General features: G+C 37.0%; 108 protein-coding genes, 2 tRNA genes and 2 riboswitches (2 of these 112 running past the window's edge). Of the genes, 62 read left to right on the top strand and 48 right to left on the bottom strand.

Annotated elements, in window-relative coordinates; translation table 11 throughout:
• Positions 1-1,615 carry the 3' portion of an alkaline phosphatase PafA gene (gene pafA, locus QF044_RS12825; protein WP_307267849.1) on the top strand. It extends 32 nt beyond the left edge of the window, so 1,615 of the gene's 1,647 nt are visible here — the last part of the coding sequence; its start codon lies off the left edge, out of view; it ends in the stop codon at positions 1,613-1,615.
• A gap of 91 nt (positions 1,616-1,706) precedes the next feature.
• Here pafA and QF044_RS12820 read toward each other — a convergent pair whose 3' ends face one another.
• A complete protein-coding gene (locus tag QF044_RS12820; RefSeq protein WP_307267846.1) occupies positions 1,707-2,837 on the bottom strand; it encodes a lipopolysaccharide assembly protein LapB in 1,131 nt (376 codons plus the stop codon).
• A complete protein-coding gene (locus QF044_RS12815) occupies positions 2,834-4,450 on the bottom strand; it encodes a helix-turn-helix domain-containing protein (RefSeq protein WP_307267843.1) in 1,617 nt (538 codons plus the stop codon). The genes QF044_RS12820 and QF044_RS12815 overlap by 4 nt, the downstream gene beginning before the upstream one ends.
• A 150-nt stretch (positions 4,451-4,600) precedes the next feature.
• On the opposite strand from QF044_RS12815, the gene QF044_RS12810 reads away from it, so the two are divergent.
• Positions 4,601-5,917, top strand: a complete 1,317-nt coding sequence (locus QF044_RS12810; RefSeq protein WP_307267841.1) for a T9SS type A sorting domain-containing protein — start codon at positions 4,601-4,603, stop codon at positions 5,915-5,917.
• A 79-nt stretch (positions 5,918-5,996) separates the two neighbouring features.
• Here the strand turns inward: QF044_RS12810 and QF044_RS12805 are convergent, their stop codons facing one another.
• From QF044_RS12805 to QF044_RS12780, 6 genes are all read right to left on the bottom strand, one after another.
• Positions 5,997-6,314, bottom strand: coding sequence for a barstar family protein (locus tag QF044_RS12805; RefSeq protein ID WP_307267838.1), 318 nt, complete (start codon positions 6,312-6,314; stop codon positions 5,997-5,999).
• Between the two features lie 63 nt (positions 6,315-6,377).
• Positions 6,378-6,686 (bottom strand): GIY-YIG nuclease family protein, encoded by a 309-nt coding sequence (locus QF044_RS12800; RefSeq protein WP_307267837.1) that lies wholly within the window; start codon positions 6,684-6,686, stop codon positions 6,378-6,380.
• Between the two features lie 67 nt (positions 6,687-6,753).
• A complete protein-coding gene (locus tag QF044_RS12795) occupies positions 6,754-7,263 on the bottom strand; it encodes a ribonuclease domain-containing protein (protein WP_307267834.1) in 510 nt (169 codons plus the stop codon).
• A gap of 25 nt (positions 7,264-7,288) precedes the next feature.
• Complete coding sequence (gene nadE, locus QF044_RS12790; RefSeq protein WP_307267831.1) at positions 7,289-8,083, bottom strand: NAD(+) synthase; 795 nt, start codon at positions 8,081-8,083, stop codon at positions 7,289-7,291.
• 151 nt (positions 8,084-8,234) lie between these two features.
• Entirely contained in the window at positions 8,235-8,762 is a 528-nt protein-coding gene (locus tag QF044_RS12785) for a GNAT family N-acetyltransferase (protein WP_307267827.1), read from the bottom strand.
• A 9-nt stretch (positions 8,763-8,771) separates the two neighbouring features.
• The gene (locus QF044_RS12780) at positions 8,772-9,413 is read right to left on the bottom strand and encodes a leucine-rich repeat domain-containing protein (RefSeq protein WP_307267824.1); all 642 of its coding nucleotides are present in this window, start codon (positions 9,411-9,413) and stop codon (positions 8,772-8,774) included.
• Positions 9,414-9,465: 52 nt separating this feature from the next.
• Here QF044_RS12780 and QF044_RS12775 point away from each other — a divergent pair, with 52 nt between their 5' ends.
• The 11 genes from QF044_RS12775 (at position 9,466) to QF044_RS12725 (ending at position 17,634) form a co-directional block, all read left to right on the top strand.
• Positions 9,466-10,449: a gliding motility protein GldB gene (locus QF044_RS12775; RefSeq protein WP_307267822.1), complete on the top strand. Its 984-nt coding sequence runs from the start codon at positions 9,466-9,468 to the stop codon at positions 10,447-10,449.
• A 127-nt stretch (positions 10,450-10,576) separates the two neighbouring features.
• A complete protein-coding gene (gene gldC, locus QF044_RS12770; RefSeq protein ID WP_307267819.1) occupies positions 10,577-10,903 on the top strand; it encodes a gliding motility protein GldC in 327 nt (108 codons plus the stop codon).
• A gap of 27 nt (positions 10,904-10,930) precedes the next feature.
• Positions 10,931-11,491: a hypothetical protein gene (locus QF044_RS12765; protein ID WP_307267816.1), complete on the top strand. Its 561-nt coding sequence runs from the start codon at positions 10,931-10,933 to the stop codon at positions 11,489-11,491.
• 10 nt (positions 11,492-11,501) lie between these two features.
• The gene (locus tag QF044_RS12760) at positions 11,502-12,644 is read left to right on the top strand and encodes a cystathionine gamma-synthase (RefSeq protein ID WP_307272017.1); all 1,143 of its coding nucleotides are present in this window, start codon (positions 11,502-11,504) and stop codon (positions 12,642-12,644) included.
• A gap of 19 nt (positions 12,645-12,663) precedes the next feature.
• The gene (locus QF044_RS12755; protein ID WP_307267814.1) at positions 12,664-13,146 is read left to right on the top strand and encodes a nuclear transport factor 2 family protein; all 483 of its coding nucleotides are present in this window, start codon (positions 12,664-12,666) and stop codon (positions 13,144-13,146) included.
• Between the two features lie 5 nt (positions 13,147-13,151).
• Complete coding sequence (locus QF044_RS12750; protein WP_307267812.1) at positions 13,152-13,604, top strand: GNAT family N-acetyltransferase; 453 nt, start codon at positions 13,152-13,154, stop codon at positions 13,602-13,604.
• A 115-nt stretch (positions 13,605-13,719) separates the two neighbouring features.
• A complete protein-coding gene (locus tag QF044_RS12745; RefSeq protein ID WP_307267809.1) occupies positions 13,720-14,226 on the top strand; it encodes a DinB family protein in 507 nt (168 codons plus the stop codon).
• Positions 14,227-14,418: 192 nt separating this feature from the next.
• Entirely contained in the window at positions 14,419-14,844 is a 426-nt protein-coding gene (gene tnpA / locus QF044_RS12740) for an IS200/IS605 family transposase (RefSeq protein WP_307267807.1), read from the top strand.
• A 332-nt stretch (positions 14,845-15,176) separates the two neighbouring features.
• A complete protein-coding gene (locus QF044_RS12735; RefSeq protein WP_307267804.1) occupies positions 15,177-15,725 on the top strand; it encodes an L-threonylcarbamoyladenylate synthase in 549 nt (182 codons plus the stop codon).
• Positions 15,726-15,831: 106 nt separating this feature from the next.
• Complete coding sequence (locus tag QF044_RS12730; protein WP_307267802.1) at positions 15,832-16,176, top strand: nuclear transport factor 2 family protein; 345 nt, start codon at positions 15,832-15,834, stop codon at positions 16,174-16,176.
• 36 nt (positions 16,177-16,212) lie between these two features.
• Entirely contained in the window at positions 16,213-17,634 is a 1,422-nt protein-coding gene (locus QF044_RS12725; RefSeq protein WP_307267799.1) for a CCA tRNA nucleotidyltransferase, read from the top strand.
• Positions 17,635-17,792: 158 nt separating this feature from the next.
• Here QF044_RS12725 and QF044_RS12720 read toward each other — a convergent pair whose 3' ends face one another.
• The 3 genes from QF044_RS12720 to QF044_RS12710 all read right to left on the bottom strand — a co-directional run bounded on the left by QF044_RS12720 (position 17,793) and on the right by QF044_RS12710 (position 21,574).
• The gene (locus tag QF044_RS12720; protein ID WP_307267796.1) at positions 17,793-18,839 is read right to left on the bottom strand and encodes a hypothetical protein; all 1,047 of its coding nucleotides are present in this window, start codon (positions 18,837-18,839) and stop codon (positions 17,793-17,795) included.
• Positions 18,840-18,851: 12 nt separating this feature from the next.
• Complete coding sequence (locus QF044_RS12715) at positions 18,852-20,693, bottom strand: TonB-dependent siderophore receptor (RefSeq protein ID WP_307267793.1); 1,842 nt, start codon at positions 20,691-20,693, stop codon at positions 18,852-18,854.
• 31 nt (positions 20,694-20,724) lie between these two features.
• A riboswitch (cobalamin riboswitch) is annotated at positions 20,725-20,901 on the bottom strand.
• Between the two features lie 190 nt (positions 20,902-21,091).
• On the bottom strand, positions 21,092-21,574 hold the full coding sequence (locus QF044_RS12710) for a cytidine deaminase (RefSeq protein ID WP_307267790.1): 483 nt from the start codon (positions 21,572-21,574) through the stop codon (positions 21,092-21,094).
• 100 nt (positions 21,575-21,674) lie between these two features.
• On the opposite strand from QF044_RS12710, the gene namA reads away from it, so the two are divergent.
• From namA to QF044_RS12650, 12 genes are all read left to right on the top strand, one after another.
• The gene (gene namA, locus QF044_RS12705) at positions 21,675-22,727 is read left to right on the top strand and encodes an NADPH dehydrogenase NamA (RefSeq protein ID WP_307267787.1); all 1,053 of its coding nucleotides are present in this window, start codon (positions 21,675-21,677) and stop codon (positions 22,725-22,727) included.
• Positions 22,728-22,735: 8 nt separating this feature from the next.
• Positions 22,736-23,029 (top strand): DUF2752 domain-containing protein, encoded by a 294-nt coding sequence (locus QF044_RS12700; RefSeq protein WP_307267784.1) that lies wholly within the window; start codon positions 22,736-22,738, stop codon positions 23,027-23,029.
• A 184-nt stretch (positions 23,030-23,213) separates the two neighbouring features.
• Complete coding sequence (gene tssD / locus QF044_RS12695) at positions 23,214-23,618, top strand: type VI secretion system tube protein TssD (protein ID WP_307267781.1); 405 nt, start codon at positions 23,214-23,216, stop codon at positions 23,616-23,618.
• A 157-nt stretch (positions 23,619-23,775) separates the two neighbouring features.
• Entirely contained in the window at positions 23,776-25,707 is a 1,932-nt protein-coding gene (locus QF044_RS12690; RefSeq protein ID WP_307267779.1) for a type VI secretion system Vgr family protein, read from the top strand.
• A 1-nt stretch (position 25,708) separates the two neighbouring features.
• Positions 25,709-25,879 (top strand): hypothetical protein, encoded by a 171-nt coding sequence (locus QF044_RS12685; protein WP_157963379.1) that lies wholly within the window; start codon positions 25,709-25,711, stop codon positions 25,877-25,879.
• Between the two features lie 64 nt (positions 25,880-25,943).
• The gene (locus tag QF044_RS12680) at positions 25,944-26,921 is read left to right on the top strand and encodes a DUF2931 family protein (protein ID WP_307267778.1); all 978 of its coding nucleotides are present in this window, start codon (positions 25,944-25,946) and stop codon (positions 26,919-26,921) included.
• A gap of 39 nt (positions 26,922-26,960) precedes the next feature.
• A complete protein-coding gene (locus QF044_RS12675; RefSeq protein WP_307267776.1) occupies positions 26,961-28,376 on the top strand; it encodes a DUF2235 domain-containing protein in 1,416 nt (471 codons plus the stop codon).
• Between the two features lie 121 nt (positions 28,377-28,497).
• Positions 28,498-29,538, top strand: a complete 1,041-nt coding sequence (locus QF044_RS12670) for a LysM domain-containing protein (RefSeq protein WP_307267774.1) — start codon at positions 28,498-28,500, stop codon at positions 29,536-29,538.
• Between the two features lie 17 nt (positions 29,539-29,555).
• A complete protein-coding gene (locus QF044_RS12665) occupies positions 29,556-30,599 on the top strand; it encodes a hypothetical protein (protein ID WP_307267771.1) in 1,044 nt (347 codons plus the stop codon).
• 2 nt (positions 30,600-30,601) lie between these two features.
• Positions 30,602-31,090, top strand: a complete 489-nt coding sequence (locus QF044_RS12660) for a DUF4280 domain-containing protein (protein WP_307267770.1) — start codon at positions 30,602-30,604, stop codon at positions 31,088-31,090.
• Between the two features lies 1 nt (position 31,091).
• Positions 31,092-33,899: an OmpA family protein gene (locus QF044_RS12655; RefSeq protein ID WP_307267766.1), complete on the top strand. Its 2,808-nt coding sequence runs from the start codon at positions 31,092-31,094 to the stop codon at positions 33,897-33,899.
• 11 nt (positions 33,900-33,910) lie between these two features.
• Positions 33,911-34,942, top strand: a complete 1,032-nt coding sequence (locus QF044_RS12650) for a hypothetical protein (RefSeq protein WP_307267763.1) — start codon at positions 33,911-33,913, stop codon at positions 34,940-34,942.
• 297 nt (positions 34,943-35,239) lie between these two features.
• On the opposite strand, the gene QF044_RS12645 is transcribed toward QF044_RS12650, so the two are convergent.
• The 3 genes from QF044_RS12645 to QF044_RS12635 form a co-directional block, all read right to left on the bottom strand.
• Entirely contained in the window at positions 35,240-36,766 is a 1,527-nt protein-coding gene (locus QF044_RS12645; protein WP_307267761.1) for an endonuclease, read from the bottom strand.
• 235 nt (positions 36,767-37,001) lie between these two features.
• Entirely contained in the window at positions 37,002-37,529 is a 528-nt protein-coding gene (locus QF044_RS12640) for a DUF4136 domain-containing protein (RefSeq protein ID WP_307267758.1), read from the bottom strand.
• Between the two features lies 1 nt (position 37,530).
• Positions 37,531-37,713, bottom strand: a complete 183-nt coding sequence (locus QF044_RS12635) for a DUF5522 domain-containing protein (protein ID WP_048502239.1) — start codon at positions 37,711-37,713, stop codon at positions 37,531-37,533.
• A gap of 40 nt (positions 37,714-37,753) precedes the next feature.
• On the opposite strand from QF044_RS12635, the gene QF044_RS12630 reads away from it, so the two are divergent.
• From QF044_RS12630 to QF044_RS12600, 7 genes are all read left to right on the top strand, one after another.
• The gene (locus QF044_RS12630; RefSeq protein ID WP_307267755.1) at positions 37,754-38,080 is read left to right on the top strand and encodes a hypothetical protein; all 327 of its coding nucleotides are present in this window, start codon (positions 37,754-37,756) and stop codon (positions 38,078-38,080) included.
• Positions 38,081-38,414: 334 nt separating this feature from the next.
• The gene (locus tag QF044_RS12625) at positions 38,415-39,326 is read left to right on the top strand and encodes a 1-aminocyclopropane-1-carboxylate deaminase/D-cysteine desulfhydrase (RefSeq protein WP_307267752.1); all 912 of its coding nucleotides are present in this window, start codon (positions 38,415-38,417) and stop codon (positions 39,324-39,326) included.
• Positions 39,327-39,342: 16 nt separating this feature from the next.
• The gene (locus QF044_RS12620) at positions 39,343-40,404 is read left to right on the top strand and encodes a glucosaminidase domain-containing protein (RefSeq protein WP_307267749.1); all 1,062 of its coding nucleotides are present in this window, start codon (positions 39,343-39,345) and stop codon (positions 40,402-40,404) included.
• A 70-nt stretch (positions 40,405-40,474) separates the two neighbouring features.
• Positions 40,475-41,758 (top strand): glutamate-1-semialdehyde 2,1-aminomutase, encoded by a 1,284-nt coding sequence (gene hemL, locus QF044_RS12615; protein ID WP_307267746.1) that lies wholly within the window; start codon positions 40,475-40,477, stop codon positions 41,756-41,758.
• A gap of 259 nt (positions 41,759-42,017) precedes the next feature.
• Positions 42,018-43,349 (top strand): amidohydrolase, encoded by a 1,332-nt coding sequence (locus QF044_RS12610; RefSeq protein ID WP_307267743.1) that lies wholly within the window; start codon positions 42,018-42,020, stop codon positions 43,347-43,349.
• Positions 43,350-43,581: 232 nt separating this feature from the next.
• Positions 43,582-44,421, top strand: a complete 840-nt coding sequence (locus QF044_RS12605) for an AraC family transcriptional regulator (protein WP_307267741.1) — start codon at positions 43,582-43,584, stop codon at positions 44,419-44,421.
• A gap of 82 nt (positions 44,422-44,503) precedes the next feature.
• The gene (locus tag QF044_RS12600; RefSeq protein ID WP_307267738.1) at positions 44,504-45,742 is read left to right on the top strand and encodes an amidohydrolase; all 1,239 of its coding nucleotides are present in this window, start codon (positions 44,504-44,506) and stop codon (positions 45,740-45,742) included.
• Between the two features lie 199 nt (positions 45,743-45,941).
• Here QF044_RS12600 and QF044_RS12595 read toward each other — a convergent pair whose 3' ends face one another.
• A complete protein-coding gene (locus tag QF044_RS12595) occupies positions 45,942-47,366 on the bottom strand; it encodes a hypothetical protein (RefSeq protein WP_307267735.1) in 1,425 nt (474 codons plus the stop codon).
• Between the two features lie 32 nt (positions 47,367-47,398).
• Positions 47,399-50,185 carry a TonB-dependent receptor gene (locus QF044_RS12590; RefSeq protein WP_307267732.1) on the bottom strand — a complete coding sequence of 929 codons (2,787 nt, stop codon included), beginning with the start codon at positions 50,183-50,185 and terminating at the stop codon, positions 47,399-47,401.
• 193 nt (positions 50,186-50,378) lie between these two features.
• Between QF044_RS12590 and QF044_RS12585 the strand changes: the two genes are divergently transcribed.
• The 9 genes from QF044_RS12585 (at position 50,379) to QF044_RS12545 (ending at position 59,815) form a co-directional block, all read left to right on the top strand.
• The gene (locus tag QF044_RS12585; protein WP_307267730.1) at positions 50,379-51,056 is read left to right on the top strand and encodes a response regulator transcription factor; all 678 of its coding nucleotides are present in this window, start codon (positions 50,379-50,381) and stop codon (positions 51,054-51,056) included.
• A gap of 44 nt (positions 51,057-51,100) precedes the next feature.
• The gene (locus QF044_RS12580) at positions 51,101-52,132 is read left to right on the top strand and encodes a cell wall metabolism sensor histidine kinase WalK (protein WP_307267727.1); all 1,032 of its coding nucleotides are present in this window, start codon (positions 51,101-51,103) and stop codon (positions 52,130-52,132) included.
• A 134-nt stretch (positions 52,133-52,266) separates the two neighbouring features.
• A complete protein-coding gene (locus tag QF044_RS12575; protein ID WP_307267725.1) occupies positions 52,267-52,863 on the top strand; it encodes a hypothetical protein in 597 nt (198 codons plus the stop codon).
• A gap of 256 nt (positions 52,864-53,119) precedes the next feature.
• The gene (locus QF044_RS12570) at positions 53,120-54,466 is read left to right on the top strand and encodes an alpha-amylase family glycosyl hydrolase (protein WP_307267722.1); all 1,347 of its coding nucleotides are present in this window, start codon (positions 53,120-53,122) and stop codon (positions 54,464-54,466) included.
• Positions 54,467-54,627: 161 nt separating this feature from the next.
• Entirely contained in the window at positions 54,628-55,068 is a 441-nt protein-coding gene (locus tag QF044_RS12565) for a hypothetical protein (RefSeq protein WP_307267719.1), read from the top strand.
• Between the two features lie 241 nt (positions 55,069-55,309).
• A complete protein-coding gene (locus tag QF044_RS12560) occupies positions 55,310-56,059 on the top strand; it encodes an SDR family NAD(P)-dependent oxidoreductase (RefSeq protein ID WP_307267716.1) in 750 nt (249 codons plus the stop codon).
• Between the two features lie 121 nt (positions 56,060-56,180).
• Positions 56,181-56,975 carry a thymidylate synthase gene (locus QF044_RS12555; RefSeq protein WP_307267713.1) on the top strand — a complete coding sequence of 265 codons (795 nt, stop codon included), beginning with the start codon at positions 56,181-56,183 and terminating at the stop codon, positions 56,973-56,975.
• An 87-nt stretch (positions 56,976-57,062) separates the two neighbouring features.
• Positions 57,063-57,293: a hypothetical protein gene (locus QF044_RS12550; RefSeq protein WP_307267710.1), complete on the top strand. Its 231-nt coding sequence runs from the start codon at positions 57,063-57,065 to the stop codon at positions 57,291-57,293.
• Between the two features lie 11 nt (positions 57,294-57,304).
• Entirely contained in the window at positions 57,305-59,815 is a 2,511-nt protein-coding gene (locus QF044_RS12545; protein ID WP_307267707.1) for a M1 family metallopeptidase, read from the top strand.
• Between the two features lie 247 nt (positions 59,816-60,062).
• On the opposite strand, the gene QF044_RS12540 is transcribed toward QF044_RS12545, so the two are convergent.
• Together QF044_RS12540 and QF044_RS12535 are read right to left on the bottom strand one after the other, a co-directional pair.
• Positions 60,063-61,046 (bottom strand): PLP-dependent cysteine synthase family protein, encoded by a 984-nt coding sequence (locus QF044_RS12540; protein ID WP_307267705.1) that lies wholly within the window; start codon positions 61,044-61,046, stop codon positions 60,063-60,065.
• 330 nt (positions 61,047-61,376) lie between these two features.
• Positions 61,377-62,606: an FtsX-like permease family protein gene (locus QF044_RS12535; RefSeq protein ID WP_307267702.1), complete on the bottom strand. Its 1,230-nt coding sequence runs from the start codon at positions 62,604-62,606 to the stop codon at positions 61,377-61,379.
• A 4-nt stretch (positions 62,607-62,610) separates the two neighbouring features.
• On the opposite strand from QF044_RS12535, the gene QF044_RS12530 reads away from it, so the two are divergent.
• Positions 62,611-63,807, top strand: a complete 1,197-nt coding sequence (locus QF044_RS12530) for a DUF1343 domain-containing protein (protein ID WP_307267699.1) — start codon at positions 62,611-62,613, stop codon at positions 63,805-63,807.
• A gap of 105 nt (positions 63,808-63,912) precedes the next feature.
• Here the strand turns inward: QF044_RS12530 and QF044_RS12525 are convergent, their stop codons facing one another.
• The 5 genes from QF044_RS12525 to QF044_RS12505 form a co-directional block, all read right to left on the bottom strand.
• Positions 63,913-64,119 (bottom strand): hypothetical protein, encoded by a 207-nt coding sequence (locus QF044_RS12525; RefSeq protein ID WP_307267697.1) that lies wholly within the window; start codon positions 64,117-64,119, stop codon positions 63,913-63,915.
• A gap of 4 nt (positions 64,120-64,123) precedes the next feature.
• Positions 64,124-64,747 (bottom strand): DUF3575 domain-containing protein, encoded by a 624-nt coding sequence (locus QF044_RS12520; protein WP_307267695.1) that lies wholly within the window; start codon positions 64,745-64,747, stop codon positions 64,124-64,126.
• A complete protein-coding gene (locus tag QF044_RS12515) occupies positions 64,748-65,923 on the bottom strand; it encodes a thioredoxin fold domain-containing protein (RefSeq protein ID WP_307267693.1) in 1,176 nt (391 codons plus the stop codon).
• A 178-nt stretch (positions 65,924-66,101) separates the two neighbouring features.
• Positions 66,102-66,174, bottom strand: a tRNA-Phe gene (locus QF044_RS12510).
• 152 nt (positions 66,175-66,326) lie between these two features.
• Entirely contained in the window at positions 66,327-66,689 is a 363-nt protein-coding gene (locus tag QF044_RS12505) for a helix-turn-helix domain-containing protein (protein ID WP_307267690.1), read from the bottom strand.
• Positions 66,690-66,814: 125 nt separating this feature from the next.
• On the opposite strand from QF044_RS12505, the gene QF044_RS12500 reads away from it, so the two are divergent.
• On the top strand, positions 66,815-67,753 hold the full coding sequence (locus QF044_RS12500) for an alpha/beta hydrolase (RefSeq protein ID WP_307267687.1): 939 nt from the start codon (positions 66,815-66,817) through the stop codon (positions 67,751-67,753).
• Between the two features lie 27 nt (positions 67,754-67,780).
• Positions 67,781-68,344 carry a cysteine hydrolase family protein gene (locus QF044_RS12495; RefSeq protein WP_307272014.1) on the top strand — a complete coding sequence of 188 codons (564 nt, stop codon included), beginning with the start codon at positions 67,781-67,783 and terminating at the stop codon, positions 68,342-68,344.
• Between the two features lie 55 nt (positions 68,345-68,399).
• Here the strand turns inward: QF044_RS12495 and QF044_RS12490 are convergent.
• The 3 genes from QF044_RS12490 to QF044_RS12480 form a co-directional block, all read right to left on the bottom strand.
• Positions 68,400-68,472 (bottom strand) — tRNA-Phe (locus QF044_RS12490).
• Positions 68,473-68,580: 108 nt separating this feature from the next.
• Positions 68,581-70,422 carry a lysophospholipid acyltransferase family protein gene (locus QF044_RS12485; RefSeq protein ID WP_307267684.1) on the bottom strand — a complete coding sequence of 614 codons (1,842 nt, stop codon included), beginning with the start codon at positions 70,420-70,422 and terminating at the stop codon, positions 68,581-68,583.
• 22 nt (positions 70,423-70,444) lie between these two features.
• Positions 70,445-71,683, bottom strand: coding sequence for an aspartate kinase (locus QF044_RS12480; RefSeq protein WP_307267682.1), 1,239 nt, complete (start codon positions 71,681-71,683; stop codon positions 70,445-70,447).
• A 326-nt stretch (positions 71,684-72,009) separates the two neighbouring features.
• Here QF044_RS12480 and fbp point away from each other — a divergent pair, with 326 nt between their 5' ends.
• The gene (gene fbp, locus QF044_RS12475; RefSeq protein ID WP_040998657.1) at positions 72,010-73,026 is read left to right on the top strand and encodes a class 1 fructose-bisphosphatase; all 1,017 of its coding nucleotides are present in this window, start codon (positions 72,010-72,012) and stop codon (positions 73,024-73,026) included.
• Positions 73,026-74,042: an o-succinylbenzoate synthase gene (locus QF044_RS12470; RefSeq protein WP_307267679.1), complete on the top strand. Its 1,017-nt coding sequence runs from the start codon at positions 73,026-73,028 to the stop codon at positions 74,040-74,042. The genes fbp and QF044_RS12470 overlap by 1 nt, the downstream gene beginning before the upstream one ends.
• Positions 74,043-74,657: 615 nt before the next feature.
• On the opposite strand, the gene QF044_RS12465 is transcribed toward QF044_RS12470, so the two are convergent.
• Positions 74,658-75,788 carry an alpha/beta hydrolase gene (locus QF044_RS12465; RefSeq protein WP_307267678.1) on the bottom strand — a complete coding sequence of 377 codons (1,131 nt, stop codon included), beginning with the start codon at positions 75,786-75,788 and terminating at the stop codon, positions 74,658-74,660.
• A 156-nt stretch (positions 75,789-75,944) separates the two neighbouring features.
• On the opposite strand from QF044_RS12465, the gene QF044_RS12460 reads away from it, so the two are divergent.
• Positions 75,945-77,618: a glutamine--tRNA ligase/YqeY domain fusion protein gene (locus QF044_RS12460; RefSeq protein ID WP_307267676.1), complete on the top strand. Its 1,674-nt coding sequence runs from the start codon at positions 75,945-75,947 to the stop codon at positions 77,616-77,618.
• 131 nt (positions 77,619-77,749) lie between these two features.
• Here the strand turns inward: QF044_RS12460 and QF044_RS12455 are convergent, their stop codons facing one another.
• Positions 77,750-79,690 (bottom strand): oleate hydratase, encoded by a 1,941-nt coding sequence (locus QF044_RS12455; RefSeq protein WP_307267675.1) that lies wholly within the window; start codon positions 79,688-79,690, stop codon positions 77,750-77,752.
• A gap of 88 nt (positions 79,691-79,778) precedes the next feature.
• The gene (locus QF044_RS12450) at positions 79,779-80,657 is read right to left on the bottom strand and encodes an AraC family transcriptional regulator (protein WP_307267672.1); all 879 of its coding nucleotides are present in this window, start codon (positions 80,655-80,657) and stop codon (positions 79,779-79,781) included.
• Between the two features lie 306 nt (positions 80,658-80,963).
• Between QF044_RS12450 and QF044_RS12445 the strand changes: the two genes are divergently transcribed.
• On the top strand, positions 80,964-82,145 hold the full coding sequence (locus QF044_RS12445) for an MFS transporter (RefSeq protein WP_307272012.1): 1,182 nt from the start codon (positions 80,964-80,966) through the stop codon (positions 82,143-82,145).
• Between the two features lie 298 nt (positions 82,146-82,443).
• On the opposite strand, the gene QF044_RS12440 is transcribed toward QF044_RS12445, so the two are convergent.
• Positions 82,444-83,412 carry a YpdA family putative bacillithiol disulfide reductase gene (locus tag QF044_RS12440; protein WP_307267669.1) on the bottom strand — a complete coding sequence of 323 codons (969 nt, stop codon included), beginning with the start codon at positions 83,410-83,412 and terminating at the stop codon, positions 82,444-82,446.
• A 112-nt stretch (positions 83,413-83,524) separates the two neighbouring features.
• On the opposite strand from QF044_RS12440, the gene QF044_RS12435 reads away from it, so the two are divergent.
• Positions 83,525-84,169, top strand: a complete 645-nt coding sequence (locus QF044_RS12435) for a hypothetical protein (RefSeq protein ID WP_307267666.1) — start codon at positions 83,525-83,527, stop codon at positions 84,167-84,169.
• Positions 84,170-84,328: 159 nt separating this feature from the next.
• Here QF044_RS12435 and QF044_RS12430 read toward each other — a convergent pair whose 3' ends face one another.
• The 8 genes from QF044_RS12430 to QF044_RS12395 all read right to left on the bottom strand — a co-directional run bounded on the left by QF044_RS12430 (position 84,329) and on the right by QF044_RS12395 (position 93,239).
• Entirely contained in the window at positions 84,329-85,636 is a 1,308-nt protein-coding gene (locus tag QF044_RS12430; protein WP_307267663.1) for a glycosyl transferase family 1, read from the bottom strand.
• Between the two features lie 119 nt (positions 85,637-85,755).
• Positions 85,756-88,296 carry a YfhO family protein gene (locus tag QF044_RS12425; RefSeq protein WP_307267660.1) on the bottom strand — a complete coding sequence of 847 codons (2,541 nt, stop codon included), beginning with the start codon at positions 88,294-88,296 and terminating at the stop codon, positions 85,756-85,758.
• Positions 88,297-88,327: 31 nt separating this feature from the next.
• Positions 88,328-88,555 (bottom strand): hypothetical protein, encoded by a 228-nt coding sequence (locus tag QF044_RS12420; protein WP_307267657.1) that lies wholly within the window; start codon positions 88,553-88,555, stop codon positions 88,328-88,330.
• 139 nt (positions 88,556-88,694) lie between these two features.
• On the bottom strand, positions 88,695-89,744 hold the full coding sequence (locus QF044_RS12415) for a DUF6263 family protein (protein ID WP_307267654.1): 1,050 nt from the start codon (positions 89,742-89,744) through the stop codon (positions 88,695-88,697).
• Positions 89,745-89,821: 77 nt separating this feature from the next.
• Entirely contained in the window at positions 89,822-90,586 is a 765-nt protein-coding gene (rlmB, locus tag QF044_RS12410) for a 23S rRNA (guanosine(2251)-2'-O)-methyltransferase RlmB (RefSeq protein ID WP_373462630.1), read from the bottom strand.
• A gap of 24 nt (positions 90,587-90,610) precedes the next feature.
• A complete protein-coding gene (locus QF044_RS12405; RefSeq protein WP_307267651.1) occupies positions 90,611-91,180 on the bottom strand; it encodes a hypothetical protein in 570 nt (189 codons plus the stop codon).
• A gap of 4 nt (positions 91,181-91,184) precedes the next feature.
• Positions 91,185-91,655: a DinB family protein gene (locus QF044_RS12400; RefSeq protein ID WP_307267648.1), complete on the bottom strand. Its 471-nt coding sequence runs from the start codon at positions 91,653-91,655 to the stop codon at positions 91,185-91,187.
• Between the two features lie 246 nt (positions 91,656-91,901).
• Positions 91,902-93,239 carry a peptide-N-glycosidase F-related protein gene (locus tag QF044_RS12395; protein WP_307267646.1) on the bottom strand — a complete coding sequence of 446 codons (1,338 nt, stop codon included), beginning with the start codon at positions 93,237-93,239 and terminating at the stop codon, positions 91,902-91,904.
• Between the two features lie 136 nt (positions 93,240-93,375).
• Here QF044_RS12395 and QF044_RS12390 point away from each other — a divergent pair, with 136 nt between their 5' ends.
• The 11 genes from QF044_RS12390 to QF044_RS12340 all read left to right on the top strand — a co-directional run bounded on the left by QF044_RS12390 (position 93,376) and on the right by QF044_RS12340 (position 103,767).
• Positions 93,376-94,671 (top strand): hypothetical protein, encoded by a 1,296-nt coding sequence (locus QF044_RS12390; protein WP_307267643.1) that lies wholly within the window; start codon positions 93,376-93,378, stop codon positions 94,669-94,671.
• Positions 94,672-94,977: 306 nt separating this feature from the next.
• A complete protein-coding gene (locus QF044_RS12385) occupies positions 94,978-95,982 on the top strand; it encodes a MoxR family ATPase (RefSeq protein ID WP_307267640.1) in 1,005 nt (334 codons plus the stop codon).
• The gene (locus QF044_RS12380; protein ID WP_307267638.1) at positions 95,982-96,440 is read left to right on the top strand and encodes a GNAT family N-acetyltransferase; all 459 of its coding nucleotides are present in this window, start codon (positions 95,982-95,984) and stop codon (positions 96,438-96,440) included. Before QF044_RS12385 ends, QF044_RS12380 begins: the two co-directional genes overlap by 1 nt.
• 91 nt (positions 96,441-96,531) lie before the next feature.
• Complete coding sequence (locus QF044_RS12375) at positions 96,532-97,395, top strand: DUF58 domain-containing protein (protein ID WP_307267637.1); 864 nt, start codon at positions 96,532-96,534, stop codon at positions 97,393-97,395.
• 45 nt (positions 97,396-97,440) lie between these two features.
• Positions 97,441-98,337, top strand: coding sequence for a BatD family protein (locus QF044_RS12370; protein ID WP_373462629.1), 897 nt, complete (start codon positions 97,441-97,443; stop codon positions 98,335-98,337).
• Positions 98,330-99,322: a VWA domain-containing protein gene (locus QF044_RS12365; RefSeq protein WP_307267631.1), complete on the top strand. Its 993-nt coding sequence runs from the start codon at positions 98,330-98,332 to the stop codon at positions 99,320-99,322. The genes QF044_RS12370 and QF044_RS12365 overlap by 8 nt, the downstream gene beginning before the upstream one ends.
• Positions 99,322-100,329: a VWA domain-containing protein gene (locus tag QF044_RS12360; RefSeq protein WP_307267628.1), complete on the top strand. Its 1,008-nt coding sequence runs from the start codon at positions 99,322-99,324 to the stop codon at positions 100,327-100,329. The genes QF044_RS12365 and QF044_RS12360 overlap by 1 nt, the downstream gene beginning before the upstream one ends.
• A gap of 102 nt (positions 100,330-100,431) precedes the next feature.
• Positions 100,432-101,181, top strand: a complete 750-nt coding sequence (locus QF044_RS12355) for a tetratricopeptide repeat protein (protein ID WP_307267625.1) — start codon at positions 100,432-100,434, stop codon at positions 101,179-101,181.
• Positions 101,181-102,920, top strand: a complete 1,740-nt coding sequence (locus QF044_RS12350; RefSeq protein ID WP_307267622.1) for a BatD family protein — start codon at positions 101,181-101,183, stop codon at positions 102,918-102,920. Before QF044_RS12355 ends, QF044_RS12350 begins: the two co-directional genes overlap by 1 nt.
• A gap of 44 nt (positions 102,921-102,964) precedes the next feature.
• Positions 102,965-103,567, top strand: a complete 603-nt coding sequence (locus QF044_RS12345; protein WP_259826466.1) for a MarC family protein — start codon at positions 102,965-102,967, stop codon at positions 103,565-103,567.
• 5 nt (positions 103,568-103,572) lie between these two features.
• Positions 103,573-103,767, top strand: a complete 195-nt coding sequence (locus QF044_RS12340) for a hypothetical protein (protein WP_111960738.1) — start codon at positions 103,573-103,575, stop codon at positions 103,765-103,767.
• An 84-nt stretch (positions 103,768-103,851) separates the two neighbouring features.
• Here QF044_RS12340 and QF044_RS12335 read toward each other — a convergent pair whose 3' ends face one another.
• The 6 genes from QF044_RS12335 to QF044_RS12310 form a co-directional block, all read right to left on the bottom strand.
• Positions 103,852-104,016, bottom strand: a complete 165-nt coding sequence (locus QF044_RS12335; RefSeq protein WP_307267615.1) for a hypothetical protein — start codon at positions 104,014-104,016, stop codon at positions 103,852-103,854.
• A 92-nt stretch (positions 104,017-104,108) separates the two neighbouring features.
• The gene (locus QF044_RS12330) at positions 104,109-105,074 is read right to left on the bottom strand and encodes a chorismate-binding protein (protein WP_307267613.1); all 966 of its coding nucleotides are present in this window, start codon (positions 105,072-105,074) and stop codon (positions 104,109-104,111) included.
• Between the two features lie 212 nt (positions 105,075-105,286).
• A complete protein-coding gene (locus QF044_RS12325) occupies positions 105,287-105,718 on the bottom strand; it encodes a PaaI family thioesterase (protein WP_307267611.1) in 432 nt (143 codons plus the stop codon).
• A gap of 61 nt (positions 105,719-105,779) precedes the next feature.
• On the bottom strand, positions 105,780-106,382 hold the full coding sequence (locus QF044_RS12320) for a 1-acyl-sn-glycerol-3-phosphate acyltransferase (protein WP_307267609.1): 603 nt from the start codon (positions 106,380-106,382) through the stop codon (positions 105,780-105,782).
• A gap of 309 nt (positions 106,383-106,691) precedes the next feature.
• Entirely contained in the window at positions 106,692-108,410 is a 1,719-nt protein-coding gene (locus QF044_RS12315) for a PspC domain-containing protein (protein WP_307267607.1), read from the bottom strand.
• A gap of 11 nt (positions 108,411-108,421) precedes the next feature.
• Positions 108,422-108,751, bottom strand: a complete 330-nt coding sequence (locus tag QF044_RS12310; protein WP_073333048.1) for a PadR family transcriptional regulator — start codon at positions 108,749-108,751, stop codon at positions 108,422-108,424.
• Positions 108,752-109,035: 284 nt separating this feature from the next.
• On the opposite strand from QF044_RS12310, the gene QF044_RS12305 reads away from it, so the two are divergent.
• Together QF044_RS12305 and QF044_RS12300 are read left to right on the top strand one after the other, a co-directional pair.
• Positions 109,036-109,716: an FG-GAP repeat protein gene (locus tag QF044_RS12305; protein WP_307267597.1), complete on the top strand. Its 681-nt coding sequence runs from the start codon at positions 109,036-109,038 to the stop codon at positions 109,714-109,716.
• A 16-nt stretch (positions 109,717-109,732) separates the two neighbouring features.
• Complete coding sequence (locus QF044_RS12300; protein WP_307267593.1) at positions 109,733-110,323, top strand: HD family hydrolase; 591 nt, start codon at positions 109,733-109,735, stop codon at positions 110,321-110,323.
• A gap of 149 nt (positions 110,324-110,472) precedes the next feature.
• Here the strand turns inward: QF044_RS12300 and QF044_RS12295 are convergent, their stop codons facing one another.
• From QF044_RS12295 to QF044_RS12280, 4 genes are all read right to left on the bottom strand, one after another.
• Positions 110,473-110,856, bottom strand: a complete 384-nt coding sequence (locus QF044_RS12295; RefSeq protein ID WP_307267590.1) for an acyl-CoA thioesterase — start codon at positions 110,854-110,856, stop codon at positions 110,473-110,475.
• A 115-nt stretch (positions 110,857-110,971) separates the two neighbouring features.
• Positions 110,972-111,152: riboswitch (cobalamin riboswitch) on the bottom strand.
• 52 nt (positions 111,153-111,204) lie between these two features.
• Positions 111,205-112,002, bottom strand: a complete 798-nt coding sequence (locus tag QF044_RS12290; protein ID WP_307267586.1) for a hypothetical protein — start codon at positions 112,000-112,002, stop codon at positions 111,205-111,207.
• 147 nt (positions 112,003-112,149) lie between these two features.
• Positions 112,150-112,812: an ATP-binding cassette domain-containing protein gene (locus tag QF044_RS12285; RefSeq protein WP_307267583.1), complete on the bottom strand. Its 663-nt coding sequence runs from the start codon at positions 112,810-112,812 to the stop codon at positions 112,150-112,152.
• Positions 112,813-113,214: 402 nt separating this feature from the next.
• Positions 113,215-115,343, bottom strand: the 3' portion of a protein-coding gene (locus QF044_RS12280) for a MutS2/Smr-associated SH3 domain-containing protein (protein WP_307267581.1). Its footprint extends 19 nt past the window's final position; 2,129 of the gene's 2,148 nt are visible here — the last part of the coding sequence; the start codon falls outside the window, past its right edge; it ends in the stop codon at positions 113,215-113,217.

Here is a 115,343-nt window from a genome sequence, read left to right as displayed (position 1 = left end):
ATTATTGTCCGTAATTACAATCAATGCTCAGAAGAACAGAAACTCTCAGGTAGAAAGACCCAAACTGGTCGTAGGATTAGTGGTAGACCAGATGAGATGGGATTACCTGTACCGTTTTTACGGTAAATATGGAAACGATGGTTTCAAAAGGCTTCTGAATACAGGATATTCTTTAAACAATGTTCACATCAACTATGTACCGACGATTACTGCTTTAGGGCATACCTGCATCTATACAGGTTCTGTACCAGCGATCCACGGTATTGCCGGAAACGACTGGACGGATAAGGAAACCGGGAAAAATGTGTATTGTACTGCAGATGAAAGTGTGCAGCCTGTAGGAACAACCAGTGCAAAATCAGGAAGCCATTCTCCAAAAAATCTTTGGTCTACCACGGTAACCGATGAATTAAGGCTGGCGACCAATTTTCAGGGAAAAGTGATTGGTGTTTCTTTAAAAGACCGTGCTTCCATTCTTCCTGCAGGACATACTCCAAACGGAGCTTTCTGGTTTGATGATACTACGGGAAATTTCATTACGAGTACTTGGTATATGAATGACCTGCCTCAGTGGGTAAAATCTTTCAACTCACAGAATCTTCCGGAAAAATTAGTGGCAAACGGCTGGAATACCTTGCTTCCAATCAACCAATATACAGAAAGTTCTCCGGATAATTCTTCCTGGGAAGGATTACTGGGGAGTTCAAAAACACCTGTTTTTCCTTACAGTAATTTAGCTCAGGATTATCAGACAAAAAAAGATAATATCCGCTATACACCTTTCGGAAATACTTTGACTTTAAAACTGGCTGAAGCTTCTGTGGAAGGAGAAAAATTAGGCGGTGATAATATTACAGACTTTTTAGCGATCAATCTGGCTTCTACCGATTATGCAGGTCATAAATTCGGTCCGAATTCTATTGAAGTGGAAGATGTTTATTTAAGGCTGGATCAGGATCTGGCAGAGTTTTTCAATTATCTGGATTCCAAAGTAGGAAAAGGGGAGTATACCGTTTTTCTTTCTGCTGACCATGGCGGTGCCCATTCTGTAGGATTTTTGAAAGAACATAAGATCGCTACTGGATTCTTTGGGGAAGGAATGGAAAAAGATATCAATCAGAAACTGAAAGATAAATTCGGAGTTGATAAACTGATCAATGCTGTAGACAATTACCAGATCTATTTTGACAGAAAGCTGATGCAGGATAATAAAATCGAACTGGACGACCTGAGGGATTTCACGATCAAAGAATTACAGAAAGATCCTACCGTTTTATATGCGGTATCTGTAGATAAAGTACAGGAAGCTACGATTCCGGAGCCTATTAAACAGAGGATTATTAACGGAATCAACAGGCAGAGAAGCGGTGATATTCAGCTGATTTCTCATGATTCAATGCTTCCGCCATATTCCAAGACCGGGACTACACACAGTGTATGGAACTCTTATGACTCCCATATTCCATTGATCTTTATGGGATGGGGAATTCAAAAGGGAGAAAGCAATAAAGCTTATAATATGACCGATATTGCTCCTACCGTTTCATCATTATTGAAAATTCAGTTCCCAAGCGGGAATGTAGGAAATCCGATCACGGAGGTTATCGGAAGATAATTTGATATAACATAGAATAAGAAACATTCCTTTCGGGGAATGTTTTTTTATGTTGTATTAGTTCTTTTGATAATATTTTATTCCCCCATCATTAAAATCTTATCAATTCCTGAATTTTCCTTCTGTACATTAGATTCTGTTTTCTGACTTTAATGATCAAATAAAGTAGTACAGCAATACAAAGAATTCCCAGGCTTACAATAAATCCTGTGATATATTGGTAACGGGTTTTCATTTCACTGCTTTTCTTCAAAGTTTCCCGGTTATGATCATTAATTGAATGATTAATTGAGTTCAGTTCATTTTGCTCCCTCTGAAAACGCATTTCAAAATACTTCTTACTGTAATTTTGGTAAAGATCAGGCTTTTCCATAGCCAGATAATTTTCGGACATTTCCTTATATATACCTTCATTAAGGATCAGATCCCTGGTATTTTTGCTGAGGTCCTCGGCTTTGATGAGCAGTTGCAGCGCCTTTTCATTCTCTTTTTTCTGCTTGTACATTTCTGCCATGCCTTTTAGTGCAAATGCTTCCAGACTTTTTGCCCCGTTTTTTTGTGCATAGGCTGCAGACTGGATCAATGCCTGATGGGCTTTTTCGAGCTGGCCAAGGTTGAGGTAGCAATAGCCTATATTATAGTATACTACACTCATATTAGAATAAGTTGCCTGTTTGTTTTTTACTTTTTCAAAATTCCGGATGGAAATCAGAAATTTTTCAAGGGCAATTTCCGGATTGGCCTGGCTTTTATAGATCATTCCCCGAATAGCATAGCTTCTGGCTGTTTCAATATATTTTTCAGGAAGATTATCGGGGAGTTTATCCATGTATTGATCAGCTTCATTCAGTGTTTCAAGGCTTTTGCTAAAAAGTTCCATCTGTTGGTATTGGATAGCGGCTGAGATCAGAACACTGGTCCGAACTTTCTGATCATTGGTTTTCTGCGCAGTTTCTTTTGCTTTAATAAGGTAATGCAGGGATTGGTCGAAATCTCTTTTTGCAATATTGGCGGTAGAGAGAAGCTGATAAATACTGATCTGCTTGTGGATATCTTTTTCTTTTCTGAGAAGTTGCTTTCCGGTACTAATGGCGTCATCCGGATTATCATAAATTTCAAGACGGGCTTTCTTCATCAGGGAATCGAAAACAGTACTTTGACCGGAAACCGAGATATAAGTACTCAGAAAAATTCCTGCAATAATCTTTAATATGATTTTCATGATGTTCTGGTTTTACTGATTTCCTGAATGTAGGCATTGGGCGACATACCTGTTACAGATTTAAAAACTGTAGTAAAGGCACTGTGTGACGAAAACCCTGAATATTCTGCAAGATAGCTGACCTTATAATTAAGGTAGACCGGATCTGTTCTCAGAAGCCGGGCAATATGATTGATCCTTAATTCATTAATATAGCCGTTGAAATTTTTTCCTTTGCTGCTGTTGATCACTTCAGAAAGATATTTTGTATTTACACCCATCTGTGAAGACAGCATGGAAATTGTCATATTTTTATCCAGATAGCGTTGCTGCTTTTCCCATTCTTCCAGTTTCTGCAGGATTTCGTCTTCCTTTTCTTTTGAAATTTTATTTGGATCTTTTTCAATGATTTTGCTGATTACAGAAGCTTCTTCCAGTTTTTTCTGTTTTTCGAAAAATTCAGCCTGCTTTTTAAGGTCCTTATTACTGCTTTTCAGAAGTAGAAAGCAGATAAGAAGTCCTGTTATGATGGCCAGAAAGCCGGCGGCAGTAAAACCTGTTTTTTTTAGCTGTTTCTGATTCTGAAACTCCAGGTTATTGTTCTGATTGGTTTCTACCAATTTTACAATATAGCGTATGCCTTCCTTGGTATTTGAATCCATTTTTGTACGTAATTCAGTATAAAGTTTATTGTATTGATGGTATTTTTCATCATCATGAAGAGCAAAATAATTCTTGGATAAAGATTCATAGATCTTTGCTTTCAAACTGTTATACGGAAGGTTTTCTATTTTGGCAAGTCCTTTTTCAAGAATTTCGGAGGCGGTATGATAATCTTCTTTAAAAAAATAATACCGGGACAAATTTTCATAAGCCAGCGCCTGAAGAAAATAATAGTCTTTATTTTTTTCTGCCTGAAGAACTGTATTTTCCAACAATTGTCTTGATTCTTCAAGCTTATTTTGTTTCATGAGATAAGAGGCGCGGAAGATGTTATTTTCCATTCTAAGGATCTGGTTTTCCTGATTATGAAGGTTGAGGAACTGATCGCTTTTAATAAGGTTTTTTAAGGCATTATTATAGTTCCTGTTAATGCCATAATTAAGAGCCTGCAATTGATACAGTTTGCCGGTAATAGAATTTATTCCCGGATGGTCTCCTTTTAATAATTTAAAATCTGCTAAAAGCCTGGAAATAATCAACTGAGACTGGCTGTACAGATCCAGATTCTGGTATTGGTCTGCCAGATTATAATCACCGGCGGCCTGCAGAAAATAGGAAAGGTTTTCTTTTTCTGTGGAATTTTCCTTCTGACTGTAAACATTAACGGACTGTACATAATCTCCTTTCATAGCGTAAGCCTGGGAGATAATGTTTTGCAGGACTATTCTGTGTTCGGAATTCTGGTCACTGATGAGCAGGCTTTGGGAATAGCTGATGCAGTCGTCCGGATTCTCATATAATTTTTGAAAAGCTTTGTCAGCTAAAATATTGAAGTCCGGCCCAGACTGTCCTTTGACAAAAACTGAGCAAAGGATGATAAACAGGATTTTGATGTTTTGAATCAAAATATTCCGGGAGAAAAGTATTTTTTTTCTGTTTTTTCTTACAGCTTCCTGATGATCAGTATTCAAAATAGATTTTTTGTTATAGGGTTGTATTTTAGTGGTTTATGATTTTTGCTCTTTTAAATTTCACGAATTATGAAAGTCAAATTCTTTTAAAAAGGTAAATATAATATTAATATTGTTTCTACCAGTTCAAAATATTAAACTTAAACAAGTATGAAAAACATTTACAAAAATTTAATGAAAGCTTTATATGCTTGCTTTTTGCTCGGGTATATGGTGGTCAGTGCACAGCTTACTGTAATGGGAGTTGGGAATTATAGCGTTGGAGGTATCTCTGATGGTGGAATTGTAAGTATGCAAACAAGTGATGGGCAGATCTATAAGTGGGATGAAATAAATGGCCTCGTCCAGATTGGTGCAATATCCAACGGATATCCTGCTGCAGGTCGCACATTGATTACAGCCGATGGAACAAAGATAGGCTCTTCTGTAACCAATTCACTGACAACTTTTAATGAAATATCTACTTATGATATAGGAACTTCTGCCTGGACCAGTCATGGTGGTTTGGTGGCTTCTGGCTGGGACGGGCATGTAAGTTCTACCTGGGGAATGACTCCGGATGGGAATACTATTGTAGGATTGGGCTGGGTGACTGCTGGAAGTGCACATGCTGTGAAATGGGATGCTGCCAACGGAGTGACAGATCTGGGAAGCAGTATTGCCGGAAGCAGCTCCAGAGCAAATGCCATCAATTCTGACGGAACGGTGATTGTAGGCTGGCAAGATCAGGCTGACGGAACAAGAAGCGGTGCCAAGTGGGTCAACGGAGTACAAAGTTTCATCACAGACAGTAATGGTAATTACGTAGGAGAAGCAGGAGATGTTTCTGCAGACGGGAGTACAATCATAGGCTCTGCTATGCCTGATCCGTATGTATGGAACAGTGTAACAGGTCTTACCTACATCGCTCATCCGAATTCCTCATTCTTCTTCAGTGGAGGAGCAACGGGAATCTCTGCTGATGGTAAAAAAGTAATTGGATTTTACAGACCTTTCGCAGCACCACCAATGTCTGGAGAAGGCTTTATCTGGACTGCAGCAGGCGGACGGGTCAATCTGAATGATTATGCGATAAGTTTGGGAATCAATACCCAGGGAGTCACCATGTCTCTCCCTCTGGCGATGTCCCATGACGGGCTGCGAATTGCCGGAGTAGGTACCAATGCATCCGGACAGATCGTTGCGTTTTATCTGAATCTTTCGGAGGTACAGCTTTCTACTCATGAGAATACAATACAAAATAATAGCATTTCCGTTTATCCGAACCCTGTTAAAGAGATTCTTTATTTTAAAGGAATCAATGAGATCGATAAGGCGGAAATATACAACATGGTCGGTCAGAAAGTAAAAACATTCAGTGCTGTAAAAGGTAGTATTGATATTTCTTCCTTATCAAAGGGGAATTATATTCTACAGATTTTCGTGAAAGGGGAAAATTCACAAAGTTTTAAATTCATCAGACAGTAAAGTAAAATTAGACGTACTTAATGACTTGACCAAAAAAACTCGCAGAATTTCTGCGAGTTTTGTTTGTATTCGGATTAAATTATTCTTCGTCTTCAGCAGCAGTGTCATCACCTTCTTCATCTTCGTACTGTTCCAGGTAATACGTGAAGGTGAACTCTTCTGTTTCATCCTCTGCATCTTCAAGCGTGGTCAGCAGATCTTCAAACATCTCCAGCTGATCTACCGTCATATTGACGAATTCCAGGTGAAGAGGCATTTCCAGTTCTCCGGTGATCACATCAGAAAGAGCATCAAGATTATCTCCAAAATGTTCAGGAAGCGTGATCTTTTCCTTTAATTGGGCGTAAAAATCTTCGTAGTCGCCTATGTCTGTAAAATCGATATATATTGTCTTCATATTCTTTTTATTCTTTATTAATTTAATATTGGTCATTGCGAGGAGCGAAGCGACGAAGCAATCTCAGAAAACATCCATAATATTTTCAATGTCGTCTGTTAAATCTATCCATTCAGGGTTTAACGAATTGATGAGATCCAGTTTTTTCTGTCTTGAACCTGCCTTGATCTGCTTTTCCCGAAAAATAGCATCTCCGATTTCTTGAAAAGATTCCCAGTAGACCAAGATATGTAATTTGTATCTTGAGGTAAAACTTTGTTCGTAATAACTGTCTTTATGCTGTTTGATGCGGTTGGGCAGATTTGAAGTAACCCCTGTGTAAAGAGTTGTATGGTTCTTGTTGGTCATAATGTAAACAAAGCCTGGTTTCATAAGTTATATGTTTATTTTTATGATTAAAGATTGCTTCGTCGCTTTACTCCTCGCAATGACATTTCAATTACTGCTTTTCAAAACTCTTATAATGGTCTTTAGTCAGATAAATATCGCCGTTTCCAGTAAAGATGATCCGGTCTGAATTTCTGTTTCCGCAGTTATAATTTACATCTGCTTCAAAATACTTTTCACCCTGGGGAAGTCTTTGCTCCCGGTTGCTGAAATGATCACCACCTATGGCTTTTCCCGGCAGTATTTCGCATAGATTACCCTTTGAAGGATTCCAGCCTAGCTTTCTCGCTTCATTTTTAGTAATATAATAGTCAGGCAGCCTGTGATTCTGCTTTACATAACTGATGACCTTTTTTTCCTCTGTCAGCTGATCTATAGACTGTGAAGAAGTATTTCCTTTACTTTGAGTATTTGAGGAAGTGCTTCCGTACTGTGTAGCTTCTGTTTTTATGCTTTCCGTATTTCCTTTTTTATCAGCAATAAAATTATTGTAGATATACATCACAGACATCCCGAAGAGAAGTCCCAGACAAATAAAAAATACCGATCTTATTTTTACCATTCATATATGAAATTTATACTCGTAACTAATCATTCCTCCATTCCTCGGGAATATCACAAACGGGGATAGGATCTATTTTATGTTTTGCTGCTTTATGCATTCTGTCAAAAATTAAGAAAACCTCTTTATCGCGGCCTTCATAATCGTCTGCAGTTTTTGTCCCGTATTCTTTCTGGATCTTTTCCAGTTCAGGATAAGTAGCACCGATCTGTTGTTCATCCGTTCTGTCCACATCCCAAAGCCCGTCTGTAGGAATGGCTTCCTGAATATTTTTAACCAGGTTTAAAGCTCTTGCCAGCGTATAAACTTCAGTTTTGTAGAGATCTGCGATAGGAGAAACGTCTACACCGCCATCCCCATATTTCGTATAAAACCCAATGCCGAAATCTTCCACTTTATTTCCTGTTCCGCATACAAGAAGGCCGTTCAGCTGCCCGTAATAATATAGGGTAAGCATTCTCAAACGTGACCTAGTATTGGCGAAAGCCAGTTTCTCATTAGGAAACAGGTCGTCCTTTACATCAAATGTTTTATAAAGTTCCTCAAAAGCAGGAGTCAGATTTACTGACATGGCTTCCACATTAGGAAACTTTGATTTAATGTCGTTCATATGTTCCCATGCACGGTCTATCTGGTCCGGTTTCTGGCGGATCGGCATTTCGATCAGAAGCGTTTTCAATCCTGTCATAGCTGCTAAAGTAGAAACCACTCCGGAATCCACACCTCCGGAAACACCTATGACATATCCTTTTACATTAGCTTTTACAGCATAGTCCTTTAACCAGCTTACAATATGATCTATTACTTTTTGAGTTTGCATTGTTTATTTTTTTAGTCTGTTCTAAATTCTTTGGGGTATTTGTTCCTCTTTTTATATTTTTTGATATGGAGATTCCAAAATTACTGGTTTTTTTATAACCAGGCTTTGTATTATAATTTTTTATATCCTGTTAATACCGAATAAAGATGTTTTATTGTACATATGGATCACGTTTAAGTTCATACCAGTTACAGATCCCGTCCGGTTCCTCAAATTCACCGGTTTTTTCAAAACCTAATTTTGTTAAAATATGATTCGAACCTTCATTTTCAAAATGTGCACAGGCATAGATAATATCCGCTTTCATATCAATAAATCCAAGGTCAAGAGAGGCTCTTGCAGCTTCCATAGCGTAACCTTTCCCCCATGAGTCAGGTAAATAGCGGTAACCAAGCTCCAGAACATTTTTGTACCCGTTGATCTCTTCAGTCAGAAATTTCAGACCGCTCCAGCCGATCAGTAATCCGGTTTCCTTTTCGATCACAGCCAGTCTTCCTGTACCATTTTCATCGTATTGCTTCCTGATCTTTCGAATCACTTCTAATGCCTGACTTTTTTCTGTAAGTACTGGGACACCGATGTATTTCATCACTTCCGGGTTTGAATCCAGCAGAAACATTCTATCAATATCTGTTTCTTCAAGTTCTCGTAAAAGCAGTCTTTTTGTTTCTGTTTTCATAGTAATAGGTTAGGGCTCAGTTCCGAAAACAGTTACGTCGGTCTTCGTTCCCATCTTAATATCTGTTTCCTTCATTTTATTACCACCTACATTCAGAGTCTGAAGGGCTGGGTTTCCGGAAATATCAAGCTTAAGAATTTTATTATGTTCAACGTTCAGTTTTCTCAGGTTTTTGAGCGCGGTGAGATCAATGGTTTTTAATTGATTTAAAGATAATGTTAATTGATCAATTCCCGGAGTTTCCTTCAATGAAGTACTCTCCAGAAGATTATTGTCCAGATATAAAGAAGTCAGATTTTTAAGATTTTCTGCTTTAAAAGAAGACATCTTGCATCCCGTACACGAAAAAAGCTGGAGATGCGCAAAACCTCCGATTGAAACACTAGTAATATTGTTATCATCAAGTACGAGCATCTTAACGTTGGCAAAGAGTTTTGCATCATCAGCTGATGTAATTCCCTTCTGCATCAAAAATAAATTGGTAACGGCATCTGCCTCCGGTTGTTCAATTGCACCGTTTTTGTTAACGTCAAAATTTTCGATCACAGCTTTTTCAAAGTTTTGATCTTTAAAATTGAGTTTTTGAGTATAGAATAAGGATAATCCTGAAATAATCAGGCCGAGTGTTGTAAATATTTTAATTTTCCTCATCGATTGTTTTTTTAATCCTTATTTTTGTACCCTTAAATTTCATGTAAAAATAATGAAGATTTTTAGAATTATTGCCCTTTCTTCCATTTTAGTTCTCGCCTTGGATTCATGTAAAAAAGAATCTGAAAACCAATGGAAAGTAGAAATAAAAGAGACTGCTGAAAAAGTACAGATGACAGATATTTCCAAAGAATTTTATAATGCGGAAATTCCTTTGGATCAGTTTAAAACCAAATTTCCATGGTTCCAGGGAACCGTTTCCGATGCAGACTTTGGAAAGAGGAGGTTAGATGCAGAAGAAATCAAGATCTACAAAGAAGCAGCCGGTAAAATAGATCAGGTAAAACTTCAGAAAGAACTTCAGGATCTGTTTTCTCACATCAAATATTATTATCCGCAGTTTAAATATCCTAAAGTATACCTTTTTTCATCGGCATTACAAATGATTCAGGATCCTATTTTCTATGATTCAAAAGGCAATCTTCTGTTCATAGACATTACCGGATTTATGGGTGATGGTAATGCGAATTATAAAGGATTGGAACTGTATTTCCAGAAATCAATGAACCCGCAGAATATTGTGCCCAAAGTTTCACAGATCTTTGCTGAAAATATTGTAACCGAATCCCCGGATCACCAGAAATTCATTGATAAGGTCATTCTGAACGGAAAGATCATGATGCTCCAAGATGCTTTCCTTCCTGATACGCCAGATTATCTGAAGATGAACTACACCAGAAAACAGTATGACTGGGCCGTAGCCAATGAAGCAAACATCTGGAATTATTTTGTAGAAAGCAACTTAATTTTCGGAGATGACCCAAGGCTGGTAGAACGTTTTATTTCTCCCGGGCCATTCTCAAAATTTTATACGGAAATAGATAACGAGTCTTCACCGCAGATCGGCATCTTTACGGGATGGCAGATCTGTAAAGCTTATTTCAGACAGAAACCGGAAACAAAACTACAGGAATTCTTAAAACTTGATGCCACCAAAATCTTTAATGATGCGGTGTACAAACCTAAAACAAAGTAAAATTCAATATAACACTAACCTTCAATATGATTTGGAGGTTATTTTTTTATCAATAAGTTATTTCCCTATGAAGATCACTTCATAGAAACTGAAGAAGTATTAACTTTGCGGAAAATTTTAGATTGATATGAGAAAAACTCAGATTACAATAGATGTAGAGTTGGATGAGAACCACATTCCTGAACATATAACATGGAACGCTCAGGACGGCGGTGTGGAAAAAGAAGAAACTAAAGCAACAATGATCTCCGTTTGGGATGATAAAACGATGGAAGCCTTAAGAATTGATCTTTGGACAAAAGAAATGCCGGTAGATCAGATGAAAATGTTTATCCATCAAATTATGGTATCTTTAGGGAGTACTTACCAGAGAGCTACCGGAGAAGAAGATGTAGCACAATGGTTGGAACAAATTGCTGAGGAATTTGCGGTGAAATCAGCGATAAAAATGTAAGACCCTACACACCAATCACAAAATGATATGAAAAAATCACTTTTACTCATCAGTACAATACTATTGTTGGCCGCATGCAGTAAAAAAACTGATCTTAAAGAAACCAAAACACTGGATTCTGCTGTAACGGCAGATAAACTTCCTGTTTCTGAAAATAATGCAGTTTACGTAAAAGAGAAAGCTTCTGAACATACGGAATTAGACATTGCTTTATTCAAGGAAAAAGATATTCCTGTTGCCATGCTAAAGGGCAGCCTTCATCCCCACGATATGGAAGGTGAATCTGTCATGGAGCTTGTTCCCACAATGGATGATTTCATTAAAGGAAACGGCTCGGATATTGCTTATATAGATGATTCCCTGAAGAAAATAATTCTAAAAATCAACGGGAAATTCGAGGAACTTAAAGAAACAGGTAAGGATCGATATGAAAACAGTGAATATCTGGTGTCCTTTACCACAACTGTTCCGGACAAAATTCCGGCAGAAATAGAAGTTGTGACTTATGCTTTTAACGGAAAGCTGGATATAAAAAGAAAATCTGATAACGTATCAAAGAACCTGAATTTTTTTATGGCAGGTTTATAAAAATAAAAATATTATGAATTTTAATACCAAAGTAATTCACGGAGGGCAGCACCATGAGTCTGCCACAGGTTCTGTCAATGTTCCTGTATTTTTAACTTCTACATTCGCACAGAAAAGCCCGGGAGTACATTCCGGATATGAATATTCAAGAGCAGCCAACCCTACAAGACAGGCGTTGGAAGACTCTTTGGCAAGCATTGAAAACGGGGCAAGAGGTCTTGCTTTCGGTTCAGGATTAGCTGCCATCGACTGTGTTTTGAAATTACTGAATCCTGGTGATGAGGTAGTAGCGGTAGATGACCTTTATGGAGGTACTTACAGAATGTTTACCAGACTTTTTGAAAAATATCAGCTGAAATTTACGTTCGTGAATTTTGATGATGTTTCTAAAATTGCTGATGTCATTACAGATAAAACAAAGCTGATCTGGGTAGAAACGCCTACCAATCCTCTAATGAAACTTGTAGACATCAAAGCTGTTGTGGAAATGGCCAAAGGAAAAGATATCCTGGTTGCTGTTGACAACACTTTCGCGACACCATACATCCAGAGACCTATTGATCTGGGAGCAGATATCGTAATGCACTCGGCTACAAAATATTTAGGTGGGCATTCCGATGTCATCGCCGGAGCATTGATTGCAAAAGATGCTGAACTGGGAGAAAAACTTCACTTTATCCAGTTTGCGAGCGGTGGTATTTTAGGACCTCATGATTCTTACCTTGTTTTAAGAGGAATCAAAACGTTAGCATTAAGAATGCAGCGTCATTCAGACAATGGACTTGCTGTAGCAAGATATCTTGAAACTCATCCTGCAGTGGATAAGGTAATCTATCCAGGACTGGAGTCTCACCCTCAGTATGAGCTTGCTAAATCTCAGATGAAAGAGTCAGGAGGAATGGTTTCCTTCACTTTTAAGTCCGGTAAAAAAGAAGATGCTGTAAAATTCCTTGAGAAAGTAAGAGTTTTCACTTTGGCAGAATCTTTAGGAGGAGTAGAATCTTTAGCCAATCATCCAGCTTTAATGACCCATGCTTCCATTCCTGCAGACAAACGTGAGGAGCTTGGCATTACAGACGATTTAGTTCGTTTGAGTGTTGGTATCGAAGATGCCGAAGATCTGATTGCAGATCTTGAGAAAGCTTTTTCTTAACACCTTACAATAAAATATAATGAGAAAGATTCAGTTTTTTTTGATCTTAAGTTTTTTCAGTCAAATTGTATACTCGCAGGTAAAAACTACCGATGAACTGTATAAAACGGCTAAAAAGCTGGACAGTCTGATATTTGATGTTGGATTTAATCAATGCGATCTTTCTCATTATAAATCCATAGTCAGCAACGACCTGGAATTTTATCATGATAAAGGAGGAATCACTTCCGGTGAGAAAGCATTTACCGCTTCCATTAAAAACAATATCTGTGGTGGACCCAATAAAGTGAAGCGTGACCTCGTACCCAACAGCATGAAAGTCTATCCTTTATACAACAATAATGTTCTGTACGCCTTTATAGAAGAAGGAGAGCATGATTTTTTTGAATTCTCAAACGGAAAATGGAATCAGGGGAGCCGTGCGAAATTTACTATTTTGTGGATTCAGGAAGATAAGCAGTGGAAGATGAAAAGGGTATTGAGCTATGATCATCATTTATAAACCATATGAAAAACACCAGAAAAGCAACTTTTGAAGATTTAAATCAGTTGGCGGAACTATTTGACCAATACAGGATTTTTTATCATAAAGAATCGGATATTCCAGCAGCTGAAAATTTTCTCAGAGAAAGAATAGAGAATAAAGATTCCGAAATTTTTGTGGCAGAGAAAGATGGTAAACTGACTGGCTTTGTCCAACTGTATCCCATATTTTCATCCACAAGAATGCAGCGCTACTGGCTACTGAATGATCTTTATGTCAATGGAGAGTATAGAGGAAAAGGATATTCCAAAGAACTGATCGAAGAGGCCAAAGAGCTATGCAGATCATCAAATGCCTGCGGTGTTCTACTTGAAACAGGGAAAAGCAACGATGTCGGAAATCAGTTATATCCCGCTTGCGGATTCGAACTCTATGACTCTGTGAATTTCTATGAATGGACAAACGATACAAAGTAGAGAATAGTAAATGGTCAATAGTGAATTGTGAATTTTATTCAACGAATCACTTATTAATTATCATTTGTCGTTTATCAATCATTATTATTACTCATAATCTATAACTCAAACACATATGTCTGATTTTCAAAAATATGTACAAAGATATCTGGACCAGATCCCGTCAGAGGACTGGATCAGAGAATTAAAAATATCGGGAGAAAAAACAGTGGAAATATATGCTGCTCTTACAGAAGGACAGTCTCTTTTCGCTTACGCAGAAGGAAAATGGACGCTGAAAGAACTTTTGCTCCACTTATCTGATACTGAAAGAATATTCCAATACAGAATTCTAGCCTTTGCAAGAGGAGATAAAGCCCAATTGCCAGGCTTTGATGAAGAAGAATATACTGCGGCTTCTTTTGCCAATAACAGATCATTAGAATCCCTTTTGGAAGAGTATAAACTTGTAAGAAAGTCTTCACAAATCCTCATTGAAACTCTTGAACCTTCTGTTCTAAAAAATACAGGGATAGCCAACGGAAATCAGCTGGCTGTGGAAACAATCGGTAAACTAATTGTAGGTCACAATTATCATCATTTGAGTATTATTAAAGAGAGGTATTTGCCAGGATTGAAATAGATGTTGTAGAGCCAAGAATCAAGAGTCAAGAATCAAGATGGTGGATATAGAGAATTTGACTGTGTTTTAATAAATTGTAAAGATAGATATTCAATAGGAACGGGCTTTAGCCCGTTTTTTATGAAAATAATACCAATATGGCTTTAGCCAAAATATAAATAAAAAATATTATTTTTGGTTAAAACAACACAAATGTCTTTTATTAAAATCTATATCCATCTTGTTTTTTCCACGAAAAATAGGATCCCATTTTTGAATACATTCGATCTTAGAGTTAGAATGTGGAAGCATATCAAGGAAAATGCTTCTCATAAAGGAATTTATTTAGATATGGTTAATGGGTATTCAGACCATTGCCACTGCCTGATTTCGTTAGGATCTGGTCAAAATGTAGAAAAAGTAGTACAACTGCTAAAGGGAGAATCTTCTTTTTGGATTAATAAAAACCAACTTACCCAAGATAAATTTTCATGGCAGGATGAATATTTCGCCGTTTCAGTCTCTGAATCGAAAGTAGATGCTGTGAGAGAATATATTAAAAATCAAGAGAAACATCATCAGAAAAGAAGTTTTTCAGATGAATATCAGGAGTTTCTTGAGAAAAATAATTTTGTATAGGGTTTGGCTAAAGCCATTGCCCTGAATGTCTTATTGTAAACGGGCTGAAGCCCGTTTCTATTGAATTTTTTATGTATGTATTATAGATAGCCACTTAAATATAAAAGACTTTGTCTATTATTTCAGCAAGCATTATTATTTGTTCTGAGTTTCAGCTATAATACCAATATATTCAATAGGAATGGGCTTTAGCCCATTTAATAAAAGATACAAAATGATCCAGGCTTTAGCCAAAACCTAAAAAATCACCAAACAAAACATTTATTCCATATTTTTGGCTGATCCTTCGCATTTTTTTACCTTTATACACAGGTTTTGAAACCTGTAGAACTATGGAAAACATTATTGAAATATTAAAATCCGGCGGAACTATTCTTTACCCTACAGATACTATCTGGGGAATAGGCTGTGATGCCACCAATATAGAAGCGGTCAATAAAATTTTTGACATCAAAAAAAGGGAAAAAAACAAATCAATGATCATTCTGGTGGAGTCTGAAAAAAGGCTTCAGGATTTAGTTGATGTTCCGGAAATGGCATGGGAAATCATTGACCTTAGCGAAAAACCGGTAACTATTGTTTATGAAAACCCTCGTGGGCTTCCGAAAGAATTGCTTGCTGAAGATGGCAGCATAGGCATCAGGCTGATAAAAACTGATTTCTGCAGAAAACTGATCACTAAACTGAACAGGCCTTTAGTTTCTACTTCTGCCAATTTCAGCGGTGAGAAAAGTCCATTGAAATTTTCTGATATTTCACCGGAAATGATTAAACTGGTTGATTATGCAGTGGAAGAGGATCGGGAAAAAGTTTCAAAATACTCAGGGTCTTCAGTGATCAAAATATGGAATGACAACAGAATTAAGGTTCTTCGAGAATAAAATTCTATACTAATTCCTTCATTTTAAAATCTTGTCAATGTATATCGGCAGGATTTCTTTTTTTTAATTTCTATCTTTGCATTCTTCAACTGATAAAAGACCTGTCATGAACCACCAAAAGTTTGCTGAAGAATGGATCCTTACCTGGAATTCTCATGATCTTGAGGATATATTGTCCCATTATGCAGAAGATATTGAAGTGATTACACCAATGATTTCGCTGGCAACGGAAGGAAAAGAAAGCACATTAAAAGGAAAAACTGCAGTTCGTGAATATTGGAAAAAAGCACTGGAAAAATTCCCGGATCTGCATTTCGAATTGATCAAATCAACAGCAGGTGTGAATTCAGTGGCTTTATTTTATAAATCTATTATGGATAAACATGCTGTGGAGGTGATGTTTTTTGATGATGAAGGAAAAATTAATAAAATGTATGCTCATTACGATTAATGGAATACAGACTAGAAAAAGACGATCTATTTAAAGATGAAAATTAATCTTACTCAAAATAAAAATTTAAAATTATTCAAGATCATTGCTGATGCTGCGGAAAAAAATAACCAGTCCGTGTATATAGTCGGTGGTTATGTCCGTGATCTCCTGATGAAGAGAGCAGCATCCACCGATATCGATTTTGTAACGGAACAAAGCGGAATTGAGCTTGCCCAAACTGTTGCAAAAGATATTGATCCCAAATTAAAAGTTTCTGTCTTTAAAACTTACGGAACAGCCATGATCAAATATAAAGATCTTGAGCTGGAATTTGTAGGTGCCAGAAAAGAAAGTTATACGGAGGACAGCCGCAAGCCTGAAGTAGAAGGAGGAACACTGGAAGATGACCAGAAGAGAAGAGATTTTACCATTAATGCAATGGCGATTTCTTTAAATAAGGCTAATTTCGGTGAACTTATAGATCCTTTCAATGGAGTTGAAGATCTTGAAAAAGGAATTTTAAGAACACCTTTGGAACCTGCCCAAACTTACTCTGATGATCCTTTAAGAATGATGAGAGCTGTTCGTTTTGCATCTACCTTGAATTTTATCATAGAAGAGAAATCTCTGAACGCCATTAAGCAGGAAGCAGAAAGGATCAAGATCGTTTCTATGGAAAGAATAATGGTGGAGTTCAACAAAATCATGATGTCTAAAAAACCATCTGTAGGACTGGGATTAATGGAAGCGACAGGTCTTCTGAAGCTGATTATTCCCGAACTGATCGAGCTGAAAGGAGTGGAAGAAGTAGAAGGACAGACGCATAAAGATAATTTCTATCACACTTTAGAGGTCGTTGATAATATTTCTGAAAATACAGACAATCTTTGGCTGCGTTGGTCGGCATTGCTGCATGATATAGGTAAAGCGCCAACCAAGAAATTTGTGGAAGGAACGGGATGGACTTTCCATGGGCATGAGTTTTTAGGTTCAAAAATGGTGAAAACCCTTTTTCACAGGCTGAAACAGCCGTTGGGAAGCGACATGAAATATGTTCAGAAAATGGTAAAACTTTCCTCACGCCCGATTGCGCTGATCACTGATGATGCTTCAGATTCTGCACTGAGAAGACTATTATTTGATGCCGGAGAAAATCTTGAGGACCTTTTCACTTTATGTAAAGCAGATATTACAACCAAGAATTCCAAAAAGCAGGAACGATTCAAAAAGAATTTCGAATATGTTGCCGTGAAAATAAAGGAGGTAGAAGAGAAGGATCAGGTACGTAATTTCCAGCCGCCCATTACCGGAGAAGAGATTATGCAGATGTTTAATCTTAAACCGGGGAAAGAGATCGGAATCCTGAAAGAGAAAGTAAAAGAAGCCATTCTGGAAGGGGAGATCCTTAATGATAAGGAAGAAGCTGAAAAGTTTGTCATTGCTGAAGCTGAAAAGCTCGGACTAAAATATAATTAAGTTAAAAACTTATAGTAAAAATGCTTCGGCGGGACAAAGTCCCGCCGAAGCATTTTTGTTCCGTAAATAAATCCGGCCGCTTCGAAGAAGCGGCCGGAAAAAACACAAATGATGAAAAAAAATAAAAAATTTATAGATAATACCGAAGTATTAGTTTCTTAGTTTGCGTAAACTGAGTTTGAGCCTATACCTGCAGTGAATGATCTGATGATCCCTCCTGTAGTAGCGCTGTACACCACAATTTTGCTGGCCTGTGTAAATCCGTTGGAATCCGAAGTGAAAATCTTGTCATTAATTACACTGAATCCATATAAAGCAGAAAAATTATCAACACTGTTCGCTACCGTAAATAGAGGTGATGTAGGTACCCCTGTAGCGCTCATATCCATTGCATATACATTTTTTCCTGAAGAGAAATAAAACTTACCGTTTGAAATTTCAAGATTGGTAGCATTGGCAATACCTGTTAAAGTAGTGGTCTTCGTAATGCTTCCTGTGCTGGAGATCTGATAGATATAAGAATCGGCAGTTCCCGCAGCGATAGCATAAACATTTTGGTTATTAGATATGATCTTATTGATATTTCCGCTTGGTAAAGTGATCGTAGACTGAACGTTGTTCGTAGAAGTATTGATGTACGTGATCTTATTTCCAAAACCGAATGATGCGTTCTGCACGAAAATATTATTTCCGGCCTCTACTATTCTTTCAACAGCATCAGTGAACGGGATTTTTTTAATAAAAGAACGGTCAGAAAGCTTATAGATGCTTACAAACTTGTCACCTAGATATTTATCATTTGTTACATAAATATTGTTGTTGGCAAAAGCCATATAACGGGGTGTATTAAGTTCTGCTGTAATTTCGCCATTTGCTTTAAAATTATAACGGTTTGCGATTTGAATTTTATTAGAGTTGTTCAATAGCAGGTAAGCATTCTCACCGTTGAAAGCAATCGTCTGCAAAACATCACCTAATTTCGCACCTCCGTTGTTAAGAGAGAAAATATTATCCTGTTTCATGTTTAAATCTGCCGTTACGAAAGTTACATCACCTTCAGGTTTACCGAAAGTCCCTTCATTAGCGATTAAATAGCCATTGCCATAGAATATTTCCTGCTCTTCAATACTGTCGCTGCTACAGGACACAATGCCCAAAAGAAGTGCAAAAGCAAAAAGAAAATGTAGAATTTTGTTCAGTTTCATAATATTTTAAGTTTAAAAATTAATGGTTGCATAAATACTGTAGTTTCTCTTCGGCATCGGGTAAAGAGATACCGTTTGATAAACAGTATTGGTAAGGTTGTTTACCTTAAATCCTAACGTGTACTTTTTAAAAAGAGCGGCAGAAATTCCTGTATTTAAAATAAAATAAGGATCAATAGCTGTAGATCTGTTCTCATCCGTAGAAGTATAGGTAAGACCGTTGAGCAGCCCTTGTACATAAAGCTTAAAGAAAGAATACCCGTATTCTATATTTCCGACAGCTTTGTGTACAGGAACATACATCATCTGCATTTGAGTGTCCTTATTGATTGATTTTGAGTACGTATAGCCTCCATCCAGTCTCAAAGCATGTTTCCCAAACTTTTTGTTCCAGGTAATCTGCGATTCCAAACCATAAGATTCAGATCGGTAGGTATTGACTGGCGCCCAATATCCATACGGTGTAGGAAGCCAGGTAATCAGATTTTTGACGTCCATATAATACGGACTTAATGTAATTTTAAAATCTCCCAGACTGAACTCATGGTTCATATCAATATTCATGGAAGTCTCAGAAAGTAAATCCAGGTTTCCGCCCGGCTGCCAGTAAAGATCATTAAATGAAGGAAATCTGAAGTTTCTTGAAAAATTTACCCCTACATGATACCATTTCACAGCATCCCATTTTCCGGAAAAAGAATAAAGCAGCGGAGAAGATATATCCTCCACAAAATCTTTCTTGATTCCTGCTTCAAAACGAAGATCTTTCGTGGCAAAATACCTGATCAAACCGGCTAAAGATCCCACATTTCTGCTGATAGATCCAATTCCTGATTCATAGCCTTTACCTTTATTGACCTGGAACTCTCCAATAGCATTGATATTAATCTTGGGAGTGATGAAATAGTTGAAATCATCTTTGAAAATGTAGTTCTTTCCTGCTGCACCACTTGATTTAGGGAGATTGATATCTGAAAAATATTGAAAATTGTCCTCCGTATAAGCTGCTTTTAAGCTGTTGGAAATATTGCTTTTTTGAATATCCCATGCAATCAGACTTCTTAAAGTCTGCGCATTGTATTTCGTTCTATTGTAATTTTGTTCAAAAACAGGATAGTGCTGTGATGCATCAAACATCTGGTTCTGCCATGAAATGGTCTGATGATCGGCAATCTTATAAGAAGCTCCAATATTTACAGAAGTATTATAATATCTTCCGTTAGTATTATGGAATCCTGTACTTCCCACAACAAATTCAGGAACCTTATAATCATTTTGACTCGTTAAATAACTTCCCGAAACCTTCACACTTAATTGATCATTGCTGAAAGAAGCCTGTGCGAAATTATTATAAGTATCAAAAGAAGCGACTTCTGAATAAACCGAAGCTTTAAAACCCCTGTTGAAATCTAGAATATTATTTAAATGAATACTTCCTCCGATAGCTCCGCTTCCATAAATAACACTTCCTCCGCCCGCTTTTATATCAATCTGATCATAACCAAACAATGGAATATTATTAACGTCTCCCTGACCTAAAAAGCTGGAATTAATGTTGATCCCGTTCCATACAAATGCAGTCTGTTGAGCAGTTGTTCCACGGAATGAAGGGGAAGAAACAGCGCCACGTCCGTTTTCTTTAATATAAATAGAAGATTGAAAGCGTAAAAGTTCAGAAAGATTCGTTGAGTTTTTTTCAACATCTTTTGGGGTAAGGCTTCGTACCGGATGAAAAAGTTTTGCCTTACTCATTTGGCTATCGAAAATGTAAATGGTGTCAACTGCTTTCTCCTGTCCCAAAAGAAAGCTGCCATACGATGAACAGAGCAGTAATAAAGACCTTTTTATATCCATACTATTTTACTTTTCCTCCGAAAGTAATGTGTTTTTTAGTTATAATTCTGGCAGGTCTCCTGACTTTCGCTTTCTGCACCTTCCCGTATGAACAGTGGTTTTTTGCAGAATTTCTTATTGCGATTTACAGTTGCGGGGACAGTTTGGGCCTTTCACCCAATTCCCTATTATTTCCAAAATGCTGGAAACCAAAATTTTTGCAAAGATATGTTTTTAAATCAATTGTACAAAAAGGCAAAAAATTCAATTTTGAAAGTCAATTGTGAACGGTGGATTTTTGCTCAGTAACGAAATTTTTTAAATGAATAAATTTCAATAATCCTTTAAACTAAAAGCACATTCTTTTAAATTCACTATTCACTAGCAAAGCAAAAATTCACCATTCACAAATTCTGTCTTTACAAAAACGTAGAATCGAAATAAAACGGCAGCAGATCCTTGATTGAATGCACCTTCACCACTTCATCATTCATGCTTGAAAAATAAAGATCAATATTCTCATGCTGTTTCGTCTCATATTCTATTAAGCTTTGTCGGCAGGCTCCACACGGTGGAATCGGAGGATTTTTCTCATGGAATTCCTTAGGCCCTCCCACTACAAAGATCTTCTTTACTTTTACATCCGGAAAATTTGCTGCTACCCAGAAAAGAGTTGTCCTTTCCGCACATAATCCTGAAGGGTAGGCCGCATTTTCCTGGTTGTTTCCGGAATAAATTTCACCATTTTCCAGTAAAACAGAGCACCCCACAAGGAAGTTGGAATAAGGAGCATAGGCATTTTCACGTGCCTCTTTAGCTCTTTTGAATAATTTTTTCTCTATATCGTTCAGGTCACTGCTATTTTTAAAATGCTCGTAACTGATCTGTAGGTCTTTTTTCATATATTAGTACAACTAAAAAAGGGGGCCAAATGTACCTCTTTTTAATCAGTTAGGCAATATCTTTTTATTCATTGTTAAATTAAAAATTCAAAAAAATAAGATGCTATATACATCAATACCATTCAGAAATATAGAATTAAAAAACAGGTGGGTAATGTCTCCCATGTGCATGTATTCCAGTGATAATGGCATGGCCAATGATTTTCACTTTGTACACTACGGAAGCCGTGCACAGGGGGGAACAGGTCTGGTTATGGTAGAAGCCACCGGAGTAGAGCCGCGCGGAAGAATTACCAACCACTGTATGGGAATCTGGAATGATCAGCAGGCTGATGAACTGAAGAAAATTGTGGATTTTGTCCATTTACGTTCAGAAAGCAAAATTGGGATTCAGCTCGCTCATGCCGGAAGAAAAGGTTCCACCTGGAATAACCTGCAGATCCCGCTTGAAGAAGGTTGGGAAACTATTGCTCCAAGTGCTATTCCTTATCATCCTTCCGAACGAATTCCCCATGTGCTTACGGTTGAAGAAATTAAAGAGCAGGTGCAGAATTTTAAAGAAGCTGCCAAAAGAGCTGTAAAAGCAGGGTTTGACATTATAGAAATTCATGGAGCGCATGGATATCTTATCCACCAGTTTTTGTCACCGCTTTCTAATATCCGTACAGATGAATATGGAGGAAGTTTTGAAAACCGGATTCGCTTCCTGATTGAGATTGTGGACGCTGTTAATGAATATTTAGATGACAATACAGCACTGTTTGTAAGGATTTCCGGAACTGAATACGCTGACAACGGATGGAATATCAATGACAGTGTCGAATTAGCCAAAGTTTTGAAAGAACATTCCGTAGATCTGGTAGATGTATCAAGCGGAGGAAATATCCATGGGGCAAAAATATCCGTATTCAATGGTTATCAGGTTCCTTTTTCGTCCCAGATAAAAAATGAGGCAGATGTGAAAACCGGAGCTGTAGGAATGATCACCACAACAGATCAGGCAGAGGAAATCCTGCAAAAAGGTGATGCAGACCTGATATTTGTAGCAAGAGAAATCTTAAGAAACCCATATATTGCTGTTCAGGGGTCATTTGAAAAGAAAGAAGATTGCTTCTTTCCCCACCAATATACAAGAGCGAAAATTTCATCGTAAATTTCAAGATGAGTATTGAAGACTTTATGCTGACCTGCCCAAGCAGAAAATTTTTAGGAATTGAATGCCTGGGATGTGGAGCCCAGAGAGCAGTAGTACTTGTTTTTGAAGGAAAGTTTTCAGAAGCTTTTCATCTTTATCCGGCTGTTTATACACTGCTGCTGTTTCTGTTTTTGTTAGGGCTGAGTTTTGTAGATAAAAAAAGAAAATACGGGAGTTTGCTAATGATTATAGTAATAATAAATCTCATTATGATGATTGTATCTTACTATTATAAACACTTTTACATTCATTCTCATTAGAAAATACATTTAAAAAATGATGTATATTTTCAATGGGTATATAGAAATGACAGAAAAAAAGTCGTAGAATTACTACAAAATATGAAACTGTTAGATAAAAACTTTTTAAATTAGAGCATGAAGTATATCTTTGTTAGACAAACTTTATGAATAGAGTAATCATTAATGATTAAAATATTAGAATATGGCAGGAAATTCAAGAGGAATCTTAAAATTCAATGGAGGAGAAGGACAAAAACTTTTAAAACTTAATTATAGTGTATCTAGATCTACAGATGTTTCAGGACGTGTAGCGTCAGATCCGTCAAACGCTTTAATCAAAGTAACAGTAGAAGCAACTGAAAAATCTGATATCCTTGAAAGTTTACTGAACGGGAAATATAAACCGACCAATGGTGAGGTTACTTTCAATAAATCTCATGAAGAAGGAACACTGATCACCCTGAAATGGGAAAACGGATATGTGATCCAGCATGAAGTGGATTTTGATGCTGTAGATAGCAACAGTATGCTGGTAAGCTTTGTAATAAGCGCAGAAAGCATTACTTATGGAAACTCACTTTATGATGGATTCTGGCCTTTAAGCTAGACTCCGAATAGTACCAATACAAAGAGACTGTCCCTCAAGACGGTCTTTTTTTACCTGTTGTGAATGCTATTATTCTGCAAGGAGTTTTTGTGTATTTTCAAAAATTCCCGATTGGATGAATAATATCCACATTTTAACACAAATCACTTTATAAAATATGTCAACTACACCTGAAAAATCAAAAGGAGCGGCATTTCGTCCGGCACAGAATGCAGACGGCGTATCGGAGAATCATCATACAGGCATCAACCGTCTTGTAAAACTTTCCTTGGTTATAGAAGGAAAAATTATAAAGTTTTATAAGCATTTTAAACTTAAGCAGAGCACTCAGCGTCATCATGAATTCACACTTACTTTAGCCCATGATGCTTTGGGTGACCGCCAGACCCATTCCCTGGAAGATGCTAATAAATTCCTTGGAAAACGGCTTACGGCAGTTATTTCCTATAAAGATATAGAGAACAGTCCGGAGAGGACCTTTGTGGGAATCATAACCGGAGTAGGATTCAGCCAGGAAAAAATGAGCCTGGGGAATATTGTGCTTACAGGCTTCAGTCCAACCATTTTGTTGGATGGCGCCTCGCATATCCAGAGCTTTGGAGGAAGCCAGCCTGTGAATATGGGAATCATTGCTGAAGAGGTTATCAAGCAGGGAATTGATAGAGGCCGTTTTGATATCAGGGTAGATGCTAATAATTTTTCACAGATTATCTACAGCAGCCAGTATGACGAAACCCATTATAATTACCTGGCAAGAATGGCTGAGGCCTATGGTGAACAGTTCTTTTATGACGGCGAGGTCCTGCATTTTGGAAAACTACCGCCCCAAAATAAACCCATTACACTAACTTACGGAAGCAGTGCCAATGATATTAAAGTTGAACTGAAAGCAGCTCACATAAAGCCCCAGTTTTATGGGTATAATAGTAGTAAAGATGAAAAGCTTACTTCCGGATCTACACCTATTCAGCATGTAAGCGATCTGGCAAAAACAGCTTACGATCACAATAATAATATTTACAAAACTCCTGCGCTAAAAGTAGCACCAATTAAAGCTTCAACTCACCTTGATGTTGAATATTCCCAGAAAAGCGCTTCAGGAAGTGAGGCCGTGAATGTCTTTTCCATCTCAGGAAATACTTCCGTTCCTTTCCTTCATCCCGGATGTATTGCCGATGTTCAGATGCGGAAGCCGGACTCCAATGAGACCTCTTATTTTACCAGAATTATGATCACAGAATCTGAACATGAGATTGATACGATAGGACATTATAAAGGAAGTTTTATAGGAATAGCAGCAGATACAGGATTCCTGCCGAGACCGGAGTATAAAATCCCTAAAGCTGACCCCCAGACTGCAGTGGTTATATCCAATACAGATCCGGAAGGACAGGGCAGGATACAGGTTCAGTTTGACTGGCAGACCAGCGATACCACCCATTTTATCAGAATGATGAGCCCTGATGCGGGAGGAACCGATCAGATCACGCAAAACAGAGGATATGTAGCCATTCCCGAAGTAGGAGACCAGGTGATGGTCAATTTCGTTCACAGCCATCCCGACAGGCCCTTTGTTATGGGAGGAATGTTCCATGGAGGAGTAGCCCTGGGTGGCGGAATCAATAATCACCTGAAATCGATTCAGACCAGAAGCGGGATCAGGATTTTGATGAATGATGAAGAAGGAAGCGTAAAAATTATGGATCCCAGTGGAAACATTTATTTTATGGACGGTGCAGGAAATATCAGCATGAAAGCCCCTAAGAATTTCACCCTGAATGCCGGAGATAATATCAACATCACTGCAGGAAAAGAAATTTCCATCAGTGCCGGAGCAGGAATCAATACTTCTGCCAATGACAGTATTATTTCCACAGCCGGAAAAGATATCGTTCAGACTGCTTCCGGTGATATCCGGGAATCTTCAGACACCAGAACGGAAATGGTGGAAAAAGAATTCAAAAGACAGTCTGAGACCTCTAATGAAATAGCCGGAGAAATATCTATGTTCAGCGAGCTGGAAAACATGACGATGCAGAGCGGCAAGATTGTAGAATTTAACAGTGCTGAAAAATCTAAACTTTTCTGATATGGCGATCATTAAAACAGCTAAAAATATACAGATAAAAGTCACCGACTCTTATCATCTGAATGTTGGCAAAAAGGTTGAGAAAATTGCTCAGAAAATTAATGTTGAAGCTCAGAAAAACAATCTTGTTTTGGCAAGCAATAAGAAAATAATGTCCCATGGAAACAAGTAAACTAAGAATTCTGATTCTTTTTATTGCTGGTAGTTTCTCATTAATTAATTGTCAAAATACAAAAATGGAACAAAAATATACCTGGCTGGGGACCGTCTCTGCACCACAGGAATATCCGATGGAAATTTATAAAGGAGCCATCATTGCAGATGATTTCACCTATGGTTTTGATGCTATTTGGGGTACACAGAATACAGGCTGGGGAAATGAGGGTGGAACAATGAGTGTAGAAACCAGCAAGATGGATATTCCCAATAAACTTGAGTTTACCTGGTACTCTTTGGTAGAAAATAAATTTTATACCGGAAAATGGGATCTGGATAAAGAAAAAATAAAAGATCTTTTTGATAAAGGTTTTACAGATCAGGATAATGGTAAAAAAAAAACGACCTACAGCAATTTTATTGTAGGACTTGCCCCCAAAGGAAGAGTGGTTTTGTGGATCAACGGTCCGGGAAATCAGAAAGAAGTAGGCGTTTTCCAGGCTCATGATACCATTATCACCAAAGAAAAAGCATACGAAAATGCTCAATATATGCTAAAAGAAGGTTTTGCAGACAGAATGCTGAAAGATCCTTTCTATGAAACATTTAAACCCGAAATCAGGGCTAAAATAGAAAAAGAAGGTTATCCCGCTGCAGATATCTATGATGTATACAGAAAAAAATATAACTGGAAACCTGCAGTAATTCTTCCGGAAGGCAGTGAATGGATAGATTTCGGAATGACCAATTATAACGGAGAGCAGGAAAATCTTTTTGCAGAAAGCCTGATTAATGATACTTATAAGCAAAGAGCAGTTCCAAAATTCTGTGGTTTCTACTGGAGGGATGAGAATAAAAACAGATATGCCGTATGGATCGATTCTTTTGATGAAAAAGAAATTTTTGAATTGTTTCAGAAACTTGGAGCAGAAAAAAATATAGATTTTATGATCAAAGTGAATGCAGATAATTCCGGCGCATCAGTATCATTAAAAAGTGAAAAAGAAGAGCTCCCTGTTACCAAGGCAAAGATCAGAGTATCACGTAAAATAGAATAGGCAGTATTTATAAGTATGTCAAAATAATATATAAGAACGATGCACAATAATAAATTTGGAGATTATACCCCGGAAATATCCAAAGAGGAGGTGTTAGACATTACTCTTGGGATGTTTTTTGACGGAACTTTAAATAATAAGACCAATACCATCGAAAGAAGGGAGAAAACCCCTGAATATAAGAAAAATGGTGGATCACCTACTGATAACAACAGTTATAATAATGATTGGAGCAATGTAGCACGTTTGTGGGACAATTATGATAAAAACTTCGGGATTTATATAGAAGGGATTGGAACGCAAGATAAGGAAGAAGATTCTATGCTTGGTTACGCCTTCGGAACAGGTGCTACCGGAATCAGAAGTAAAGTGAGGAAAGGATGTGAAGAGATCGTGAAAAAAGTAAAAAATATCAAAAGCGCTAAAAAAGCTGATAAAATTGCTGTTCTTACTTTTGATGTTTTCGGATTCAGCCGTGGTGCCGCTGCGGCTCGTAATTTCGTCCACGAAATAGGCAAATCAAAATATAAAGCAACTACAACAACCATTTCACATGAAGGAATGACCGTCACCTCCCGTTACGACAGCGATGGTACAGGAGTGGAAGGCGAAGAACTTCCGAAGTGGGGACATTTGGGACTTAAATTACAGGAAGCCGGAATTACAGTAGATGTACTGAAAGTCAGGTTTCTGGGAATTTATGATACTGTTTCCTCTTATTCTAAAAACTTTTCTGCCACACCAAACTTTCACAATGATGTGGAAGAACTTAGTCTTAATGATATTGGAAGAGCGCAAACTGTTATTCATTTTGTTGCAGAAAATGAGCATAGGGAAAATTTTGACCTTACGAATGTGCATGTAGGCATAGAAAAAACATTTCCCGGCGTGCACTGCGATGTTGGAGGAGCTTATGAAGACGGGCCGGAAACCTGGGAAGAACTTGAAACATCCTGGACAACCAGTGCTAAACTAAAGGCATTGAGAAGCCAGCTTATAGCAGAATACTGGTATAGAGATGAGGAACTTACCATTACTCCCGGCTTTTACCTGTCATTAAGAGGAGAACGGAAGATGGTAAAAAAAGCATACAGCTATATCCCTTTACATTTCATGGCGGAATATGGGGTTCAGAAAACAGTTCCCCTGACCTTAAAAAAAATTACCGACGAAAAATATTCCATTTCATCTGATGAGTTATTGGTAAGGGTAAAAAACCGTTTAAGACCTTATGCAATGGGAGATGGAAAACCGTATATCTATAAAAGGTATAAGGATATTGAAACCTCATACGGCGGAGCTTCAATACCGGAACAGAAATATGCAGACTATCAGAGAGAAATGAAAGAACAGGATGACCTGAAAGACCTCCGACATGATTACCTGCACCGTTCAGCCAGAAGAGAAGGAATCGGAATGGATCCAACATCGGACAGGGTAAGAGTGCTTCATTAATCCTTTTTCTTGTCTATAAACACCTGGCAATAAGATCGATATTCTCAGGTATCATCCTGCTAATTTATATAAAGAATTAAATAGATATCCTGAGAGATAACATGAATGCCGGATTATTTTTATGCAGAAATTTAATATACATACCGTTCAGAAAGGAGAGAGCTTAAAAAGCATAAGCTTGTTATATGGCTTAGATCCTGAAGCTTTAAAGTTATTTCATAATAACCACAGTAACGTAAAGGACATGATTCTGATTGAGCTTACAGGTCAGAAAGAACTTTTTCTTCCCAGAACTGTTGTAACGGATAAAAGCAGATTGGTAAAATTCGGCAGGGTAAACAGTTTGGTTTTCCAGCCGGAAAACTCGTTCAGCAGATATGGAACTACAATCACCATTGAAAATGGGGAGTACAAAAACGAACTGAAATATGAAACATCAGTACGTTGGCTGAAAAAGGAGGGGAAGTTTCATTTTTTTGAAATAGACAGAATCTCAAACTTGTATCTGAACGAAGAAGAAGTCAATGAAATAGCTGATTTATTGGCCTACAAAACTTCAAAAGTCTTATATCCTTTACAGATCAGTGTGGATGAACAGGGAAAATTTAATGATGTAGAAAATCTTTCTGTGTTTAAAGAAAGATGGCCTGCCGTAAAGGAAGAGGTTTATAAAGAATTCGAAGGAGAAACGGTAGACAGCTACTGCGAAAAGATAGAAAAAGTAATATACGAACCTGATGCAATTAGTCTCTATCTCAAAAATGATTATTTCATCAGGACCTTATTTTTTGGTATATATAAGAGTTTCGGACAGAATTATGAAACGGATATAGTGGACAGTTTCCCTGTTGTGAACAATCCTGTAGAACCGAATTATGAAATAAAATTAGAAATCGACCCACTGAAAGATGAATATGACCTGGTGAATATAAAAGGAGAAGGAATCTTAAACGATGAAAGGACCATCTATGATTTTATCAATGGAGCTCCGTTTTCGTTTATTATTGAAGATCATCCGGAAATGAATCATAAAGGAAGTTTCAGATTGGCATATTATCTGAACGGAGAAACTTTGCTGTCAGAATCATTGTATTTGGAATGCAGTATAGACCTTGAAAAAGAAAAAAAAATATCAGTAGTCATTGCGACTCTGACAGAGTAATAGAAAAAACGTAAAAAATGAAAATTAAATCCAATCACAAATTATCCATATTGATCTTTCTATTAAGCTTTGGCCTGTATTTTGGGCAAAAAGTGGAGTTTAATGTTCCGAAAGACATCCAAACCTTGCAGAATTCCATTTTTGATTTTAAAAATGATTTCACAAAAGATGAAGCTAAAGCCGCTGCCGCATCAGACACGGATTTCTCAACGACTGTTGAGCTTTATGATTTGAAATATGAAGGAACTCAAAAAAATCCTTATCTGGATTTGGCGTTGAAAACCGGAGCAAAGCCTAAACAATTTATCCAGCAGGCAGTTTGGAACATCAATATGAAAAAGGTTTCTGCTAAAAGTACGAAAATCACCGTTTTTCTTGAAAAAGTAGTGCCGGACAGCTGGTCTAAAAAAGAAGTGGATACAAAACTCACCAAATCCACAGGCAAACTTGAGAAAGAGATCAAAGAATTTCTATTAAACCACAAACCAACAGAACATTCAAATGATCTGGTAGCTGTTGACGCTTCGTCCACAGATGAGGAAACCGAAGCACAGGCAACTGCTCAGATAGCTGCCTTTGAAGCAAAAACCACTCAAAAAAAGACTGTATCTAAAAAATTGCAAAGTCTATTTAGTAAAAAACAATTTGTCGCATTACCTGCCACATCAGGAACTTTTACAAAGCTTTTACAGACAAGTCCAAGTGAATTGGAATGCAAAGATTGCAAAGGCGGGAAATATTCCAACTGGGATTTTGAAGATTTTAATATGATTCATGCCAATATGAATGGCGGGGAAGAGTACTATGCCATTCAGTATTATGGGACAGAAAGCGTTTCAGGATTGCCATTTGGCTTAGTATTCAATGACAGCTCACCCTCTGAGTGTAAGCAAAAATTTGCACGGTACAATGCACAGCTCTATCAGACAACGGTAGATACCGATGAAAATTCAGCCAGAGCATTAACTGTTGTTACTTTTAAAATGAATTCCTCTTTTGTTCGTCTTGAATTTGGGAATCAATATTTAACCAGACTAGTTGTCTCAAATAAAGAATTGTAGCCATGGCAGAAAAACATATTGTAGTACAGGGTGCTATGTGCAAATGCCAGTTCGGACAGCTTCCGGACAAGCTTAAAGTACTCTCACACCAGAAAGAATACGCTAATGATAAAAATGCTTCACAAAAATTAATTGTGACCACAAAGGAAATTGGAGCGGCTACATTTGAGAAGAATACATTCGGTAACTGTATGAAAATTGTACCGCCGCCACCCTGCAAAATCATGGTGACCGAGTGGAAAGATTTTTATGAAAAAGTTCAGCTTAATAACGGAGGATATATCATTCTGGAAACTAGCAAGGCTATCTGTGCCATTGCCGGAACACCGTGTATTGAAATCATAGACCACGGGCAGAGAGCAGAAGCCAGCCCTCAAAATTTCAAAAACGCTGATAAAGATGTTCAGCAGCAGATCAATCCTTTGGTAGATATAGAAAGTATAGGGAAGGAAGAAGCTACCGATGAAGGAGTAACCATTAAAACAGAATAATATGGCAAAAGGAGTCAAGAATTTACGGATGATTGCCGGAAAATATTACGGAGCAGAGGATTCCCTCACAAAAAGTGTTGTATTGGTGGCTGGCACAGAAGCTTGTATTGTTGTTGAGAATTGGTTGAAAGATACTTCAGATGCCGAGAAAAAAGGCCTTGTCACATGGTTTTGGTACAGTCCGGATAAAAAGATCCTCAAAAAAGAACCCGGAAGAAGGTTTAAAGTATCAATTCCTAAAAATCTGTGTGGTTCATACACCTATTATTTAGAAGCCAGCCTTTCTGGAAAATGCGATTTCAAATCTGGAATCTATGTGAGAGGGAAAAGCGAACCCCTTATTAACAAGAGTAAGTGGTGTGTAAAGAATGACGGTGAAGATATGAGAAAAAATGAATTCTCATTTGGTGATAATGTATTCTTAGGACTTGAAACGGAAGGGCTTAACGGTAATTGGGTGACGATAGAAGTATATTGGTTAAATGACGAAATTACCCTGGATAAAGCAAAACGAAGTGTTTTTGACAGTAAATATGATCCTAAAGCCGATGATAAACTCACAAAGGTCTTCGAAAAAGAAGCTTTGGTTATTAAGGGCGAAATTAATACAGATTTTACCATTCAGCATTCATGGAAGAAGGGAGAATTCAGTCATAAGTTTTACATCAGGGTTCGAAATGGGAAAAATTATGTTTTAGATACAGCTAAACAGGATATCCATGGACGTTTTTTAAGAGTTAAAAACAATATGGTTCCCGTAAGAACAGATATAAAGATCCTCAATAATAATGCACCAGTCAAAGTAGGAGAGTTAGAGAAGAAAGTAGACTCTATATCCACGTGCCGTTTCAAAGTGATCAAACTTTCAGAAAGGAATAAAACAATAGAGCTTTTCAATGAAGGTAAATTCATTAATAGAATGGATCCTACCAGTAAATTCTATACGATCCGGGACATTAATTATGATTATGACAAGTCGAACATCAGATCCGATGCCAAACCTGTTTTAGATGAAATTGTACAGTTTCTCACGAAGCTGATGCCTTACGTTCCTGTTGAATTAGGATCTCATACGGATATCAGGGGAACCGACCAATACAATATGGCACTTTCCGAGAGGAGGGCGAAGTCTGTTGTGGATTATCTTGTTAAAAAAGGAGTAGACCGCGGAAGAATCCATGCTAAAGGGTATGGGAAAACCCTTCCACTGCATGCCGGTGCCAATATATCAGAAAAAATGCATGAACTTAACCGGAGAACGACCATCAAGTTTCTCATCAGCGATAAAGATGCATTACCAATAGAATATTCCATGATCGCTCCGGATATAGATAAAGCATTACCTGCACCCATCACTATTGAAGGTTTTTCCAGAAAAGGATGTTATCATCACCCGGAAAAACATAAATGGGAAATGAAAGTGATAGATGGTTTTAAATCTGAAAAAACATTTCCTCTGAAAGAGGGATCCAATACCATAAATTATAAGGTATACAGTGCAGCTCCTAAGCTCAGTGACTTTTTATACTCATTTTTTTTAGGAAGCAGATTTACCCACCAGTTTTTCATTAACTCATGTGCATACTATTCTAAAACAGATAAGAAAGAACCTAAACCAACTCTTCTTTTAACCACTTATCCTGATGCTGTTCTTACACAGAATATCAGAATGAGCTATACCCAGCCCTATTTCTGGAACGGGGTCCCTGTCGAACTTGTTGATAATTTTGAATGGCTTGATGAGGCGATGGCTTCTATTCAGCAATGTGTAGAAAGTCTTAAAGCGTTTTCCAAAAAAGAGGTCAATGAACTATCTGATAAAATATTTGAATTCATAAAAGAAGAAACTCATAAATTCGCATTGGGTTTTCATTTTATCTATAATTTCGGAGATATAGAAAATAGAAAGTCTCCAGCCAAAACTTATGATTATACGAATGAAAATCGTATGCTTACTGCAATAGCATTGATTATAATGTATATCATCGAGATTGCAATTATTCTTTTAATAATATGGTTTACACGCGGTAAAGGAGCTTTTGGAAGAATCAAAAAGTTCAGAAAAGTTTTTAAAGCAGTAGACAAACTTGATGATTGGGGCTTTGAGATAATTTATCCCAAATTAGCTGAAAACAGAAGCATGTATTTCGAATCTTCACTTGGCAAAATATCCAGAGTTATAGAAATAAATAGTAAGGCTGATCCATTAATTGGTGTTTCTTATGAAAAAGAAGTAAGCCTTCTTGAGCTGGAAGGTATCACCGAAAAATTAAAAAAAGTTTTAGATGATGATACTTTAGGCAAGACCAAACTGAAATTTGAGTTTGAAGGAAAAGTATTCTGTGAGTTTAATGTGAAAATAAACCTGGGATCAAAAAAAATCTTCGTAAAAGACTTTTTGTATGGCCTTAACAGTACTTCAGGGAAATTAACGGCAGGTGTAGGTATCGCAGCTGGGGCCTCTCTAAAAGGATTCAGTATAAAAAAGGAAAAATCATTTCGGATTTTACCGGTATTTCCTCCTACGAACATTAAACTGGAGGCTAAATTAGATGTAGAATTGGGAGGATATATGACCTATTCCCGCAGCTATGGAATGGATTATAACGTTAAAGGGCTTCCTACCGGTGTCTATTACCAGGATATTATTTTCTTCTCGGGGCTTACAGGAACGGTTCACCAAAAAATCTCTACAAAAGTGGAGGATGAAACTGTTTTTGATACCAATTCTCAGGATAAACCGGAAGCTTTTACGTTGATAAAAGGAGATACTTATACTTTCGATAAAGTATATTTGTTTAAAATATGAAAATTTAAAATATGAAAAATATTTCGTTAGTCCTTTATATGACGATAATGAGTATCATCTCATGCTCACAAACTGATAAAACAAAACAAACCGAAACAAAAATGAACGAGCCAATATTGACAGCCGATAACTATATTCCAACAATGCTTAAAGAAATAAAACACTTCCCAAAGGAGCCTGTTTATCAGGTATATGTTAAAAACTCTTTATGCCTATATGAAGTTTTGGTCAATGATTATCCTGTTGCAAAATCATTTAGCTACGCTCAGGAAATGACTCCTTATGATATTAATAGTGCGATACTCCAAAGCGGAAAACAGAAAATAACATTGCGTATATATCCTGCACCGGAAGAATACAGCAGATCAGGAGATGTGTTCTCACCCAGTACTTCATGTAAACTGGAAATAGAAAGTGTAGACAATAAAGATCCCAATTATCCAGCCACTCCCGTTGCAGAATTCAAGCTTCCAACTAAAATTAGAATGGCAGGGCAGAATAAGGATGTCGAGATACCTGAATTTGAAGGAGAAGGCAAGAAGTTCTATGAAATAACTTATGAATTTGAAGCCACGGTTCCTTATAAAAATGAAGGCTGGAGTAAAGGGCAGGATTTAAATAAATTGGACCGTAAAAAATTAGAAGAAGCCACTCTGAAATTTTATCAGAATCAATGGAGTTTATATAAAGGTAAAAATACAGACAAAGTATTTTCATTTTTATTTCAAAAAGAAAAAGAAACCACGCAGGCATCTTATGATGATGAAAAAAGATTGCTTAAAATAAAGGACGCTTATATGAAACCCTTTACGATTGGATCTTTCGTTTTAGAACCCATTCAAGATTATGATTTCAAAATTTTTGGGAATGGAAAATTAATTTCCTTACAACAAAAAAGTACAGACCCAAGATTAAGATCCAATTCTGCATTATGGGGGAAATATAAAAATGAAAAAGGAAGTACAATCGCCAACTTTAGAAACTATTATTTATATCTGCCTGAAGGTAAGAAGCTGGAAGACGGTCTTGAAGTCATTAGGTAATCTCCAACTCAGAAAAACAGTATGATGGCGTTCAATTTTAATACCTTTTGAGATTCGAGCACGATCTTACATCTCATCCCGAAACTGCCGAGCGATGTTTGCACCGATAGTACTCCTGATTCCAATATCGGTTATAGGCTGTATATTCAGAAAACTTATCACCAAAATGTTCACAGACTGGCTAAAAGTCGGTAAGGAAAGAACAATTCACATAGTTAATTGAAAAATTTACATCAAAAAAATAAAAAAGCCGGTTCAAAAATATTGAACCGGCTATATATTATCGTTAAAAGTCAATTACTTCACAATAAATTTAAGCATGTTTTCATCAAGTTTTAAAAGGTAAATTCCTTGTAACAGATTTCCGGTTTTTATAGAATTTCCGTTTTTAAAAGGACTGTTAATCGTCTGAAGTGTTCTCCCCTGAAGATTAATAATCTCTGCTTTTTTGATATTCTGCGTATTACCTTTTACAAAAATTTCCTGTCCTGAAATCGGGTTAGGAGATATCTGAAGTTCCTGAACTGTGATTTCATTTGCTGAGACCTTTTGAGCCATTCTTGCAGTTCCTGAATAACATGTCCATTTAAGATCATCAATAGCCACTCTGTTGCTTGATGAGTTGTTAACAAGACTTACTGTAACATTCCCGGAGATATTGATATTATTGATTGTTGTAGTGGCAGCAGTAGCACTGTAAGGAATCGTTCCTACCGTTGAACCGTTTACTTTTACATCAAAAGTTCCGTTGGTTCCCGAAAACTTAAGCTGAGTCGTTACAGTTAGTGATCCGATACCATTCGCTGAACTTCCTGAAGTTAGAGAACCATTTCTCACTGTAATTGCTTGACCATTGATCGTTTGGTCAGTTCTTGCATCAGTAGCAGTCCATGAAATACCACTTCCAGTCCATGTTCTTGTTAAATAAGAAGCACTGCTGGCAGTAGGAATTGTTCCGAAAGTTTCATTTACACAGTCTGTACCCGGAGTAGGCGTTCCAGGATCAGTTCCAGGATTGGAAGAACCCCAAATCTGACTTACATAATTAGGATTGTCAATGAATGGGTTTCTGTTACCCTGATAAGTGTACGATGCATTATTTCTATTGATTTCTGCCGGAGATACAGGATCCTGATTGTGCCATGCCAGAAGAACATTCAGCTCCCAGGTCTGTAATCCCGGGAAAGTTGAACTGCCCAGCATATTCCCTGAAGAAAAAGAAGAAAGCTTGCTCTGATAACGGGTTACAAAATAAAAGATCATTCTCGCCACATCACCCTTAAACTCATCAATCGGTTCAAAAACAGTTCCTGCATATCCCGAAGACGAAGAACTGCCCAGCTTTGAGCCGTTTTGAGAAGTAAATGTAGCTGAACCTACCTTCCCGAAGGGATAATTACTTCTCATCCCGTTTACCTTTCCGTCGGTAGCTCTGATGAAATGAATATCCGAAACCATAGGAGCAGCTTCACTGAATAAACTTTGAGGAACGATATGCTCCCTGTTATAGCAATTTCCCTCCGTAGAGTACGTTCCGCATTGGTTCGTACCAGGCGTATATTTGTAAGGATCGGTCGCGGAAGGCCTTTCAGAATAAATATCCATAATAGAACCGTCATTTTCATAGTTCTTATCAATATCAGTCGTTTTATAACCTGTCCAAAGTCCGCTATAACCTTTATCCTGATGTCCGCTGGTGATGATTGAGCTTAATGCCGTTTTCAGTGCAGCACCGGTAAGTCCGTTCGCTGAATTGTAATAGCCTGCAGGAGCCTGAGCATTGGCAAACCCGGCAATTACAGTACATAAGAGAATTTTTTTCATACTAATAAAATTTTTGTAAGAATACTATATTTTTTACAAATAAGAAATTACATTACTGTTAATTTTAAATGTATAACATGCAGTTTAGCTAAGGAACAGGAATAGATCACATTAAGCTTATAAACATTTTTAAAATCATTAAGAATTAAATTGCCCTAATGGATTAAAGTAAAAATAAAAATCCGGAACAGAAAAAGCTGTACCGGATTAATTATGTGATAGTTGATTTAAATAATTATTTTCTCTGAGGTGGATAGTTTTTCATAATCTCAGCCATGATCTCAGGAATTTGTCTCTGTTTAGCTTTAGGAGAATCTACGGAAATTCCGCTTCCGATACCCTGCCAAACCAGTTTATTCGTTTTTGAATCAATAAGATCTACAATCAGTGCACCTTCGTTATAGTTGCTTGTCCATGTTCTGCTCATGCCGACACCCCATCCGAAAGGTCCGCCCCATCCCCACATTCCATAAGGAGAGCTGCTGTTGATATCCGTCACTTTTTTATGGTTGGCTTTAACATTGACAATCAGATCAGGATTTTCTCCTGACTGAAGACCCTTAGTCTGCAGCTGTTTCGATAACTCGTTCAATACTCTGTCTTTATCAATATCATTCAGTTTCAGATCGTCAATTCTGATCTTATAAGTTTTATAAGTTGTGAAATTGGCGGTTTCTGCATAGTCTGAACGCACCTGGAATGGACTGCACGATGTAAGGCCTAATGCAGCCGCTGCTAACAAAATAAAAATATATTTTTTCATTTTATTTATTTTTTTTATCGTTTTTAATAAATGTATCAGTCTTTTTATCGTACCCGTAAGGACAGTGCCTGCAGCCACTTTTACAGCAATATCCCCTTTTCAGATGGAATTTTTCTGTAAAAACCTTGTATCCCTGTTCATTGTAGTAGAAATCTTCACCTTCTTTGATGTCATATTGGGCCATAAGTTAAATCGCTATGTCAAAAAACTTTATATTTGTTAATATGATAATTATATGCCAAAAGCCATTAAGAAAATTAAAAATTAACGGCATTGCTCTTTTTCCCTTTATCTTCATTAGGAAACCCGAAGATAAGGAAAATAAAATACTTATCAATCACGAAAAAATTCATTTGAGACAGCAGCTCGAAATGCTCATTATTTTCTTTTATATTTTTTATGTCATCGAATATTACTACTGGTTTTTCAAACTTAAAAACAGTGATCTTGCCTACAAAAGAATCTCCTTTGAAAGAGAAGCCTACACAAATGAACGGAATCTGAATTATCTGCAAAAAAGGAAATTCTGGAACTTCAGTAAATATTTGTAGAGAATCAAGAATCAAGAATCAAGAATCAAGAATCAAGAATCAAGAATCAAGATTTTTGATAAATATCAATACGGAACAGGTTTTGAATCGTTTGTGAAAATAAAATCCATTCATTAGCTTTAGCCAAAAACCTAAAAATTAAAACACAATTTCACAATATTCCCACAAAAATATTTAGCATCTAATCTGTGCAAATCTGTGTCATCTGTGGTTAAATAATTAGCCTCAATTTTATTTACAATCTAACTAAAGAAAGTAAATAACCTTCCTAGATTACATAAATTAAAAGAAAGTAAATCTTTTACTAATTTTGCAGAATAGTTAATCCATAAAAATGCTTTTAAAAGCTCCGGCAGAACCTATTCCCATTCAGGAAATATCTATTCCTCATCAAAATATAAAACTCTTCGTCAAAAGAGAAGACCTTATTCATCCCCAGATTTCCGGAAATAAATACTGGAAACTGTTCTATAATATCAATCACTACCTGGAAAAAAGTCATGAACCTCCCTATATTATTACTTTTGGGGGTGCATTTTCCAATCATATTGCTGCAGTCTCTGCGGTTGGAAACCTTTCCGGTATTCAGACGTTGGGAATCATACGGGGCGAAGAGCTCAAAGACAAATGGAGAGACAATCCAACATTGATTTTTGCCAAAAGAAACGGCATGAATCTGAAATTTGTGACCCGTGAAGAATATCGGCATAAAGAAAAATTAACCGAATTTTTGCAGAATGAATTTCCAAATGCTTTAATAGTTCCTGAGGGTGGAACCAATGGAGAAGCCGTAGAAGGCGTAAAAATGATGCTCAATGATCAAACAAAAGATTTTGATTATCTTTGCACCGCAGTCGGAACTGGAGGAACGGTTGCCGGAATTGCAAGATTTTGTGAAGAAAATCAGAAAGTTATAGGATTTAAGGTTGTTAATGATACTTCACTGGGGAATAAGATCTTAGAATTAACTTCCGAAAAGAATTTTGATCTAATAGATTCAAGCTTTGGAGGTTATGGTAAAATAAAAGATGAAAACATCCGTTTTATCAATGATTTTAAGGAACAATACGGTATTCCTTTGGAACCGGTATATACAGGAAAGATGATGCAGAAAGTTTTTGAACTGATCAATGAAGGTTATTTTCCTGAAAACAGCAGGATTTTGTGTTTCCATACCGGCGGATTGCAGGGTATTGAAGGAGCCAATCTGCTTTTAGAAAAACAGAATAGAAATTTAATTATATAAGTAAAAATTGAAAAACATGAAAAGACTTTTCTTACTCGTAAGCCTTTTAGTTTTATCAAAATTCTCGGCCCAGACTTGGGCTACTGAAGACCAGTATATTCAAAAATTTGCTAAATATGCGGTAGAAGAGATGGAAAAATATAAAATTCCAGCTTCTATTACATTGGCTCAGGGACTCTTAGAGACCGGAGGCGGGCAGAGCAGGCTGGCTCAGGAAGGCAAAAATCATTTTGGAATAAAATGCAAGGAAGACTGGACCGGCAAAACCATGAAGCATACCGATGATGCTCCCAATGAATGTTTCCGGGTGTATGAAGACCCACGACAGTCTTATGAAGATCACTCCATTTTTTTATCCACAAGAAAATATTACACCAGCCTTTTCAATCTGGATATGAAAGATTACAAGGCATGGGCCTATGGACTTAAAAAAGCAGGATATGCTACCAATCCCCGGTATGCTTCGATCCTGATCACCAAGATTGAAAAATACAGACTCTATGAGTATGATAATACCAATTCCGGAGAAGTTCTGTATGCCGTTCTTAGAATGTACCCCGACTTAAAAGATGACCGGTCGTTTATGGCGCAGCTGGAACCTTCGAAAACATATACAAAGAAAGCTAAAGATCCTGTTACCGTAGAAGTTCCTTACAAACAGACTTCATATGCACAGCAGCAGAAAAGAGTAGAAAGGATCAAGACAAAGGCTGAAATTCTTAATTCAATTCTTATTAAAAGCCATCCCAATGAAGGCTTAAAATATATCGTTATACCTGAAGATACGAACGTAAAATTCATTGCAGATAAATTCAAGGTAAGCGAAAGCAGGCTGATTAAATGGAATGAGCTTGACAGTGATATTCTCAAGAAAAATGATATTGTCTTCCTGGAATCTAAAAATTCTACAGGAAATACAGCCATCTACAAAGCCGAATCCGGTGAAGATATGCACGATATTGCTCAGAAATTCGGAATCAAATTAAATAAATTATATGCTAAAAACAGAATGGATGAAGGACAGAAACCATCTGCAGGCCAGCTGATTTATTTAATTGATAAAAAACCCAGAAACTAATTTTTTTGTTGCAGTTTTTTGATTGTAAGTTTTAGTTAACAATCAATAAACTTTCAACTTCCACTAACATATGAAATACCAAAGAAGTTCGGCTTTATTTGATGAAGCCTACAAATACATTCCTGGAGGAGTAAATTCTCCGGTCAGAGCATTCAAATCAGTAGGAGGTGCTCCTGTATTCATGAAATCTGCAAAAGGGGCTTACCTTACAGACGCAGATGATAATATATATATCGACTATATTAATTCATGGGGACCGGCTATTTTAGGACATACCCATCCTGAAGTGCTTGAAGAACTGAAAATGCAGGCTGAAAAAGGCTTCTCTTTTGGAGCACCTACAGAACTGGAAACAGAAATTGCCAAATTCATTATAGAAAATGTTCCGAATATTGATCAGATCAGAATGGTTTCTTCAGGTACAGAAGCCTGTATGAGTGCTGTAAGGTTGACAAGAGGGTTTACAAAAAGAGATAAGATCTTAAAATTTGAAGGCTGTTATCATGGTCATTCAGATTCATTTCTGATTAAAGCGGGAAGCGGTGCTGCTACTTTTGGAAACCCAAATTCTCCTGGAGTTACAGAAGGAACAGCTAAAGATACTCTTTTGGCTCGCTACAACGATTTTGAGCAGGTAGAGGATCTGTTTCGCCACAATCAAGGAGAAATTGCCGCTGTTATTATTGAGCCCGTTGCCGGAAATATGGGCTGTGTACTGCCCGAAAATAATTTCCTTCAGAATTTGAGAAAAATCTGTGATGAAAATGGAGCTTTATTAATCTTTGATGAGGTGATGACTGGTTTCAGATTGGCTTTCGGAGGAGCTCAGGAATTGTATAATGTAAAAGCAGATCTTGTTACTTACGGAAAAGTAATCGGTGGTGGCCTTCCGGTAGGAGCTTTCGCAGGTAGAAACGAAATTATGGATCACTTAGCTCCAAAAGGAGCTGTTTATCAGGCAGGAACCTTAAGTGGAAATCCATTGGCGATGAGAGCCGGATTGAAAACACTGGAGCTTATCAAAAATGATCCTGAATTCTTTAACAGAATCAATAAAACTGCAGAAACACTGGATTTTGGAATCGGTAAAATTTTAAATGAAAAAGGAATTCCCCATAAGATCAACCGAAAAGGATCTATGATGTCTGTATTTTTTCACACCAACAGAGTTTCTGATTTTGATGAGGCACAAGCTTCCAATCATTCTTTGTTTAATAATTTCTTTCACCAGATGCTTCAGAATGGAATATATCTTCCACCAAGCGGTTATGAAACCTATTTCATCAGTGATGCCATCAAGGATAAAGAAATTGAAATGACGCTTGAAGCAGTAAGAAAATTTGAATATTCTTAAGATTTAAAATATAAAATTAAAAAAGACCGGATTGATGATCTGGTCTTTTTTATTTCCACCAAAAGATTAAGTAACGCACGAGTTTTAGAATTTTTAGAGAATAGAAATCATTTTTAGCCGAGAATTTCAGTCTTGAATTTAGTTTCTTTTGTTTCAAGATAAAGAAATTAAGCCATCCAATAAATCATACACATATTGTAATAAACCGTACACACCATTGATTCAGTTTATCTTTATTTTTGTCATAAATAGATTGGAAATGAAGACTTCAGACCAGACAATATCCCGTAAAGATTTTATCAGAAATTCAGCGCTGGCAGCGGCCGGACTCACTTTAATACCTAATATTATGGCAGCATCTCCGTTTTTTGATAAGCAGAATATTTCAGAAGGAAAATTAAGGCTTAAGAATGTCCGTCTTGAAACCGGTTTTGAATATGATGAAGGAGAAGTAACGGCTACTACAACCGATCTGTTTTATATAGAAATTGAAAACGGAAAGATCAAAAGTATGGCTCCGAATCAGCCAAATGCAAAAGCAGTTGATGCCAGAGGAATGCTGATGCTCCCTGCATTTAAAGATATGCATATTCATTTGGATAAGACGTTTTATGGTGATAAATGGCAAGCGGTCAGAAAAAGAACCGGCGGTGTAAAAGGCATGATCGCACTGGAACAGAAAATGCTTCCGGAAATGCTGAAGAATTCAACCTTCAAAGCAGAAAAGATGATTGAATTGCTGCAATCAAAAGGAACCTCTTTTGCAAGAAGTCATGTCAATATTGAGCCCACTTCAAAATTAGACTCGTTAAAAAATCTTCAGAATGCGTTAGAAAACAAAAAGAAAAGTTTTGGATCTGAGCTTGTGGCTTTTCCGCAGCATGGTGTATTTTATACGGATTCTGTGCCCTATCTTAAAGAAGCGGCCCAAATGGATATTGATTTTATCGGTGGGGTAGATCCGTTTACGATTGACGGAGCCATTGAGAAAACAATTGATTTTACGGTTCTATTAGCTTTAGATAACAAGAAAGGAATTGATATTCATCTTCACGAAACTGGTGAATCTGGATTAAATACCGTAGAATATCTTATTAAGAAAGTGAATGAGAACCCTTCATTAAAAGGCAAAACATACCTGAGTCACTGCTTTATTTTAGCAAAATTAGACAAAGTAAAACAGGAGGAGGTCGCTGAAAAATTGGCTGAGGCCCAAATAGGAATTGTTTCCACGATTCCCTTCGGAAGTCTTGTAATGCCGATTCCCACCTTGTATAAGCATAATGTAACGGTATTGACAGGCAACGACAGCATTGTAGATCACTGGAATACTTTCGGAACAGGAAGTGTACTGCAGAAAGCGAATCTGATGGCGCAGCTGTACGGTTATTCTACAGAGTTTTTACTGTCAAGGAGCCTCAAGCTGGCTACCGCCAATGTACTTCCGTTAGATGACAAAGGAAATCAACAATGGCCTAAAGCCGGGGATCTGGCAGATTTTGTACTGGTCAATGCAAGCTGTTCCGCAGAAGCTGTTTCGAGAATTTCAGATGTGAAATCATTGGTTCATCAAGGGAATGTAGTTTTTTAAAACCACCTCCATCAAAGGTGGAAATTTGGATTTAAGATTCCCAATGAAAACATGATTTTCAGAAAAACTTGGGTGGGCTTCTTTTCTCAAAGTTTTAAACTTAAAATAACTCAGTGTAAAACTTTTGTTCCTTTTGTGGTTTAAAAAATCAAAGTTATTTAAAATGAAAATATCTTCGTCCGTTCAGATTTGTCATGTAAATTTTACTAATTTTAGGAGAAAATCAGACGGATTGAGCCATACAAATCATTTTCCAATCTTAGGAATTCAGGAGTTCAGTGAAAACCAGCTTCAAGGCTGTCATCTGCTTTTTAATGAACTGAATGGGGAGCGGTCTATTGATGATCCCCACAAGCATGATTTTTTTATTATTAACCTTTTTGAATATGGTAAAGGCAGCCATACTATTGATTTTAGAGAATATAAGGTAGGTAATTACCAGATCCACCTTGTTTTTCCTGACCAGGTTCATCAGTGGGTGATCGAAAAGGAAACGGTTGGATATCAGCTGATGATCAGCAGAGACTGGTTTGAAAGCTTTCTGCCTTCACTGAGATTTTCAGCTTCCTATTATCAGAATCATCCTGTTATTGATCTTTCTGAAAAAGCTTTCAAGACTTTCCTGTATGAATTTCAGGCGATCCGGCAAGAGGTAGAGGAAGAGAATATCTTTTGGGAAGTTATCCAGAAACGGAGCGAACTGATTGGGTTATTGGTCAGTAAATCAGTAGAAGGAGCTTTCAAGGATTTTGAAATGTATCATTCCAATCCTATTATTTCTAAATTTTTACAGCTTATTGATAAACATTTCAAAACAGAAAGATCGGTTTCTTTCTATGCCGAAAAGCTTCATATTTCTGCCAATTATTTAAATATAGTCTGTAGGAAAAACCTGAAAACTTCGGCTTCATCACTTATTCAGGACCGAATTCTTCTGGAAGCCAAGCGTCTTCTGAAAGTATCAGAAATGTCTGTAAAGGATATTGTGTATGATCTGGGATTTTATGATCATGCCAGTTTTTCCAAATTTTTCAAAGCACAGACGGGAATGACTCCGTCGCAATTCAAATAATAATTGATACAAAACAAAGCATAATTGATACACGGGTTCTGAATAAAGGCGGTGTAACTTTGTCCTGTTAAAAAGAAAAGTTATGCAGTTTCCCTATCAATTGGTTGCAAAAAGAAAATATTCTCTCAAAAATGTCCATCTTGAAACGGGGTTTGAATATGATGAAGAAGAAGTAATCAGCACAAAAACTGACCTTTTCAGTATTGAAATTGAAGAAGGAAAAATCAAAGCTGTAAAAGCAAATGACCCGGCTTCTGATGCTTTGGATGCCAAAGGGTTTCTGATGCTTCCCGCTTTCAGAGATATGCATATTCATCTGGATAAAACATTATACGGACTTCCATGGCAAGCGCTTTCACCAAAAAGAAGAACGGTAAAAGATATGATTGCCTATGAGCAGCAAATCATTCCTGAACTTTTAAAAACATCTGTAGATAGGGCAGAGCAGCTGATCAGTCTGTTGCAGCATTACGGAACTCATTTTGCGAGAACTCATTTTAATATTGATCCCACTTCAGGTTTAAAATCACTGGAGCATCTTGAAAAATCACTGGACAACAAAAAAAACTCTTTTAAGGCTGAACTTGTTGCTTTTCCACAGCATGGCCTGTATTATACGGATACTGTTGCCTTGATGAAAGATGTAGCACAATTGAAAAGTGTTGATTTTATCGGAGGACTTGACCCTTTTAGTATTGACGGAAATATTGAGAAAGTACTCGATTTTACGGTACAGCTGGCTTTAGACCATAAAAAAGGAATAGATATCCATCTGCATGAAGTGGGAGAGTCGGGAATGAAAACCATCAATTACCTGATTGATAAAGCAATTGAAAATCAACAGTTACAAGGAAAGATATTTGTAAGCCATGCTTTTGCTCTGGGACATCTTTCGCCAAAGGAAACGGAAAAGATCGCCGAAAGACTGGCAGAAGGAAAAGTGGGAATTGTATCTTCTGTTCCATTCAGAGGGACAATGATGCCGATTCCTGTATTGAAAAGATATGGTGTAAATGTTCTGATCGGAAATGATAATGTGCAGGATTACTGGAGTACGTTCGGATCGGGAAATATGCTGCAGAAAGCCAATCTGATTGCGGAACTGTATGGATATGAAACTGAATTCCAACTGTCCAGAACACTTCAGTTTGCGACTCAAAGTATTCTTCCATTGGATGATAAAGGAAATCGGCAATGGCCAGGACCGGGTGATGATGCATCGGTAGTTTTGACAAATGCTTCATGTTCTGCAGAAGCCGTTGCCAGAATATCTAAGATTGAAGCCCTGATGACTGAAGGGAATCTATTCTGGAGATCATAATTGAATATATATTTTTTATATACTTGTTTTTGTGAATAAAGCCATCGGATTTTCTGATGGTTTTTTCATTCTAATGTTACTAATTATTAATAATGAAAAGCCACCAGAAAAAATTCTGATGGCTTTTGAAATTTGATATGAAGAAACTAGTTACTTAGTATATAAGCTAATCTGGTATATACAGTGACTGAACTATGTATTATAAATTAAAGTTTGTCCAACCTGCATACCATGTATCACTGGCATCTTTAACAGCTCCCCTGTAAGTTACAGGCGTAAACCAGCTTGTTAATTTAGCGTGAGTAAATAAACCTCCTGTTAATAAAGGTGATCCTGAAGCAGGAGAGAAGTTTGGAGTAGTTCCTGCAGGAGCCCATGCGTTGGTTAATTTTACATCAGCAGTATACGTTAGCATAGAATTCGCTCCTGTATTGAACCAGGTAGTAAGATCTGCCAAAGTGTAAGGTGTAGGAGTAGAAGTAGATGGTCCGAATTTTAAAGGAGTTGTATTTCCTGCTAAAATATTATTCTGGAACACCAAACTGTTTCCTGTGATGTTAGCATCTGTAGGTGTACCTTTTGTAGCGTCGATAAACAAACCAACCGGGAATCCTGTGAAAACAGAGTTAAATACTGAAATTGATGAATTTCTTCTGATCTGCAATGCATTTTGGAACAGAGAGTTGATTGATCCTGCATTGGTTGCTGTGCTTGAAGAGTTGATTGGCCCAATAATAGTCATATTTGAGAAAATAGCAGACGTTTTTGGTGTTAAAGTAGAACCGTTAGCATCATTATCAGATTCAAATCCGTTAGAACCCGAAACGTCAGCAACCTGAGAATCTCTTACCGCAATACCAAACTGGATTTTTCCTGAAAAACCGTTATCAGTATCGAAATCGTCATCAAGACCTTTATAAGAAATAAGGTGAGAACAGTTTACCGTTCCTCCGAACCACTCAAAACTGTCGTCGTTAGCATAAGCAACTTCTACGTAATCTACCGTAGTTCCGCTACCAACACCTCCAAAAGTAATTCCGTTGATTTCTTTATCTGGTAAGAACGCATACCCTGCATATTCTACTCTTACATATTTTAAAATACCGCTATTATCTGCAGCATTGGTTCCTCCGTAAAGTCCAAGACCTTCAGTGTTGTTGATCCCTCCTTCGATCTCCCCAACTCCTTGCTGGTTGTTGAAAGAAGCGTTGGTAGGAGCAGCTCCTAAGATTACTAAACCTGCCCAGTCTCCTCTTTTAGGACTTGGTTTCTCTGAAGTAAATATAATTGGGTTTGCAGCAGTTCCTTCTGCCATGATTTTACTTCCTCTTGTAATAATTAGTGATCCGTTTTTGTCAGCCTCACCTACAATTTTTGTTCCTGGCTCAATAGTTAATGTAGCTCCGTTAGTTACATATACTAATCCTCTTAGCTTATAAGTGTTATTAGCCTTAAGTGTAAGATTAGCTGTTATCTTTCCTGAAAGAATTAGGTTTTCAGTATTTCCACCGCCTGATCCTCCATTTTGAACGATAGTTTCACCATCTTCTTCTATATTTCTACATGCGGTAATAGTGGTTGCTAATGTACCAAGCATTAAAGAGTATAAAACAATTTTTTTCATGTTATAAAGACTTATTTTTTATTAGATTTAAATTAAAAGCTATATCCTAGAGTTAAACTGATGTTTGTTCCTGTTACTCTGTCAATAGCAAGCGCATCTGCACTGTCGTATTTTTTATTATTATTAAGGTCGTGGTAGAAGTTCGCATGACGGTTCAGGATATCTGAAACATTCAGCTTGATCTCTCCTTTGTTCTGCCAGATTTTCTTGGCAACCTGGAAATCAAGAAGTGGTCTTGGGTTTTCCCAGATTGGTGGAACCTGATCGTTTCCTACATAAAGAATCCTTCTTCCGATCATGTTGAAAAGTACTGTTGAAGTCCAGCCTGTTTTTTCAGTATCATACTGTAAGCTCAGGTTGACAGTGTAAGGAGATTGTCCCTGCATTGGTCTGTCAATGTTCGTAGCCTTGTCCGTTACTTTGTTTTTGATTAAGGCAAAGTTTCCGCCGAAAGTGAAGTTTTTAAGAGCACTGACGAAATCCAGTTTTTTTCTGAATTCCAGCTCAGCTCCATAAGCATCTGCTTTATCTACGTTCAGATAATTGAAGGTATTACTTGTTCCTACACCGGACTGGTTAAAGTATAATTCAATAGGGTTTTTAAAGTTTTTGTAGAAACCGGCAACGGAAAGAATTTCACCATTTCTCGGATACCATTCCCAACGTATGTCGGCATTGGTTATTTTTGTTCTCTGGATATATTTATTACCGATCACTGTAGCTCCTAAATCAAAATCATAGTATGCTAACGGAGAAACTTCTCTAAATTCCGGTCTTACAACGGTCTGTGAACCTGCAACACGTAAATTCATATTGTTAGTCAGCTTAAATGTCATATTTAAAGCTGGTAAAAAGTCAGTAACACGAGTATTCACAAAACGGTCATCACTTTTCTTTGTACTTCCAACCAATTGGTCAAAATTTTCAACTCTTAATCCCCATACCGCTCTGAACCAAGATGCAAAGTTATTGTCAAACTGTAAATAACCTGCATTTAGGATAGTATTGGCAATATATCTGTACTGGTTTCCTGCAATTTCGTCGAACGTAAATTTGCCTCCGTCTGTTCCGAAATTCTCAGGACTGAAGATAGTTTCAAACGGTTGCGAAAGCAACCCCTGGTTATATCCTGAAAGCCTTACAGAGAATGGTCTGGAATTATAGATCCTATCTTTTACCTGGAATAAATATCCACCTTTTACCGTTTGTTTTTGTCCAAACATTGTAAAAGTTTTAGATAGATCGCCACCTGCATTATATAAGTAATCGCTCAGTGTAGAATAAAATACACTTCCTGATTTTTGTGAAAGTCCGTTAGAAATCAAAGCCAGATAAGGACTTCCTGTCATATCCGGATATTGGTTATATTGCAGACGCTGCAATAATGGAATATACTGATCCAGGATACCGAAACTTCCGTACCAGTTGAAAGTAAGACCTCCAAGAGCATCTATTTTGTGAGTACCGTTAAGCGTTGAATTGTAGAAAGTAGTTTCCTTAAATCCAATTTCTCTTGCCATGATATTTGTTCCGTTTACAGGATCAAATTCAAAATCCTTTCCTGTTCTGAAAGACATATGATTTACCGTATTATTGGTAATAATATTTTTCAGGGAAATTTTATTATTGCTGTTAAGCTTTAAAGTAAGATTTAATAAACCGCCTAAGATAATATCGTTTTGATATTTTTCAGTATAATAATCGAAGTTCGTATCGGCAAGCTGATCATTAATCGTAAAGAAACGGTTCTGAGATTCGATTCTTCTTTTGTTGTTACTGTAGTTAAGAACTGCAATAACACCCAAATCTTTTCCAAATACCTTTGTATTGAAACCACCATCAAGCTGGAAGCTCAAATTCTCAGGATATCCGATACTGTTGTAGCCAAGATTCTTTACATATTGTTTACCGATTGCTGTTTTATTAGCCTCATCTAAAATACCAAAAGCATTTTTTGCAGGCATATCAGAAGGAAGTTTTCTATATCCGTCATCAATTCCCAGGAAATCCCATTTTCCGCCTTTCTGCATATGGAATTCCTGCCCCATTGTAATAGAATTTCCTCCAACACCTACCTGAAGATTGAAAAAGTTCTTATTGGGAATATCTTTAGTATTTACCTGTATAAGTCCTCCAGCCCATTCACCACTGTATTCAGGAATGAAAGTCTTATTGATAACAAGGGTTTCAATAACGTTAGCAGGGAAAAGGTCAAAAGAAAAAGTTTTTCTGTCCGGCTCCGTACTGGATAGCTGAATGCCGTTTAGCATAGCCTGGTTGTAACGGTCTGACAGACCTCTTACCACAATGTATTTTCCATCGGCCAAACTTACACCCGAAACCCTTTTCAGAACTTCTCCTGTATTTCTGTCCGGGCTTCTTTTGATTGCTTCAACTCCGATCACCTGAGAAACTACCCCAGAATTTCTTTGTAAGCCAATGGTAGAGGCTATGGTTTCCTTTCTGGCATTGGATTTTATAACAACTCCCTCAATTTCTTTAGTTGATGGTTTGTTCAAAACAATATCAAGATGAGTATTTGCATCAGTTTTTACCGTAACTTCACTGATCTCTTTCCTGTTGTATCCGTTAGAAGATACCGTTATAACATAATTGGTTCCCGGTGACAGATTAATAGAATAGTATCCGGAAATGTCAGTGGTTACTTCCTGATCATTTACTTTTACTTTTACACCTTCTATAGGATTGTTGTCTTTCTCGTCCAATACCCTGCCTTCTAAAACCTGACTTTGTGCAAAAGCATAGCCGGCAGAAAACAAAGCAAGTAGCATAATACTCTTATGGAGTTGTTTTTTCATTTTTACTTTATCTTACTAGATTCTTTCGGTGCAAAGGAATAAAAGATTGCCGGTGTAAATGGTTTAGCGAATTTTAATTTTTTCTTAACTAAACATTAAGAAAAGGGTATTATTGTTAACTTTATATGAACGATAATTGATTCGTTCATCTGTACTTTAAAATTTATTAACTTTGACTCAGTAAAAATTTAAAATGAACCAAAAGAAAATACTCTTAATAGACGACGAGCTGGATATTTTAGAGATTCTGTCTTACAACCTGGAAAAAGAAGGCTATGATATCTATACAGCCACAAACGGTAACGAAGGGATCGAAAAAGCCAAAGAAATTATTCCCGATCTTATCCTATTAGATGTTATGATGCCTGAAAAAGACGGTATCGAAACCTGCCAGGAGCTTCGTAAAGTAAAAGAGCTGCAGAAAACACTCATCGTTTTCCTTTCTGCAAGAAGCGAAGAATTCTCCCAGTTAGCAGGATTTCAGGCAGGAGCCAACGACTACATTGTAAAGCTGATCAAGCCGAAGGTTCTTACTTCCAAAGTGAATGCTTTATTACAGCTGACTTCCCAGGTTTCGGATAATGCTAAATTAATAGAGATTGGTGATCTGGTGATTGATAAAGATAACTTCAGGGTCTCAAAAAGCGGTCAGCAGTTCCTTCTTCCTAAAAAAGAGTTTGACTTGCTTTATCTTTTAGCTTCAAATACAGAAAAAGTCTTTAAAAGAGAGGAAATTCTGGAAAAAGTTTGGGGTAATGATGTGATTGTAGGAGAAAGAACCATTGATGTTCACATCAGAAGACTAAGAGAAAAACTGGGAATCAATACCATTCAGACATTGAAAGGAATAGGATATAAGCTTATCGTTTAATAACTTAAATTCCTACATTACATAATCCATAAAAACTTGTAAAATTGAAATTTTACAGACTTACACTCGTCGCCTCGTGTCTTCTGACACTGGTGATGTTTCTTTTAGTAATCATTTTTGATTCACTGAAGGATATCTATTACCGGACTCCACTTTTCAAAATTGGCCTTACCATCTGCCTGATTGTCATTTTTATGATCAATTATGTAGTTCTTGAACTCCTTTTCAACTATTACGGAAGAAAACAGGTTCGTGGACTTTCGCAAATGCTTCCTCAGGAAATTGTTCATGATAACAATGAGAATATAACCATTAAGGAATTGGGTGAAAGATTCTCAGATCTCAATCAACAGCAGATCACAGAGATCGATATGATGAAAGAAATGGAAAGCTACCGGAAAGAATACATCGGAAACGTTTCCCATGAACTTAAAACCCCGTTGTTTTCTATTCAGGGATATGTAGAGACTCTGAGAGACGGTGGTGTAGACAACCTTACCATCCGTGACAAATATCTGGAAAGAATCGATAAATCTGTAGAAAGGCTCATCGCAATCGTTACAGATCTTGACATGATCAACCGTCTGGAAGCAGGAGAAATCAGTATCACCAACTCAAGATTTGACGTTAACCTTCTCATCAAAGAGATTTTTGACCTTCTTGAATATGAAGCGGAAAAACATAATACCACGCTCCAGATCCAAACCCTTCATCCCCAAATCTTTGTAGATGCAGACAAGCAGAAGATCTCACAGGTTTTTATTAATTTAATTTCAAATGCCATCCATTATGCCAACAGGCAGGAAGCTAAAGTGGTTGTAAAAACCAGTGTTCTAAAAAATAAAGTTCTCATTGAGGTCATAGACAACGGTATGGGAATAAAAGCGGAAGCACTTCCAAGGATCTTCGAAAGATTCTACCGTGTGGAAACCAGCAGAAGCAGAAGAGAAGGAGGTTCCGGCCTCGGCCTTGCTATTGTAAAACACATCCTGGAAGCCCATAACGAAAATATCACCGTGGAAAGCGTCTATCTTGAAGGAACCAAATTCAGTTTTATGCTTGAAAAAAGTAAATAATTCCGGCAAAATGTAAGGAAAAAAAATATTTTAAAAAATCCTGAAATATTTTTTTGTCACCTCTCATTTATTATATATTTGCAATAGAGATTTATCATAATAATTAAGGCAAAAAAGTAATTTAAGAAACTGGTATGGTTTATAAAATCCGCGTAATATTAGATGCGAAAGAGGATATTTTCCGTGATATTGAAGTAAAAGGAAAGCAATCACTATGGAACTTACATTTAGGAATTAAAAGTGCGTTCAATCTGCAGGGAGAAGAGCTTTCTACTTTTAATATGCTGGAAGATGACGGGACAATACTTAAAAGTGTTCCCCTGGAAGATATGAGTGATGATGGTGATGGCGAGATTATGTCAGATGTGTACATTGATGAAGCTTTTGAAAAGGAAGGAGACAAGGCTCAGTTCCAGTATGGACTTCTTGACCTTTGGGAATTCTTCTGTGAGCTTGTGGAAATCATTGATGAAACAAAAGGAGTCAACTATCCTATCACGGTATACAGATTTGGAAACGTTCCTTTAAAAGCACCAAGCAGAAGCGGAAGTGGTGGAGGATCTAAAAAAAGATCAGCAATGCCGTTACTAGATGATGATTTCAATTTTGACGACGATTTTGTAAGCACCACTGTTTTTGAAGATGAAGATGACGACAGTTTCGATGATGATGAAGAAGAAAACTACAACGATGATGTTTTCGATGAAGAAGACAACGACGATGAAAGATAACATCTGAATACAATATATAGCCCTGGATTAGTCCGGGGCTTTTATTTTTATGTCAATTGTAAATTTTGCTTTATAGGTAAAGCGTAAAATTTAAAAAAATTTCAGTCATTCTAGAAATAAAACCTTCACCATTATGATTTCACACTTTAAAAATTCACTTGCGAAGCAAAATTCACCATTCACCATTCACTTTTTTATCTTTCACCTTTTCTTTTTTCACAAAAAAACATTCCTTACTTTTGTTAAAAATAGATGAATGAAGAAATTAATTCTATTAGCAATAATTGGTCTGGGAATTGTCTCCTGTACCACACAAAATACAAAAAGCACTATGGATCTGCCGAAAGACTGGAAGCACAACACCAATATATACGAAGTAAATATCAGACAATATACACAGGAAGGAACATTCAAAGCATTTGAAAAAGAAATGCCCCGCCTGAAACAGATGGGAGTGAAAACCCTTTGGTTCATGCCTGTTACGCCTATTGCCCAGCAAAATAAAAAAGGAAGTTTAGGAAGTCAGTATGCCGCCTCGGATTATACATCCATCAATCCTGAATTTGGAACGATGAACGACTTCAAACATATGGTAAATGAAGCCCACAGACTGGGTTTCAAAGTAATCATAGACTGGGTTGCCAATCATACAGGATGGGACCACATCTGGACAAAAACACATCCCGAATTCTATCTGAAAGATCCTGACGGGAATTTCCATAAAGCTTCCGGAATGGATGATATCATTGAACTGGATTATAAAAATCAGGAGATGAGGCTGGCGATGATAGATGCCATGAAATTCTGGGTAAAAGAAACGGGTATTGATGGATTCAGATGCGACCTTGCTTCCTGGGTAGAAGTCGATTTCTGGCAGCAGGCACGCCCGGAAGTGGAGAAAATAAAACCTCTTTTCTGGTTGGGAGAATTTGACGAGCTGGAAAGCCCTGAATATGGAAAAGTATTTGATGCCAGCTATTCATGGAAGTGGATGCACAAATCTGCTGATTATTACAAAAAGAATGAACCGCTACAGGAACTTAAAGATCTCCTGGTACAATATTCCAATATTGGTGACAGCTCAATGAGAGCCTGGTTTACATCCAATCACGATGAAAACTCATGGAACGGAACAGAATATGAAAAATATGGAGTGATTACAAAACCAATGGCTGTATTCTCTGCAACATGGAATGGCGTTCCTTTACTATATTCAGGTCAGGAGCTTCCCAATATGAAAAGACTGGAATTCTTTGAAAAAGACGCCATCAAATGGACCAATACCTACCAGATGGCAGAATTCTATAAAACATTATTTGAATTAAAAGCGTCTAATTCTGCTTTAAGAGGCGGAGATAGCAAGGTGTCTACTTATCTGCTAAATACAACAGCTAATGATAAAATCCTGGCCTATGTAAGGAAAAATGGCAAAGATGAGGTATTGGTAGTCCTGAATATGTCTAAACAACCTGTTAATTTCAGCATTGAAGATCAAAATCTTTCAGGAGCTTTTAAAAATGTTTTTGACAGATCAAAAAGAGATTTTGATAATGGAAAAGATTTCTCCTTCAAAGTTTCAGATTACGCTGTTTTTGAAAAATAAGGTAAATTAAAATATTATCAATTCAATAGGAGTGGGCTTTAGCCCACTTATTTTATGCATATTTGCATCCGGCTTCAGCCAAATTTGTATTTTTAATTTTCCGGACAATCATTATTAATTGTACTGTAGGCTAAAAAAATCTACATCAAACTTTCATACACATGAACAAACAGGAACTGTTAAATAGTATAAAAACAAAGATCACAGACAAAATTCAATCTTTTGAAAACCTGATTGCAGAAACCCGTGCCTCAAGCAACGATACCAAAAGCTCGATGGGTGATAAATACGAAACCGGCCGTGAGATGCTTCAGCAGGAAATCAACAACCTTCAGAGACAGCTCAATGAAGCTTTGATCCAGCAGTCTGTGATCCAAAAAATTTCTGCTGAGCCTTCCGTGAAGGCTCAGGGTGGTGCTTTAATCAAAACAGATAAAGGATTATTTTACATTACGGTATCAGCTGGGGAAATTATTTCTGAAGGTAAAAAGATAATGACCATATCTGCTGAATCACCGTTGGCAAAAGCAATGTCTGGAAAAAAAGAACATGAAAACTTTACTGTAAATAATATCACACAGGTTATTAAAACTATTTGGTAAATCAGCTAAAGAAATTTATACTTCTTTTCTGTTTTAGTTAATTCAAAAAAATAGGCATTATACAATTGTTTATTTTTGATATTTCAGAAATATTTTTGCTTTAAAATATGTTATTTAAGATATTTTAATATTGCATCATTAAATTTAAGAAAACTTTATTGTTAAATTTTAATAATTGATAATTTTTTCACGTAACTTTATTATAGTTATTTAAAGGAAAAACATATTAAATTTTATCAATATGGGAATTTTAGAAAACAAAGTTGCGCTTGTAACAGGTGCCGGTTCAGGAATCGGATTGGCCGTAGCCCAACTTTATGCTAAGGAAGGTGCAAAAGTTATTGTATCAGATATCAATGAAGAACACGGACAACAGGCCGTTGAACAAATTAAATCAGAAGGCGGTGAAGCTTCATTCATTAAAGCCGATACTTCAAATCCCGAACAGGTAGAAGCACTGGTCAGGAAAACAGCAGAAATATACGGAAGACTTGATATTGCCTGCAACAATGCAGGGATTGGTGGAGAACCGGCCTTGACCGGAGATTACAGTCTCGACAGCTGGAGGAAAGTGCTAAGCATCAATCTGGATGGGGTATTTTATGGCTGTAAATATGAGATTCAGCAGATGGAACAGAACGGTGGCGGTGTGATCGTCAATATGGCATCCATCCACGGAACAGTGGCAGCGCCGCTTTCTTCTGCATATACCACAGCCAAGCATGCTGTAGTAGGACTTACCAAAAATATCGGAGCAGAATATGGGCAGAGGGCTATTAGATGTAATGCAGTTGGTCCCGGATATATTGATACTCCTCTTTTACAGGAACTTGATGAAGATAAGAAGCACGCTCTCATAGAAAAACATCCTATCGGACGTCTGGGAACAGCCCAGGAAGTGGCAGAGCTGGTGCTTTTCCTTAGTTCAGATAAATCCTCATTTATGACAGGCGGATATTATCTTGTAGATGGCGGTTACACAGCTGTTTAATAGAAAAAAGAGATAAACCTTATCTATAGCATTCATGAAAATGAATGCTTTTTTATGACCTATGATAACCTAAAATCAGTTAGTTTTTTCTAAATTTGAACCATAAAAACAGCTTTTAAAAATGCAGAATTACTTAGACCTTTTACAGCATATCCTGGACAACGGTACAGATAAAACCGACAGAACCGGAACCGGAACCAGAAGTGTTTTTGGCTATCAGCTGAGATATGATCTGTCAAAAGGTTTTCCTATGGTGACAACCAAAAAAGTACATCTGAAATCTATTATTTATGAATTGTTGTGGTTTTTGAAAGGAGATACCAACGTGAAATATCTAAATGACAACGGAGTAAGTATCTGGGACGAATGGGCAGACGAAAATGGAGATTTAGGTCCTGTTTACGGAGCACAATGGAGAAGCTGGCAGGGAGCAAATGGGAAAGTAGTGGATCAGATTACAGAAGTAATCGATCAGATCAAGAAAAATCCCGATTCCAGAAGACTGATCGTTTCCGCATGGAATGCTGCCGAAATTCCAAATATGGCACTGGCACCATGTCACGCATTATTCCAGTTTTATGTGGCAGATGGAAAACTTTCATTACAACTGTATCAGAGAAGTGCTGACGTATTTTTGGGTGTACCGTTCAATATCGCAAGCTATGCATTATTGCTGATGATGGTAGCTCAGGTATGTGATCTTGAAGTTGGGGATTATGTTCACAGTTTCGGGGATGTTCATATTTATAATAACCATTTTGAGCAGGTGAAAAAACAACTTTCCAGAGAGACAAGATCTCTTCCGACAATGAAGCTGAATCCTGAGATCAGAAATATTTTTGATTTTAATTTTGAAGACTTTACCCTTGAAAACTATGATCCGCATCCGGGGATCAAAGCTCCTGTAGCTATTTAATGAGATTTTAAAATAAAGAAGTGGAGATTAGGTCTTCACTTTTTTTGTAACTTTTAAGGTAAATTTAGGACCTATTTATTTTCTATTATGAAATCAATTAAAATTACCATTGAAAAGGATGTAGACGCCGAAAAACTGAAAGAAATTTTACTGCAGATTAAAGGCGTGGCATCCATCGAAATCATTGATGACGAAAATCCAGAAAGTGAGCTGAAAAAAGCTTTCGCCAAAACCAAGGAACAGCTCAAAAAGGGCGACTATGAAACTTTGGTTAACGATATTTTCGATATAATAACAAAGAATAATTCTAAAAAATAATAAAGTAATAAATGAAAAAGGCGATCTTATCAATGGCTATACTGGGAATTTTATTTTCCGCTAACGTATCAGCACAGACCGAAACTTCAGGAAGAGAAAAAGTATACAGAGCCACAAACACGAAAGTAACGGAGCTTAAACATACCAAGCTGAAAGTAAATTTCGATTATCAGAAAGAGCAGATGGGAGGTGAAGAATGGCTGACAGCGTCTCCTTACTTTTATCCTACGAATCAATTAATCCTTGATGCAAAAGGGATGTTGATCCACGAAGTCGCTCTTGATAACAACGGCAAAAGATCACCTCTGAAATATGAATATAAAGATGAAATCCTGACGATCAGCTTGGATAAAACTTATCAGAAAAACCAGGAATATACAGTATATATAAAGTATACAGCACGTCCGAATGAGGTAAAACAAAAAGGCAGCATGGCCATCAATGATGCCAAAGGACTTTATTTCATCAACGCACAGGGAAAAGATCCGGATAAGCCAACGCAGATCTGGACGCAGGGTGAAACAGAATCTTCATCTGCATGGTTTCCAACCATCGATAAGCCCAATCAGAAAACTACTCAGGAGATCTACATGACGGTTCCTGATAAATATGTAACCCTTTCCAACGGAATTTTAAAAGATTCACAGAAAGAAGCAAACAATTTAAGAACCGACCATTGGGTGATGGATAAAAGACATGCTACTTATCTGTTCTTTATGGGAGTAGGTGAGTATGCTATTGTTAAAGACAAATGGAAAAATATTCCCGTAGATTATTATATTGAAAAAGAGTATGAACCTTATGCAAAACAGATTTACGGAAACACGCCGGAAATGATCGAGTTTTTCTCTAAAAAAATGGGCTACGATTATCCTTGGCCAAAATATGCACAGATCTCAGGCAGAGATTATGTAAGTGGCGCCATGGAAAATACAACGGCAACCCTTCACGGAAGTGATGTTCTTCAAAAACCGGGACAGCTGATTGATGAGAATAAATGGGAAGATGTCATTGCTCATGAATTATTCCACCACTGGTTTGGAGATCTTGTGACGGCAGAAAGCTGGAGTAACCTTACCGTGAATGAATCTTTTGCCGACTATTCCGAATACCTCTGGAATGAATACAAATACGGAAAAGATCAGGCAGATTACCGTCAGATGATGAATGTAAATATGTACATTCATAATCCGGCAGATTTTAAGAAAAACCTGGTGAGGTTTAATTATGATTCCCGTGAAGATGTTTTTGATTTGGTGACTTACCAGAAAGGAGGCGGTATTCTTCATATGCTGAGAAATTATTTGGGTGATGATGCCTTTTTTGCCGGAATGAATGATTATCTGAAAACAAATGAGTATCAAAATGCAGAAGCTCACCAATTGAGACTGTCTTTTGAAAAAGTTTCAGGAAAAGATTTGAACTGGTTCTTTAATCAATGGTACTTCGGAAGCGGAAATCCAAAGTTAAACTACACGTTTACCTTCGAACCTGTCAAAAAACAAGTTGCCGTAACGATCAATCAGTCCCAGGAGCAGATGTTTGAGTTTCCTCTTGCAATTGATGTTTATGACAATGGAAAGCCCAAAAGATATAATGTATGGGTAAACGCCGAAGCAAAGAACACGTTCAATTTTGATGTGTCTAAAACTCCGGATCTTATCAACATCAATGCAGATGGAATTTTGCTGGCAGACATTACCGAGACCAAAACTCCTGAGCAGAATCTTATGCAGTTTACAAACTCTAAGGAATTTAAGAGCAGATACAATGCTTTACTTGATATAAAAGATCAGGTTGGAAAGAATCCTTCAGCTACAAAATTGCTTTCTGCCGCATTAAGAGATCCGTATTTTAAAACAAGAATCAAAGCCCTTCAGTTAATGGATCTTTCCAATCCTGAACAGATGAAGGCCTTAGGTGCAGATGTTGAAAAATTAGCATCCAATGATCCCAGGACATTAGTTCAGGCAGCAGCTATTGCTGCACTGGCTAAAACTAAGGATAAAAAATATCTTCCGCTTTTTGAAAAAGGAATTAGTGCAGTTTCCAATGCAGTAAAAGGAAATTCATTAAGCGCTGTAGTAATGATAGATCCTTCAAAAGCCAATACGCTGGCTGATAAAATTGATCTTGAAGGGGCATCAGACGAACTGTTGGGGCAGTTGCTTCCTGTCATTGTAAAAAATAAGATAACTTCTCAGATGGCTAATATTACTCCGTTAGTGGCATTTTATCCGTTTATTAAATTCCAGAATCCGGAATTAGGAAAATCTGCAGAAGAAGGATACAACTGGATTATGAGCTCAGATAACCTGAAAGCTACTGAAAACATTACAAAAATAATAAGTCATGCAAAAGGAGAGATGGGAGATAATCCTCAGGTAAAAATGATGATTTCCCAAATGCTGAAAGATGGCTTGAATAAAAAGATGGAATTGTTGAGACAAAATCCTCAAAATGCTGCAAGCATCAACAGGCAGATCGATGCAATCAATAAGGCCATTGAAGATTTTAAATAAATCGGCTATTAATTTTGAGTACTCCTGAAAATAAAGAAGTAAACAAATAACTAAAAAAAACAGTGGAAATTTTAGAATTTCTGCTGTTTTTCTTTATTCTCCAGTGCTAATTCAAATGTAAATATGGGTTGGAAATCAAATTAAAGTTTATAAAAAAACCAAAGTAAACAGCTTTTACTTTGGTTTAATTATTTTTAAAGTGATATCTTTATTGTTAAGGCAAAATATACTCTGCCTTCAATGTTGATTAGTCCAGCCAGCCCATTTCCTTCATCCACTCGTCATTGTAGACCTTTCCTACATATCTTGAGCCATGGTCATGAAGAAGAACTACAATTACATCATCTTTTGTGAACTGATCTTTCATCTGGATAAGAGAAGCAATGGCACTTCCTGCAGAATATCCACAGAAAATCCCTTCCTCTTTGGCCAGTTTTCTTGCATAGATAGCACCGTCTTTATCCGTTACTTTTTCAAAATGATCAATCACAGACATATCATAATTCTCAGGAATAATATCTTCCCCGATTCCTTCCGTGATGTAAGTATAAGCATGATCGTAATGAAGCTCACCTGTTTCATGGAATTCCTTTAAAATAGAACCATACGTATCAACTCCAATTACTTTGATATCAGGATTTTTCTCCTTGAAGAATGTTCCGCAACCTGTAACAGTACCTCCTGTTCCGGCACCTGCAACAAAATGAGTCAGCTTTCCATCCGTCTGATCCCAGATTTCAGGAGCTGTAGATTCATAATGAGCAGCTCTGTTGGATAAATTGTCATATTGGTTTACATACCATCCGTTTTCGGTTTCCTTAGCCAGTCTTTTAGAAACTGAATAGTAAGAACGGGGATCGGTAGGCTTCACATCAGTAGGGCATACAATAACTTCCGCCCCTACAGCACGAAGGATGTCACATTTCTCCTTTGATTGTTTGGAATTGGTTACAAAAATACATTTGTAGCCTTTGATGATAGCGGCCAAAGCTAGTCCCATTCCTGTATTTCCTGAAGTCCCTTCAATAATGGTTCCGCCAGGTTTTAGTCTGCCGTCTTTTTCGGCATCTTCTATCATTTTAACAGCCATTCTATCCTTAACTGAATTTCCCGGATTGAAGGTCTCTACTTTTGCTAAAACTAATGCTGGAAAGTCTTCTCCTAATACTTTGTTAAGCTTTACAAGAGGGGTATTTCCTATCGTTTCAAGAATATTTTTTGCGTATTTCATAAATGGTTTATAAGCAGTGCAAAGATAAGACTTTAAAAATTAGCCTTATAATTATTAAAATTAATGATTTAAAATGTGAATGGTGAAAGGGCAATTGTGAATTTTCTCACTTCAGGGCATTGGATAATTATCTCTCACCTTATTAATTCAAGTGAATGGCGAATAGTTAATTGTCAATTTTACTAGCGGAAGTTACTGATTATAGATTTAAATGATGCTATTGACTTCTCTAGAAATAATGAATAGTTAACAATTAATTTTTTAACTATAATAAAATTGATCCGTCTTCAATCATTGACAATTGGACCATTCACCATTCACAAATCTCATCTAGTTATACTTAATTACTTTCACTGGGGAAATTTTGCTGATCAGGTAGCTTGGAATAATAAGAGCTAGCCCTGAAATGAGCAGAATTCCTAATGAAATGGAAATAATGGCGATTGGATTAAGATCTACCGGAACCGTACTTACATAATAGTTTTCAGGATTAAGCTTGATAATACCGAAAAATTTCTGAAGCAGAATAAGCCCCAGACCGATTGCATTTCCATAAAGAAGTCCCGGGATCATAATGATCAGCGTATAATTGATAAAAGTCGCTCTTATCTGTGAATTGCTTGCTCCCAATGTTTTCAGAAGTCCTATGGAATTGGTTCTCTCAATAATAAGAATTAAAAGAACCATAATAATATTGATGACAACAACAATCAACATAATAATGATGATCAGGGCAATATTTGTATCGAAAATACTGATCCAGTCATTAATCTGCGGGAATTTCTCCGTTGCTTTTTCTGCATAGTTTTTATAACCGATCAGTTTTTCAATTTCAGGGAAATCCCTGTCAATATCATTTACGTTTTTCAGAAATATATCAATGCCCCCTATTTCATCCGGTTTCATTTCCTGGATTTTTCTTACATGATTGATTCCTCCGATGACGAACTGTTCATCAATCATTTTAATATCAGTTTTATAAATCCCGATAACCCTGAATTTCCGGTAAATCGGTTTCTGATCTGCCTTTGAAAACACGGTGACAATGCTGTCATTAACTTTAAGATGAAGATCATTAGCCACCTTCTGTGAAATAGTTACATCATTGTTAAAGCCATTCTCCGTTACTTTTGGAGTGGTTCCGGCCACAAGGAATTTCTTGAATCTCAAACTGTCAAAATCTTTTCCGATTCCTTTAAATATGATTCCTGAGAAATTATGTTCGTTACGCATAATCCCGGTTACCGTTGCATACTTCTGAACACTTTCCACATCCGGAAGCTCTTTGATTTTTGGAATATTCAATCCCTGATTATCAAGAACAGAAGTATTATAGGAGGAATTGGATCTTGTAGACCGTACGGTGATATGCCCGCTGAAATCTGCCAGTCTTTCTTTAATAGCTTTTTTTGAGCCGAAACCGGTAGCTACAGTAATTAAAGAAACAATGATCCCCAGAGCTACAGAAAGTCTGCCGATGAAGATGATAACCCTCGAAAGGTTATTTTTGTTATCTTTGGAAAACGCTATTTTTCTAGAGAAATATAAAGGAAACTTCAAGCTTATGAATTTAGATTTCAAAATTAAAAATTTACTTCTTATTTGCCTAATTTTTTTAGGAGTATTCAATCAATATTATTCTCAGACTCAAGTTCAACCGGATTTTAAAACCGGTGCAGATCAATCTGATCTTTATCTACCTCTGTTAAAGAATAAAACAATCGGCGTGGTCACCAACCAAACCGGCCTGATGAGTGATAAGAGCTATGTAGTGGATTTTTTAGTTAAAAATAATATTAAAATTAAAACCATCTTCGCTCCAGAACATGGGTTCAGAGGAGATGCTGATGCTGGTGAAAAAGTGAAAAATGGGGTAGATACCAAAACGGGAATTCCTATTATTTCTTTATATGGCAACAATAAAAAGCCAAAACCTGAACAGTTAAAAGGAATTGATATCATTGTTTTTGATATCCAGGATGTAGGAGTGAGGTTCTATACTTATATTTCAACCTTGACCTATTTAATGGAGGCCGGTGCCGAAAATAATGTTGAAATAATGGTATTTGACCGTCCGAATCCACATGACGGATACACAGACGGACCGGTATTAAAAAAGAAATGGTCCAGTTTTGTAGGGATGCATGAAGTTCCTGTAGTATACGGATTGACGATAGGAGAGTATGGGAAAATGGTCAATGGGGAGAAATGGCTCAAAAATGGAGTACAGGCAAAATACACCTTGATTCCCATGAAAAACTATCACAAAAAACAACGCTACCCAATCTTAGATAAGCCTTCTCCTAATTTACCAAATGATAAATCCATCAATTTATATCCAAGTCTATGTTTCTTTGAAGGTACCCAGGTTTCGGTAGGTAGAGGCACTGATCTGCCTTTTCAGATCTATGGATCTCCATGGACACAGGGACTTCCTTATCAGTTTACTCCTAAGCCGAACTTTGGAGCGAAAGATCCATTCCTTAACGGAAAGCTATGTTATGGTGAAGATCTTTCATCTTACCCAAAAGATTTAAGGGAGCTTAATCTGGATTGGCTGATTAAATCTTATAAAAATTATAAAAACCCACAACAGGGTTTCTTCCTGGAAAATTTATTCTTTGATAAACTGGCCGGAACTGATGAATTCAGAAAACAGATCATAGCTGGGAAATCAATGCAGGAGATCAGAGTGTCTTGGAAAAATGACCTGGAAAAATTTGAAAAGATCCGTACGAAATATGTTATTTACAAAGATTGATTTTTAAAGTCAATTGCGAATTTGTCTTTGCCAGTCAATTTTGAATCTCGGTAATCATAAGAATTCGCTAGTGAAGTTTAATTTATAATTGACAATTCTTTTTTATCAGTCAAAATTCTGTGGTGGCTTATTATCGTTTTTGCCTTTATTAAGAATAAAAAGCCCAATGGATAGCCCTATTACTCCTGCAAAAGCTGTCATCAATGCTCTTTCCAGTTTGTCAGGCAGGTCATTTCCAATATAGTTCATTAAAAAAAGGATCACAAAAGTGATTAATGAGATAATAATATGATTTTTTCCAAACAGTTTCATACAGTTATTTTAATTTGTAAGAGATCATTACCCCTCCTCTGTAAGGAAGAATTTCCCCACTTTTATTAAATTTCTTAGCTGATTCGTAACGTTGGCCGGTAGTACGGTCGTATCCTTTATAGAAATCACTAGACGAACCGATAGTTGCATACACGTCAATATTCCAACGGTCAGATATATTGAATTGATATCCACCGGTAACACCAACTAAAAATGAAACACCTTTCTGATATAAGTTAGATTTTACAAATACTTCGTTTTGATCATTTGTATAAGAGGCATTTTTCCAATAGTTCCATTTCTGAAGCACAAATGCAGAGGCAGCAATGTTTGCACCTGCATACCAACCGTGAAAAGCTTGGTTAAAATAATATCTGCCTTCCAGGGAAACAGAGTAGTATTGGAACTCATGTCCTGCAAAAGACTTCCAGGGAGAAATAAGAACATCACCCTGCAAAGTATATTTCTGGCTGAGCTGTTTTTCTACACCTAGATTCAGAAGGCCAATGGGCGCTAACAGTGCATTCCCTTTTATATATATACTTTTCTCTTGTTCCTGCTCCTGGGCTGTAAGTGTTCCCATGGATAAAAGTGCAATAGATGTGGTAAAAAATTTGTGTTTTAGCATTTATTTTATTTGTTTCAGTAATTCTTCTGCGAGTTTTGAATCTTTGCCTGCCTGAGATGCCATATTCTTAGACATTTCCGCATAGTTTTGGGCCATTTCCCTGTTTCCTGTCAGGAAATAAAGCTTTGCCAGAATATAAGTGTTTTCCTCTGTTTCACCACGCATGACGGATTTTTCCGCCCATTCTGCAGCTTTCTTCAATGATGAAGGAGTTTTGACGTGATCAGCGAATACCCATGCTGCTCTCAGAAGTTCATTAGGTTCAAATGAATCAGAATTTTTATAATATTCTAATGCGGCTTTTTCAAATTCAGGGTAATTGGCATTCTGCTCGTAGTAACTGAGTCTCGTTTGGTTTAGTTTAGATTGTGCAAGTTGCTTTCCTACTAACGGTTCTGCCGTTTTCATGAAATAATCATCATTGATCCTTTTATTTTTATCATCAATAGATTGCTCAACTATTTTTGACAGTTTTAACTGATTGTCAAATTCATTATAAGTTTGTTCAGGTAAATACTTCGTAATTTCAGACTTTCTGGATGAAAATGTAGAATAATTTTTGTCTTCCGTTGATTTTACAAAAAAGAGAAGAAACCCGATCTCTTCTTTAGAAATTTCTTCAGTCTTTTTTTTGTTTTCAAAATATCTTTCAGAAGCTTTTTTAGCAAAATCATAATCTGAAGAAGAATTCAGTTTCATAATGTTGATCAGGAATTCAGGATCTTTTTCTCCTTTAGCAAAACGATCCTTTAATGAACCTTGTTTATTGGCTGGTGAGTTGATATTCTGAGCCATGGCTACAAACATACTTTCCTCCATATACCCGGAATTTTGGGAAACAAGTTCCCCTTCACCGTTTAGGAAAAGATAGGTGGGATAAGAGCGCACCCCGTATTTGGCTGCAATTTCTCTTCCTTCACCTTTTTCCATATCGAATCTGGCATTCACAAAATTGGTATTAAAATAATCTCCGACAGGTTTTTGAGTAAATACATTCTTTTCCATCATTTTGCACGGTCCGCACCAAGAAGCATAAGCATCGATGAAAACAAGTTTTTTTTCTTTTTTCGCTTTTGCTATGATATCTTTAAACGGTAATTCCTGAAACTGTATGGCTTCCTGAGCCAGTATCATGACAGAGCATAAAACAAATACCCCAGAGATGATCTTCTTCATTTTCAAATAAGATTTGTAGGCGAAGATAGTTATTTTCAAAATTATAGACGATTGATAGCCTTATATTAACGAATTTTAAGACAGTCAGGATGTTTAAATAATAGGATAAAAGATTGCTATCAATATATAAATTGTTGCATTGTTGAAATAAAAAAACCGCCCTGATTGAGGCGGTTTGTGGTTTCTCCAGGAATCGAACCAGGGACACATGGATTTTCAATCCATTGCTCTACCAACTGAGCTAAGAAACCAATTGTTTCGTTGTTTAACGTGGGTGCAAAAGTATATCTTTTTCTCATACCGTGCAAATTTTTCTTAATATTAATAAGAAAGATTTTGTGCGGGGTATCTGAAAGGTTATGGAAAAGAATGTACTTACTTAAATATCAGTGCTTCCCCTTGATCATAGGCTGTTCTTTAATTTTTTATGTTCTTCGCCCCATGTTTCCAATTGATCCAGAACGGGAATTAATTTTCTACCAACTTCTGTTAATTCATATTCTACTCTGGGTGGAACTTCGGCATACACTGTCTTATTGATCAAATGTTCTTCTTCCATTTTCTTTAGCTGCATGGTGAGCATTCTTTCTGTGATGTTGGGGATTTTATTCCTCAGCTCAGAAAATCTCAGTTTTCCCTGTCTGAGACAGTAGCAGATAGAAAGGATCCAACGACCGCTGATGAGGTTTACAGTATATATTTCAGAACAGCTTCGCTCCAGATTTTTTTTATTCTCGTTATTGGTTGAGGATTCTTTTAAGCCCATACTTACATTTTTGTTCGTTCCACACAATTTATTGGGTTTTTGGACACGAAATATTCATCATTTAAATTTACAAAATAAAATTAAGCGGACTGTTTAGATTTAAAAATCACATTTTACCTATTACAATGAATTTTAATAGAATTGACCAAGATCTGAAATTAAGCATAGAAAGCTTTCCATTTTCATTAGAAATCGATCAGGCTGTTTTTCTGAATCATCCTGAAATAGTTCAGGAAGAAAGAAAAGCATTTGTGAAAAGCCATCCATTTAAAGGACCAGATCATATCCTTGTCAAAGATATTTTTATAAAAAGCTCTCTTGATGACCATCAGATAAGACTCCATATTTATCAGCCGAAAAAATTCGATAAAAACAGAACAATTATTTATTTTCATGGAGGAGGATATGTTTTTGGGCTTCCGGAGCAGGTTGACCATCAGATGTTTGAGATGTCGGATAAGTTAAATGTTACAATCCTATCAGTTGATTACAGATTATCCCCTCAATACAGGTTTCCGGTTCCTGTTTTGGATGGATTTGATGCGCTTCAATGGACGGTCAGATATGGAGAAGAAGAATTGGGAATTGATCCAGAGGCTGTGTCTCTATTTGGAGCCAGTGCCGGAGGGCATTTAGCTGCTGCGGTTACTCAAATGGCTGCTGATAATGGAATCAAAAATATAAAACATCAGTTTTTATTATATCCGGTGATTCACAATAAGCTTAATACACCGTCTATGAACGAATTTACCAATATTCCTTTGTGGAATAAAAAATATGCGGAAACAGCATGGATACACTTTCTTGGAAATGATAATAATAAAAGCATCAGATATGCAGATCTTACAAATTATGATTATTTTCGTAAACTTCCCAGAACTACAATTGTTGCCTGCGAATTGGATCCGCTTAGGGATGAAGGAATAGAATATGCCCAGCTTTTATATCACGCAGGAGTAAAAACAGAATTATGGGTAATTCCTGGCGTATTGCATGTATTTGATCTGTTTGACTTTCCTTTAAATAATGAGTATAAAGAGTACCTTTATAGTCGCATGTTTTAATTACTTTAGAAAAAATAATATAAAATGATGGAATTGAGAAACAAAAAACCAGCTCTGTTGCTAATTGATATACAAAAAGCATTTTTAGATGAAAACTATTGGGGAAAAAGAAATAATAAAAATGCTGAAAAGACCAGCGGAATTATTTTGAAAAGATGGAGAGAATTGAATCTCCCTGTTTTTCATATCAGGCATAGTTCTGTCAATCCCAATTCTACACTGCATTTGTCTAATGCAGGTTTTCAGTTTAATGACTATGTTCTTCCTCAAAATGAAGAATACATAATTACAAAAAATGTCAACAGTGCCTTTATCGGAACTGATTTAAAAGAAAGGTTAGAAACACAGAAGATAAATACCTTAATGATTCTTGGGATCAGTACGGATCATTGCGTCTCAACAACAACCAGAATGGCTGGGAACTTCGGCTTTGAAACATATGTGATCTCAGACGCAACTGCTACATTTGACAGAACGGGAATAAATGGTGAAAAATATGATGCCGAACTGCTCCATTTAACTGCTCTGGCAAGTTTGAATAATGAATTTGCAGCAGTATGGGATTCAGAAAAATTATTGACAGAATTATAATAATCGCAATATTGTAAGCACAAAAAAACCTCTAAATAAATTAGAGGTTTTCAAGTGGTTTCTCCAGGAATCGAACCAGGGACACATGGATTTTCAATCCATTGCTCTACCAACTGAGCTAAGAAACCATTATATTTTTGTTTGACTTACTTCGTTGTTTTAAAGTGATGCAAAAGTAGGAAGTTTTCCTATATGAAGCAAGTATTAACAGTACTTTTTTTTAATAAAAATAAAACTTACTGATTTTCAGGTGAATTATTTTCCTGTTCCTTTCTAATGTGGTCGCTCATCTCCTCAAGTACAGGCTTTATCGTACTTTCAGGAAGATCGCTGATCCTGATATACATCAATCCATCAATCGCATCATTGAAATTTGGATCCACATTAAAAGCGATTACTTTAGCATTCTGCTTGATATATTTTTTGATCAGAACGGGCAACCTTAATTCAGGTTCAAGGTCATCAATAATTTTGTCAAGCTTATTCAGATCAGACTCCATTTCCTCAAAAAAGATGTTCTTATCCCGGTCACGAAGCTTTACTTTATACTCGTTTCTCGGAGTAATATATTGTGCTACTGCAGAATCGAAATAGTTCGAGCGCATGAATTCGATCATCAAGGATTTTGAAAATTCTGAGAATTTATTGGAAATACTTACCCCTCCCATGAGAAACTTATGGTCAGAATTTCTCAGACATACGTGCACGATTCCTCTCCACAAAAGAAAAAGGGGAAGCGGTTTCTGCTGATATTCTTCACAGATATAAGCACGGCCCATTTCAATCACTTTTTTAAAGAATGGATGAATATCTTGTTCAAACTCAAATAATGAGCTTGTGTAGAATCCTTTGATGCCATATTTCTTCATCACATCTTTACCTAATGCCATTCTGTAGGCACCGGCGAGCTTCTCTGCGCTGCTGTCCCAAAGAAAAAGATGATGATAGTGCTTATCATATTCGTCAAGGTCGAATGGGAGATTACTTCCCTCACCCACAGCCCGGAAAGTGAGTTCCCTTTGGCGCCCGATCTCTCTCATTACAGAAGGAATTTCCTCGTAAGTAGTAAAATAGATCTCGTAATTTCCATTACTGAAGAGCATTTTGTCCGTACCTTTCAGTCTGCTGATATCCTTAAGAATATCTTCTTTAGGTGTTTCGTCAATGATATTCTGAACAATATTTTCCTCTTTTAACAAAGGGAATTTTATCGTTAAATTTTTAAGATTAATGGTTTGTGCTAATGATTTCCTCTTTTCATAGTAAGATTTCATCATGTACACTTTACGTTTCAGAAACTCACCCAGTTCTTCAATAGTTTCCATCTCATCCATCGTCTTTACAGTGATGGGTTTTCCAATCCTGATTCTGATCGGTTTTTCCCTGTCATTCATCATTTCGGCAGGAAGCATCATAGTCTGTAAACTTGGATGAAGCTTAGCTAGTTGGTAAAAAATACGGCTGTTTTTAGCATGAAAGTACAACGGAACTACCGGAACTTTTGCCATTCTGATGAGCTTAAGCGCTGGTTTTTCCCAGTCTCTATCCAGAATTTCGCCATAAGGATTATTTTTATTGGATACTTCTCCCGCAGGAAAGATACCTACACAGCCTCCATTCTGAAGGTGTTTCAAAGTCTCACGCATCCCGGAAGTACTGCTGTGAGCCTCTTTTCTGTTTTCGAAAGGATTTACGGAGATCACAAACGGTTCCATAGGTTTGATCTTCTCCAAAAGAAAATTACCCATTACTTTGAAATCAGGACGCACCTCGGTAAGGATCTTACACATTAAAATTCCATCAATGGCACCAAGCGGATGGTTTGAAACCAGAATAAAAGGTCCCGTTTTGGGAACTTTTGCCAGATCCTCTTCAAAAGCGATATAGCTTAAGTTTCTTTCTCTTACAAATGAGTCGAAAAAGTCTTTGCCTTCCTTGTCTTTTAATTTATCGTAAAGTCTGTTAACTTCATTTATTTTGGCAATGCTCATGACAGCAGAAGCAACCGGGTTTTTCAGGAACCCGATTTTGCTTAAGCCTGAAGCTTTGATAAGATCGTTTTTCGAAATTAAACTCATATGTGTTTAGTCGCAGTTAAAATTATTGTGTTACCATTTGAACCGTATTTTTGGAAATCTGTTCCAATAATACATTTTTTTCCTGGTAAAACTTATCAATATGATCCATATTCGCATTTCTTACTGTAAATAAAGATACATTTTTAACTGCTTTGGTTTTAAATATTTTTTGAAGCTCATCATTGAGCTCATCAATTTGGTCGAATTTATCTTCCAGGCACAAAGCCAGGGAGATAGCAGAATTCTGCATCAGAGACACTTTGATCTTATATTTGGACAAGTATCCGAAAATAAGGCTCATGTGATCCTCCGCAATGAAAGAGAAATCTCTGGTAGAAATCTTTAAAAGAACCTGATTTTCTTTCAGAATATAAGATTCTTCATGCTGGTTTTTGTCCGATGCCCCAACTTTTGTTCCTTCTTTACTAGGATCTACGAAAGATTTTACATAAAAAGGAATTGCTTTTTGCTGTAATGGCTGCAATGTTTTCGGGTGAATGACACTGGCGCCGTAATATGCTAATTCGATTGCTTCTTCATAAGAAATATTGGAAAGCAGAGAAACATCACTGAATTTTCTGGGATCTCCGGTCATTACGCCCGGAACATCTTTCCAGATCGTCATAGCTTCCGCATTCAGGCAGTAAGCAAAAATAGCGGCAGAATAGTCAGAACCTTCTCTTCCTAAAGTAACCGTAAAATTATTATCATCAGAACCAATGAAACCCTGAGTTACATAACAGATCTCTGTATTTAAAGAAGAAATGAATTCCTCTGTCTTGGCCCAGTCTACCATACCTTCTCTGTAAGAATTGTCAGTTTTAATATAATCTCGGGCATCTAACCATTGATTCGTGAACTGAATTTCATTCAGATATTCACTTAAAATCTTTGTAGAAATCATCTCTCCACAGCTTACCACCTGATCATAGACGAAGCTGTAGTTAGGAGATTTATTTCTTCTTAAAAAAGAATCGATATCATCAAAAAATACATTGATCTCAGCAAAAACGGCATGGTTTTCACGAAATAAGCCCTCCGCAATCTCAATGTGTTTTCGTTTTATTTTTTCAATCTCAGTTTGATAGTTATCTTTCTTGAAATAAAGCTCTACAACCTTTTCCAATTCATTTGTCGTCTTGCCCATTGCTGAAATAACCAGCAAACACTTGGCAAATCCCTGGCTTTGTAAAACCATGGACACATTTTTTACACTCTCGGCATCTTTCACAGATGCTCCACCAAACTTGAAAATTTTCATTAATTTGTTTAAAATAAAATTGTTAGATTAAAAATTACATGAGTTTTTTACGGACGTCAAAATTATAAATTTTACAATGAGATATGAAAGAGCCGGACGGTTGGAAGCAATTAAGATTTAATTAAAATTGAGACTTGAAGAATATTATCAGAATTTCATTGATTTATTGTCATCAAATGGGGATTAATTATTTAGTAATGTTTTAGTGAATACAGCTTTGGTATTCTTGTATTGTGTTGACATACAGTAGCTAAAGTCTTTTCTAATAAAAGCTTTCTTTCTCCGATAAATTTTCCGAAATTTGGAGAAAACGTAAAAAGAAAAATATGTCAAACCAACCATTACAGACTTTAGGAGAATTTCTTATTGATAAGCAGGATGATTTTCAGTATTCTACGGGTGAATTTTCTCGTTTACTGAGCGCAATAAGATTGGCTTCAAAAGTGGTAAACAGAGAAGTAAATAAAGCCGGGATTGTAGATATAACAGGAGCTGCCGGAAATCAGAATATTCAGGGGGAAGAACAGCAGAAACTTGATGTAATTGCCAATGAAATATTTATTACAGCTTTGTCTCAAAGAGAGGTTGTTTGTGGTATTGCATCAGAGGAAAATGATGATTTTATTGACATTAAATGTGGTGAAAACGGTCATTTAAGTAAATATGTAGTATTGATCGATCCGCTGGACGGTTCCTCCAATATTGATGTGAATGTTTCTGTAGGAACCATTTTTTCTATTTACAGGAGAGTAACAGAACCTGGAACTCCGGTTCAGCTTGAAGATTTCCTTCAAAAAGGAATCAATCAGATTGCTGCAGGATATGTGATCTACGGTTCCTCTACGATGATTGTTTATACTACCGGAAATGGAGTGAACGGATTTACTTTAGATCCTTCTTTGGGAACATATTACCTTTCTCATCCTAATATGACATTTCCTACCAATGGGAAAATCTATTCTATCAATGAAGGAAACTATATAAAATTCCCCCAGGGTGTAAAAAACTATCTTAAATACTGTCAGATGGAAGAAGGAGACCGTCCCTATACATCAAGATATATTGGTTCTTTAGTAGCAGATTTTCACAGGAATATGCTGAAAGGAGGAATTTATATTTACCCTTCTTATTCTCAGGCTCCCAACGGAAAACTGAGATTGTTGTATGAATGTAATCCTATGGCGTTTCTTGCAGAGCAGGCTGGTGGAAAAGCAACCGACGGATTCAGAAGAATTCTTGAAGTGGAACCTACGGAACTTCACCAGAGAATTCCGTTTTTCTGTGGAAGCATCCAGATGGTAGAAAAAGCTGAGGAATTTATGCGGATCGACAGTGTAAAATAATGACAGCATCTTACATAAGATATTTATTAGAATTCAAACGCCCGAGCGGAACGTCTCGCGGCGTTTTGCATGAAAAGGAAACCTTTATTCTTGAAGTTGAAGAGCACGGAAAGAAAGGGATAGGAGAGTGTGCTATATTCCGAGGGTTGAGTTTTGATGACAGGCCGGATTATGAACAAAAACTGCAGTGGCTTTGTGAAAATATTGATCAAGACTATCAGTATTTAAAAGATGAACTTATAGAATTTCCTTCGATATGGTTCGGATATGAACAGGCTGTTTTGAATTTGAAATATGGAGATCGTCTGTACTTTCCCAGTGAGTTTACAGAAGGGAGGTCTGCTATTGTCATCAATGGACTGATCTGGATGGGAGATATCCAGTATATGGAGGAACAAATTCTGGAAAAGCTTGAGAAAGGCTTTCACTGTATCAAACTGAAGATCGGTGTAGATTGGGAATCTGAGCATGCAATTCTCCAAAAATTAAGACAAAAATTTTCAAAAGATCAGCTGGAACTTCGGGTAGATGCTAACGGTGGGTTCACCAGAGAAAAAGCGGAGATTGTTTTACATCAACTGGCAGATCTTGATATTCATTCTATTGAGCAACCCATTAAAGCTGGCAATTGGCATGATATGGCTATATTGTGTGCTAAAACTCCTACTTCAATTGCTTTAGATGAAGAACTGATTGGAATTACAGATCCGGTTGAAAAGAAAAAACTTTTAGAGACAATTAAACCACAGTATATTATTCTAAAGCCAGCCTTGGTTGGTGGTTTTGCCGGCTCAGATGAATGGATCTCGCTCGCAGAAGAACAGAATATTGATTGGTGGATTACTTCTGCATTGGAAAGTAACATAGGACTAAATGCCATCGCTCAATATACGTTCACAAAAAAAAATCCGATGCCACAAGGTTTGGGCACCGGATCTTTGTTTGTAAATAATTTTGAATCTAGCTTGGATCTCAGAAATGAATTGTTATATTTCCAAAATAGGACTGAGAAATAGTTAACTAGCAGCCTGAAGGAGGTGAATCCGGGCAAGTCATATTGCTACAGTAGTCAGAGGCCCATGCTCTGCAACATCTTAGTTTCGGGTCCCAGCTGTTACAGCCAATTGGAACGTTTCCTCCTTTAATTGTCTTTAGTTCCTCACGCTTAAATTTTTTTAGATTTTTCATATTTAATATTTTAATTGTATAGTAAATATCAATCTCTTTTTTTTATTGCGCAACATTTTAACATAAATTAACTAAATTCACATAAGCTGGATTTATTGTGTAATTAATCTTATTAAAGTACTAGAAAAGTTGCGGTATTATAAAATAATTATTGCTTTCATAAGAACTATGAAAGGTATTAAATGTAAACAGTAATTTAAAGTAGAGTAGTGATGTGCCGAATAATTTCGTTTTTAAAGGTTAAACTTCTAATTAAATCACGTCTTTTACAAAAATTGCTTCCTTAATATAATTTAATAATAAAGAAAACTTGCTTTTAATTCTTCTCATGATAAAATTGTATTTCTCTGTTTAATGAAAATTGCAATCTTTATGCCAACTTAAACATTGGTTTAAAGTTTAACATATAATTCATGTTACGGTTTTTTTATTAAAAAAAACTTTTAGAAGCTAATTGTGAAAATATTTTCGCTATTTTTTAACCTATTGGTTATTAAATTTCTATCTATCCCGTATAAATTCTGAAAAATATCTTTTTGTACCATCGAACTGGAAAGATAACCCCAATGGTTTCCCACTTCATATTTAAGACTGTTCAAAATATCATCTTCTACAAACGTACAGTCGATCACGGAAACAATATCTTTGAATTTTTCAAGATCGGCGGGTCCGTTTTTGCCTAATCTTGGGGTCAGGATATTCTTGGTGAATTGTGAAATTCCTAGCACTGTATCTTTTCTGTTTAAATAGATCGAAACCCGGTTGGCCAGCAGTGGAAGCTTATTGAATGAGTCTTCGGAATCTTCAAAAACTTTATACGTGACATCCGCATTTAGAAGAAGTACCTGATCTATAACCCGCAAAATATTTTCCCTCTTAAGACTGTAAAGCATACTTTGAAGGACTCTGTTTCCCAACGAATGAGCCATCAGATGTATCCTTTGATTGCATGGAGCCAGATCCCGGTTTGAAAAAATATCCTTTAAAAACTGGGTGTAGAAATAAAAAAGCCGCATCAGTGAAGATCCCGAATTGATGCTTGATGCCTTATCGTCAAAATAAGTTAGTGGAACAAGACTGCTTGAAGCCGGCCAGCTTATAAATAAAATATGTTCGATCGGGGAATCGGGATTATCAATAAACAGTTTTTTAAGGTCAATAATGGCTTTTAATTCATCGTCAAAATTATACGCATAGCCATGGATAAAAATCAGAACATCACTTCGGTCTTTTGTAGAGGACATATTCTTATACAACTCATAAAACATCCTTTGGGTTCCTCCAAGGTTATTAGCTGTTAAAGTAGACTCTTTAATACCTTTTTCATTCTGAAGAACATCCAGCACATCCTGATAACCCTGTTTTTCCGGTTCAGAAAATAATTTATAGTTTAAAATACTGCGGTTGGTATCGTCTTTCTTCTTTTTAGCGGCTACGGTAGGTTCTTTATAACTGTCAAAATCACATTTTGCGATCCTGAAATTAGGAATAGAGTATTCATCGTTAGAGAATGAATCCTCTTTTTCGCCTTTATGACGAACAATTTTACGATTGCTTAAGATATAAACAGCCATAGTAGGTAAATTTTGTGAACGGGTTTTTAGTTTTATCTAAATTAATTAAAAATACTGAATTATCATCAGCTCGGCTTTAATTATCATTTCCTTAAGCCCTAAATTTTCCGTAACTTTGTCAAACTTTTTTTGCATACAATAAAAGCTAATTTAATAATGGAAGAAGAAAAAAAATCACTCAATTTTATTGAGCAAATTATTGAAGATGATCTGGCAAACGGTCTTACAAAAGAACAGATCCGTTTCCGTTTTCCCCCTGAACCTAATGGATATTTGCATATTGGTCATACAAAAGCCATCTGTATCAACTTTGGACTGGGTGAAAAATACAACGCTCCCGTAAACCTTCGTTTCGACGATACGAACCCTGAAAAAGAAGAGCAGGAATTCGTAGATTCTATTAAAAAAGACGTTGAATGGCTCGGTTTTAAATGGGATAAAGAGCTGTATGCATCAGACTACTTCCAGCAGCTTTATGATTGGGCTGTACAGATGATCAAAGATGGAAAGGCTTATATAGATGAGCAGTCATCTGAGGTGATTACAGAGCAGAGAAAGAACCCTGCAGAACCGGGAATTGAGTCGCCATACAGAAACCGTCCGGTTGAAGAATCTCTTGATCTTTTTGAAAGAATGAAGAACGGAGAGTTTGAAGAAGGCACCATGTCTCTTCGTGCTCAGATTGATATGGCTTCACCTAATATGAATTTGCGTGATCCTGTAATGTACAGAATCCTGAAAAGACCTCACCACAGAACGGGTACTGCATGGAAAATTTATCCGATGTATGATTGGGCACATGGTGAATCTGATTATCTGGAGCAGGTTTCGCACTCATTATGTTCATTGGAATTTGAAAATCACAGACCACTTTATAACTGGTATCTGGAGCAGGTTTATGATGAATCTAAAGTAGCGCCTAAGCAAAGAGAATTTGCAAGAATGAATGTCTCTTATATGATCACTTCCAAGAGAAAACTTCAAAGACTTGTTGCTGAAAAAGTAGTAACAGGCTGGGATGATCCAAGAATGCCTACGATCTCAGGAATGAGAAGAAAAGGTTTCACACCGGCATCTATTAAAAATTTCATTGAAAAAGTAGGTGTTGCCAAAAGAGAAAACCTGATCGAAATTCAATTGCTGGATTTCTGTGTACGTGAAGACCTGAATAAGGTTGCAAAACGTGTGATGGCTGTCGTAGATCCGGTAAAGCTGGTGATTGAAAATTATCCTGAAGGTAAAGAAGAATGGCTTGAAACTGAAAATAATCCTGAACAGGAAAATGCGGGGACAAGAGAAGTTCCTTTCTCAAGAGAGCTATATATCGAAAAAGAAGACTTTAAAGAAGAAGCTAATAATAAATTCTTCAGACTGAAACTAGGCGGGGAAGTTCGTTTAAAATCAGCTTACATCATCAAAGCAGAAAGGGTAGAGAAGGATGAAAACGGCGAGATCACTACAATTTATGCCACTTATGATGAAAAGAGTAAATCAGGAAGCGGAACGGAAGAAAGTTTAAGAAAAGTAAAAGGTACGCTTCACTGGGTATCTGCTACTCATGCGATCCCGGTAGATGTAAGAATTTATGATAAACTCTTTACTGTTGAACAGCCGGATGCAGAGAAAGATGTAGATTTCCTAAACTTCATTAACCCTGAATCGGTAACTACAATCAAAGGATTTGCTGAGCCAAGCCTGAAAGATGTGGCGGTAGGAGAGCCGCTTCAGTTCCAAAGAATCGGGTACTTTACAAAAGACCAGGATTCTACGGACGAAACATTGGTATTTAACCGTACAGTAACGTTAAAAGATTCTTTCAAACCTGAATAATCTTACAACGATAATATAAAAGCAGGACTTGAAAAAGTCCTGCTTTTTTGTTAGCTGTTTAAGACTGCTTCATTATGGAATAAACTATTTAAAATAGTAACTTCCTTCTTCATCTTCCAGTCTTTTTAATGCTATCCTTTTACTCCTTTGATCCAGTCCTGGAATTTTCCGACCTGTTCCATAAAGAAAGATTCATGTTCCTCTTTTTCTTCCGGACGGTTTACCAGAATATGTTCAAAATAGCTTCCTTTTAATACTTTTCTTAGAATACCTTCGCCTAAGAACGGTTTGTAATCGTTCAGCGCCTGTGTTGCTTTTAATAAATGTCGGATGTCGTATTGCAGCGGATTAATATCAGGAACCTGTTTGTTGAGGTTAAGAAGACTGTAAACCGCAATCCTTGCCGTTCTTACAGAGCTTTCCATAGTAAATACCACGTCATTATTGGTTTCTACAAACTGTCCTACCAATCCTAAATTTTTACATCCTTCAGGAACTACTCTCGGACGGTCACCGTGAGCTCTCGGCATAAACATAGAAGTGATGTACGGCATATATGAAATACGGACAATTGTGTTTTCTATTACATTATCCAGCTGATCAGTCATTCCCAGGTGATAACACAATTCTGCAAGGATCTCATTTCCGGTACATTCCGGCATTGTTTTCTTGATATAGTTTCCTTCTTTGTCCATCAGAAGAGAATAGACCCAAACCACCAGGATATCATCTGGCTGGGTAGGGAAGTGCGGCTGCCTGTTACAAGTGAAACTCATTACCCAGTTGGAATCTGTGATTGTAATAATCCCTCCGGTAGCTGTTCTTCCTGAATACGGATCATTGACGCATAGTTCTTTTAATTTCTCCGTAAATGCAGAAGGTCGGCATGTCAGTGTGGCAGATTCCCAGGAAGATTTTTCAATATTGCTGCAGAATTTTTCCGGTTTCCCGAAGACTTCTGATTTGGCAGCCAGATTTTTCCATAGCTTCCAGCCTTCACCTTGTCCTGCACTGGTATTGTCTATCGTGATTTCAGGAGCTGTATTATTATCGCCATAGCATGTGCTTTCGGTCATAGATCCTGTCGTAACAATCACATAGTCTTCTTCTCCGACAGGAATTTTTACTTCTTTACCATCCTGTTCCGTGATGATTCCTTCCACTGTTTTTCCTTCCGTATTGATGTGTATATCCAGGTCTTTCACCAGAGTATTAAACTGGATCTGTACTCCTTTTTCAACAAGGAAATTTTTTAAAGGAGTCACATACGTATCATATTGGTTGTATTTTGGGAATACCAGGCATGAGAAATCTTTCATTCCATCAATAGCATGAAGGAATTTGTGCATGTACAGTTTCAGTTCAAGTAAGCTGTGCCAGTTTTCAAAAGCGAACATAGAACGCCAGAAGAACCAGAAATTACTGTTAAGGAAAGATTCCGTAAAATAATCTTCAATTGTCAGATCATCAAGTTCCTCTTTTTTCTTCAGTAAAAGTTTCACAATAGCCAGCTGATCTTTTTTCTCAAGTCCGAATTTACTGAAATCCTGGATCTGTCCCTGATTGTGGATTAGCCTTGCTTTAGAATAATTGGGGTCATTATCATTAATCAGACGGTACTCGTCCAATACACTATAGGGTGCAGGAAGCTCAAGAGCAGGAATGTCCTGGAACATATCCCAAAGATTTTCATAAGTCATATCCATTTCCCTTCCGCCACGGATGATGTATCCGTCCTTTGCATTTCCGGCGCCGTCCAATGAACCGCCTTCTACATTAAGCTGATCAAGGAAAATAATATTTTTCCCCGGAACACGGCCGTCACGGATGAAATAATAGGCTGCAGACATTCCTGCAATACCACTTCCTACAATATATATTTTTGTGTTTTCGTAGGATTTTAAAGGAATTCCTATATTACGCTGGTAATTTCCGATTTGATCTGAAAAAGGCATCGTCTTTTCAGGAGTGTTAATCTGAACTTCTTTACTGGAATCCGGCTCGTGGTTTACTTTTCCGAATTGTTCTGAAGCATTTAAAACTTTGTCGAATTTTGAATTGATTATACTCATTTTGTATTGTTTTAATTAACAATATAAAGGTACCTCTATTCACAGCGAAGGTCATATCCCGAATGTCAGAATTACTGTCCCCAAATTCTTATGACAGGATGTTTTCCCTGCTTCTGTATTCGGAAGGGGAGAGGGAGGTCTGTTTCTTGAAAAACCTTCCGAAAGCGGAAGCGGAATTAAACTGCAGTTCAAAAGCAATCTCAGAAATCGTAATATCGGGATTTCCAAGTAGCATATAGGCTTCTTTCAGCAATGTTTCATCAATGACTTGATGAGGTGTTTTACCACATGCTTTTTTAATGACCTCAATAAGATATTTATTGGAGACGAAAAGCTGGTCGGCATAGAACTGTACCGTTCTGTCCTTTCTGATGTTATCACGGATCAGGCTGCTGAATTTCAGGTAAATATCTTTTTTACCTTCCTCTTTTTCAAAAGCACTGCTGTTTTCCTGTTCTATAATATCCGCTGTTTCCAGCAGCAGATTAAAAATAATAGTACGAACGATTTCTTCGGTGAATTTTCCCTGCTTTCTGGATTTTTTCTTCAGATAATCCAGAAGGTTCTGTAATAGCACCGAGTTTTTCTCATTGGTCCTGACAATATTGTAAGATCCGCTAGAAAACAGATTCATCTTTTCAATAATAAAAGGATCGGAAATATTTTTGATCAGAAAATTTTTATCGAAAAACAACAATTTCATTTTAAAATCTTCACTGGTCTCCAGAAACTTTACAATGGTAGAGGGAGCAGCAATAAGAAAACAGTGAGCATTTATATGGTATTTTTGCTTGTCAATCTCAATGTTTATTTCTCCCGCTGTACAGATACACAAAGCATAATAATCCATTCGGAACGGTGTCTCGGGAAAATCAAAAATAGGATTTCCGGAGGAGATGTAATAAGATTGCCGGCAGTCAATACTGTAAAACGACAGCGTATCATGTAAATTCTCGTAGGTTATCATCTGCATGTATTGATTCGGATAAATTTTACTTTAGAATTTTAAATCGAAAAAATCCCTTTACTACTGCAATTTACGAAAATTATAAAAGTTGATTATAGGATGGCAGTTAAATATTTATTGATTCAAGTTAAACTTGTATATTTTACTTTTATTGATTTGACTGATAAAAAAAATGCCTTTTGAAGGGTACTCTATGCCAATTTGCGTAATTTTGCACCTCACTCAATTTTCTCCCCTAAAAATAATATTGTGAAATTAATTAGCGTATACACGAGTTCTTTCAAAGGACTCTCTGAAGAAAGCTGGATGTTGGCGCTGGTCATGCTTATCAATCGTGCCGGATCTATGGTACTTCCGTTTTTGGGAGTATACATGACTGCTCATCTGCATTTCAGTATAGAAAATTCAGGTATTATTCTGAGCTTTTTTGGGATAGGTTCCGTATTGGGCTCTTGGCTGGGAGGATTAATCACGGATAAAATTGGAGAATACCGGGTTCAGAGCCTGAGCCTGCTTCTAAGTGTTCCGTTGTTCTGTCTGATACCGCTTTTTAAAACAGAAGTTGGACTGGCGGCCATTATTCTGATCCAGAGTATCGTGAGTGAAACTTTCCGTCCTGCCAACTCTGTAGCGATCACTAAATATGCTAAACCTGAAAATATCACCAGAGCTTTCTCCCTTAACCGGATGGCCGTAAACTTAGGGTTTTCCATTGGTCCTGCATTAGGCGGAATTTTATCAGCCATATCTTACGAATTTTTATTCTTCAGTAATGCCCTGGCTGCTCTGTTGGCTGGGTTAATGTATATCCGGTTTTTCGGGAAAAGAAATAAACTGGCTTCAAAGAAACCTAAAAAAGTAAAAGAAGCTGCTGCCGTTAAAAAAGCAAACTCTCCATATAGGGATGGAAAGTTCCTGATTTATAGTTTTTTCTGTATGCTGTTCGCCATCTGTTTTTTTCAGTTATTCAGTACTCTGACTATTTTCTATAAAGATACAGCCCATTTAAGTCAACAGAATATTGGTTATATTCTGGGTTACAGCGGTTTTCTGATCGTTCTGCTGGAAATGGGCTTTGTACAGATCGCCGAAAAATATTTCAGTCTAGCCTTTACCCTTCTTTTAGGAACTGTATTATGTGGTATTTCCTACGTAATGCTGGTTTTTGATTATTCTATCCTCACCCTTATAGTTTCCATGACACTGCTTTGTATCGGTGAGATCTGGACACTTCCTTTCATATCAACTATTACGGCGCTCCGTTCGGGGGAAAATAATAAAGGTGCTTATATGGGGCTGAATGGGATTTCAGTAGCCTTAGCTTTTATTATAACACCTTACGTTGGAACAATGACGGCTGATAAGCTTGGTTTTAATACACTATGGATAGGAACAGGTGTATTGTCAGTAGGTATTGCACTTGGGTTCTATTTTGTGATTCCATGGATGCTTAAGAAAAAGAAATTAGAAGCTGGGATTAGAAGCTAGATGTTTTTGAGGCTCTGATTTTTATTTTTGAGATTGTGTAAATTCTCAAGTCTGATATGCGAAATTTAATATTTTAGCTCTGGTAGATTTTGCAGATTTTTTAACCACAGATTTCACAGATTTGCACAGATGATGAGGTATATTTTATGGCATCTTTGCGATTCTGCAATTTGTAATATGATAGAATGTTTAGAGTAAATTATGCTATAAACAAAAGTTTATTTTAAATCTAAAAACCTTCTTGATTTAAAAATCTGACATCTGACATCTGATGTCTGATATCTAAATCCAGCCGCCTCTATTTCCTTCCTGTAACTATACTCTTCACAATCATCTCGGCATGAATCCTTGAATTTTCTATAAACCAGAGATGTGTATCTTTTCCTCCACAAACAACACCCGCCAGATATAAATTCGGGACATTGGTCTCCATAGTTTCGGGATGATAAAACGGATTCAGACAGTCGCCCTGTAATTCTATTCCTGAGTTTCTTAAAAAATCGAAATCGGGGAGATAGCCGGTAAGTGCCAGAACAAAATCGTTTTCAATTTCGTTGACCTTTCCATTTTCATCTTTAAAAATAACACTATGATTGGTAATTTCTACTATTTCTGAATTAAAATAAGCCTTAATACTTCCTTCTGCAATTCTGTTTTCTATATCCGGTTTTACCCAATATTTTACGTTTTTTGAAATTTCAGAATGGCGGATAATCATCGTTACGTCAGCCCCTTTTCTATACGTTTCCAGAGCAGCGTCTACGGCAGAATTGCTTGATCCCACAACAATCATTTTCTGTTTGGCATACGGGTAAGGTTCCGTATAATAATGCTTCACTTTTGGAAGATCTTCTCCGGGGACATTCATCATATTCGGAATATCATAAAAACCAGTGGAAATGATGACATTTTTTGCTTTATAAGCTGTTTTTGAAGTTTCAATTTCGAAGATATCCCCAATTTTGGAAACTTTCAGAACCTTTTCGTACAGATGGATATGTAATCCTCTTTGTCTTGTAATTCCCTGATAATATTCAAGAGCTTCCTGTCTGCCTGGTTTTGGAGCGGGAGAAATAAATGGAATACACGCAATCTCCAGTTTTTCTGCTGTTGAAAAAAAGCGCATATATAAAGGATAGTTGTATAAGGAATTGACGATGGTTCCTTTTTCTATGATCAGGTAAGTCAGATTGTTTTTCTGAGCTTCAAGAGCACAGTTCAGACCAATGGGCCCGCCTCCGATAATGAGGATGTCTAAAATTTCCATAACACAAATGTACTGAAAACGGTTATATTAGGTGAAAAATTAGCAACAGAACTTATCTATCGGAACTATGGTCCTGGCATTAGTTTTGGTGCTTTTTGATATAAAATTTAAAATGAAAAAGATCATTATTCCAATATTAGTATTAACCCTGTTAACGGCCTGTAAAAAAAATCCTGAAAAACCTGTTCCGAATGTAATCGATTCAATGGCTCAGGCAAAGGAAAAAAATATTGAAGCTACAGCACAAAAGAAAAAAACTGATGAAGCAGCTGTAAAGAAAGCTAATGATGAAATTCTTCAGGCTTTGAAAAATAAGGATTATAAAACATTTGCATCATTTATTCATCCTGAAAAAGGAATCAGTTTCTCAATGTATGGATTTGTTGATCCAAAAGAGGACAGACATTTCTCCAAAGAAGATTTCGATAAATTCCAACCGACAAAGACTTTATTTACCTGGGGAGCTATGGACGGTTCCGGTGATCCCTACAAAGCAACGATCAATGATTATCTTACAAAATGGGTTTTCTCCAAAGATTTTACAACAGCTCAATATTCATTAAACAAATTCCAGGCTGCCGGAAATTCACTTAATAATTTGAATAAAATATATCCTGGGAAAGATTTCACCGAGAACTATAGCAAAGGTGCTGAAAAGTCCAGCGAAATGGATTGGAAGACCATCCGTTTTGTTTTTGAGGAGTTTCAGGGGAAACAGTATCTGATTGCTGTTGTCAATGATCAGTGGACGATTTAAGGAATTAGTCTTTTTTAATAATGCTTCGATTTCGTTCAGCATGCCATTTTAATACTTAACTGTAAAGTTTAGAAATTGACGTGATGAACGAAATCGAAGTATTTTGTGGTTTATCCTTGTCAGGGTTTTAAACCCTGACAAGGATAAGATCATTTCAAACTAAGATTCTCCCAAAACTTCAGCAAGCCTTTTGGTCAGGTTTCTTCTTGAAAACTGCTCAATATTCTGGGTGTTTTCAACAGGACTTCCTTTTTTCCACAGCTCAAACTGGTCAAGAATAAAATCTTTAACCGCTTTTGAATCTTCATAGCTGAAATGTTTTCCTGCTGCAGTTTCATCCAGTATTCTTGCAACATCCGCTTCATTTGGACCGAAAGAAATAATCTGCTTTCCGGTGGCCAGGTATTCAAATATTTTTCCGGGAATAATGCCTTTGGAAGACTCATTTGGGAAATTGGTGATCAGTAAAAGATGGGAAGTTGCCATTTCTTCTACAGCTTTATCATGAGAAATATAGCCCAAATTCAGGATGTGATTTTTCAGGGTTGAATTTTCAATGGATTCAAGGATCTTATTGTCAATTCTACCTGCAAATTTCAGGGTAAAATGATCTGCAAACTCTTTATTTTCTTTAATTAATTCATCAAGAATCTTCCATAGGTTTTCAGGATTTCTCAGCTGTTCGAGAACGCCGATATAACTTAAAGTGAAGTTTTTTTTCTGCGTCTCTTTACCTGTCACAGGGTGTGGAGCCGAAGCATCACTTTCATCAAATCCATTGGTTATACAAACTGCGTTTGCTCCTGCTTTTCTGAAGTTTTCAGCATCGGTATAGCTTGTGGCTAAGGTGATGTCGGCAGTTTTAAAAACAGCACTTTCAAGCTGTCTGTGTTTTCTGTCAGAGCTTTTGGTGAGTTTTAAATGTTTATAATAAGAAATTTCCGTCCATGGATCCCGGAAGTCAGCGATCCATTTCAGATCCGGGAATTTCTTTTTCAGTCCGAGACCAATCATGTGAAGAGAGTGAGGCGGTCCCGAAGTAACTACCACCTCTATTTTATTTTCTTTTAAATACTGCTCTAAAAATTTGATAGAAGGCTTTACCCAAAATACCCTTGCATCGGGAATAAAGAAGTTTCCTCTTACCCAGATCGAAAGTTTAGATTTCCAGCTTTGGTTTTTGCCGACATCAAATTGCCCGGCTTTGAATTTTTTATTGCTTTTATTCAGCTTTTCAGCCAGCTGGTAAGGTTCCCATATCTTTGTTTTTACAATCTCCAGATTTTGTGGAATGTCTTTCACAAGACTTTCGTCGAGTAGGGGATAACTTGGATTTTCGGGAGTATAGATCACCGGATTCCAGCCAGATTCCGGCAGATATTTTGCAAACTTCAGCCATCTCTGAACACCAGGACCTCCCGCAGGAGGCCAGTAATAGGTGATGATCAGTATTTTTTTTTGTTCCATTAATTGAAGATTTGAATCTGAATCTTAATAGTCTTAACACTTTAAAAATAGTTCTTATATTTTAAAATCTAGCCATTAAGGTTGAGTTAAGAATTAAGATTATTAAGCATTAATTTCGTTTAAGCCTTTTCTTCAGTTAAAGTTAACTTCTTTTTATTTCTATTCATCCAGAAGATTCCGAACCCACTGAGTGCGATAAACAATCCGAAACATAAAAGCGATAGCCATTTACCTTTTTGGATCACTTCAGGCTCAAAGATCATTCTGATGTTGTGGTTTCCTGCAGGAACGTGTACGGCACGCAGAAGATAATCTGCTTTAATGTAAGGAACCTCTTTTTCGTCTACAAACATTTTCCATCCGTGGGGATAATAAATCTCTGAGAATATGGCCAGCTGAGGTGTTTTCGACTGGGATTTAAACTCCAGCTCATTCGGCTGGTATTTTGTTAAACTGATAAATGCCGTTGAATCTGCCTGAACAGATTTACCCGTAAAATATGATTTGTCTGCTGATGCAACAACAGCTGTTTTCTTACTGTCGATCACCCCGATAGACTTGATTTCTTCATCAGGAGTATTTACGAATTTCAGATCACTTACAAACCATGCATTTCCATTTGCTTTTGCGTTAGGCATTGCCTGAGGTTTGTCCGGTCCGCCCATCACCCAATATTTTGCATTAAGGAGATTCAGGATGTTCGGTACTTTTACAGAATCCATGACCTGGAAGTATTCATTGATTACATCATCATATCTTCTCAGTTTTACGGCATGGTAGCCTCCGATGGAAGATTTGAAATAGGACGTATTGGTTTCGCTGAATGTACCTAAAATATTATTGAAAATTCTGTAATGTGTTTTATCTCTTTCTGCAATGGTTTCAAGCGTTTTATTAACGTTGACATTGGCCAAAATAGATTCTAGATTCGGATTTCCCTGAACTTTTTCAGCAAGAAGATCTGAACTTTCAGTCTGGAAAGGATTTTCAGCAAAAACTTTGTCTACATAATTCTCATCATTCAGATAACGTTTATTTACCGTCCAGAGGTCGAACAAACTCACAGTTCCAATGATGATCAAAGCAATATTCTGACTCAGCTTTTTCTTCATAGTCATGAAAAGGACTGCCGCTGTTATAGCAACATAGAGCAATGCTTTTATCGCATCAATTCTAAATAATTTGAATCTCTCATCAGCCAGATAATCCAGCAGAAAAGGCGGGAAGTATGTTTTTTCTCCGTCTGTATAGAAACCCAGAAGTGATTTTCCGAAAATTAAAAGAATCAGTAGTAATCCTAAAGTTCCACCGCTTACATACAGAAGAATTTTCTTTTTGTATTCCTCGGTCAGTTTTTCGTCTGTAAAGAACCTGTAGATCCCGATAATGGCTATCAGAGGAAATAATAATTCCACCACCACAAGAATAGAAGATGGAGCTCTGAATTTACTGTAAAAAGGAACGTAGTCTATAAAGAAATCAGACAGCGGCATAAAGTTGCTTCCCCACGCCAGTAAAACGGTCAGAATAGAGGCTCCGAGGATCCAGTAACGGTATTTTTTCCAGGCGAAAAAGAACCCAAGTAAAGCGAGGAAGCATACAACAGCTCCCTGATAAGCAGGGCCTGAAGTTCCCGGTTGGTCTCCCCAATAAGTGACACCGTTGAAACCTTTTGAAATTCTGTCCATTTCAGCCTGGGAGCCTACATTTTCCTGAATAAGTTCCTGGACTTTGCTCATGATTTCTTTTGCTTCTGGTTCCTGACTTCCGCCACCCATCAGTCTTGGAATAAAAAGATTCAGGGTTTCCAGTTTTCCGTAACTCCACATCAGGATGCTGGTTTTATCCAGTCCTGACTGTCCTGAAGTATGGCTGTCATTGGTCAGAATCTGCTTTCCACGTACCGTTTCTTTGATGTACTCGGAATTGGCCATGATTCTTTGGGAGTTCATTCCGACACCAATTGCACATGAGGCAGCGATAATTCCTGATGAAATAAGAAAATGCTTCATCGGAATTTTTTTCTGAATCGCTCTTACCAATTCTGAAAGGAATAAGAATCCTAAAGCCAGAAACAGATAATACGTCATCTGCGGGTGGTTGGCTGCAATCTGAAGCCCCATAAAGAGAGTGGTTGCAATGAATCCCCAGATGTACTGTTTCCTGATGTAAACGAGTATAATTCCGGCCAATAACGGTGCAAAATACTCTATGGTATTTACTTTACCATTGTGTCCGGCTGCTATAATAATATAAAAATAGGTGGATAAGCCAAAGAAAGTAGCGCCCAGTAAAGCGTACTTCCAGTTTCTTACAGCTACCATTCCAAGGAAAAAGAATCCGGCAAAAAGCAGGAACAGATAATTAACAGGCCTTGGCAAAAAATTCAGGTTGCTGTCGATCTTTTTGATGATATCGCCTTTGAACTGGCTTCCCATCTGATAGGTAGGCATCCCGCCAAACATGGAGTCACTCCAGTAGGTTTCGTTTCCGGTATCGGCTCTGTAGTCAAGAAGCTCTTTTGCGCCTCCTCTGTATTGCACGATATCATGCTGGAAAAGCTGTTTTCCTGAAAAAACAGGAGTGGAGTATAAAAATGCTAAAACTATAAATACAATTAATGAAATTGCAATGTAAATTAAGTTTTTATTTTTAGCCATGCTGGTTATTATCTTTTATTTCTTTGGAATTTTACCTTTTGTCTTTACTTTCTTTTACCTCTTCATAGTCAACTGTTTCTGCATCCCAGTTGAGGGTCTGTTTATTCTTATTAGAGTTATGTAGGTCCTGCTGCTGATTATTGTCTTTGTTGTTATTGAATCTATAACTGTAAAAGGTCTTGAAAAATAGCCTTTTCAGGATATTCCAGACAAAGAAAATAATAATAGCGGTGAGTACTAACTCAAGAATGTACTTCATAATTTTTTAATTTAAATTCAAAGTTTCCGGATCAAAATGATCAGTAGCCAGGTTATTGGCAAGCAATCGCTCAAAAACTTTAGAACGCTCCAACTTTCAAACTCTCCAACATTCTGATCCACAAACTCTTTTAATTCAATTATTTTGCAGAAGGATTTACCATTACAGAAGATTTGGATGTGCTTTTCATAGATTGTGACTGTTTTCCGTCTGAAATAGTTTCAATCTGCGTAGTTTTTACATCAATATTCTGGTTGGTGATCCATCCTGTATTTTCGTCAAACTTAATGGTTCCGTTCTGAGCAAGTTCACTGCTCAGGCTGTGCGTGACAGGTCCCTGTGTTTTCTTTTCTGTTTTTTTAGGAATTCCTCCTGTTACAGAGATTTCTGCAGCTCCGTTTCCTACGCTTTTTAATACATAGTTAGAAGTTACTTTTACGGTTCCGCTTGCGTCAGCATTTTCAGAAGTTGTCCATTTTTCACCGATTTTAACTCCTTTTTTAGGAATAATCGTTAAGTTTTTATTAAGCTGATCTTTCAATACTTTTTCGTTGAAAGTTTCTTTAAGACTCGCTACAACGCTTGCTTTCTGGTTAGCATCTTTTATTAATGTTCCTACAGCAGCTGTCACTTTAGCATAAACGGCATCGAAACCTGTAATAGAAATTACATTTCCTTTCGTGTCCATTTTCATGTTAAGCTTGTTTCCTGTAAGCGCCTTATTGATATTCCAGATCATTTTAAGGTCATCTTCCTTTGGAATAGCCTGCTTGGTATCTACAATTACGGTTTTGCCCTGTGCACTTTGAGAATTTCTTTTAGCGACAAGATTCAGCGTCATATCGTACACATTGCCTTTGATATCGTTCACCACGAAATTCATTTCGTCTGTAGATTCGCTGGTTGCCGTGATGGTTTTTCCCTGGGGATCTTCCATGGTCTTTACATCTCTCTGATAAGTGGTAAGAGGGTAGGTTTTTCCTTTTTCCAGTTTAAAAGTTTGGGTGAAAACTCCAGCAGAGTCTTTGATTGCAGGGTTTTCTACCACTTTCGCCACAGAATCGGCCGGAACTTCTACAGTCACTGTTTTTCCTGTTTTAGGATCTACTTTGGTGATGGTTTTTGTTTCTTTTTTACAAGAGACAAGGGCTATAGATGAGATGAGCATTAAAGCTGCTACGTTTTTCATTTGAATTTTTTTTAAGTTTAAATTTTACTGATCATTTTTGTCTGCAAATTAGGTGCAAAACAAATTATTTACGTTGATTAAGCGTTTGGAACAGCGATAATCTTCTGTCTCACGGCTTCATAAAGGATAGCTCCACAAGCTACAGATACATTAAGCGACTGTGTTTTTCCCTCAATAGGAAGTTTTATTTTCTCGTCTGAATGATGCATTACTTCTTTAGAAATACCCGTTTCTTCATTTCCCATCACGATAGCACAAGGCTCTGTGAAATTCACATCATAAATCAGTTTCTGAGCCTTTTCCGTGGCTGCAAATACTGAAATACCGCTCTGCTGAAGGAAATCTACTGCATGGGCAAGATTCGGTTCTTTACAGATCTTGATATTATAAAGTGCTCCTGCAGATGTTTTGATAGCATCTGAATTGATGGGTGCTCCTCCTTTTTCTGGAATAATGATAGCATCTACACCAACACATTCTGCTGTTCTGCAGATCGCTCCGAAGTTTCTTACATCCGTAAGTCTGTCCAGTATTAACAGGAAAGGTGTTTTTCCTTCTTCAAACAGTTGTGGAACAACATCTTCCACTCTGTGAAACGGAACATCTGAAATAAAAGCAACCACACCCTGGTGGTTTTTTCTTGTAAAACGGTTCAGTTTTTCAATCGGAACATAGTTGGGACGTATTTTATGTTTGGCTAAAATAGTCTTCAGTTCAGCATAGATAGGACCCTGAAGTGCATTCTGCACAAAGATCTTGTCAATCGTTTTATCTGCTTCAATAGCTTCTATTACAGGACGAAGTCCGAAAATGAAATCGTCTTTTTTGTTTTCGTTTGTCAAAATTTATTTTTTCTGTTGTTAAACTTATTCAAGGCAGGGAGGCTCTTCTACTGTTTTGTACCTGCTTTCAAAGCGGGAGTCTGTAGTCGTAATGCCTGTTATCTTTCTTTCTTCATTATAAACTTCCCATACTGCCTGGTTATGGTCTTTGATATTCAATGTATAGTCTACATTTTCTTTTCCTTTTTCTGCATTTTCCTCATACAGTTCAAAGAGGTAAGTGTTTCCGTTTTTTCTGATATTTTTTATCTGAAAATAATAAGCATCCTGCCCGATGATATGTTCCAACGTATATTTTCCATTATCACTCAAAATTATTTTTTGGTTCTGATAATCGCATGGAATATAGATAATGTAGCCTGACTCCTTTTTTGTAAGCATCGTCCATTCTTTTGGAACAGATTTGAAAATTTCTTTCCAATTCTCAGGACTTTTTATTTCCGGCTGATGAAGCTCTGCAATTTTATCAGCTGATGGCTTGATAACGCTTTCAGCAGGCTGGCTTTTTACCGGATCATTCTTAGAAGAGCAACCTACTATATTGAAGATAAGCAGTCCTAAAAGGAGGAATCTTAAAAAGAAAATCTTCTTCAAAATATTAATATTTTTCGCCTAATATTGCTCTCTTCTGTGCCATGATATATCCGTAATGAAGGCTTTCATGCATATTGTTGAAGATAATGGCATCCTGAATACTCTTCAAATCCATCCCGAAACTTGTTGTATACGGGGTATAGTCTGAAAAGAAGTCACTGTCATAATCCTTCATCAAAATCTTTGAAGTTTCAGTGAGTAAAAACTCAAGATCTTCCACTTCAGATTTGGCTACATTCAGGTTCGGAAGAGTGCCTTTTTTGTAGGTTTCGATCCAATATTTATCAATTCTGAAAGGATTGCCGCTCAGATAATAATGCAACAGCTGCTGGGTAGCAACCGTATGGGCAATATTCCAGTACAGATTGTTATTGAAGCCATCCGGAATCAGCAGAAGATCTTCGTGGGAAGTGTTCTGCAGAATACCTAAAAGGTTCTTTCTCACTTGTCTGTGTGCTTGAAAATGATAATTCATTTTACAATTTTTTTTAATCACCAAAAATAGTCTAATAAACTGGAAGTGACAATTTTTTAAATAAAGGATTAAATTAAAAGTTCTTAAATCGTGAAAAATTATGTTAATTCTTATGATCTTTCTATAAAGTGAAACATCAAACCGGTCTGTTTTTTTTGACTACCAAGAAAAACTCCCCTGAATATTTCAGAGGAGTTTTATAGTTTTCAAATGACTAGAATCTGAACGTGACGTTGTTCTGCTCTTTTACTTTTTAATGATCTTATGTTTAAAATTGATCCCACCTTTCAGTACAATATTCAAAAAGTAAACTCCGGATGGGTACGCAGAAATATCAATCCTGTTTTCTTTATAATTTTCAGCTAATTTTTTTCCGTCTACACTGAAAATACTGATTGAAATAACATCTTCCTTTGATCTTATATTGATGAAATCAGAAGTTGGGTTGGGGTAAATGCTCACATCTGTTGTCTTAATATCCTTTACATCCAGAGTGGCATTGCTTTTTCCTTGCATATAAACAGATAAAAAAACGTCTCCCTGCTGCTGATTGAATACAGCGGTTGGTATTGTGTGTTTCAGCGTGTGGTTTCCTGCCGCTAAATTCGGCATGGTAAATCCTCTGATAGGAACTGAATTTCCAGGGCACCAGTTATTCCATGAAGTCCATTCGTTCAGGGTTTTGGGTACCGTTCCATAGATTCCGTTGCCCTGCGTATTGTATACTCTGTATGGCTCACATGAAATTCCTCCCGGCGTATACGTGAGCATCTGTACATCATCTATGTACGTGTAGTTTTGCCTTCTTACATATTCTTCACCGCCACTGTTGGCACCATGGGGAGTAGATATTACATAAAATCGGGCATTGGTAACCGGATTCGGAAGGTTAAAGTTGACGATCCTGACAGTTTCACCGGGAACATCGGTGTTATTATAGTTGTTAAGCGTACTATAAGTCAATATAGGAGTTAGAGTATTTTGATCCGAAGAAGTAGCTCCGGTATCCGTTGAAAAGAAGGACAGCGTTCCTGAGAAAACATCAATTCTGCCTGTGCATCCTGAAACCTGGGTTTGTGCTGCATAAGGAACCCCGAAAACATCCAGCTCCATATACATATCATAAGCAGCACGCAGCGTAGTATCATGAAATACATTGTATAGATTGCTTAAATCGTAAGTATAAGGAACTTCCAGCGGAGAGCGGTTTTTATTCATGAATGGAGTAATGTACCTGCCCACTTCAATTCTCTTTACATTAACGTCAGTCATGGTATAAGTAGGCTGATTTTTTGGAATCATTGCTAAATAAACACTCCCCAGACGGTCATAATTGTCACATAGCGCGCCAATGGTTACCCTCATGGCAATTTTAGCTTTGAAAGAATTGAGTTCAGCATCTGTAAGTTTCCTTGCATATCTGGTATTGGAAAGCCTGATAAGACCTGCCGGAACCGGGTCGGAAACTGTGGCAGCATAGCCGTCATAATAAGTTGCCTGTGAAATCACATTCATGACTTGGGTAGTCTGTGACTGTAAAAGGCCGCTAAAACAAATACTGAGAAAAAGTAACTTTTTATACATATGGGCTGTATTTATCACAAATATATTAATTATTCCCTTAGATTATTAATATTTCGTATATAAAATTCACATTTGTTTGAGAAATCAAAATTTTATCATTAATTTAGCCCAATGTTCAATATTAATTTTTATCAATATGAAGAAATTTTTACTTTTATTCCTGTTAACGACAGTATTGATGCTTAATGCCCAGATCAATTTAAACATAGGAAGTACAAACGTCGGAACGGCACCCATCAGTAGTTTTTTTTCATATTCATATGTTCAGCAACTTTATCCTAAACAGGAAATAAATACCAGTTCGGCTGGCAATATTACAGGTCTTACCTTTTATTTGGATCCTACGTCCACCATTAATGATTCTTCAGACTGGACTGTTTATCTTGGACATACTTCTAAAACTGCCTTTACTTCAGGTACAGACTGGATTCCAGCTTCGCAGCTTACTCAGGTGTATGCTGGTACAGTGGTGAAAAACAACAACAGGGTTGAGATTAGCCTTACGACTCCATTTGCCTATAACAATACTGATAATTTAGTAGTCGCTGCAAAAGAGAATTCGCAGAGTATTGATATCAATAATTTTGATGAAGTTTTTTATGTTTATCCATACACGCCAAATTCCACGCTTTACTATAAAGGAGACCGCGCAGTCGTAGATCCTGTGGCACCTCCGGGAGGAATAAGAGCTGACTATAAATCAGCGATCACTATTTCAGGATTAACGGCAAGCTCTACTCCGGCATGTCCTTTAATGAACTATCCTGCAAATAATGCCCAATCTATTTCCTTGTTACCAAATTTTAAATGGTTGGCTGTCTCCGGCGCAGATTCCTATAAAGTTTCTTTAGGAACCAGTGCAGGGAGTACGGATGTTATTAATCATCAGGTAGTTACCACAACTAATTTTACTCCATCTGCTCCCCTCAATGCAAATACTACCTATTATCTGAAAGTCACAGCTGTTTCCGGTAATATTCAGTCTTCAGGATGCGCAGATATTTCTTTTAAAACTGTACCTCCGGTTCCGGTAAATGATGCGTGTTCAGGAGCTTTATCCGCAACGGCATTTCCTTATACATATACTCAGAATGATGCAGTATCTGCTACTAATAATAACGGATTTATTACCATATGTCCAGATGCAATGAATGATGGAATCTGGTTTAAATTCATAGGGGATGGCGGTCAGTTTACCGTTAAAATTACGATGCCAACCGGCAGTACTTTTGATCCTCAAATGGATATATACAGTGGTACTTGCAGTAGTCTTGCCTGTGTAAATACAGCAGACAGCGCAGGAGGTGGTGGTGCAGAAACGATGACCATTCCAACAGTGGCCGGAACTGAATATTTTATCAATATCGGATCTTACGAAGAGACTGTAGATGTTGCGGAAGATACTTTTACTATTACAATAACAAAGCTTTAATAGCTATTGTGAAAGGTCAATTGTGAATAGTGAATTTTACTACTGGTGAACTAACTCACTATTGACTTGCGTAGCAATATTGACTATTCACCTAAAACGTCCCATTTAACATCCTTTTTTATAAGAAAATATTACCGTAACTTTCACTGTATGAATTGATTTTGTACAGTGAAAGTTATCTTGTATTCGTCTGGTTGCTTTATTAATCCCGGAATATTTAACAAACTTTAACTCAAAAATGGCATTCATTATGTTGATTAATGCCAGTATTTATCAGAAATTTACCACTTATTTTTAATTAAAGCTATGTCAGAGATATATCAAGCCGAAGATATCCGCCAGTTGACGGAAAAAGTAAAAGAGAAAAACTACTTATTTTCCCTTCTGAGACAGGAAGTCAATAAAGTGATTATTGGACAGGAATACATGATAGACCGCCTTTTGGTAGGACTTTTAGGAAACGGACACGTTCTTCTTGAAGGGGTACCGGGATTGGCTAAAACTTTGGCGATTAAAACCCTGGCAGAAGCTGTTCATGGTCAGTTCTCCAGAATACAGTTTACACCGGATTTACTTCCTGCAGATGTTGTGGGGACTATGATCTTCAATATCAAGGATAACGATTTTTCTATAAAAAAAGGTCCCGTTTTTGCGAATTTTGTGTTGGCAGATGAGATCAACCGTGCTCCTGCAAAAGTACAGTCGGCACTACTTGAAGTAATGCAGGAAAAGCAGGTGACCATCGGTGACGAAACCATGAAGCTTCCAAAACCATTTTTGGTACTGGCTACCCAAAACCCAATCGATCAGGAAGGAACTTATCTGCTGCCGGAAGCCCAAAGCGACCGTTTTATGCTGAAATGTAAGATTGATTACCCCAACTTTGAAGACGAAAGAACGGTAATGAGAATGGTTTCCACCTCTCACCAACCTGTCATCAAACCTGTGATTACATTGCAGGATATTGTAGATGCTAAAGAACTGATCAACCAGATTTATCTGGACGAAAAGATCGAAAAATATATTCTGGATATGGTTTTTGCAACCCGTTACCCTGAAAACTATGGTCTTGCTGAGCTTAAAAACTACATCGGTTTTGGAGCTTCTCCAAGAGCATCAATCAACCTGGCTATCGCTTCCAGAACCTATGCATTCCTGAAGGGAAGAGCTTTTGTCATCCCTGAAGATGTAAAAGCATTGGCGCAGGATGTATTAAGACATAGGATTGGTCTTACTTTCGAGGCTGAGGCAGAAGAAATTTCATCTGAAGAGATCATCAATAGGATCTTGGCAAAAATTCAGGCGCCATAATGAGTGAAGTGATTATCAGAAGAGCAGTTCAGGAAGATTGTGCTCCCATGCTGGAGCTGATCAGGGAACTTGCAGAATATGAAAAAGCACTTCATGAAGTGACTTTAACTTTGAATGAATTTACCGAAGACGGCTTCGGTAAATCTCCGGTTTGGGGAGCTTTTGTTGCTGAACTAAACGGTGAAATCGTTGGAATTTCCCTATATTATGACAGATTTTCAACCTGGAAGGGAAGAAGGCTGTATCTTGAAGATCTGGTAGTGACAGAAAAAATGAGAGGAAAGCAGATCGGGAAACTTTTGTTTGAAGCCACTTTGGAGCATGGAAAATCCAATCAGTACAGTGGAATGGTTTTTCAGGTATTGAACTGGAATGAACCCGCCATTAATTTTTATAAGAAATACAGTCCCAAATTTGACAATGAATGGCTGAATGTTTCAATTGAATTGAAGGATTAAAAGAAGGGGCTAGAAGATGGAAGATGGAAACGTGGCACTAACCTCGCAACCCAAATCTTAAACCAAAAATCAGCAAACCCGCAGCAAACCTATGGAAATAAAAGATATTGTAAAAAAAGTAAAGCAGATAGAGATCCGTACCAGAAAGAAGACGGAAGCTTCGCTTATGGGACAGTATCACAGTGCTTTTAAAGGACAGGGGATGACTTTTTCTGAGGTCCGTCCGTATCAGTTTGGGGATGAAATCCGCAGAATCGACTGGAATAAAACGGCCAGATTCCGTGAACCGTTCGTGAAAGTAATGGAGGAAGAAAGAGAATTGACCATGATGATTTTGGTAGATATTTCCGCTTCTATGGATTATGGAACTAAAGGCCAGCTGAAAAGAGAATATGTGGCAGAAATCGCTGCGAGTCTCGGATTTTCGGCAGCGGGAAACAATGATAAAGTAGGATTGATTCTCTTTGCTGATAAAGTATATAAAGTAATTCCGCCTCAGAAAGGTAGAAAACATATTCTCTCCATTATCAGTAATATTCTGACGGCAGATTATATCCCGGCCGTATCGAAGATCGATAAGGCAATGGAATACATGATGGGAATTTTCAAAAGAAAATCTCTTGTATTCCTGTTCTCAGATTTTGAAGATACCTATGATTCTAAAATGCTGCGTGTAGCTTCAAAAAAGCATCAGTTGCTGGGAATGAGGATCTATGACGAAAAAGATAATGAGATACCTGATGTGGGCTATGCGCTCCTGCATGATTCCGAAACGGGGAAAGAAGTCTGGGCCAATACTTCCAGCGCAAGATGGAGATATACCTTTGCTGAAGCCCAGAAACAAAAAGTACGGGCTCTGGAAGAAGATTTTGCGACCAGTTCGGCCAGTTTTATGAATGTCAACACCGGTGCTGATTACTCTAAACTGCTGTATAGTTATTTCCAGAAAAAGTAAACTTAAAATAAAACAGGCTCCGGCCTCAACTCCTATTATTTGAAATTGAAAAAAATATTATTCATACTGTCTTTTCTCATCTGTGCAAACGCTTTTTCACAGATATTGTCCTCCAACCTTGCAAAGAAAACCCTTGCTTTAGGGGAAGTCAACAAGCTTGTTATTAAAATTGACAATATTCATGAAATGCAGGTAGTGGCTGCCCCTAAAAATGAGCTGCTTCCTTTTCATTTTGAAGAAATCAAGGATAGCATCGGACAAAACCAGAATTCTTACGAAAGAAAAATTGAATTTTCAGTTTACGACGAGGGGAAATTTACGATCCCTGAACTGGAATTTAACGTAGGAGGTAAGATTTTAAAAACAATTCCTTACGAAATTGATGTGATCAATACCGCTCAAAAGACAGACCAGATCAATGACATCATGAATAATAAAGAAGTAAAGCTTGAAACCAAAGATTATTGGGAGCTTTATAAATTCTATATTCTTGCCGCTCTGGCAGTGATTGCCCTGATTATTGCAGTGATTATGTTTGTCAAATGGGGCAGGAAATCTAAAAGTTCACCTGTGGTTGCTACCAACCAGACTTTAAAAGAGCTGGATTCATTAAAAAAGAAAAAATACATCGAAGGTGGAGATTTCCGTTCCTTTTATGTTGAGTTAATAGATATATCGAGAAATTTTATTGCCAAACAATATCATCTTCCGGCCGATGTTCTTCTTACTGACGATCTTATTGACGTTATGAAAAAGAACAATACGATTTCCCAGGAAAATGAAAAGACAGTGGAAGATGTATTCTTAAGAGGAGATCTGGTGAAATTTGCCAAGACCTTCCCGGATCAGACCACTATGGAAAAAGATTTTGCAGATATCCGGGATTTTGTGAAGAGATCATCAAAAGACTTAGAATTTGAAAACTTAAGAAAGGATGTTTGATTTTGAATTTTACAGTCCGTGGTTCCTGCTGCTTTTCCTGCTGTTTATCCCACTTTTTATTAAAGATGCAGGAAGAAAGAAGATAAAAGGTATCAAAGTTCCCACTGTTCAGAATATGGAAGACAGCGGAAAGATTCGTACGGTTCTCTTTTTCTTGAAAATTTCCAAATATATCATCCTTTCTGCTTTGATCATTGCCATGGCCAGACCGAGATCTTTTACAATCTCACAGGACAAGGATGATACAAAAGGAGTAGACATTATGCTTTCAATAGATGTTTCCCTGAGTATGCTTGCGAAAGACCTTACCCCGGACCGTATTACGGCATTAAAAGATATTGCCATAAAATTTGTTCAGAAGCGCCCGAATGACAGGATAGGTGTTGTGGCTTATGCTGCAGAAGCGTTTACCAAAGTTCCGGTGACCTCGGATCATCAGGTTGTTATTGACGAAATAAAAAATCTGAATTCTGCAGGCCTTGAACCGGGAACAGCTATTGGAGAAGGACTTTCTGTGGCCGTTAACCACCTGATTAAAAGCAAGGCTAAGAGCAAGGTTGTGATCCTGATGACAGACGGGGTGAGCAATATTCAGAATGCAATACCGCCACAACTTGCTGCAGAACTGGCCAAGAATAATAATATAAAAGTATATTCCATTGGGATAGGAACCAACGGTTTTGCCCGAATGCCTACAGCACAGGATATTTTCGGGGATCTGATCTTTACGGAAACTGAAGTGACGATTGATGAAAATACATTGAGAGATGTAGCGCAGGCTACAGGCGGAAAATATTTCAGAGCGACTTCCAATAGCAGCCTGGAGGAAGTTTATGACGAGATCAATCAGCTGGAAAAAACTGATATTAAGGTCTCCAAGCTGTACAACTATGATGAGTATTTTAAAATCTTCCTTTGGATCGCACTGGGAATGCTGTTCTTTGATGCGTTGCTGCGATGGGTATTATATAAATTTTTAAGCTGATGAATTGGTCCTTAGGAAATTACTGGTTTTTACTTTTGCTGCTGCTCCTGCCGTTGCTGGCCTTCTTTCTAATCCGTTTTTTGAAATGGAAAAAGAAAAAAAGGGACATCTTTGCAGAGAGCCGGTTTCATGATCAATTATTTGAAAGCAGATCGGGATTTACAAAATTTTTTCCCGCTTTATATCTTTTGGGAACACTTTTCCTGATATTCTCTATTATAGACCTGCTGAACGGTTCGGAAGAAGTGAAAACCAATCAGAGGCTCAATAATGTGATCTTTATGCTGGATGTTTCCAACTCTATGAATGCAGAAGATATTGATCCAAGCCGTCTTGTAGAGGCAAAGAACCTGATGGTGGGTACGATGCAGAAGATGAAAAACGATAAGATAGGAATTGTAATCTTTGCTGGAGAAGCCATTTCTATCATGCCGCTTACTACAGATTACGGTTCTGCTGAAACCTATATAAGTGCTGTGGAAACAAGTTCTATGAAAATCCAAGGTACAGATTTTCTGAAAGGAATGCAGGTAGCAGCAGAAAAATTTAAAAATGTAAGCAAAGGCTCAAGAAAAGTTATCCTGCTAAGTGACGGTGAAGATAATGAGGGAAATGACAATGCTGCGATCAGGCTGGCTAATAAAGAAGGAATCTCCATCACATCGGTAGGAATAGGGACAGAAGAAGGTGCACCAGTGCCGGAATATGTATACGGACAGCTGATGGGCTACAAAACAGATATGGAAGGCGGAACGGTGATCTCCAAAAGACAGACGGAGGCTCTTAAAAAGATGGCAGAGTCTACAGGAGGAGATTATATTGACGGTAATAACATCAATGAAGCTCCCAATAAGATTGTGGATGCTTTGAATAAAAAATCATCATCTGCACAGACCTTAGTGAAATCTCAGAATGCCAACCACTATTATCAGTATTTTCTGATAGTCTCTATTTTCTTCTTCTTTTTAATCTATATATTGAACCCGAAAAAAGATCTCAATGTATAGGTTTTTATGCTTTGTTTATCAAGATTTTAAATCAATACTTTAACCGAACTTTAACAAATAGAAGTCTGTTTATTAACATATAAAGGAATAATTTTGCAAGTAATGAATACTAAAATCATTTTTTTATCGTTTCTTATTGCTTTCACCTTCTCAAATGTCATGTTTGGGCAGGAAAACTATCGTACTTTAGTGTACGAAGGCAATCAGAAATTTAACGGTAAAGACTACGATGGGGCATCCTCTAAATATATGGAGGCTGTGAAAACCAATGAAAAAGATTTTACGGCTCATTACAACCTGGGAAATGCACTGTATAAGAGCAAAAAATATGAGGAGGCTCAGGCGGAGTTCGACAAAGCACAGAGGCTTTCGCAAACCATTCCGGATAAAATGGCAGCTCTTCATAATCTTGGAAATACTTATATGCAGATGAACCAGCCGGAAAAAGCGGCTGATTATTATAAGCAGGCTTTGAAACAGAACCCTTATAGTGAAGCAACCAGAAAGAACTATGAAATTGCCAAGCTGAAAGAAAAAGAAAAACAGCAGAAAAACGAAAAGAATAACTCAGGAAAAGGCGGTGGCGGTGGTAATGATCAGAATAAAGGTGATGATCAGAAAGGCGACAAGAAAGATCAAAAACAGGATCAGGGTAGCGGCCAGCAGGAGAAAGGAAAAAGCAACGAGGGGAATTCACCTAAGCAAGACCAGAATGAAGGAGAAGGAAAAATGCCTAAAAATCTTGAAAACGCCATACTAGATAAAGTCAACGAAAAAGAAAAAGAAACCGCCAGAAGAATCTTAAACAAGAACTCTTATTCGACGCCACAGAGCAACGAAAAAGATTGGTGATGCAGAAAAAACTGTTTTACATATTATTCCTTATTTCATCTGTAATCTCTTACGGACAGGTTAACCTGTTCATGGAATCTGATAAAGCAGAATACAACGGAAAGGATGTTGTAAACCTTACCATCGTTCTGGAGCTTAATGGAATCGACCTGGAGCCTCAAACGCGTTTTCAGCTTCCCGACCTTTCAAAATTCAATATTATCGGAAGCGGATCCGTAACCAATACGCTGATTGATCCGGCAACGAATACCCTTGTTACACAAAAAGTATCCAGAATTGCACTTGAGCCTAAAAAAAAGGGAAAAATCAAGATTGGTTCTGTCTTAGTAACCGTTAATAATAAGATTTATAAAACCGAGCCTTTCGATGTTAATATAAAAGAAATTATTGATAGGAAATCTCTTGCCGGCAACATGGCCAGCGAGATGTATATGAATATGGAGATCGAAGACCGGGATGTATATCAGGATCAGGCTACATTTGCTGTTTTAAAGGTATATTCTAAAAATATGGACAACTTCAGAAAAGTGAAAGATGTCCGTCTTCCGCAGCAGGATAATCTCAATGTACACCCTATAAGCTTCAGCAAATCAGAAATTGATCCTTCAGGTGCCGGTAATATGGCCTCACAGGTTGTAGCTGTGTTTATGGTATTTCCGAATGAAGCAGGCTATGTGGAAGTTCCGGCAGTATCTGCTTCTGTAACTTCATATGCCAATAAAAATAAAATTGTTTCCAACAAGGTCAAGCTCAATGTAAAAAAACTTCCCGAAGGTTCACCTGATTGTTTTAAAAATGCAGTCGGGAACTTTAACGTGAATGTTTATAACCCTTCAAAAGATAAAATTGAGGTTGAAAAACCTATCCATGTTATTGTAAAAGTTTCGGGAGAAGGGAACCTTCCTGATATGCATCTTCCGAAGATCATTTCTTCTCCGGATTATGAAGTCTTTACGCCAAAAATTACCTCTAAAGTAGTTCCCGGAAGTACAGGAATGAAAGGTGAAATTCTGGCCAACTATGTGATCGTTCCTAAAAAGTCGGGAGCTATTGCAATTCAGACCGAGCAGTTTGCTTTCTTTGATCCTGCAAGTAAAGAGTATGTAGATCTTGGTAAGAAAACGCTTGCCTTAAATGCTTTCTCGCATGATCAGATCCTTGAATCCCGTACTACGGTTGAAAAGGTAAATGAATATACCAATACGCTTTTAGAAACGGTCAATACACCTGTTTTGAAAACAACAACGCTGAAAGTAAAGGAAAAGAGCAAGTTCCATTGGAATATTCTTTTGACCAATATTGCTATTTTAGTAGGTTTATTTTTAATTTATCTGGTATTTAAGACTTGGCAAAAAAAACGATCGTTAGTTAGAGAAACGGCATCTCCAAAACCACTTGGTTCTGTGGCTGAAACAGAAAAAGAAATAAGGGAGACACTGAAAACCGATATTAATGATTATTTCAGTTATCTTGAAAATCTTAAAGATAACGAAGATTATCCGAAGTTCTTTGGTACTCTGGAAGAAATGGATCAGGATGTCAGGAAACAGTATTTTCAAAGCTCTTCAGATGATTTCAGAACGTTTTTGGAAAGTTATAAAGGATCTTCTGTCGCCGAAGAGTATAGAAACTTATCCCAGAGAATTCAAATGGAAAAATATTCCCCTTTGAAATCCCGTGAAGGAATAGAGGAACTTTTGAAAGCAGTTGTTAATTTGTATTCACAAATTAGCAAATAACCAGTTTTTTTTCATATTTTTGCGAAATTTTTAATTACAAAGAGATGGAAATATTGAATGATTTCTCTATTAAAGAGATCGTGACCTGCTTTATGGTTCTTTTTGCCGTAATTGATATTATTGGCTCTGTTCCTATTGTGGTAAGCCTTCAGCAAAAGTTTGGGCAGATTGAAGCCGGTAAGGCATCTATTACCGCTGGAGTAATCATGATTGTTTTTCTGTTCGTGGGAAACAAAATCCTTAAACTGATTGGTGTCGATGTGAATTCATTTGCCATAGCAGGAGCTTTTGTGATTTTTATCATAGCCCTTGAAATGATCCTTGGCATTGAGATCAACAAAACTACCGAAGCAAAGGCTGCATCCATTGTCCCTATTGCATTTCCTCTGGTAGCAGGAGCAGGAACGCTGACAACCACCTTATCTCTCAGAGCTGAGTTCCATGATATTAATATTATTTTAGGAATTGTTCTCAATACAATTTTCGTATATTTGGTGCTGAAATCAGCGAAGTGGCTGGAAAACAAAATGGGAGAGGCTACTCTGTCTATTCTTCAGAAAGTTTTCGGGATCATTCTTTTGGCGATTTCAATAAAATTATTCACCGCTAACTTTGCCCAATTGGTGCAGAACTATATTAATTTTTAAGAATCATGCAGAAGTTTTATAAAGTATTTCTAGTTGTGTTTATCGTTTTTATTGCCATCAATCTTTATGCATTAGACTGGCAGACGGATCTTTTATCAGAAGATAACCTGAAGTTTGTATTTTCAATCGCTTCAGCAGTTCTTGGCCTGATCTTACTTTTTGTATTAGATACCTGGAGCAGGATCGGAGCGAAGAAATAATTAAACTATTTACTTATTCAATATAGCCTTTTTCATTAGCATGAAAAAGGTTTTTTTGTGGTCTCCACTTTCAGGAATTTTCGTTTAGCGGGTATTTTCTTTCTTGTGATGCAGTGTATCTATATCTATAGTATCTGCGGGAAAGGTATCTTTTTGATAGCCTTCAGGATTAGGGACAAGTTCCCGACTTTCATTATAAGTTTTGGAAGAGCTGTTCTTTTTACATGCCGTTAAAAGAATTAAAATCATAAAGAGGAATATTTTCATACCGATGTTTCTCATTTTAAACTAAAAATAAGACTGTAAAGAAATGAAATCCTGTATAAAATTAGTGGGCTTTGCTAAGAAATAATTAAGTTTTTTAATATGGCTTCAGATTTCAACTCTGTTTCCTGCCACTCTTTTTCTGGATTACTCTGTGCGGTGATCCCTCCGCCCACAAAAATGTGTACAGAATCTCTGTAAAGTCTTGCACATCTGAGGTTAACGAAATACATCACATTTTCATCCGTTTCCACCTTGATAAATCCGGCATACAGTTCACGGGGAAATTTTTCAAATTGCTGAATGCTTTTTTTACAGAAATCCTTTGGAATTCCGCAGACTGCCGGAGTGGGATGGAGGTCATTGATTAGGGTATCAAGATCCTCAGGTTTTATCCGGGCTTTAAAATCTGTTCGCAGATGTTTGATATTCCCTGAAATATGATCATAGGTTTCTGAAATCTGTATATTTTCTGAATAATTTTCAAGAATGTCTTTGATATACGATGTCACCGGTTTTTGCTCTTCAATTTCCTTTTCCGTCCATTCTTCAGAAACAGGAAGAGTGCCTGCCAGGCTCATAGTTTCAAACTCGTGGGTGGTTTTATTGAATTTTCCCAAAATCTCCGAGAAAGCACCCATCCATGCATTTTGTCCATCATTAAAAATATACCTGAGCGCATTAGGGTAAGATGAGCAAAGCTTTTTAAAACTTTCCTTATAATCTATTGCATTAAAGTCTGTGAAGATTTTCCTCCTTGAATAAACGATTTTCGGAAGCTGATGATCATTAATTACTTTAATAACCTGGTGAAGGGTATCCAGATATTCTTCCCTTGTTTCAGCATTAAAATGGCTTTCATCTTTGAGCAAATCATCATTAGTGATGACAACATGTTCAAATTGTTCAGAAGCATCGATAATACTGCCTTCAAAACTGATTTGCCTTAATAGATCAAAAGAATGAAAATTTACAGATTCCCTGTCTTGTTTCTGATCAGTTGAATATAATGTTTCGTCGAAAGGAAGTTTGAAATAGATCATTAATTATGAATAGATTTTGAAAATTATCGGCTGGAAAAGTCTAAAATTCCCCGATTGATTTTCCTTTCAGCAAAGGTATTATTAGTCTTAAAAATCTCAAAATTTAAGGAGCTATATTTATGAAATATTTCTCATATTTTCAAAAGTGTGTTGTAAGTATATAAAAAAAGACTCAATTTTTTGAGTCTTATATTTTTACTAATCCTTTATATCTATTTCAGAATAATATTGTTCGTCATTGTGGTATGGTTAATGAGTACTCCTTTTTCATCCCTGATTTCAATTTCTGAAACATGCATCGTCTTTCCTTTTCTGATAAAACGGGCTGTAGCCGTTACAATACCGTCTTTTTTACTTTTAAGATGATTGGAGTTGATATTCGTTCCTACACCGTAATATTTATTTCCGTCAATAAAAATATTAGACAGGCTTGACCCTAAAGTTTCTGCGAGCACACAGCTTGCTCCTCCATGCAGAATACCGAAAGGTTGGTGTACCTTTGGCTGAACAGGCATTGTAGCGGTAAGTGTCTCATTTTCGACATCAATATCGATGAATTGTATTTCGAGTGTTTTTGCTAATGTTACACCGTTTCCCCAGCTGTTTAGAAACGTAAGGAGCTCTTCTTTAGTCTGACCTTTCATTGTATAAGTGATAAATGATAATTGATGGATGATAATTTTGCTAGTTGCTAGTTGCTAGTTGCTAGTTGCTAGTTGCTTCTTCGTTGCCTGTTCCCATAATATTGGGGTTCCAGTTGGCAGGGATTTTAGGCCCGATATCATTTTTGATATAATAATTCTGGATTTCCTCCATGATCTCAGAAAAAGGAACGGAAGCAATTCTTTCGTAAGGGATCGTGTACCCCAGGTAAACGATATTTCTTTTGAAATCACCGGCTGCCAAAACGATAGGAACTTTTGCTGCCAATGCCATATGATAGAATCCTTTTCTCCATTTCGGAACCCAGCTTCTGGTGCCTTCCGGAGTGATTACAAGGCTGAAGTTTTCTTTTTCAAACTGTTTAGCTACAAAATTTACTAGATCATTCTTCTGGCTCCTGTCGATCCCGATTCCTCCAAGTCCTTTTACAATTCCTCCATACCATGCTTTTGTATGGGCATCTTTGATGATGATTTTCAAAGGTTTTCCCAGAGACCAATAGGCAAGATTTCCCAACAGGTATTCCATGTTGTGGGTATGTGGCGCTACCACCAGAATACATCTTTCCAGGCTTTTTGCATCGCCCTGAAGAACGACTTTCCAGCCCAGCATCTTTAACATCAGTTTACCTATCAGTTTTCTCATAAATCTTTAGATTAAAACAAAAAAGTATAACCAAACAGGTTATACTTTACAAATATATTGAAATATTATCGCTCTTAAAACAAACCGCTGATTAAATCTGCGATCTTCATTACAATTTCTAATGCAACTTGTACCATGGTTAGGGTGTTTTTGATTGATTTGGTTAATTTATTTTAACTACACGAATGTATAACTTTTTTTTAACATATCGAACTAAATAAGAATATTTTTTTTGTTTTCTGAGAGAAGAAGAGTGTGAATTTCAAACGATTGTCTTCCATTCACACCTCCTGCACTCTCTGAAGTTAATTATTTAGTTTGTATGGAAATTTCGTCTTTTCCGTCTTTAATTTTGATGTCTACGTTCTTATTCATTTTTTTGATGGTAGACTTCATAGAATCCATTACTTTATCTGCCTGGGAATTCGGAACTTTTTTCCCGTTGATGATAATGCTGTCTTTATCGTCAGAGTTGTATTCGATGGTAGAACCGTTTACAGAGATCTTATTCTTTTCAATTCTGATCTTTCCGTTCTCATCCTGATCCTGGTCGTCATCATTGATGCCATCTCCGTTCAGGTCTCCATCAAAACTCATATTGTCTTTTTTCAAAGGAATGACTACTGCGTTCTGAGGTACTACCAGTTCATAATCTACTCTGTAATGTCTGAATCTGTGCTCGTAAGGATACTTGATGTAATTTGGAAGCATTACCTTATTTCCTACTATTTCTACAGGTACATTCACCTGAATCGGAACGTTATAGCCGTTTCCTTCTTTTTTGATGATCAGGTAAGGTGTTTTTACCTCAGGCTTTCTCGTCACATCTACAGAAATATAATCTTCCTTGTAAACTGTTTTTTTATCAGAATAGATATCATCGTCGTAGGCTGTGAAATTCTGAGGAATAACGACCTGCTTCAGATCTATATAAAGCGTATCTGATGTAGTATTGATTGCAATATTTTCAGTGTCTTCCTTACTTCCTTTGTAGATCAGGTTCTTCTTAGCCATGCTTACTCCGAAATAAGTTCCAAGTCCTATCAGGATAAGGAAAAGTCCTCCGATTACCCAACCGATATTTCTAAGTTTGGTTTTTGGTGAAAATATCTTGATACTCAATAAACTGAATAGGATAGTAGGGATCAGGCATCCAATGATCATAATAGCTACCAGAACTTTATCCAGACCGTTGTCATCCATATAGAATCTCATTTCATTGGCTCCTGGAAAATCTGCATCCATCCCAAATAATCCGAAGATTACAAATATACCGATGATGCTTCCTATAGCCATTAATACAAAGATTCCCCCTACAAAGTATTTTAATATATTCCAGATACCGCTTCCTGCATTGTCAATGTAAGGCTTAGATTCTGTATACATTTCTCCGACCCTCTGAGTAGATTCATTGGCAAACTGAACCAATTTATTAGACTCATTTTTAAGATTGTCGAAGTTCATAGGCTTTCCCTTCATTTTCAGGAAATCTGCTGCTGTTTCAGCTTTTGGAAGTACAATCCAAAGAATGACATAAAGAAGACCAATTAATGAAGAAGAAATCGCTGCAGTGAAAATACCCAGGATAAAGATTCCCAGCCAGATTGCTCTCATTGCTGTAATATCCATTCCTACATAATGGGCAAGGCCTGCACATACACCTGCAATCTTTTGTCTTTCCGGATCACGGAACAGCTGTTTTTTGTCTGTATATTCTGTTCCGGCCTGGCTTGTTTTTCTGGTGTTTTTCTCAGAATAATAAGCCTCTTCCTGTTCTTCGATCTTTTCAGGAGTTCCGATTTGTGCAATTACCTTTTCTACGTCTGTATCGTTGATTACTTCACGTTTTCCTAAAGAATCTCTGAAGATCTCTACCATTCTTATTTCTATATCATGCATTACCTCCTCCTCTTCTGAAGCATCCAAGGAGTTTCTCAGTGCATTCAGGTAATCGCTGAGCTTTATATATGCGTGTTCTTCTATAGTGAAAGAAAAACCTGCGAGTCCTATTGAGAGTGTCTTGTTCATAGCTTTGTTTTTTATATTTTTTGAGTGATTTGGTTTACTGACGCTGTCAGCTCTGCCCAGGTATTTTGTAGTTCAGTCAAGAAAAGTTTCCCTTTTTCGGTGATCTGGTAATATTTTCTTGGGGGTCCTCCTGTAGATTCTTCCCATCTGTAGGAGAGGAATTCTCCATTTTTCAATCTTGTAAGGAGAGGATAGAGGGTTCCTTCCACTACATCCAGTTTTCCTTTTTTAAGTTCATCAATAAGATCGGAAACATACATTTCACGGTGATTGATGAGACTTAATATGCAGAATTCCAGAATCCCTTTACGCATTTGCGCTTTGGTATTTTCAGTATTCATCTTTAATAAGTTTTGTTAATTAGTTATATTTTCAGAATAATGTTCCTAGCTAGATGAACCTATTCCGATTTTACATTACAAAGATATGTAATTAAAATGGTAATATGCAATACAAAGTAGTGAAATTTTTAAATAAAAATATTTAAAATACTGATTATTAGGTGTATAAATTTTAATTAAAAATTTGATGATATTTAATTGGGATTAAAATAAGGCGAAAAACTATAAATTTTGACCGATGATTTGTATTTTTGTTTAGAAATCTGATGAAAAATAAACCCCAAATGACAAATAGCTCTATATTTTACCGTTCCTTATCTGCATTTCTGATGCTGGGACCTCTCTGCTTCGGACAATACCGGTTTACCGTTGAAGATGCATCCGAAAAATATAATGCCCAGATTACAGTTGAAGAATGTCAAAATAATAACTGTAAGAATAAAGCTGCTATTACCCTGTTCAGTAAAAGCGGTGTGAAATTACAGACTCTTACCTCTGAAGATTTTGTCATGAACTTTGAAAAAGAAATAAAACTGTCAAGCCCAGGCACAGTAAAACTTAGCCATGGAATGCTTTATGATGATGCTGTGGTTTTTGGAGATTTCAACTTTGACGGTACGGAAGATATAGCCATAAGAAACGGGAGTGGCGGAAACTATGGTAGCGCTTCCTTTGATGTATATGTTTTTAATTCTACAAAAAAACAATTCGTTCCCAGTACAGAACTGACTGATATAGCCAGTAATTATCAGGGAATGTTTGATGTAGACCCCGAACGTAAACGATTAACCACTTACGCCAGATCCGGAGCTTCTTTACTTTACACCTACCAATATCAGGTGATTCCGAATAAAGGGATCGATATGGTTTACGAAAAAATAAGAGATATGAGTGAAGATCCGGCTAAGGTAATTATAAAAGAAAAGATCAATAATAAATGGGTGGTCAAAAAAACATCCGAATAATAAGATACTAAAAGAAATGAAGATACAGAAGGAAATCGATTTTATCCTGGCCGTAGATGCCCTGAAAAACGTAGAAAGAAGAAATTACAATTTCGATGATTCCAGAAGGGAAAACACGGCTGAGCATTCGTGGCAGATCATTATCCTGGCACAGATCCTATATCCATACGCCAAGAACCGTGCAGATATTGATCTTTTGAGGGTGATACGAATGCTTTCCATCCATGACCTTGTAGAAATTGAAGCCGGAGACACCTTCCTTTTTGATGAAAAAGCAATGGTAGGAAAATTTGAAAGAGAAAAAATTTCAGCCCAAAAGATCTTTGGAATCCTCGATGAACCTTTGCGTACAGAATTTTTTGAACTGTGGCTTGAATTTGAGGAAGAAAAAACTCCCGATGCTATTTTTGCCTGTTCCATTGACCGCATCATGCCGTTTATCCTGAATTCTCATACGTCCGGAAAAAGCTGGACAGAAGCCGGTGTTACTGAAAAGCAAATCAGAAATATGCTTGAAAATGCTATTACAAGGGCATCAGATGAAATGGGAGAGGCTTTTGAAATGTTGTTGAAAAGCAGTCTTGAGACTGAAAAAGTGGTAAGGTAATTTATCATATGAAAGGCAAAAGCTTTTTAAATTGCTGTTCCATTTTAAAAAGCTTTCACATAACAAAGTAATACAAATCTTTAGAATACTAATTTTTTATTAAGGTATAAGAGTTTCGGGCGGCCTTTGGCCGCCTGAAACTCTTATATCTATAGAATCATAATAGGTTTCTTAGTTTCGTCGATAGCCACAAAAGTAAAATCACCCACAATGGCTCTTTCCCTTTCGTAAGAGTACATCTGCTCTGTAAAAATCTCTACATTTACTTTCATACTGGTTTTTCCGACATGGGAAACCTTTCCAATCAGTTCTACAATCGTTCCTGCAGGAATCGGTTTTTTAAAATCGATCTTATCGCTGCTTACGGTTACTACTCTTTTTCTTGCAAAACGGGTTGCCGTGATAAAAGCGACTTCATCCATCAGCTGCATGGCAGTACCTCCGAAAAGAGTGTCATAGTGATTCGTTGTATTGGGGAAAACCGCTTTAAAAATTCTGGTTTCGGATGCTGCAATTCTTTCTTCTGTAGTCATATTTCATTATTAATTAATGCGAAATGAAATATTATTAAAATAACAGAACAATGACAGGAACCATAGAAATTCCTGAAGCAGTCCATCAGATCAATAAACTTCAAATCGCGAAAGTTTCTTGTTTAAAGAAATAGGCAGGTCTCCTGACTTGTAACATCTTTTACCTCCTTCCCGTGCCCTGCACAGTGGATCCTTTGATAAAGACTTCAGTTACTTACAGTTGCGCGACAGTCCGTGATTTTCACACGGTTCCCTTTTAATCTGCGTTAAGCAGAACCAGTTTCTGTGATGAATAAGCGTTAAACTTTTTCAGTGCAAAAATAAGAATATTACAGAGAAATACAGTAATTATTCCGGACTATTGTAAATAATCTGGCTCATGACCCTTCCTTCCTTGATAGCCCAAAGTGTGACATATCTGTTCTCACCCGAACCGTTGATCATATAAAGATAAATATGGTCATTGTCAAGAGCAGTCACTCCCACATTATTGAAGTCCATCGTAGGCTGGAACATATTCTTAATAGCTTCCCTTACAAAAACAGAACCTCTTCCGGGCTGCTGCACTCGGATCGATTTGATCTCGGTCATCCCTTCAGGAAGTACATCTTTAATTCCCCATGGTTTTATCTTATCAATAGTAAGAATTTTTCCGTCTGCATCTTTTTCCTGCTTTCTATAGCCGGCGTTAGAAGGATAAACATCGATTACCACTTTGGTTCTTTGGGAGGTAGGAATTTTAGGATTACTGTTATCTGTAAAAATAAGTGATTTTCCATTCTTAGATTTAGAAGGAGTAAACTGAGGGAGCTGATCGATGAAAGCAATCCGTTCTTTATTCACCATGCCTTCCTTCACAAGATTTTCATACCTTACAAAAGGTTTTTCTTCATCCTGTTTTTCAGGATATTTTATCCAGATCCATTCCGTTTCTCCCGGAGCAGGTTTTACATAAACAAATACATCACCTTTTCGCATCCGGATCTTATCCACGATTTTTCTATAGTCATCCTTATGGACCCGTACGTTGGCGTAGCCTTCTTCAGCCTTTACCACACCGAAAGGAACTTTATTCTGCCCTTTTACAAATGCCAAGGAAAAAAGGCTGAAAGCGGATAAGTACAATGCTCTATTTATGGAAATCATGCTCTGAAATTTTTTGATCGCTCAAATATATAAATTAAATGCTTTTTTGATTGGTAAATTCTTATTGTATTTGCTTAAATTATTATATTCTCCGAATATGTATAAAATCTCCTGTAAGAGTTCGATGTTGATTTCTTCTAAAACAAATTATGATTTAGGGAGATATTTAAATTGCTGTAGTTCTTTAATATCCTTTATCTTCCTTAAATGCGTATCAGCGAGAAGATACATATCGTCAGCCATATTTAAAATGGTTATATAATTATGATCTGTAATGACAATTCCTTTGTATGGCGTCTGGCTTTTAATAATTATTTCTAATTCGTCAACGGATTTAGGTGAAACACCACTGAAAGGCTCGTCCAGTAAAATGAAATCTGAGTCAGAATAAGTGATGATAAGTGTTTCAACCATCTTTTTTTCACCACCCGATAGGTTTCTTACCGTTTCATCTAAAAAAGGAATTATCATCTTTAGACTGTACAGCTTTTCTTCATTTTCTTTGGTACAGAATAAGGAGATAAGCTCTCTGATCTTACATTCTTTTGGAAGAAACGAAGACCGCTGCGGTAAGTATGCTATTTTATTTTTTCTGTCAGAAATATTTTTAAGAATGGTATCATTAAACTTGATAAATTGAGTGTCCCCTTTTACGGTGCCAAAGATAATCTCTAATAAAGTAGATTTTCCGCCGCCAGACGGACCTAAGATTCCGGCAATTTTTCCGGTTTCACAGCTTAAATAGACATCCTGCAGGATTTTTCTCCCGCTGAAAGATTTGGTGATACTGTCAATGTGAAGCCTGTTCATAGGAGTCTGGTAATGATTTTAATAATTAAGCTGAATGATACAGTAAGAGCCCACAAAAGTACTTTTGAGAATCCAAAATTAGCATAAAAAAAATATTCCCCTCTGAGTCTTACATCATAAATAAAGAAATGGAGTAAAGGAAAGATCAGGAGAAAACATAATCCAAAATTTTCAATTGTAAATTGGCTTAAAAAAGAGATTAACAAAGAAAATAATACACTTGGAATAATTAGTTTTCTATAAAAAATCCAAAGGACAGTTAAGCTTTTATCCATAATCCAAATGTAACAAGAAAATTCTATCTATAAAAAATAGCGCTGAAATTTTCAGCGCTATTTTTATAAGTTTAAAGACTATAAAATTTACAATAAAGTAAATTTCCAATCAATATTTTTTAAATCATTAAATTCTCTCCAGTTCATCCGCATTAATCGTTGTCTTGAAAGTTCCATAATTGACGATCACTTTATTTTTGGAAATCTTTTCTATTGTTCCTACACTCGTACTTCCCGGAATACGGACACGCTGGCCTTCTTTCATCCAGACAGCACGGTCGGTTTTACGTTTTTCTTCCAGTTTTTCATTGGTTTCAGCAATCTTTTCGATTACATCATCCTTTTTAAGCTGCTGGGTGATCTTTCTTTTCACAACCTGCAAACGCTTGCTTTCGTCTTTATCGGCTCCAATTTTTCTGAACTTTTCCTGTTCAAGGATCTTCACAAAATCTTTAACAACATCCTTCCTCGATTTCCCTTTTACATAACTGTCGATGAACGTTTCAATTTTATTTCCGAACTGAAGCTTACGGTGCTCCTCCTCATACAGCTTTTGGAAATTGAAAAGTTTCTGTTGCAGCTGCTCATTCAGTTTCTGGAGATTGTCCCGTTTATCTTCCACCGATTCCTTTCTTTCCGCAAGATCGGTTTTCAGTTTTTCAACTTCAAATTTTTCCTGCTGAAGCTTGACAATCGTTTTATCAAGGTTCACTATATCATGTTCTACCTTCTTTTTTGCAGCATGAATTATAAATCTTGGAATTCTGTTTTTCTCCGCCACCTCAAAGGTGAACGAACTTCCTGCCTGTCCCACTTCCAGTTTATACATCGGTTCCAATGTCTCTTCATCGAAAAGCATCGCCGCATTTTCAGCGTGTGGAAGCTCTTCAATGACAAGTTTGATATTCGTATAGTGAGTCGTAATGATCGCAAAACTTTTCTTATCATAGAAATACTCCATGAAACTCTCTGCTAATGCGCCACCGAGCTCAGGATCAGATCCGGTCCCGAATTCATCAATAAGGAGAAGCGTGTTCGCATCAGCCTCACGGATAATTCCAGACATTTTCTTAAGCCTTGACGAATAAGTGGACAGATGATTCTCAATCGACTGATTATCTCCGATATCCGTCATTATCTTTTCAAAAAAGAACATTTCAGATCTTGGATGTACCGGCACCAAAATTCCGCTCTGGATCATCAACTGAAGTAATCCGACTGTTTTCAGTGTAATTGATTTTCCTCCTGCATTCGGTCCGGAAATACAGATAATTCTGTTTTGATCCGTCAATGACAAACTTTGGGAATGAATGGTCTTATTTTCAGCTTTATTTCTAAGCCATAGCAGCGGATGGAATGCATCTTTCAGCTTTAATGTTCTGTGACGGTTGATTTTCGGAAGAATTCCGTTTACCAGTTCAGCAAATTTTGCTTTTGCTCTCGTCAGATCAAGATCAAAAATATAAACTTGATACTTCCAAAGCTGAGGCTGGAATTCTGCCAGTTCAGCAGTCAGTTTTCTAAGAATCTTATCGATTTCCTTCTTCTCCTCTTCTTCGCTTTCACGCAGCTTGAAATAATGTTTTACCACACTGTCCGGCTGCATGTAGGTAATAGAACCCGTTTTTGAAATTCCCAAAACCCTTCCGGCAACTCTTTTCTTAAATCCTGATTTTACAGCTAAAACCCTTTGGTCTTCAATAATTGTTTCCCGGATATCATCCAGAAAGTCACTTTGTCCGTAATTGAAAAGCGCACGGTTGAAATTTTCCTGGATCGCTTTTTTAGCATGCTGAATCTCAGTTCTAAGTTCTTTTAAAACAGGAGAGGCATCACTTTTTACTTCTCCAAAACGGTTAAAGACCTTATCTACCTTATCAATAATTTCTTTTTTATATTCCAGCACAGAAACATCACCCGTTAAAACAGGGAAGTTATCCGGCATGCTTGAAAAAAACTTCTGAAGTTTTCCGATCTGTTCGGTTAAGGCTTTTATTTTGATGAAAGCATTGTTTTCCAAACGGTAATTCTCGATCAGCATTACCTTCAGTTCACTTTCAATATCTTCATATTCATTAAATGGAATTGCATTTGAACTTTCAAAACTCGAAAGATATTCCGAAGTTTTTTTCAATGAAAGTTCCGCCTCGTCAATTTCCATAGGACGAAGTTGAAGAATTTTTTCTCTCGTTTTCGGAGAATACGCAAATGGAGAAATCTCCGCGAGCAATTGCGGAAACTCTAATTCGTTTAAAT

This window comes from Chryseobacterium sp. W4I1 (assembly GCF_030816115.1).
Classification (GTDB): Bacteria; Bacteroidota; Bacteroidia; order Flavobacteriales; family Weeksellaceae; genus Chryseobacterium.
This window is presented reverse-complemented; position numbering and strand designations above follow the sequence as displayed.

What these genes read in the sequence shown, in the direction of transcription:
- QF044_RS12470 (WP_307267679.1), top strand. Translation starts at nt 73,026, where the DNA reads ATGACAGCATCTTACATAAGATATTTATTAGAATTCAAACGCCCGAGC.
- QF044_RS12560 (WP_307267716.1), top strand. Translation starts at nt 55,310, where the DNA reads ATGGGAATTTTAGAAAACAAAGTTGCGCTTGTAACAGGTGCCGGTTCA.
- QF044_RS12425 (WP_307267660.1), bottom strand. Translation starts at nt 88,296, where the DNA reads ATGGCTAAAAATAAAAACTTAATTTACATTGCAATTTCATTAATTGTA.
- QF044_RS12810 (WP_307267841.1), top strand. Translation starts at nt 4,601, where the DNA reads ATGAAAAACATTTACAAAAATTTAATGAAAGCTTTATATGCTTGCTTT.
- QF044_RS12325 (WP_307267611.1), bottom strand. Translation starts at nt 105,718, where the DNA reads ATGAAAGGTCAGACTAAAGAAGAGCTCCTTACGTTTCTAAACAGCTGG.
- QF044_RS12595 (WP_307267735.1), bottom strand. Translation starts at nt 47,366, where the DNA reads ATGAAAAAAATTGTTTTATACTCTTTAATGCTTGGTACATTAGCAACC.
- QF044_RS12565 (WP_307267719.1), top strand. Translation starts at nt 54,628, where the DNA reads ATGAACAAACAGGAACTGTTAAATAGTATAAAAACAAAGATCACAGAC.
- QF044_RS12555 (WP_307267713.1), top strand. Translation starts at nt 56,181, where the DNA reads ATGCAGAATTACTTAGACCTTTTACAGCATATCCTGGACAACGGTACA.
- QF044_RS12285 (WP_307267583.1), bottom strand. Translation starts at nt 112,812, where the DNA reads ATGAACAGGCTTCACATTGACAGTATCACCAAATCTTTCAGCGGGAGA.
- QF044_RS12590 (WP_307267732.1), bottom strand. Translation starts at nt 50,185, where the DNA reads ATGAAAAAACAACTCCATAAGAGTATTATGCTACTTGCTTTGTTTTCT.
- QF044_RS12300 (WP_307267593.1), top strand. Translation starts at nt 109,733, where the DNA reads ATGAAGATACAGAAGGAAATCGATTTTATCCTGGCCGTAGATGCCCTG.
- QF044_RS12655 (WP_307267766.1), top strand. Translation starts at nt 31,092, where the DNA reads ATGGCAAAAGGAGTCAAGAATTTACGGATGATTGCCGGAAAATATTAC.
- QF044_RS12390 (WP_307267643.1), top strand. Translation starts at nt 93,376, where the DNA reads ATGAAGAAATTTTTACTTTTATTCCTGTTAACGACAGTATTGATGCTT.
- QF044_RS12330 (WP_307267613.1), bottom strand. Translation starts at nt 105,074, where the DNA reads ATGATCTATTTCAAACTTCCTTTCGACGAAACATTATATTCAACTGAT.
- gldC (WP_307267819.1), top strand. Translation starts at nt 10,577, where the DNA reads ATGAGAAAAACTCAGATTACAATAGATGTAGAGTTGGATGAGAACCAC.
- QF044_RS12780 (WP_307267824.1), bottom strand. Translation starts at nt 9,413, where the DNA reads ATGAGGAAAATTAAAATATTTACAACACTCGGCCTGATTATTTCAGGA.
- tnpA (WP_307267807.1), top strand. Translation starts at nt 14,419, where the DNA reads ATGTCTTTTATTAAAATCTATATCCATCTTGTTTTTTCCACGAAAAAT.
- QF044_RS12395 (WP_307267646.1), bottom strand. Translation starts at nt 93,239, where the DNA reads ATGTATAAAAAGTTACTTTTTCTCAGTATTTGTTTTAGCGGCCTTTTA.
- QF044_RS12690 (WP_307267779.1), top strand. Translation starts at nt 23,776, where the DNA reads ATGTCAACTACACCTGAAAAATCAAAAGGAGCGGCATTTCGTCCGGCA.
- QF044_RS12440 (WP_307267669.1), bottom strand. Translation starts at nt 83,412, where the DNA reads ATGGAAATTTTAGACATCCTCATTATCGGAGGCGGGCCCATTGGTCTG.
- QF044_RS12570 (WP_307267722.1), top strand. Translation starts at nt 53,120, where the DNA reads ATGAAGAAATTAATTCTATTAGCAATAATTGGTCTGGGAATTGTCTCC.
- QF044_RS12775 (WP_307267822.1), top strand. Translation starts at nt 9,466, where the DNA reads ATGAAGATTTTTAGAATTATTGCCCTTTCTTCCATTTTAGTTCTCGCC.
- QF044_RS12720 (WP_307267796.1), bottom strand. Translation starts at nt 18,839, where the DNA reads ATGAAACTGAACAAAATTCTACATTTTCTTTTTGCTTTTGCACTTCTT.
- QF044_RS12420 (WP_307267657.1), bottom strand. Translation starts at nt 88,555, where the DNA reads ATGAAGTACATTCTTGAGTTAGTACTCACCGCTATTATTATTTTCTTT.
- QF044_RS12650 (WP_307267763.1), top strand. Translation starts at nt 33,911, where the DNA reads ATGAAAAATATTTCGTTAGTCCTTTATATGACGATAATGAGTATCATC.
- QF044_RS12505 (WP_307267690.1), bottom strand. Translation starts at nt 66,689, where the DNA reads ATGGGCTTAAAAGAATCCTCAACCAATAACGAGAATAAAAAAAATCTG.
- QF044_RS12435 (WP_307267666.1), top strand. Translation starts at nt 83,525, where the DNA reads ATGAAAAAGATCATTATTCCAATATTAGTATTAACCCTGTTAACGGCC.
- QF044_RS12820 (WP_307267846.1), bottom strand. Translation starts at nt 2,837, where the DNA reads ATGAAAATCATATTAAAGATTATTGCAGGAATTTTTCTGAGTACTTAT.
- tssD (WP_307267781.1), top strand. Translation starts at nt 23,214, where the DNA reads ATGGCAGGAAATTCAAGAGGAATCTTAAAATTCAATGGAGGAGAAGGA.
- QF044_RS12345 (WP_259826466.1), top strand. Translation starts at nt 102,965, where the DNA reads ATGGAAATATTGAATGATTTCTCTATTAAAGAGATCGTGACCTGCTTT.
- QF044_RS12415 (WP_307267654.1), bottom strand. Translation starts at nt 89,744, where the DNA reads ATGAAAAACGTAGCAGCTTTAATGCTCATCTCATCTATAGCCCTTGTC.
- QF044_RS12460 (WP_307267676.1), top strand. Translation starts at nt 75,945, where the DNA reads ATGGAAGAAGAAAAAAAATCACTCAATTTTATTGAGCAAATTATTGAA.
- QF044_RS12550 (WP_307267710.1), top strand. Translation starts at nt 57,063, where the DNA reads ATGAAATCAATTAAAATTACCATTGAAAAGGATGTAGACGCCGAAAAA.
- QF044_RS12530 (WP_307267699.1), top strand. Translation starts at nt 62,611, where the DNA reads ATGAATTTAGATTTCAAAATTAAAAATTTACTTCTTATTTGCCTAATT.
- QF044_RS12400 (WP_307267648.1), bottom strand. Translation starts at nt 91,655, where the DNA reads ATGAATTATCATTTTCAAGCACACAGACAAGTGAGAAAGAACCTTTTA.
- QF044_RS12515 (WP_307267693.1), bottom strand. Translation starts at nt 65,923, where the DNA reads ATGAAGAAGATCATCTCTGGGGTATTTGTTTTATGCTCTGTCATGATA.
- QF044_RS12360 (WP_307267628.1), top strand. Translation starts at nt 99,322, where the DNA reads ATGAATTGGTCCTTAGGAAATTACTGGTTTTTACTTTTGCTGCTGCTC.
- QF044_RS12540 (WP_307267705.1), bottom strand. Translation starts at nt 61,046, where the DNA reads ATGAAATACGCAAAAAATATTCTTGAAACGATAGGAAATACCCCTCTT.
- QF044_RS12735 (WP_307267804.1), top strand. Translation starts at nt 15,177, where the DNA reads ATGGAAAACATTATTGAAATATTAAAATCCGGCGGAACTATTCTTTAC.
- QF044_RS12380 (WP_307267638.1), top strand. Translation starts at nt 95,982, where the DNA reads ATGAGTGAAGTGATTATCAGAAGAGCAGTTCAGGAAGATTGTGCTCCC.
- QF044_RS12710 (WP_307267790.1), bottom strand. Translation starts at nt 21,574, where the DNA reads ATGAAAAAAGACCTACAGATCAGTTACGAGCATTTTAAAAATAGCAGT.
- QF044_RS12630 (WP_307267755.1), top strand. Translation starts at nt 37,754, where the DNA reads ATGATAATTATATGCCAAAAGCCATTAAGAAAATTAAAAATTAACGGC.
- namA (WP_307267787.1), top strand. Translation starts at nt 21,675, where the DNA reads ATGCTATATACATCAATACCATTCAGAAATATAGAATTAAAAAACAGG.
- QF044_RS12640 (WP_307267758.1), bottom strand. Translation starts at nt 37,529, where the DNA reads ATGAAAAAATATATTTTTATTTTGTTAGCAGCGGCTGCATTAGGCCTT.
- QF044_RS12755 (WP_307267814.1), top strand. Translation starts at nt 12,664, where the DNA reads ATGAGAAAGATTCAGTTTTTTTTGATCTTAAGTTTTTTCAGTCAAATT.
- QF044_RS12450 (WP_307267672.1), bottom strand. Translation starts at nt 80,657, where the DNA reads ATGATAACCTACGAGAATTTACATGATACGCTGTCGTTTTACAGTATT.
- QF044_RS12525 (WP_307267697.1), bottom strand. Translation starts at nt 64,119, where the DNA reads ATGAAACTGTTTGGAAAAAATCATATTATTATCTCATTAATCACTTTT.
- QF044_RS12625 (WP_307267752.1), top strand. Translation starts at nt 38,415, where the DNA reads ATGCTTTTAAAAGCTCCGGCAGAACCTATTCCCATTCAGGAAATATCT.
- QF044_RS12430 (WP_307267663.1), bottom strand. Translation starts at nt 85,636, where the DNA reads ATGGAACAAAAAAAAATACTGATCATCACCTATTACTGGCCTCCTGCG.
- QF044_RS12600 (WP_307267738.1), top strand. Translation starts at nt 44,504, where the DNA reads ATGCAGTTTCCCTATCAATTGGTTGCAAAAAGAAAATATTCTCTCAAA.
- QF044_RS12685 (WP_157963379.1), top strand. Translation starts at nt 25,709, where the DNA reads ATGGCGATCATTAAAACAGCTAAAAATATACAGATAAAAGTCACCGAC.
- QF044_RS12355 (WP_307267625.1), top strand. Translation starts at nt 100,432, where the DNA reads ATGAATACTAAAATCATTTTTTTATCGTTTCTTATTGCTTTCACCTTC.
- QF044_RS12795 (WP_307267834.1), bottom strand. Translation starts at nt 7,263, where the DNA reads ATGGTAAAAATAAGATCGGTATTTTTTATTTGTCTGGGACTTCTCTTC.
- QF044_RS12445 (WP_307272012.1), top strand. Translation starts at nt 80,964, where the DNA reads ATGTTGGCGCTGGTCATGCTTATCAATCGTGCCGGATCTATGGTACTT.
- QF044_RS12495 (WP_307272014.1), top strand. Translation starts at nt 67,781, where the DNA reads ATGGAATTGAGAAACAAAAAACCAGCTCTGTTGCTAATTGATATACAA.
- QF044_RS12465 (WP_307267678.1), bottom strand. Translation starts at nt 75,788, where the DNA reads ATGGCTGTTTATATCTTAAGCAATCGTAAAATTGTTCGTCATAAAGGC.
- QF044_RS12800 (WP_307267837.1), bottom strand. Translation starts at nt 6,686, where the DNA reads ATGAAACCAGGCTTTGTTTACATTATGACCAACAAGAACCATACAACT.
- QF044_RS12660 (WP_307267770.1), top strand. Translation starts at nt 30,602, where the DNA reads ATGGCAGAAAAACATATTGTAGTACAGGGTGCTATGTGCAAATGCCAG.
- QF044_RS12305 (WP_307267597.1), top strand. Translation starts at nt 109,036, where the DNA reads ATGACAAATAGCTCTATATTTTACCGTTCCTTATCTGCATTTCTGATG.
- QF044_RS12385 (WP_307267640.1), top strand. Translation starts at nt 94,978, where the DNA reads ATGTCAGAGATATATCAAGCCGAAGATATCCGCCAGTTGACGGAAAAA.
- QF044_RS12700 (WP_307267784.1), top strand. Translation starts at nt 22,736, where the DNA reads ATGAGTATTGAAGACTTTATGCTGACCTGCCCAAGCAGAAAATTTTTA.
- QF044_RS12635 (WP_048502239.1), bottom strand. Translation starts at nt 37,713, where the DNA reads ATGGCCCAATATGACATCAAAGAAGGTGAAGATTTCTACTACAATGAA.
- QF044_RS12665 (WP_307267771.1), top strand. Translation starts at nt 29,556, where the DNA reads ATGAAAATTAAATCCAATCACAAATTATCCATATTGATCTTTCTATTA.
- QF044_RS12340 (WP_111960738.1), top strand. Translation starts at nt 103,573, where the DNA reads ATGCAGAAGTTTTATAAAGTATTTCTAGTTGTGTTTATCGTTTTTATT.
- QF044_RS12575 (WP_307267725.1), top strand. Translation starts at nt 52,267, where the DNA reads ATGGTTTATAAAATCCGCGTAATATTAGATGCGAAAGAGGATATTTTC.
- QF044_RS12645 (WP_307267761.1), bottom strand. Translation starts at nt 36,766, where the DNA reads ATGAAAAAAATTCTCTTATGTACTGTAATTGCCGGGTTTGCCAATGCT.
- QF044_RS12745 (WP_307267809.1), top strand. Translation starts at nt 13,720, where the DNA reads ATGTCTGATTTTCAAAAATATGTACAAAGATATCTGGACCAGATCCCG.
- QF044_RS12320 (WP_307267609.1), bottom strand. Translation starts at nt 106,382, where the DNA reads ATGAGAAAACTGATAGGTAAACTGATGTTAAAGATGCTGGGCTGGAAA.
- QF044_RS12350 (WP_307267622.1), top strand. Translation starts at nt 101,181, where the DNA reads ATGCAGAAAAAACTGTTTTACATATTATTCCTTATTTCATCTGTAATC.
- QF044_RS12680 (WP_307267778.1), top strand. Translation starts at nt 25,944, where the DNA reads ATGGAACAAAAATATACCTGGCTGGGGACCGTCTCTGCACCACAGGAA.
- QF044_RS12725 (WP_307267799.1), top strand. Translation starts at nt 16,213, where the DNA reads ATGAAAATTAATCTTACTCAAAATAAAAATTTAAAATTATTCAAGATC.
- QF044_RS12805 (WP_307267838.1), bottom strand. Translation starts at nt 6,314, where the DNA reads ATGAAGACAATATATATCGATTTTACAGACATAGGCGACTACGAAGAT.
- QF044_RS12375 (WP_307267637.1), top strand. Translation starts at nt 96,532, where the DNA reads ATGGAAATAAAAGATATTGTAAAAAAAGTAAAGCAGATAGAGATCCGT.
- QF044_RS12765 (WP_307267816.1), top strand. Translation starts at nt 10,931, where the DNA reads ATGAAAAAATCACTTTTACTCATCAGTACAATACTATTGTTGGCCGCA.
- QF044_RS12750 (WP_307267812.1), top strand. Translation starts at nt 13,152, where the DNA reads ATGAAAAACACCAGAAAAGCAACTTTTGAAGATTTAAATCAGTTGGCG.
- QF044_RS12310 (WP_073333048.1), bottom strand. Translation starts at nt 108,751, where the DNA reads ATGAATACTGAAAATACCAAAGCGCAAATGCGTAAAGGGATTCTGGAA.
- QF044_RS12480 (WP_307267682.1), bottom strand. Translation starts at nt 71,683, where the DNA reads ATGAAAATTTTCAAGTTTGGTGGAGCATCTGTGAAAGATGCCGAGAGT.
- QF044_RS12290 (WP_307267586.1), bottom strand. Translation starts at nt 112,002, where the DNA reads ATGATTTCCATAAATAGAGCATTGTACTTATCCGCTTTCAGCCTTTTT.
- QF044_RS12455 (WP_307267675.1), bottom strand. Translation starts at nt 79,690, where the DNA reads ATGAGTATAATCAATTCAAAATTCGACAAAGTTTTAAATGCTTCAGAA.
- QF044_RS12715 (WP_307267793.1), bottom strand. Translation starts at nt 20,693, where the DNA reads ATGGATATAAAAAGGTCTTTATTACTGCTCTGTTCATCGTATGGCAGC.
- QF044_RS12730 (WP_307267802.1), top strand. Translation starts at nt 15,832, where the DNA reads ATGAACCACCAAAAGTTTGCTGAAGAATGGATCCTTACCTGGAATTCT.
- QF044_RS12315 (WP_307267607.1), bottom strand. Translation starts at nt 108,410, where the DNA reads ATGAACAAGACACTCTCAATAGGACTCGCAGGTTTTTCTTTCACTATA.
- QF044_RS12670 (WP_307267774.1), top strand. Translation starts at nt 28,498, where the DNA reads ATGCAGAAATTTAATATACATACCGTTCAGAAAGGAGAGAGCTTAAAA.
- QF044_RS12610 (WP_307267743.1), top strand. Translation starts at nt 42,018, where the DNA reads ATGAAGACTTCAGACCAGACAATATCCCGTAAAGATTTTATCAGAAAT.
- QF044_RS12620 (WP_307267749.1), top strand. Translation starts at nt 39,343, where the DNA reads ATGAAAAGACTTTTCTTACTCGTAAGCCTTTTAGTTTTATCAAAATTC.
- QF044_RS12785 (WP_307267827.1), bottom strand. Translation starts at nt 8,762, where the DNA reads ATGAAAACAGAAACAAAAAGACTGCTTTTACGAGAACTTGAAGAAACA.
- QF044_RS12675 (WP_307267776.1), top strand. Translation starts at nt 26,961, where the DNA reads ATGCACAATAATAAATTTGGAGATTATACCCCGGAAATATCCAAAGAG.
- QF044_RS12545 (WP_307267707.1), top strand. Translation starts at nt 57,305, where the DNA reads ATGAAAAAGGCGATCTTATCAATGGCTATACTGGGAATTTTATTTTCC.
- QF044_RS12585 (WP_307267730.1), top strand. Translation starts at nt 50,379, where the DNA reads ATGAACCAAAAGAAAATACTCTTAATAGACGACGAGCTGGATATTTTA.
- nadE (WP_307267831.1), bottom strand. Translation starts at nt 8,083, where the DNA reads ATGCAAACTCAAAAAGTAATAGATCATATTGTAAGCTGGTTAAAGGAC.
- QF044_RS12485 (WP_307267684.1), bottom strand. Translation starts at nt 70,422, where the DNA reads ATGAGTTTAATTTCGAAAAACGATCTTATCAAAGCTTCAGGCTTAAGC.
- QF044_RS12295 (WP_307267590.1), bottom strand. Translation starts at nt 110,856, where the DNA reads ATGACTACAGAAGAAAGAATTGCAGCATCCGAAACCAGAATTTTTAAA.
- QF044_RS12365 (WP_307267631.1), top strand. Translation starts at nt 98,330, where the DNA reads ATGTTTGATTTTGAATTTTACAGTCCGTGGTTCCTGCTGCTTTTCCTG.
- QF044_RS12335 (WP_307267615.1), bottom strand. Translation starts at nt 104,016, where the DNA reads ATGATTTTAATTCTTTTAACGGCATGTAAAAAGAACAGCTCTTCCAAA.
- QF044_RS12500 (WP_307267687.1), top strand. Translation starts at nt 66,815, where the DNA reads ATGAATTTTAATAGAATTGACCAAGATCTGAAATTAAGCATAGAAAGC.
- hemL (WP_307267746.1), top strand. Translation starts at nt 40,475, where the DNA reads ATGAAATACCAAAGAAGTTCGGCTTTATTTGATGAAGCCTACAAATAC.
- fbp (WP_040998657.1), top strand. Translation starts at nt 72,010, where the DNA reads ATGTCAAACCAACCATTACAGACTTTAGGAGAATTTCTTATTGATAAG.
- QF044_RS12520 (WP_307267695.1), bottom strand. Translation starts at nt 64,747, where the DNA reads ATGCTAAAACACAAATTTTTTACCACATCTATTGCACTTTTATCCATG.